At 40.8% G+C, this 115,343-nt stretch carries 105 protein-coding genes, 2 pseudogenes and 1 other annotated feature (2 of these 108 running past the window's edge); of the genes and pseudogenes, 91 read left to right on the top strand and 16 right to left on the bottom strand.

All coding sequences use genetic code 11. The features are described from left to right. Positions 1 to 796: the end of an ABC transporter ATP-binding protein gene (locus tag QM351_RS03210; RefSeq protein WP_414326516.1), read on the top strand. 932 nt of this gene lie to the left of the window's left edge; only the last 796 of its 1,728 coding nucleotides appear in the window; its start codon lies off the left edge, out of view; the stop codon is at positions 794 to 796. Continuing rightward, the gene (locus QM351_RS03205; RefSeq protein ID WP_414326514.1) at positions 793 to 2,535 is read left to right on the top strand and encodes an ABC transporter ATP-binding protein; all 1,743 of its coding nucleotides are present in this window, start codon (positions 793 to 795) and stop codon (positions 2,533 to 2,535) included. Before QM351_RS03210 ends, QM351_RS03205 begins: the two co-directional genes overlap by 4 nt. A 339-nt stretch (positions 2,536 to 2,874) precedes the next feature. Here the strand turns inward: QM351_RS03205 and QM351_RS03200 are convergent, their stop codons facing one another. Both QM351_RS03200 and QM351_RS03195 read right to left on the bottom strand, forming a co-directional pair. Beyond that, positions 2,875 to 3,615, bottom strand: a complete 741-nt coding sequence (locus tag QM351_RS03200; RefSeq protein WP_003007564.1) for an amino acid ABC transporter ATP-binding protein — start codon at positions 3,613 to 3,615, stop codon at positions 2,875 to 2,877. Continuing rightward, positions 3,615 to 5,798 (bottom strand): amino acid ABC transporter substrate-binding protein/permease, encoded by a 2,184-nt coding sequence (locus QM351_RS03195; protein WP_414326512.1) that lies wholly within the window; start codon positions 5,796 to 5,798, stop codon positions 3,615 to 3,617. The genes QM351_RS03200 and QM351_RS03195 overlap by 1 nt, the downstream gene beginning before the upstream one ends. A 262-nt stretch (positions 5,799 to 6,060) precedes the next feature. Between QM351_RS03195 and QM351_RS03190 the strand changes: the two genes are divergently transcribed. Further along, complete coding sequence (locus QM351_RS03190; protein ID WP_414326510.1) at positions 6,061 to 6,999, top strand: CPBP family intramembrane glutamic endopeptidase; 939 nt, start codon at positions 6,061 to 6,063, stop codon at positions 6,997 to 6,999. A gap of 102 nt (positions 7,000 to 7,101) precedes the next feature. On the opposite strand, the gene QM351_RS03185 is transcribed toward QM351_RS03190, so the two are convergent. Both QM351_RS03185 and QM351_RS03180 read right to left on the bottom strand, forming a co-directional pair. After that, a complete protein-coding gene (locus tag QM351_RS03185; RefSeq protein ID WP_070505484.1) occupies positions 7,102 to 8,178 on the bottom strand; it encodes a sensor histidine kinase in 1,077 nt (358 codons plus the stop codon). Then, entirely contained in the window at positions 8,163 to 8,834 is a 672-nt protein-coding gene (locus QM351_RS03180) for a response regulator transcription factor (RefSeq protein WP_031575109.1), read from the bottom strand. The genes QM351_RS03185 and QM351_RS03180 overlap by 16 nt, the downstream gene beginning before the upstream one ends. Positions 8,835 to 8,992: 158 nt before the next feature. Between QM351_RS03180 and QM351_RS03175 the strand changes: the two genes are divergently transcribed. The 19 genes from QM351_RS03175 (at position 8,993) to QM351_RS03085 (ending at position 25,447) form a co-directional block, all read left to right on the top strand. Next, the gene (locus QM351_RS03175; protein ID WP_070505486.1) at positions 8,993 to 9,703 is read left to right on the top strand and encodes an ABC transporter ATP-binding protein; all 711 of its coding nucleotides are present in this window, start codon (positions 8,993 to 8,995) and stop codon (positions 9,701 to 9,703) included. A gap of 1 nt (position 9,704) precedes the next feature. Beyond that, positions 9,705 to 10,517, top strand: a complete 813-nt coding sequence (locus QM351_RS03170; RefSeq protein WP_070505488.1) for a hypothetical protein — start codon at positions 9,705 to 9,707, stop codon at positions 10,515 to 10,517. After that, positions 10,498 to 11,187: a hypothetical protein gene (locus QM351_RS03165; protein ID WP_070505490.1), complete on the top strand. Its 690-nt coding sequence runs from the start codon at positions 10,498 to 10,500 to the stop codon at positions 11,185 to 11,187. The genes QM351_RS03170 and QM351_RS03165 overlap by 20 nt, the downstream gene beginning before the upstream one ends. 253 nt (positions 11,188 to 11,440) lie before the next feature. Next, positions 11,441 to 13,429, top strand: a complete 1,989-nt coding sequence (gene uvrB, locus QM351_RS03160) for an excinuclease ABC subunit UvrB (protein WP_414326506.1) — start codon at positions 11,441 to 11,443, stop codon at positions 13,427 to 13,429. 14 nt (positions 13,430 to 13,443) lie between these two features. Then, positions 13,444 to 13,941, top strand: a complete 498-nt coding sequence (locus QM351_RS03155) for an N-acetyltransferase family protein (protein ID WP_414326504.1) — start codon at positions 13,444 to 13,446, stop codon at positions 13,939 to 13,941. A gap of 93 nt (positions 13,942 to 14,034) precedes the next feature. Beyond that, positions 14,035 to 14,658 carry an NAD(P)H-dependent oxidoreductase gene (locus QM351_RS03150; protein WP_414326502.1) on the top strand — a complete coding sequence of 208 codons (624 nt, stop codon included), beginning with the start codon at positions 14,035 to 14,037 and terminating at the stop codon, positions 14,656 to 14,658. Between the two features lie 498 nt (positions 14,659 to 15,156). Then, positions 15,157 to 15,588 (top strand): hypothetical protein, encoded by a 432-nt coding sequence (locus QM351_RS03145; RefSeq protein ID WP_414326500.1) that lies wholly within the window; start codon positions 15,157 to 15,159, stop codon positions 15,586 to 15,588. Positions 15,589 to 15,614: 26 nt separating this feature from the next. Further along, positions 15,615 to 16,082, top strand: coding sequence for an 8-oxo-dGTP diphosphatase (locus QM351_RS03140; protein WP_414326498.1), 468 nt, complete (start codon positions 15,615 to 15,617; stop codon positions 16,080 to 16,082). A gap of 180 nt (positions 16,083 to 16,262) precedes the next feature. Then, complete coding sequence (locus tag QM351_RS03135; protein WP_414326497.1) at positions 16,263 to 16,403, top strand: hypothetical protein; 141 nt, start codon at positions 16,263 to 16,265, stop codon at positions 16,401 to 16,403. After that, complete coding sequence (locus QM351_RS03130; RefSeq protein ID WP_070449037.1) at positions 16,400 to 17,104, top strand: ABC transporter ATP-binding protein; 705 nt, start codon at positions 16,400 to 16,402, stop codon at positions 17,102 to 17,104. Before QM351_RS03135 ends, QM351_RS03130 begins: the two co-directional genes overlap by 4 nt. Positions 17,105 to 17,107: 3 nt before the next feature. Further along, positions 17,108 to 18,205, top strand: a complete 1,098-nt coding sequence (locus QM351_RS03125; RefSeq protein WP_414326494.1) for a hypothetical protein — start codon at positions 17,108 to 17,110, stop codon at positions 18,203 to 18,205. Positions 18,206 to 18,288: 83 nt separating this feature from the next. Further along, positions 18,289 to 18,693 (top strand): PaaI family thioesterase, encoded by a 405-nt coding sequence (locus tag QM351_RS03120; RefSeq protein ID WP_061590603.1) that lies wholly within the window; start codon positions 18,289 to 18,291, stop codon positions 18,691 to 18,693. After that, the gene (locus QM351_RS03115) at positions 18,668 to 19,420 is read left to right on the top strand and encodes an HAD family hydrolase (protein ID WP_414326492.1); all 753 of its coding nucleotides are present in this window, start codon (positions 18,668 to 18,670) and stop codon (positions 19,418 to 19,420) included. The genes QM351_RS03120 and QM351_RS03115 overlap by 26 nt, the downstream gene beginning before the upstream one ends. 128 nt (positions 19,421 to 19,548) lie before the next feature. Further along, positions 19,549 to 19,884 (top strand): zinc ribbon domain-containing protein YjdM, encoded by a 336-nt coding sequence (locus QM351_RS03110; protein ID WP_003016288.1) that lies wholly within the window; start codon positions 19,549 to 19,551, stop codon positions 19,882 to 19,884. A 224-nt stretch (positions 19,885 to 20,108) separates the two neighbouring features. Continuing rightward, entirely contained in the window at positions 20,109 to 20,747 is a 639-nt protein-coding gene (locus tag QM351_RS03105; protein WP_049471803.1) for a Pr6Pr family membrane protein, read from the top strand. 259 nt (positions 20,748 to 21,006) lie between these two features. Continuing rightward, positions 21,007 to 21,525, top strand: coding sequence for a bifunctional pyr operon transcriptional regulator/uracil phosphoribosyltransferase PyrR (pyrR, locus tag QM351_RS03100; RefSeq protein ID WP_003001719.1), 519 nt, complete (start codon positions 21,007 to 21,009; stop codon positions 21,523 to 21,525). Between the two features lie 46 nt (positions 21,526 to 21,571). After that, complete coding sequence (locus QM351_RS03095) at positions 21,572 to 22,495, top strand: aspartate carbamoyltransferase catalytic subunit (RefSeq protein WP_003001617.1); 924 nt, start codon at positions 21,572 to 21,574, stop codon at positions 22,493 to 22,495. 124 nt (positions 22,496 to 22,619) lie between these two features. After that, entirely contained in the window at positions 22,620 to 23,711 is a 1,092-nt protein-coding gene (locus QM351_RS03090) for a carbamoyl phosphate synthase small subunit (RefSeq protein WP_414326489.1), read from the top strand. Beyond that, positions 23,708 to 25,447, top strand: a complete 1,740-nt coding sequence (locus QM351_RS03085) for a carbamoyl-phosphate synthase large subunit (protein ID WP_414326487.1) — start codon at positions 23,708 to 23,710, stop codon at positions 25,445 to 25,447. Before QM351_RS03090 ends, QM351_RS03085 begins: the two co-directional genes overlap by 4 nt. A 35-nt stretch (positions 25,448 to 25,482) precedes the next feature. Here QM351_RS03085 and pepT read toward each other — a convergent pair whose 3' ends face one another. Genes pepT through QM351_RS03070 form a run of 3 tightly spaced genes read right to left on the bottom strand, consistent with a single transcriptional unit; the run spans position 25,483 to position 28,279 of the window. Then, positions 25,483 to 26,703, bottom strand: a complete 1,221-nt coding sequence (pepT, locus tag QM351_RS03080) for a peptidase T (protein WP_195423297.1) — start codon at positions 26,701 to 26,703, stop codon at positions 25,483 to 25,485. Positions 26,704 to 26,705: 2 nt separating this feature from the next. Beyond that, positions 26,706 to 27,527: a Cof-type HAD-IIB family hydrolase gene (locus QM351_RS03075; RefSeq protein WP_195423295.1), complete on the bottom strand. Its 822-nt coding sequence runs from the start codon at positions 27,525 to 27,527 to the stop codon at positions 26,706 to 26,708. Next, on the bottom strand, positions 27,524 to 28,279 hold the full coding sequence (locus QM351_RS03070) for a helix-turn-helix transcriptional regulator (protein WP_195423293.1): 756 nt from the start codon (positions 28,277 to 28,279) through the stop codon (positions 27,524 to 27,526). The genes QM351_RS03075 and QM351_RS03070 overlap by 4 nt, the downstream gene beginning before the upstream one ends. A gap of 195 nt (positions 28,280 to 28,474) precedes the next feature. Here QM351_RS03070 and QM351_RS03065 point away from each other — a divergent pair, with 195 nt between their 5' ends. The 46 genes and pseudogenes from QM351_RS03065 to dapA all read left to right on the top strand — a co-directional run bounded on the left by QM351_RS03065 (position 28,475) and on the right by dapA (position 81,595). Then, positions 28,475 to 28,912 carry a GNAT family N-acetyltransferase gene (locus QM351_RS03065; protein ID WP_195423291.1) on the top strand — a complete coding sequence of 146 codons (438 nt, stop codon included), beginning with the start codon at positions 28,475 to 28,477 and terminating at the stop codon, positions 28,910 to 28,912. Between the two features lie 66 nt (positions 28,913 to 28,978). After that, positions 28,979 to 30,805: a translation elongation factor 4 gene (gene lepA / locus QM351_RS03060; protein ID WP_009731117.1), complete on the top strand. Its 1,827-nt coding sequence runs from the start codon at positions 28,979 to 28,981 to the stop codon at positions 30,803 to 30,805. Between the two features lie 308 nt (positions 30,806 to 31,113). Next, a complete protein-coding gene (locus tag QM351_RS03055) occupies positions 31,114 to 31,758 on the top strand; it encodes a hypothetical protein (protein ID WP_414326484.1) in 645 nt (214 codons plus the stop codon). Positions 31,759 to 31,842: 84 nt separating this feature from the next. Continuing rightward, positions 31,843 to 32,337 (top strand): YkgJ family cysteine cluster protein, encoded by a 495-nt coding sequence (locus QM351_RS03050; RefSeq protein WP_003001664.1) that lies wholly within the window; start codon positions 31,843 to 31,845, stop codon positions 32,335 to 32,337. After that, positions 32,337 to 33,026: a YjjG family noncanonical pyrimidine nucleotidase gene (locus tag QM351_RS03045; protein ID WP_125826943.1), complete on the top strand. Its 690-nt coding sequence runs from the start codon at positions 32,337 to 32,339 to the stop codon at positions 33,024 to 33,026. The genes QM351_RS03050 and QM351_RS03045 overlap by 1 nt, the downstream gene beginning before the upstream one ends. Before the next feature lie 123 nt (positions 33,027 to 33,149). Further along, on the top strand, positions 33,150 to 33,422 hold the full coding sequence (rpsP, locus tag QM351_RS03040; protein ID WP_006596292.1) for a 30S ribosomal protein S16: 273 nt from the start codon (positions 33,150 to 33,152) through the stop codon (positions 33,420 to 33,422). A 19-nt stretch (positions 33,423 to 33,441) separates the two neighbouring features. Further along, positions 33,442 to 33,681, top strand: coding sequence for an RNA-binding protein KphA (gene kphA / locus QM351_RS03035; RefSeq protein WP_003001620.1), 240 nt, complete (start codon positions 33,442 to 33,444; stop codon positions 33,679 to 33,681). Between the two features lie 42 nt (positions 33,682 to 33,723). Next, positions 33,724 to 34,056 carry a MazG nucleotide pyrophosphohydrolase domain-containing protein gene (locus QM351_RS03030; RefSeq protein ID WP_013903651.1) on the top strand — a complete coding sequence of 111 codons (333 nt, stop codon included), beginning with the start codon at positions 33,724 to 33,726 and terminating at the stop codon, positions 34,054 to 34,056. A gap of 75 nt (positions 34,057 to 34,131) precedes the next feature. Then, a pseudogene (locus QM351_RS03025) lies at positions 34,132 to 34,915 on the top strand (alpha/beta fold hydrolase). A gap of 36 nt (positions 34,916 to 34,951) precedes the next feature. Beyond that, entirely contained in the window at positions 34,952 to 35,470 is a 519-nt protein-coding gene (gene rimM, locus QM351_RS03020; protein WP_195423283.1) for a ribosome maturation factor RimM, read from the top strand. Next, positions 35,460 to 36,176, top strand: a complete 717-nt coding sequence (trmD, locus tag QM351_RS03015; protein WP_049493041.1) for a tRNA (guanosine(37)-N1)-methyltransferase TrmD — start codon at positions 35,460 to 35,462, stop codon at positions 36,174 to 36,176. Before rimM ends, trmD begins: the two co-directional genes overlap by 11 nt. Positions 36,177 to 36,591: 415 nt before the next feature. Next, positions 36,592 to 38,913, top strand: coding sequence for a CAP domain-containing protein (locus QM351_RS03010; RefSeq protein WP_343093256.1), 2,322 nt, complete (start codon positions 36,592 to 36,594; stop codon positions 38,911 to 38,913). Between the two features lie 229 nt (positions 38,914 to 39,142). After that, positions 39,143 to 39,886 (top strand): DeoR/GlpR family DNA-binding transcription regulator, encoded by a 744-nt coding sequence (locus QM351_RS03005; protein ID WP_003001800.1) that lies wholly within the window; start codon positions 39,143 to 39,145, stop codon positions 39,884 to 39,886. Beyond that, positions 39,883 to 40,794, top strand: coding sequence for a 1-phosphofructokinase (pfkB, locus tag QM351_RS03000; protein WP_414326480.1), 912 nt, complete (start codon positions 39,883 to 39,885; stop codon positions 40,792 to 40,794). The genes QM351_RS03005 and pfkB overlap by 4 nt, the downstream gene beginning before the upstream one ends. Next, the gene (locus tag QM351_RS02995) at positions 40,791 to 42,767 is read left to right on the top strand and encodes a fructose-specific PTS transporter subunit EIIC (RefSeq protein WP_414326478.1); all 1,977 of its coding nucleotides are present in this window, start codon (positions 40,791 to 40,793) and stop codon (positions 42,765 to 42,767) included. The genes pfkB and QM351_RS02995 overlap by 4 nt, the downstream gene beginning before the upstream one ends. Positions 42,768 to 42,896: 129 nt before the next feature. Continuing rightward, positions 42,897 to 43,334 carry a hypothetical protein gene (locus QM351_RS02990; protein WP_049493031.1) on the top strand — a complete coding sequence of 146 codons (438 nt, stop codon included), beginning with the start codon at positions 42,897 to 42,899 and terminating at the stop codon, positions 43,332 to 43,334. Positions 43,335 to 43,558: 224 nt separating this feature from the next. Further along, the gene (locus QM351_RS02985) at positions 43,559 to 43,933 is read left to right on the top strand and encodes a DUF1149 family protein (protein WP_009731099.1); all 375 of its coding nucleotides are present in this window, start codon (positions 43,559 to 43,561) and stop codon (positions 43,931 to 43,933) included. A 3-nt stretch (positions 43,934 to 43,936) separates the two neighbouring features. Beyond that, positions 43,937 to 44,785: a DegV family protein gene (locus tag QM351_RS02980; RefSeq protein WP_009731098.1), complete on the top strand. Its 849-nt coding sequence runs from the start codon at positions 43,937 to 43,939 to the stop codon at positions 44,783 to 44,785. 10 nt (positions 44,786 to 44,795) lie between these two features. After that, a complete protein-coding gene (dapB, locus tag QM351_RS02975) occupies positions 44,796 to 45,563 on the top strand; it encodes a 4-hydroxy-tetrahydrodipicolinate reductase (RefSeq protein WP_272106743.1) in 768 nt (255 codons plus the stop codon). Next, positions 45,560 to 46,771: a CCA tRNA nucleotidyltransferase gene (locus tag QM351_RS02970; RefSeq protein ID WP_414326475.1), complete on the top strand. Its 1,212-nt coding sequence runs from the start codon at positions 45,560 to 45,562 to the stop codon at positions 46,769 to 46,771. The genes dapB and QM351_RS02970 overlap by 4 nt, the downstream gene beginning before the upstream one ends. After that, positions 46,768 to 48,636, top strand: coding sequence for an ABC-F family ATP-binding cassette domain-containing protein (locus QM351_RS02965; protein WP_371605185.1), 1,869 nt, complete (start codon positions 46,768 to 46,770; stop codon positions 48,634 to 48,636). Before QM351_RS02970 ends, QM351_RS02965 begins: the two co-directional genes overlap by 4 nt. A 9-nt stretch (positions 48,637 to 48,645) precedes the next feature. Next, entirely contained in the window at positions 48,646 to 49,164 is a 519-nt protein-coding gene (locus QM351_RS02960; RefSeq protein ID WP_024055631.1) for a hypothetical protein, read from the top strand. An 86-nt stretch (positions 49,165 to 49,250) separates the two neighbouring features. Continuing rightward, on the top strand, positions 49,251 to 50,210 hold the full coding sequence (locus QM351_RS02955) for an ROK family glucokinase (RefSeq protein ID WP_021153285.1): 960 nt from the start codon (positions 49,251 to 49,253) through the stop codon (positions 50,208 to 50,210). 90 nt (positions 50,211 to 50,300) lie between these two features. Further along, positions 50,301 to 51,140 carry a thymidylate synthase gene (locus QM351_RS02950; RefSeq protein ID WP_371585019.1) on the top strand — a complete coding sequence of 280 codons (840 nt, stop codon included), beginning with the start codon at positions 50,301 to 50,303 and terminating at the stop codon, positions 51,138 to 51,140. Positions 51,141 to 51,345: 205 nt separating this feature from the next. After that, a complete protein-coding gene (locus QM351_RS02945; protein WP_414326472.1) occupies positions 51,346 to 60,249 on the top strand; it encodes a CshA/CshB family fibrillar adhesin-related protein in 8,904 nt (2,967 codons plus the stop codon). Positions 60,250 to 60,395: 146 nt separating this feature from the next. Further along, the gene (locus QM351_RS02940) at positions 60,396 to 60,905 is read left to right on the top strand and encodes a dihydrofolate reductase (RefSeq protein ID WP_414326470.1); all 510 of its coding nucleotides are present in this window, start codon (positions 60,396 to 60,398) and stop codon (positions 60,903 to 60,905) included. A gap of 208 nt (positions 60,906 to 61,113) precedes the next feature. Continuing rightward, a complete protein-coding gene (gene clpX, locus QM351_RS02935) occupies positions 61,114 to 62,346 on the top strand; it encodes an ATP-dependent Clp protease ATP-binding subunit ClpX (protein WP_049493014.1) in 1,233 nt (410 codons plus the stop codon). An 11-nt stretch (positions 62,347 to 62,357) separates the two neighbouring features. Further along, positions 62,358 to 62,960: a ribosome biogenesis GTP-binding protein YihA/YsxC gene (gene yihA / locus QM351_RS02930; RefSeq protein WP_070662235.1), complete on the top strand. Its 603-nt coding sequence runs from the start codon at positions 62,358 to 62,360 to the stop codon at positions 62,958 to 62,960. A gap of 149 nt (positions 62,961 to 63,109) precedes the next feature. Beyond that, positions 63,110 to 63,814, top strand: coding sequence for a glucosaminidase domain-containing protein (locus tag QM351_RS02925; protein WP_021153281.1), 705 nt, complete (start codon positions 63,110 to 63,112; stop codon positions 63,812 to 63,814). Between the two features lie 168 nt (positions 63,815 to 63,982). Further along, a complete protein-coding gene (locus QM351_RS02920; protein ID WP_049472301.1) occupies positions 63,983 to 64,780 on the top strand; it encodes a formate/nitrite transporter family protein in 798 nt (265 codons plus the stop codon). Positions 64,781 to 64,841: 61 nt separating this feature from the next. Next, positions 64,842 to 64,976, top strand: a sequence feature (ribosomal protein L10 leader region). Between the two features lie 38 nt (positions 64,977 to 65,014). Continuing rightward, positions 65,015 to 65,515: a 50S ribosomal protein L10 gene (gene rplJ, locus QM351_RS02915; protein WP_003001722.1), complete on the top strand. Its 501-nt coding sequence runs from the start codon at positions 65,015 to 65,017 to the stop codon at positions 65,513 to 65,515. Positions 65,516 to 65,589: 74 nt separating this feature from the next. Further along, complete coding sequence (gene rplL / locus QM351_RS02910) at positions 65,590 to 65,958, top strand: 50S ribosomal protein L7/L12 (protein ID WP_070586784.1); 369 nt, start codon at positions 65,590 to 65,592, stop codon at positions 65,956 to 65,958. Positions 65,959 to 66,208: 250 nt separating this feature from the next. Beyond that, positions 66,209 to 66,652, top strand: coding sequence for a hypothetical protein (locus QM351_RS02905; RefSeq protein ID WP_298619550.1), 444 nt, complete (start codon positions 66,209 to 66,211; stop codon positions 66,650 to 66,652). Between the two features lie 147 nt (positions 66,653 to 66,799). Continuing rightward, complete coding sequence (locus tag QM351_RS02900; RefSeq protein ID WP_134974371.1) at positions 66,800 to 67,252, top strand: hypothetical protein; 453 nt, start codon at positions 66,800 to 66,802, stop codon at positions 67,250 to 67,252. Positions 67,253 to 67,360: 108 nt separating this feature from the next. Continuing rightward, on the top strand, positions 67,361 to 67,810 hold the full coding sequence (locus QM351_RS02895; protein WP_003007430.1) for a hypothetical protein: 450 nt from the start codon (positions 67,361 to 67,363) through the stop codon (positions 67,808 to 67,810). 107 nt (positions 67,811 to 67,917) lie between these two features. Then, entirely contained in the window at positions 67,918 to 68,340 is a 423-nt protein-coding gene (locus QM351_RS02890) for a hypothetical protein (protein WP_070588964.1), read from the top strand. A gap of 177 nt (positions 68,341 to 68,517) precedes the next feature. Further along, positions 68,518 to 70,254 carry an ABC transporter ATP-binding protein gene (locus QM351_RS02885; protein ID WP_023918197.1) on the top strand — a complete coding sequence of 579 codons (1,737 nt, stop codon included), beginning with the start codon at positions 68,518 to 68,520 and terminating at the stop codon, positions 70,252 to 70,254. Positions 70,255 to 70,267: 13 nt separating this feature from the next. After that, positions 70,268 to 72,046, top strand: a complete 1,779-nt coding sequence (locus QM351_RS02880) for an ABC transporter ATP-binding protein (protein WP_023918195.1) — start codon at positions 70,268 to 70,270, stop codon at positions 72,044 to 72,046. Between the two features lie 189 nt (positions 72,047 to 72,235). Beyond that, on the top strand, positions 72,236 to 74,263 hold the full coding sequence (locus QM351_RS02875; protein WP_414326466.1) for a glycosyl hydrolase family 28-related protein: 2,028 nt from the start codon (positions 72,236 to 72,238) through the stop codon (positions 74,261 to 74,263). 112 nt (positions 74,264 to 74,375) lie between these two features. After that, the gene (locus tag QM351_RS02870; RefSeq protein ID WP_414326465.1) at positions 74,376 to 74,885 is read left to right on the top strand and encodes an N-acetyltransferase family protein; all 510 of its coding nucleotides are present in this window, start codon (positions 74,376 to 74,378) and stop codon (positions 74,883 to 74,885) included. Between the two features lie 105 nt (positions 74,886 to 74,990). Then, positions 74,991 to 76,565, top strand: coding sequence for a cardiolipin synthase (gene cls, locus QM351_RS02865; protein ID WP_414326464.1), 1,575 nt, complete (start codon positions 74,991 to 74,993; stop codon positions 76,563 to 76,565). 15 nt (positions 76,566 to 76,580) lie between these two features. After that, on the top strand, positions 76,581 to 77,240 hold the full coding sequence (locus QM351_RS02860; protein ID WP_414326463.1) for a DNA alkylation repair protein: 660 nt from the start codon (positions 76,581 to 76,583) through the stop codon (positions 77,238 to 77,240). Between the two features lie 285 nt (positions 77,241 to 77,525). Then, positions 77,526 to 78,527, top strand: coding sequence for a DUF3137 domain-containing protein (locus tag QM351_RS02855; RefSeq protein WP_414326462.1), 1,002 nt, complete (start codon positions 77,526 to 77,528; stop codon positions 78,525 to 78,527). Continuing rightward, a complete protein-coding gene (locus tag QM351_RS02850; protein ID WP_150906131.1) occupies positions 78,524 to 79,078 on the top strand; it encodes a LemA family protein in 555 nt (184 codons plus the stop codon). Before QM351_RS02855 ends, QM351_RS02850 begins: the two co-directional genes overlap by 4 nt. Positions 79,079 to 79,223: 145 nt before the next feature. Next, positions 79,224 to 80,300 (top strand): aspartate-semialdehyde dehydrogenase, encoded by a 1,077-nt coding sequence (locus QM351_RS02845; RefSeq protein ID WP_036757608.1) that lies wholly within the window; start codon positions 79,224 to 79,226, stop codon positions 80,298 to 80,300. Positions 80,301 to 80,659: 359 nt separating this feature from the next. After that, positions 80,660 to 81,595 (top strand): 4-hydroxy-tetrahydrodipicolinate synthase, encoded by a 936-nt coding sequence (dapA, locus tag QM351_RS02840; RefSeq protein ID WP_414326461.1) that lies wholly within the window; start codon positions 80,660 to 80,662, stop codon positions 81,593 to 81,595. Between the two features lie 8 nt (positions 81,596 to 81,603). On the opposite strand, the pseudogene QM351_RS02835 reads toward dapA, so the two are convergent. After that, positions 81,604 to 81,651, bottom strand: a pseudogene (locus QM351_RS02835) (hypothetical protein); the annotation flags it as partial. A gap of 738 nt (positions 81,652 to 82,389) precedes the next feature. On the opposite strand from QM351_RS02835, the gene QM351_RS02830 reads away from it, so the two are divergent. The 19 genes from QM351_RS02830 (at position 82,390) to QM351_RS02740 (ending at position 102,505) form a co-directional block, all read left to right on the top strand. After that, positions 82,390 to 82,728, top strand: coding sequence for an ATP cone domain-containing protein (locus tag QM351_RS02830; protein ID WP_003001449.1), 339 nt, complete (start codon positions 82,390 to 82,392; stop codon positions 82,726 to 82,728). Between the two features lie 115 nt (positions 82,729 to 82,843). Further along, the gene (gene ylqF, locus QM351_RS02825) at positions 82,844 to 83,695 is read left to right on the top strand and encodes a ribosome biogenesis GTPase YlqF (protein WP_155199620.1); all 852 of its coding nucleotides are present in this window, start codon (positions 82,844 to 82,846) and stop codon (positions 83,693 to 83,695) included. Continuing rightward, on the top strand, positions 83,682 to 84,449 hold the full coding sequence (locus QM351_RS02820; RefSeq protein WP_414325425.1) for a ribonuclease HII: 768 nt from the start codon (positions 83,682 to 83,684) through the stop codon (positions 84,447 to 84,449). The genes ylqF and QM351_RS02820 overlap by 14 nt, the downstream gene beginning before the upstream one ends. A 3-nt stretch (positions 84,450 to 84,452) precedes the next feature. Next, a complete protein-coding gene (locus tag QM351_RS02815) occupies positions 84,453 to 85,382 on the top strand; it encodes an ROK family protein (RefSeq protein ID WP_070594824.1) in 930 nt (309 codons plus the stop codon). A 61-nt stretch (positions 85,383 to 85,443) separates the two neighbouring features. Continuing rightward, positions 85,444 to 86,292 carry a DNA-processing protein DprA gene (dprA, locus tag QM351_RS02810; RefSeq protein WP_070594823.1) on the top strand — a complete coding sequence of 283 codons (849 nt, stop codon included), beginning with the start codon at positions 85,444 to 85,446 and terminating at the stop codon, positions 86,290 to 86,292. Between the two features lie 86 nt (positions 86,293 to 86,378). After that, complete coding sequence (gene topA / locus QM351_RS02805; RefSeq protein ID WP_070594822.1) at positions 86,379 to 88,460, top strand: type I DNA topoisomerase; 2,082 nt, start codon at positions 86,379 to 86,381, stop codon at positions 88,458 to 88,460. Between the two features lie 106 nt (positions 88,461 to 88,566). Next, positions 88,567 to 89,244, top strand: coding sequence for a SatD family protein (locus QM351_RS02800; protein WP_070594821.1), 678 nt, complete (start codon positions 88,567 to 88,569; stop codon positions 89,242 to 89,244). After that, positions 89,228 to 89,932 carry a DUF3307 domain-containing protein gene (locus QM351_RS02795; protein ID WP_070594820.1) on the top strand — a complete coding sequence of 235 codons (705 nt, stop codon included), beginning with the start codon at positions 89,228 to 89,230 and terminating at the stop codon, positions 89,930 to 89,932. The genes QM351_RS02800 and QM351_RS02795 overlap by 17 nt, the downstream gene beginning before the upstream one ends. Before the next feature lie 154 nt (positions 89,933 to 90,086). Then, positions 90,087 to 91,421, top strand: a complete 1,335-nt coding sequence (gene trmFO / locus QM351_RS02790) for a methylenetetrahydrofolate--tRNA-(uracil(54)-C(5))-methyltransferase (FADH(2)-oxidizing) TrmFO (protein ID WP_070594819.1) — start codon at positions 90,087 to 90,089, stop codon at positions 91,419 to 91,421. A gap of 93 nt (positions 91,422 to 91,514) precedes the next feature. After that, positions 91,515 to 92,342 (top strand): alpha/beta hydrolase, encoded by an 828-nt coding sequence (locus QM351_RS02785; protein ID WP_070594818.1) that lies wholly within the window; start codon positions 91,515 to 91,517, stop codon positions 92,340 to 92,342. Positions 92,343 to 92,381: 39 nt separating this feature from the next. Further along, the gene (locus QM351_RS02780; protein WP_070594817.1) at positions 92,382 to 93,122 is read left to right on the top strand and encodes an esterase family protein; all 741 of its coding nucleotides are present in this window, start codon (positions 92,382 to 92,384) and stop codon (positions 93,120 to 93,122) included. Between the two features lie 21 nt (positions 93,123 to 93,143). Further along, complete coding sequence (locus QM351_RS02775) at positions 93,144 to 94,310, top strand: ATP-grasp domain-containing protein (RefSeq protein WP_070594816.1); 1,167 nt, start codon at positions 93,144 to 93,146, stop codon at positions 94,308 to 94,310. Positions 94,311 to 94,529: 219 nt separating this feature from the next. Next, positions 94,530 to 95,498 (top strand): thiamine pyrophosphate-dependent dehydrogenase E1 component subunit alpha, encoded by a 969-nt coding sequence (locus tag QM351_RS02770; RefSeq protein WP_070595079.1) that lies wholly within the window; start codon positions 94,530 to 94,532, stop codon positions 95,496 to 95,498. Between the two features lie 16 nt (positions 95,499 to 95,514). Next, entirely contained in the window at positions 95,515 to 96,507 is a 993-nt protein-coding gene (locus QM351_RS02765; RefSeq protein ID WP_003011072.1) for an alpha-ketoacid dehydrogenase subunit beta, read from the top strand. Between the two features lie 333 nt (positions 96,508 to 96,840). Further along, entirely contained in the window at positions 96,841 to 97,884 is a 1,044-nt protein-coding gene (locus QM351_RS02760; protein WP_414326459.1) for a dihydrolipoamide acetyltransferase, read from the top strand. A gap of 41 nt (positions 97,885 to 97,925) precedes the next feature. Further along, complete coding sequence (gene lpdA / locus QM351_RS02755) at positions 97,926 to 99,629, top strand: dihydrolipoyl dehydrogenase (protein WP_414326458.1); 1,704 nt, start codon at positions 97,926 to 97,928, stop codon at positions 99,627 to 99,629. Positions 99,630 to 99,697: 68 nt separating this feature from the next. Beyond that, a complete protein-coding gene (locus QM351_RS02750; protein WP_371585029.1) occupies positions 99,698 to 100,687 on the top strand; it encodes a lipoate--protein ligase in 990 nt (329 codons plus the stop codon). Between the two features lie 170 nt (positions 100,688 to 100,857). Further along, positions 100,858 to 101,748: a C39 family peptidase gene (locus QM351_RS02745; RefSeq protein ID WP_414326456.1), complete on the top strand. Its 891-nt coding sequence runs from the start codon at positions 100,858 to 100,860 to the stop codon at positions 101,746 to 101,748. Between the two features lie 115 nt (positions 101,749 to 101,863). Continuing rightward, positions 101,864 to 102,505, top strand: coding sequence for a hypothetical protein (locus QM351_RS02740; protein WP_414326454.1), 642 nt, complete (start codon positions 101,864 to 101,866; stop codon positions 102,503 to 102,505). Between the two features lie 83 nt (positions 102,506 to 102,588). Here QM351_RS02740 and xerS read toward each other — a convergent pair whose 3' ends face one another. The 6 genes from xerS to QM351_RS02710 all read right to left on the bottom strand — a co-directional run bounded on the left by xerS (position 102,589) and on the right by QM351_RS02710 (position 111,286). Continuing rightward, the gene (gene xerS / locus QM351_RS02735; RefSeq protein ID WP_049483475.1) at positions 102,589 to 103,659 is read right to left on the bottom strand and encodes a tyrosine recombinase XerS; all 1,071 of its coding nucleotides are present in this window, start codon (positions 103,657 to 103,659) and stop codon (positions 102,589 to 102,591) included. 275 nt (positions 103,660 to 103,934) lie between these two features. Next, entirely contained in the window at positions 103,935 to 105,782 is a 1,848-nt protein-coding gene (locus tag QM351_RS02730; protein WP_006152013.1) for a zinc-ribbon domain-containing protein, read from the bottom strand. 8 nt (positions 105,783 to 105,790) lie between these two features. Further along, positions 105,791 to 106,504 (bottom strand): hypothetical protein, encoded by a 714-nt coding sequence (locus QM351_RS02725; RefSeq protein ID WP_414326452.1) that lies wholly within the window; start codon positions 106,502 to 106,504, stop codon positions 105,791 to 105,793. Continuing rightward, positions 106,497 to 108,167, bottom strand: coding sequence for a hypothetical protein (locus QM351_RS02720; RefSeq protein WP_414326450.1), 1,671 nt, complete (start codon positions 108,165 to 108,167; stop codon positions 106,497 to 106,499). The genes QM351_RS02725 and QM351_RS02720 overlap by 8 nt, the downstream gene beginning before the upstream one ends. Next, positions 108,164 to 110,014 carry a hypothetical protein gene (locus QM351_RS02715; protein WP_414326448.1) on the bottom strand — a complete coding sequence of 617 codons (1,851 nt, stop codon included), beginning with the start codon at positions 110,012 to 110,014 and terminating at the stop codon, positions 108,164 to 108,166. The genes QM351_RS02720 and QM351_RS02715 overlap by 4 nt, the downstream gene beginning before the upstream one ends. 3 nt (positions 110,015 to 110,017) lie before the next feature. Then, complete coding sequence (locus QM351_RS02710; RefSeq protein ID WP_006151645.1) at positions 110,018 to 111,286, bottom strand: site-specific integrase; 1,269 nt, start codon at positions 111,284 to 111,286, stop codon at positions 110,018 to 110,020. Between the two features lie 900 nt (positions 111,287 to 112,186). Here QM351_RS02710 and QM351_RS02705 point away from each other — a divergent pair. Genes QM351_RS02705 through QM351_RS02690 form a run of 4 tightly spaced genes read left to right on the top strand, consistent with a single transcriptional unit; the run spans position 112,187 to position 113,431 of the window. Next, entirely contained in the window at positions 112,187 to 112,432 is a 246-nt protein-coding gene (locus tag QM351_RS02705) for a hypothetical protein (protein ID WP_001813542.1), read from the top strand. Beyond that, positions 112,429 to 112,764, top strand: coding sequence for a hypothetical protein (locus tag QM351_RS02700; protein ID WP_000806926.1), 336 nt, complete (start codon positions 112,429 to 112,431; stop codon positions 112,762 to 112,764). The genes QM351_RS02705 and QM351_RS02700 overlap by 4 nt, the downstream gene beginning before the upstream one ends. Positions 112,765 to 112,776: 12 nt before the next feature. Continuing rightward, complete coding sequence (locus QM351_RS02695; RefSeq protein WP_000567222.1) at positions 112,777 to 113,145, top strand: hypothetical protein; 369 nt, start codon at positions 112,777 to 112,779, stop codon at positions 113,143 to 113,145. Further along, positions 113,132 to 113,431 (top strand): DUF5960 family protein, encoded by a 300-nt coding sequence (locus QM351_RS02690; protein ID WP_001072467.1) that lies wholly within the window; start codon positions 113,132 to 113,134, stop codon positions 113,429 to 113,431. Before QM351_RS02695 ends, QM351_RS02690 begins: the two co-directional genes overlap by 14 nt. Positions 113,432 to 113,548: 117 nt before the next feature. Here the strand turns inward: QM351_RS02690 and msr(D) are convergent, their stop codons facing one another. Together msr(D) and mef(A) are read right to left on the bottom strand one after the other, a co-directional pair. Continuing rightward, the gene (gene msr(D) / locus QM351_RS02685; protein ID WP_000420313.1) at positions 113,549 to 115,012 is read right to left on the bottom strand and encodes an ABC-F type ribosomal protection protein Msr(D); all 1,464 of its coding nucleotides are present in this window, start codon (positions 115,010 to 115,012) and stop codon (positions 113,549 to 113,551) included. A 119-nt stretch (positions 115,013 to 115,131) separates the two neighbouring features. Next, on the bottom strand, positions 115,132 to 115,343 hold the final stretch of the coding sequence (gene mef(A), locus QM351_RS02680) for a macrolide efflux MFS transporter Mef(A) (protein ID WP_414326445.1). The gene runs 1,006 nt beyond the window's last position; only the last 212 of its 1,218 coding nucleotides appear in the window; its start codon lies beyond the right edge, outside the window; it ends in the stop codon at positions 115,132 to 115,134.

Genomic DNA, 115,343 nt, shown 5'->3' with positions numbered 1-115,343 from the left:
TTTGAAGGAAGAAGACCTCTTAGAAGCTTTGTCAGTAGAAACTGCAACAGAGCAAGAAGCAATCAGCGCAGAGAAAGTTTCTTTCACTTATCCAACGGCTTCAAGCCCAGCTCTAGAAAATATTTCCTTTGATCTGGATCATGGACAGATGTTGGGAATTATCGGTGGTACAGGATCTGGGAAGTCTACTCTGGTTCAGTTATTGAGTCATTTGTATGCCGTGAGTCAGGGAAAATTAGCCCTCTATCATCAAGGTCGCTCTCCTCAAACCCTCAAGGAGTGGCGGGAGTGGGTAGCTGTTGTCCCACAGAAGGCAGAGCTCTTTAGAGGGACTATCCGCTCGAATCTCTTACTAGGGATGGAAGAAAATCTATCGGATGAAGATTTGTGGTGGGCCCTAGAAACAGCTCAGGCGGCTGATTTTGTCCGTGAAAAAGAAGGACAACTCGATGAGCCAGTGGAAGCCTTTGGTCGAAATTTCTCAGGTGGCCAACGTCAGCGGTTGACCATTGCGCGTGCCCTTTTGAAGAAGGCTCCTTTCTTGATTCTGGATGATTCAACTTCTGCCTTGGATTATTTGACGGAAGCACGTCTCTTAAAATCGATAAAAGAAGAATTGAGTGATACGAGTTTGATCTTAGTATCACAACGAACCAATAGTCTCAAGTCTGCTGATCAGATTTTGGTCTTGAACAAGGGTCATCAAGTAGGACTGGGGAATCATGATTTCCTTTTGTCTACCAATGAGATTTATCAAGAAATTCATTATTCACAACACGGGAGGGAGGAAGCATGAGTCAAAAACGTTCTAGTTATTTAAAACGTCTGTTTAGAGATTTTGCTCACCATCCCGGGCTCCTGATCCTAGCTAGTCTTGGAACCATCGTTCAAGTGGCCTTAACGGTCTGGTTACCGATCCTGATCGGACATGCGGTTGATTTAGTCATCAATCCTCAAGGGATGACAGTCTTATGGCCTGTTTTGATCAAAATGGTTCTGGTCATTGTGGCCAATACCCTGATCCAATGGATCAATCCTCTTGTCTACAATCAATTGGTCTATCGGTATAGCCAAAGCCTGAGAGCAGAAGTGATGGAAAAAGTACACCGCTTGCCCTTGTCTTATCTAGATAAACAAGGGAGCGGAGACTTTGTCAGTCGTCTCACGACCGATGTAGAGCAACTCAATAGTGGTCTTCTGATGGTCTTTAACCAGTTTTTTGTTGGCCTCTTAACCATTCTTGTCACCATCGTGACCATGGCAGAATTGGATTTCTTTATGATGGTAGCAGTTCTGGTCTTGACTCCATTATCTCTCTTGATTGCTCGTTTTATTGCCAAACGTTCTTATACGCTTTTCCAAAAGCAGACCAAGGCGCGTGGTCTTCAAACCCAGTTGATCGAAGAGTCTTTGACCCAGGAAAGTTTGATCCAGTCTTTTAATGCTCAGGATCAATTCCGTACGGCTTTTAAAGGGACTAATGAAAGCTATGCCAATTATTCCCAATCTGCTGTCTTTTATTCCTCAACTGTCAACCCTGCCACTCGCTTTGTGAATGCCTTGATTTATGCAGTAGTGGCTGGATTTGGTGCTGTACGCATTATTTCGGGATCTCACTTTACTGTCGGTCAATTGGTGACCTTCCTCAATTATGTCAACCAATACACCAAGCCCTTTAATGATATCTCCTCTGTCTTGTCAGAACTCCAAAGTGCCCTTGCCTGCGCAGAGCGCTTGTACAGCGTCTTGGATCAAGATGAGATTGAGGAAACCGGTCATCAATTTTTGGAAACGCAGAATGTTAAAGGAGCGATTGACTTTGAGCACGTAGCATTTAGCTATGATTTAGGACGGACCTTGATCAAAGATTTAAACATTCAGGTTCCAGCCGCTAGTAAGGTAGCGATTGTAGGGCCTACAGGAGCAGGAAAGTCGACCTTGATCAATTTGCTCATGCGTTTCTACCCTGTGAACTCTGGGATGATTACGATTGATGGGGTGCCGATTACGGACTACACCCGTGCTTCCTACCGCCAACAGTTTGGCATGGTTCTACAAGAAACCTGGCTTAAGGTTGGGACCATCCATGAAAATATCGCCTTTTCTCGGCCAGATGCGACCAGAGAAGAAGTGATAGAAGCAGCCAAAGCAGCCAATGCGGATTTCTTTATCCGGCAGTTGCCACAAGGCTATGATACCTATCTTTCAGATGCTGGAGAGTCTTTGTCCCAAGGTCAACGCCAACTCTTAACGATTGCGCGTGTTTTTCTTTCGGTTCCTAAGATTTTGATCTTGGATGAGGCGACATCATCTATTGATACTCGGACTGAGGCTTTGATTCAAGATGCCTTTCATCAGCTCATGAAGGGACGGACCAGCTTTATCATTGCTCACCGCTTATCGACCATTCAAAATGCCGATATGATCCTTGTCATGGTGGATGGCGATATTGTTGAGCATGGCACTCATGAAGAGCTAATGGAAGCGCAAGGTGTTTACTACAAGATGCAGACAGCTCAGCAACAGATTAGTTAGAATGTAAACAAACCATTTTTAATGTAAAATAAGTATAGTGATTCTGCAAAGAAATAAATATCTACTCAATTTGTATAACGAATTAAGAGAACATTAAAACTTTCCGCTGTGAGAAAAGTGCTAGAAACAAATCAGTTTCTAGCACTCGGGAGTTTTGAAACTTTAGGTTCAAAACTAAGTCATGGAACTTCGTAGAAGTTCGCTGACGTCCGTACTCACCTAAGGAAAGTTTTTAATATGTCTTTATCTTCAATCTAAGCATTTTCAGATTTGAAAATGCTTTTTTGGGTCTAAAAAGCATCTAGCAAAATTGCTAGATGCTTCAAAAACCACTATTTTTTAAACGTTTAGAACCTTATCCAAGAATTCTTTCAAACGTGGGTGTTGTGGGTTGTCGAAGATTTGGTCTGGTTTGCCGTCTTCGAGGAATTCACCATCTGCGGTGAAGATGACGCGGTTGGCTACTTGGCGGGCGAATCCCATCTCGTGGGTAACGATGATCATGGTCATGCCTTGCTCTGCCAACTCTTTCATAACGTTCAATACATCTCCGACCATCTCAGGGTCAAGGGCAGAAGTCGGTTCGTCAAAGAGCATAATATCTGGATTCATGGCGAGTCCACGGGCAATGGCCACACGTTGTTTTTGACCACCGGAAAGACTATTTGGATTGGCATCGGCTTTATCTGCAAGTCCAACTTTTTCCAACAATTCCATCCCGACTTTTTGAGCTTCTTCACGGGTCATCAGTTTGTGCTCTACTGGCGCAAACATAATGTTTTCAAGGACGCTCATGTGAGGGAAAAGGTTGAAGTGTTGGAAAACCATCCCGATATTTTCACGGACCAAATCAACATTGGTTTTTGGATCGGTTAGATCATATCCATTTACGGTAATTTGACCTTTTGTCACTTCTTCGAGGAGATTAAGACTACGAAGGAAGGTCGATTTACCAGAACCGGACGGCCCGATAATACAGACCACATCCCCTTCGTAGAATTTTGTTGAGATTCCTTTTAAGACCTCATTTTCACCGTAGTATTTGTGGAGGTCATGGACATCAATTTTTAATTTAGCCATTAGTTAACCTTCTTTTCTAATTTTTTTGCAAATCGTGTTAGCAAGGTGATAATCACGAGGTAGAAGACGGCAAGGATAGCATACATCTTGAAACTTTGGTAGTTTCGAGCAATGATGATCTTACCAGTTTGGAAGAGTTCTACCAATCCGATTGCAGACACAATAGTCGTATCTTTCAGGGCAATGACGAATTGGTTCACAAAGTTTGGAAGCATGAGTTTGGTTGCTTGTGGCAAGATGATCTTGCGCATGGTCTTGCCATAAGAGATTCCAAGGCTTCGGCTGGCTTCCATCTGTCCAATCGGTACAGCTTGGATCCCCCCACGGACAATTTCTGCGATATAAGCAGCAGCATTGAGGGAGAGGGCGATGGTACCTGCGACAAAGTCGTTGATTGGGGATTGGTGACCTGTGACCGATTCAATCAAGTTTGGAATTCCCCAGAAGATGAAGGCGGCAAGGATCATGAGTGGGATCCCACGAATAACATCGACAAAGATTTCTGCTGTCCAGCGGAGCCACTTATAAGGACTAACACTAAACATCCCAAAGATAACACCGATCACCATAGCAATGGCGAAAGAGAGAAGTGCAAGGGCAAGAGTCACACCCAAACCACTTAACAATTGTTTGTAGTTGTTTTGAAGTAAGCCCCAGATCGTTGTTTCATCTGCCGTTGTACTTGAAGTACTTGATTTGCTATCTGCTTTAAGGTATTTATCGAGAATCTTTTGGTATTGACCGCTTTTCTTCAAGTTCGCAAGACCGTTATTGAACATTTCGATCAATTCAGGATTTTCACCCTTCTTAACGGCAAATGCTAGTTGACCACTTGGAGTCCCTTCGATAGGTATTTTGAATTTACGTCCTTGTTTAATAGCGTATTTGATAACAGGTTCGTCATCCATAATCGCTGCAACAGAACCAGAATTCAAACTATCATACATAGAAGCTCCATCAGAGAACGTTTTGATCTTGTAACCATATTTCTTTTGGTTTTTTTCAAGGAAGTTTTGTGAGGAAGTACCGTTTTTAACACCGACTGTCTTTCCTTTTAGGTCATCATATGAATCAATCTTGCTGCTTTCTTGAACGGCTAGAATAGAATTGGCCGTGTAGTATGGTTCAGAAAAATCAAATGTTTCTTTCCGAGCATCTGTTACGGTCATCCCTGCGATCATTCCTTGCGCATGTCCGGATTGGACATCACTTACCGCTGCGTCAAATCCAGGATTATTAATCTCGATGGTAAATCCTTGGTCTTTGGCAATAGCCTTGATCAAGTCCATATCGATCCCTGTGTATTTGTTTTTTCCATTTTGGAAGACAAATGGTGCAAAAGATGAGTCACTTGAAATTACATATTTTGATTTTTTAGGAGTTGCTTTTTGACCAGCAGGAGTAGTTGTTTCTGGAACGGTACTGTTACTTGATGATTGGCTTTCACCTGTCCATTTCTTGATGATCTCATCAAGTGTTCCATCAGCTTTCATTTGAGCGAGGGCCTTGTTAAATTCAGTGATCAACTTTTCATGCTTACCGCCTTTTTTTACACCAAAGGCAAAGCCACCGACTGCTTCCCCGTCCATATTGATAGCTAGGTCCTGCCCCTTTTGAATGGCGTATTGAATAACAGGTTGGTCATCCATCACCGCATCGACCGCACCAGCTGATAAACTGTTGTACATGAGATCACCAGTATCAAAAGTCTTGATCTTGTAGCCGTACTTGTCCTTGTTTTTATCGAGGAAGCGTTGGGCTGCAGTTCCGTTTTTGACACCGACTGTCTTCCCTTTTAATTGGCTGTACTTCGTGATTTTATCGGCTTTCGTAGTCGCGATGACAACTTTTGTATCGTAGTAAGTATCAGACATGGTGAAGACTTTTTCACGTTCTGTTGTTTTGGTCATCCCTGCCATGATGGCATCCGCTTGACCAGCTTGAACTGCATTGACCGCTGCATCAAATCCCGGGAAGGATTTGTCCAAATTCCAGCCATTGATTTCAGCGACCTTGTCCAAGATCTCTACGTCAATTCCTTTATAGGTTTGATCTGAATCCTTAAATTCAAACGGTGCATATGCTGTGTCGAAAACGACCTTGATCGTTTCAGCATGAGCATGACCAGCGAATGCAACGAATGGAAATAAGAACAGCAAACATGCTAGTAATTTTTTCTTCATTTCTGTCTCCTTTTAATTCTTTTCTCTTTGGGTATTTGACCCATGAGCACATTGACCAAAGGATGGCCTAAAAAAAACAAATCATTCATACCAAAACGAGTATGAATGGTCTTATGTTTTTCTACAAAAGCTATTATATCAGAAAAGACTTTGCTTTGCAAGAAAAATCGAGTTTTCATGTTAGGTTTTCTGACATGAAACAATATTGCAGCTCTGGATTTTCTTTGTTACAATGGACCTATTAGATAAATGGAGGTTGATCATGAAGAAAGGAAAGATCATTCAGGATATAAAAACAAACACATCTATGCCAGTTCTTATTTCTACACTATTCTATGTATTTTTAGCCTCCCTCTTTATAGAAGGGGGACTATGGCTTGGTAGTGAATTGGTGGGACCATTTTCCTTAGTGATAGGTTTTCTGGCGGAGTTCTTTTCACCAGGAAATGGGACAGCAAGTATTCAAGAATTTTTCTACCATTATCTTCTCTATTATGAGCTTTTCAGTTTTGTAATCATACTATTTCTCTTTATTTTTTGGGTGAAGGTCATAGAGAAGAATGCTTTATCAAGCTTAGGCTTTGTAAAAAGAAATTGGCTCAAGTATCTAGTCTGGGGGATCTTGCTTTCACTACTTCAAATGGGTGTCATTGCCCTTGTCTACCAGGTAGGGGGAATCGGGTCTTTTGAGCTTAATGAATTAAGTTTAGAACCCATCCTCTTTATTCTAGGTTTATTCCCATTTTGGCTCCTTCAAGGAGGGACTGAAGAAGTAGCGACGCGGGGGTGGCTCCTGACTCGGATTGCTGCCAGAACCAATCTTCCCTTAGCAATCGGGATTTCTAGTAGTCTCTTTGGCATTCTTCATCTGGGAAATGCAGGAGTGACCTTCTTATCCGTTCTGAATATCATCCTTGATGGGGTGCTAGCTGGTCTGCTTTTTATCTATACCGATAGTATCTGGCTAGTGGTCGCCCAACACGGGACTTGGAACTATGTACAAGGAAATCTCCTTGGTTTTCAAGTCAGTGGCACAGGCGCAGATGCGTCTATCTTTAGTTTTACTATGGGAGATGGACCTGACTGGTTGACCGGAGGGGCATTTGGAGCAGAAGGATCAATCATCACCACCCTAGTTCTTTTTGTATCCCTAGTGATTGTATATTGCTTAGGGGAGAGGAAAGAAAAGTTTGATGACTAACCTCTGTGTAATGTCTGAAAGTCATATATGAAAAAGACAAACACCAAAAATGACGTTTGTCTGCGTTTTGAGCCGAACACATAATGATGAGTTCGGCTTTTTCTATATAATAATGGGAATGATTAGTTTCACTTGTGCACCATTATGAATATTTTCTAAATGCATAGTTCCATTATGAAGTTTCATGACGCGTTTCACGAAAGATAAACCAAGTCCAAAGTGACTTTCTTGAGAGGGTGTTCTTGCTTGGTCCTCTTTATAGAAAAGATTTCCAGCATGTTGTAAAACATTTTTTGAAAAAGTAGATTGATTATTCCATATAGTTAGAACTAATCGATTATTTTCTTGTGACATTGTTAGTTGGATCTTTGCATCATTTTCTTTTTGATGTTGTATTGCATTATTAATAATATTTGTGATTGCTCGGAAAAATAGATTGGAATGAATGGCAATTTGTGTCGATGAAGTTACTGTGTTAGTAAAAACAAAATGTGTATTTCTAGGGAGTAAAGGAGTAATATGTTCCTTCAATTGATGAGTTACTTGTTGAATTGATATGTTCTCAAGTTGAATATCCTGGTCGTAAAAGGTTTTGGAGTATTGGATAAAGTGGTTAAAATAATCGTTTAACTGAATACTTGCTTGCTCAAGATCTTTTAGACATTCCATTACTTGAGGTGTTTGCTCGGTGGATTGTAAGAATTCGGCATTTCCTCTGATGACAGTTAGAGGGCTACGAAGATCATGTGCAGCGCTAGATACTTGAAACATGAGTTCTTTTTTTTGATCTTTTTCATTTTGAATTCTATTTTTTATTTCAGATTGCATTTTTTCGATCAGATCGTTTGTTTCAATGAATTCTTTAATCTGCAAATGGTGATGTTCATTTTTGGTGAAATATAGACCACTATGATAAACCATGTTCATTTCTGTTTGAATCTTGGTTAATAATTGTCTAATATTTATTACAATGATAAAAATTAAAATGATGCAAAGATAAATCCAAGAACTGACGCTAAAAAATAAAGCAAAGTGATTGGCATTTTTCTCATTAATTCCAGATACAGAAGATAGAAGAGCTGGAACTATGTAAAAAAGTATCAGACATAGAAGAAATTGCCAAATGATTTTAAGGTAGGTACGTTTAATGAGTTGTTTGATTGTCAATTCTTTTTCCATTTGTATCCTCCTCCCCATACTGTTTTGATGGGATCAATTTGATGAATCTTAAATTTTTGTCTGATTTGATAGATGTATTCAGTAATGGATCGTAGTTGTGCATCAGAGTCTACAGGATAAAGATAATTGTAAAGTTCTTCTATGCTAAATATTCGGTTTTCATTTTTTGCTAAAAGATAAAGTAAATCAAACTCTCTCTTGGTTAATGAAATTCTCTTTGATTGATAATAAACTTCTTGACTATCTCGATAAAAAGTTATATTTGAATCCATCTCTTCTTTAGAGGCGTTGTGAGATCTTTCTTCCCTCCGAAGATGCATTTGAATTCTTGCAATCAATTCCTTTATGCTGAATGGTTTTGTGATGTAATCATCGGCTCCGGCTTGTATTCCTTTTAGTAAATCTTCTTCAAAATCTTTAGCGGTTAGAAATAGAATTGGAGTAGTAATTTGTGAACGAATGGAACGACAGATTTCTAAACCAGAAATAGGCATCATGACGTCAAGTAAAATTAGATCGAATCCAGTAAAGTCACAGATATTAATCTCCTCTATATTTTTACGAGTTTCCACGTGAAAGTTGTTCGCTTTTAATGTATTCGCTATTAATCGTAAGATTTTTTCATCATCGTCAATGGCTAAAATTTTATACTTCATAGTTCCTCCAATTATATGAGCATATTATAGCAAATCTAGAATGCAATTTGTTGAAAATGAAAAAAATAATTATTCTGAGAATTTCCTGATTTTCTCCTGTTATACTTGCTCCAAGTGAAGGTGGAATTTCACTAAAAGTCAGAAAGGAAAAAGAATGAATGATAACAATTCAAAAGCTACATAAGGAATATAATAATAAAATTGTCCTTCAAAACGTGTCTTTCAAAGCCAAAAAAGGTGAGATTACCGGATTGATTGGACCGAATGGATCTGGAAAATCAACTTTAATTAGAATTTTACTTGGTTTAGAAAATAGTCAAATGGGAATGGCTTTGATCGATGGGAAAAAATACTATCAATTGGGAGATAATCCTTTTTGTATTGTTGGATCATTCCTAGATAGTTGTCAACCTTATCCAACTAGAACAGGATTTCAGCATCTTCGGTGGATTGGCTTGGCTTGTGGCGTTGACAAAAATAGGTGCAACGAATGTTTAGAGTTGGTGGGGTTAAGTGAAGCTAAAAATAAAAAAGTAAAAGACTATTCATTAGGAATGAAGCAACGTCTTGGTTTAGCAACAGCCTTATTAGCAAATCCTGACATCTTAATTTTAGATGAACCAATCAATGGACTAGATCCAGAAGGAATACGCTGGGTACGCAATTTTTTGCAGTCTTTTGTCAATGAAGGTAAAACTGTATTAATGACAAGTCATTATATGAGTGAGTTAGAATTAACTGTAGATCATCTGGTTGGTATTTCTAATGGGAAGATTGTTATTGATGCTCCTACCAAAGACATTTTGAAACAGTTTGGATCTTTTGAGGAAGCATATTTTAAGGCGCTCGAAGGGAAAGAAGGTGAATAATATGTTGAAGCGTTCCTTTTTTAGTGACCTCTATAAATATTGTAGTTTACCTACTTTTAAAATTACTTTTTTTCTTATTTTAGGAGTCAGCATATTTTTTTCAATTCAAAATATCCAGGTGATAAATGCTTTAGTAGAAGGAAATGGACAGGCTGTTAACCTTGATCCATCTATGCTATCATCGAATCCAGTCTATACAGTCAGGGATGCTCTCTTATCCTCACCCTACCAAGCAAGTGTTATTTTCTTACCAATCTTAGTTTCACTTGTTTATTCAACCCATTACCAATTTGGTGATGATAATTTTACTCAGTTATTGATTCCTAACTGGAAAGTTCGTCTTACTGGTTTTATTACAAGTTCAGTTGTCTTATCGATATTTTCTACTTTAGTATTTTCTATAGTAAATTTTGTTGTTTTACTCGTTTTTCTAGATTCAACTTTAAGGAATTATTTAGAATTTACTTTGTTTTTAGATGTTACGGTAAGAGTTATGATATTTGCGATCGTTCTTACTTTATTAGCTATACTTTTCGTAATAGTAACGAAAAAATCAGTGACTTCATTAATTGCAGTTGTTTTGTTATTGGTGATCACTTTATCAGGTATTCTAAGAGGAATTTCCTCTAAAATAGAAAATCTCTTGCCTTTGATTGGAGCAAAGTCATTTGCTTTTGGCCGAATTGAAGGGATTCAAACGAGCCAATTATATGGATTTACACTTTTAGTAGTAGAAGGAATCTTGTTCTTGGTATTCATAATGCTTGTAGAAATGATTCGAATGAGGAGGAAGAATGGCAAGAATATTTTTTAGTCTTATTGTCAAAAAATATAGTTTAAAACCCGTGAAGTACCAGATAGCTATACAGTCCCTTTTTATAGGTTTTGTGTGTCTCTTAGGTGTTTTACCAGTTGCAATCAATGATACTGTTGTACAATTATCTATAAAGCAAGCTCTTGTTTTTGCATCAATACTCTCAGTTAGTATTGGGTGTGTTAATGCATTTGTTGAGTTACAATCACACGAAACAAAACTAGTTTATTTGGTAAGTGGAAAAAGGATCTTAAGTTCAATTCGGATCCTGTTCGTAGAATTATGTGATGTAGTACTACAATCAACCTTGTATTTCATTGTACTGCTTGTATGGTTTCATTTTTTTAGTAGCGAAAATGGTGTCAGTTTAGAACTTTTCAGTTTCTATTTGATTGGCTCCATCCAATATTTTTTAATTTCTTACTTTTTAAGTTATTTTTTCAAAAGTCCAATGGGGAGTTTAGCTATTTTGCTGCTATTTCCTATTTTGGTACAACCATTCATAGAAAGAGTAGTGGAACCATTGACTAGTTATCTATTTTATAATATTGTTGCGGATACCATTTTAGGTAGTGCTTCCAATTTTCAACTCTGTATTTACGTTGTTGGATTTGTATGTTCACTTGGGGTAACTCTCTACCTCTTGGTAAGGAATCAAGAAGTTAAGTAGTAAATAAAAATGATACTGATGAGCAAACCTTGCTAATTTTGTATATCATGGACACTGATGTTTATTACGTATTGCATTGTTTTAGAATAAAAGACAAGACTTTCGAAGTAATTGCGAGAGTCTTGTTTAGTTTTCACTCTAATGCGTGTCCAATTAATTATTTTGTAATATGTTGTTTTCCCTTTCATTCCTCATCTCAGAGAATTCTAGTGATTTATGGTAAAATAAGGTCTATATATGTGAGGTCAAAGAGATGATTAATCGAGTAACAGATAACAAATTTAAACTAGTATCCAAATACCAACCGTCTGGGGATCAACCGCAGGCCATTGAACAGTTGGTGGATAACATCGAGGGTGGTGAGAAGGCGCAAATCTTGATGGGAGCAACTGGTACGGGGAAGACCTACACCATGAGCCAGGTTATTGCCCAGGTCAATAAGCCTACCTTGGTCATCGCCCACAATAAAACCCTAGCAGGCCAACTTTATGGAGAGTTCAAGGAATTTTTCCCTGAAAATGCGGTTGAGTACTTCGTATCTTACTATGATTACTACCAGCCAGAAGCCTATGTGCCATCGAGCGATACTTATATCGAAAAAGATAGCTCTGTCAATGATGAGATTGACAAGCTTCGTCACTCCGCAACATCAGCTTTGTTGGAGCGTAACGATGTGATTGTTGTGGCCTCTGTCTCTTGTATCTATGGTTTGGGTTCGCCTAAGGAATATGCCGATAGCGTGGTCAGCTTACGTCCAGGTCTCGAGATTTCTCGTGATCGTTTGCTCAATGACCTGGTGGACATTCAGTTTGAGCGCAATGACATCGACTTTCAACGGGGGAAATTCCGTGTCCGTGGAGATGTGGTCGAGATTTTCCCAGCTTCGCGTGATGAGCATGCCTTTCGAGTCGAGTTTTTCGGGGATGAGATTGAGCGGATTCGTGAGATTGAAGCTTTGACCGGCCAGGTTCTAGGAGATGTGGACCACTTAGCGATCTTCCCAGCCACTCACTTCGTGACCAATGACGACCATATGGAAGTGGCGATTTCCAAGATTCAGGCGGAACTAGAGGAGCAGTTGAAGGTCTTTGAAAAGGAAGGCAAGCTCATAGAAGCTCAACGCTTGAAGCAACGGACTGAGTATGATATTGAAATGTTGCGGGAAATGGGCTACACTAATGGGGTCGAAAACTACTCCCGTCATATGGACGGACGGAGTGAAGGAGAGCCACCTTACACCCTTCTTGACTTCTTCCCTGAAGATTTCCTCATCATGATCGATGAAAGTCACATGACCATGGGCCAAATCAAGGGCATGTACAATGGAGACCGCTCGCGCAAGGAGATGCTGGTCAACTATGGCTTCCGTTTGCCATCTGCCTTGGACAACCGGCCACTGCGTCGTGAAGAGTTTGAAAGCCATGTCCACCAGATTGTCTATGTGTCAGCGACACCAGGTGACTATGAGATGGAACAGACGGATACCGTGATCGAGCAGATTATTCGTCCAACTGGTCTTCTGGATCCAGAAGTGGAAGTACGCCCTACCATGGGACAAATGGACGATCTCTTGGGTGAGATCAATGCGCGTGTAGAACGTGGAGAGCGGACCTTTGTCACCACCTTGACCAAGAAGATGGCAGAAGACTTGACCGACTACTTTAAGGAAATGGGTGTTAAGGTCAAATACATGCACTCGGATATTAAGACCTTAGAGCGGACAGAAATCATCCGTGATTTGCGTCTGGGTGTTTTTGATGTCTTGGTCGGAATCAACCTGCTTCGCGAAGGGATTGACGTTCCTGAGGTAAGCTTGGTTGCCATTCTCGATGCGGACAAGGAAGGTTTCCTCCGTAATGAGCGAGGGCTCATTCAGACCATTGGCCGTGCAGCCCGTAATAGTGAGGGTCACGTGATCATGTATGCGGACACCGTGACCCAGTCTATGCAGAAAGCCATCGATGAAACGGCCCGCCGTCGTCAGATTCAGATGGCCTATAATGAAGAGCATGGCATTGTGCCACAAACCATTAAAAAGGAAATCCGTGATCTCATCTCTGTTACCAAGGCGGTGGCCAAAGAAGAGGACAAGGAAGTGGACATCACCAGTCTCAACCGCCAAGAGCGCAAAGAACTGGTCAAGAAACTGCAAGGCCAAATGCAAGAAGCCGTCGAAGTGCTTGATTTCGAGCTGGCAGCGCAAATCCGCGATATGATGTTGGAAGTGAAGGCCTTGGATTAGAAAGGATAAAGCGATTGAAGTTTATCATTAAAACAATGGAAACTCCTGAAGAGATAGAAGGAAAATCTCTCGTTCATTGGCAAACGTGGAGAGAGGCTTATGACGATCTTTTACCCGCGGATTTTCAGGAGACGATGACATTAGAAAAATGTCGATTCTTTAGTCAAAAATATCCAGAAAATACCTTGATTGCGATGGATGGAAAGAAGGTCGTTGGATTTATCAGCTATGGAAATTACCGTGATGAGACCATTCAAGCTGGTGAAATCATTGCCTTATATGTTTTAAAAGATTACTATGGAAAAGGTGTGAGTAAACAGTTAATGCATGCTGCATTTGCTGCTCTTGATCCATTCTCTGAAATTTATTTATGGGTATTGAAAGATAATAAGCGAGCCATTGCTTTCTATCAAAAAATGGGTTTTACTTTTGATGGCCAAGAACAAATACTTACACTTGGAAAACCTGTTAAGGAATTGCGGATGATGTGTTCTTCAAATAAAAATTCCTAAAGGACGTATCTATCAATCTTTGAAACATTATCAATTAATCAAGTAAAAATATAAAAGAGATAGAATGAACCAAAGAGATGAAGGAGAAGACGAATGAAGATTCTAGTCATCAATGGGCATCCGGATAAGGAAAGTTACTGTCAGGCTATTTTTCAAACCATTGTAGAAAATATTGACCCAGGTCGCCATGAACTTAAAGTGATCAGTCTCAATGATGAGGACTTTGATCCGGTTCTTCGCTATGGCTACCGAAAGCGGATGGAAGAAGATCCCTTTATCCTTCGTTCTCAAGAATGGATCCAGTGGGCGGATCACCTGATCTTTGTCTATCCCATCTGGTGGAGTAGTATGCCGAGCCTTATGAAGGGCTGGATCGACCGGGTCTTTACACCGGGGATTGCCTACTCGGCAAATGATCAGGGTAGCTTTATCTGGAATTACTTTAGAGGCAAACAATTTAAGAAGTTGCTCAAAGGGAAAACAGCCAGTATTTATGCGACCTCCATGGCGCCTACTTGGTGGTACAAGATTTTTTCAGGTTCTCTTAACATTCCTGATAGTTATGGCATCTCTGTTTTGAAGAATGCCGTCTTGAACCACTGTGGGATTAAAACCAAGCGCGTCTGCATCTTAGGAGAAGTCGGCCGGGATGTGAATACCGCTAGCATGCGGGAACAGCATCTCCAAAAGGTAGCAGCAGAAGTGAAGAAACTCTGATCCTGTCCTTGTCTTTGTTGGACATTTCTAGGCAAGCGGTTGTATTCTTAACGGATGTTGGATAAAATAGAATTAAAATCTATGGGAAATAGGGGAAATAAATATGTTGCTGTTTATGTATATGATCTATGTCATCTATTTCATTTCAAAACTGAAAAAAGAAGATAAAAGAGTCTCTCTATTTACGAAGATTGTTGTTTATGGTTTATTGGTTTTATCATTGATTAAGATCTATTTCGGCATAGTGGCATTTATATTTTCCCCTTTACCACTAATTGGTTCAATAGTTTCTTTAGCTCTTGGTGGTATGAGATTGGTTCTTAAAATAGTTATAGCACTTAGCTTACTTTTATTATCGCTAAGTCTATTCTTAGACAGCAAAAAAAATGATCCGGATACGCCCCTTATAGAACATTGGCTCCGGTTAGGTTATCATATTCTGTTGATGTTACTTTAGGAGATCCAGTTTAAACCAATTACTAAGAAAGGGAGATCAACATGAGAAAGTATCGGAACCTGTTTCGAATCTTGTATCTGATTTTGTTGCTTTTTGTTTTTGCTAACTTCCTTTTGGACTTCAATGGTTGTGCCTTTACGCCGCTCCTCTGGAATCCCTGGCTGTATCTTGGAGCTGTGACGGCTTTTAGTCACATCTGGTATCGCTTCTATCGAAAACATGCACCAAATTGGAAGAATCTTGTGAGTGTTCTCTTGAGTCTCTTTGCTAGCCTGATTCTAGCATTTTTCATTGAGTTGTTCTTTACCTTTGATGGCCATGGTCCGGTAACGATTCACTCGGAATATTATTTAAAAGAGAAGTCAATTGTCTTTCAGAGAGGCTCTCTTTTGGATGACTATGATGAATACCATGAGCTGGTAAATCCCTTTGTGATGAAAAAAGAGATAAAGAAAAAGGTTTATATTGATTAATTGTCAATATCATAGAAAGGAAATATATGTCACGCGAAACATCTACCATTTTAACAAATCTATGTCTGATTGAAGACACTTCAACGAATAAAGTTGTCCTCCAATACCGCTCACCTGAAAAGACTCACTGGGCTGGCCATGCTTTTCCAGGTGGCCATATCGAAGAAGGAGAAAGCCTTGTAGAATCCGTCATTCGTGAAGTCTACGAAGAGACAGGACTGACAATTGCAGATCCAAAACTGGTCGCAGTCAAAGACTGGGAGCCAGATGAGGGAGGCCGCTATATTGTCTTTTGCTACAAAGCAACAGAATTTACAGGCCAGCTCAGATCATCTGAAGAAGGAGAAGTTTCTTGGGTTGAGAAGGACCAATTAGAAAAGTTGGACTTGTCCTACGACATGCTTCCTCTGCTGGAAGTGATGGAAGACCCGGACTTGTCTGAGTTCTATTATCGCAAACGGACAGACGACGACTGGGAAAAATTAAGATTTTAAGTAAAGGGACTAGAGGTATCTAGTTCTTTTTTCTCTTCAAATTTCTCTTCAAAGATAAAATGTTGCTTAAAGCATTGAGAATGTTCCATTAGTGCTTGAATCTGCTTTAAAAAAGTACTATAGTATAAGCATAAAATACAATTGTAATCTTTCATACTGTGAATAGAAAGAAGGCAAGATATGAAATTACAATTTAGAATCCTGATAGGAATTTGCTTCTTGATCGGTGCCTTAGTCTTTGCCTTTCAAAAGGAATGGTTGTACGCTTTGCTGTTGCTTTTGGTTGGGGCTTATTACCTTTATAAAGGAGTGCGTCGATGAAGAGTGAGTGTTTAAACATCAAGGGGCTAAACGTTTGGTATAAAAAAGACAAGCCCATTATAAAAGATACGAATTTGTTTGTACCCAATCATTCTGTAGTCGGGTTGATTGGTCGAAATGGAGCAGGGAAGACAACCTTGCTAAAAGCTTTAAGTAGTGTCTTTGATCATCGGCAGTATGTAGTTGAGTCTATTACCATAGAAGACAAGGCGACCTCTTTTCATACGAATTTCTATAAGAGCTGTACCTATACAGTTTTTACTGAAAACAATAGTTTTTTAAACTGGGATTTTGTTCATTATTTTAATTTTGTCTGTCGTTTGTATCATCGAAAGAGAGATGAAACGTTATTGCAGGACCTGATTTCAAGCTTTCATTTTGAAGAGTTTCTCAACACCGATATCGGTAGTTTGTCAACGGGAAATAAGAAGAAAGTCTTCTTGATTACAGCTTTTTATCTCAAACCTCCCCTCCTTATTTTGGACGAACCATTTGATGGCCTAGATTTTGATGCGACAGAATTTCTATATGGTTTGCTATTGCAGTATAAGGAAGAAGGCTCTATTCTGATGAGTTCGCATATCGCAGAGAGTATCGTTCGGGTGTGTGACACAGCTTATTCTATTGAAGATGGTCACCTAGACGCGATCGAATCGAATCTAGAAGATTGGTTTCATGACGTCAATCGTCAGAGGGGGTAGAGCATGCTACTAGCTATTTTTAGAGATTTGGTATCCAAAAATCGGCTCTTCTTGTTCTTGACTTCCTTAGCTTTTGCTCTTTATTACCATGTTGTTGGGGGCAAATTTTCTACGAGCTTTCAAGTCTTATTGATCAGTACGGCTATTGTCACTGCTCTATCAACCTTTCAATTGTTGTATTCCTACTTTTCGATGGACAGGGTCCAGGCCTATTACCAGCTTCCTTTGTCTCTCAATCGTTTCAAAGGTTCTTTTCTGACGGTAACCTTTCTTCTCAATTTGTTAGAGCGCGTGCTGTTATTGATCCTCTTTTTGGGAGTCAAGTTAGACCTGCCACAATCCTTTAAGCTTGTCCTCCTATCTTTACTGGTGGTATTGAGTGTGTTTTATGTCTTTATCCAGTTCAATACAAGGCCCAGTTTTCTAGGTGAGGTGCTCATTTTTGTAACGACTGTTCTTACAGTCTCTTCTTTATGGCTCCAACAAGTGTCCTATATGATCTTACTGTCAGCCCTCCTTGCTGTCTTAATTTTTAAAAATGAGGACCTGGTCGCGATTTCAAAAAATGATCAGTTGCTCGTCGCAAAGAGAAGAAGTGGCAATTATTTTTGGCTTTCCTTGTTTCAAGAGCGCTATTTTTCCATCAATTTTGTCTTTACCCTCATCTTCCTCCTTCTCATTCTGATACAGGATTATGATGCTCCTTTAAAAATCATCATTCTTTTAACGATGGCTTCTGTCAATACGCCATTAACCACCCTCATTTCCGCGGATAAAGATTTGATTGATCATGTTAAGTCCCTTCCTAAGAGTTGGTTCTTTTACTTGATGTATTACCGTGTATTGCTGACTTATTTCTTAGCTGTGAATCTATTTGTTGCTCTATTATTAAAAATGGTGGTCATGCCTGACTTGGGGATTCTATTTTTACTAGGAGTCATGATTCTAGCAGTAGTGGAAGCTTTTTTGCACTTACTTATTGAAATCTATTTCCCTTTAAGAAAATGGAATTTAAAGAGGGAATGTTGGAAGCACCCACGAAAATACATTGTTCCTAGTATCGTCTTCTTACTTAGTTGGAGTCTCCTTTTCTGTTTCTAAGGAATTGCTCCTTCGCTTGTATCTATACCTTAATTGTAGTATGATAGAGGAGTTGAAAAGATGCTAGAAAAGGTGGCAAGTATATGAAAGATTTTCACTTTGATGCAATTGCTGCATTTGAAAATTACGAAATCGAAAAGATGAGAGATGGCCATGTAGTGGTGACAACCAAGGTCGTGGAATCATCGCTCAATTATTATGGAAATGCGCATGGAGGCTATCTCTTTACCCTGTGTGACCAAGTCAGTGGTTTGGTCGTGGTTTCTCAGGGGGTCGATGGTGTGACCTTGCAATCCTCCATCAATTACTTGAAAGCAGGGCGCCTAGGAGATGTCCTCACGATTCACGGGGAATGTGTCCACAGTGGACGGACGACTCGAGTTGTGGATGTTGATATTACCAATCAAGACGGTGTCAATGTCTGCAAGGCAACCTTTACCATGTTTGTTACGGGAGTGAGAGATGAATCCGCACAAGTACGCATTTAAAAATTATATTTTTGATTTTTATGGAACCTTGGTAGACATCGAAACCGATGAGTCAAGTCCAGTTTTATGGGATACCATGGCTCAGATTTACCAATCCTACGGGGCAAGCTACACAGGAGAAAGTCTGCGCCTGCGTTATAGAGAGTTGGTGCAACAAGCTGAAGAAGACTTGGCCAAGGAAAAACAAGTTGCCCATCCTGAGATTGATCTGACAGTCATTTTTGTGCAATTGTATTTAGAAGGCCATCCAAGCGGGAATAGTGTTGTCCACCTCAAAGAGTGGGGACGTTTGATTGCGCGGACTTTCCGTGTCCTTTCTCGCAAGCGGTTGGAGCTCTATCCTCACACGAAAGAAGTATTAGAGGATATGAAAGCTGCAGGTTGCCGGATCTTTCTCTTATCCAATGCCCAAGCGGATTTTACCAATCCGGAGATTGATTTGGTTGGTTTGAGAGAACTTTTCCATGCCATTTACTTGTCATCTGATGCAGGTATTCGCAAACCTCAGCCAGAGTTTCTCTTGGAAGTGATGAAAGAACACCAGTTGAACCCTGAGAAAACGGTCATGGTGGGGAATGACTTTACGACAGATGTCGCCGTGGCCCAAAGTATCGGGATGGAGAGTATCTTGATCAATACCTTCCCATATTCTGATGTTGAACTTCGCGAGAAGAATCAAGCAGGTGTGCGCGTGATTCAAGATATTCGAGAATTACAGGAAGATTGAAAAATATGATCTATGTAGGGAGGCCAAGTCGCCTCCATTTTTCTTGAAAATGCTACAGTCGAGCAGGATTTGTCAAATTTTCGCTTTCATGGTATACTATGAAAGTTAATTTGAATAAGGAGATAAACATGAATAACTTACCAAACTGTCCAAAATGTAACTCTGAATACGTCTATGAAGATGGAGCGCTCTTGGTGTGCCCAGAGTGTGCGTATGAATGGAACCCAGCTGAGGTCGAAGAAGAAGAGGGTGTCGTAGCGATTGATGCCAACGGAAACAAATTGGCTGATGGCGATACAGTGACCTTGATCAAAGATTTGAAAGTGAAGGGTGCACCGAAAGATTTGAAACAAGGTACGCGCGTGAAAAACATCCGTATCGTTGAAGGAGACCACAACATTGATTGTAAGATTGATGGCTTTGGTGCAATGAAGCTCAAATCAGAATTTGTGAAGAAGATCTAAAGAACAGTACACAAATTGATAGAGTTGTTTAAGTTTATAATGGAACTTTCCGCTGTGAGAAAAGTACTTGAAACAGTATTGATTCAAGTACTCGGGAGTTTTGAAACTTTAGGTTCAAAACTAAGTCATGGAACTTCGTAGAAGTTCGCTGACGTCCGTCCTCACTTAAGGAAAGTTCCTGATTAAACTGAAGGGGCTACCCCCTTTTCTTTCAGGAGAATACTATGAAATTCAAACTATTATTTAGCTATCGTTTTCTATTGTTTATTTTAAGTGTGCTCGGCGTTTATCTGCAACTGACCAAGCATGGTGGCTTTGGCATGATGCTCTATTACACCATTTTATCCAACATGTTGGTCATGTTCTTCATGGGAGATATGGTTTGGCGCATGGTTCGAGGTCGTTCGACCCAGACTCAGGGCTACCTTCGTATGAAAGGCGCAGTTACTATGTCCATTATGATTACCTGTGTCATCTACCACTTTATGTTGGCGCCTATTGCGACACCAGAGAAGTTTTATCGTTTGGAAAACTTCCTCTGTCATTACATCGTTCCTTTGATGTTCTTCTTTGATACCCTAGTGATTGATAAAGCCAAGCAATACCGTAAGCTCGATCCTTTCTTTTGGACCTTGATTCCACTGGCTTACATGCTCTTTGCTCTTCTCAATGGTTTGGTCTTGAAGTGGCCAATTCCAGGTGCAAAAGATAGTCCCTTTGCCTATTTCTTTATCAATGTTAATAAATACGGCTGGGCCTTTGTTGGCAAATGGGTGGTGATCATTTTTATCGCCTATCTCTTGGCTGGCTATGTGCTCTATGGGATCAAAAATATTAAGCGAAAATCGGCTGTTTCTGAGTAAAAGCCGAACGTTATTCAGACGAAAAGTCATATCTTTAAATTTTTTTGAAAAATGTTGAGTTTTTTCTTGCATGTCGTTTGAAACTGTGATATAGTTATCTCAATTAAATAAATCCTTTAATCCTGTCCCGTGAGGCAGGCAAGGAGACTGTGAAAAACAATGGCTAGGACCATAGGGCGAGACTCTATCCTCTTAGACCATTCATTTGCTGAACCTCCTTGAAAAAGGAGGTTTTTCTTTTACAACTAAGGAGGACTGAATGAAAACCAAAGAAGTCGTTGATGATTTGACGATGAAACGGGCCATTACCCGGATCACCTACGAAATCATTGAACGAAACAAAGATTTAAGCCAGATTGTGCTGGTGGGAATCAAGACGCGCGGTGTTTACATTGCTCGCCGGATCCAAGAACGCCTCTCTCAGCTGGAACAAATTGATGTCCCTGTTGCAGAACTCGATACCAAGCCTTTCCGAGATGACATGAAGGCGACAGAAGATACGACGGTGTTACCAGTTGATATCGCTCATAGAGAGGTCATCTTGATCGATGATGTCCTCTATACAGGTCGCACGATTCGCGCTGCCATTGACAATCTGGTCAGTCACGGTCGTCCTGCTCGAGTAAGTCTTGCGGTTCTAGTCGATCGTGGGCATCGGGAGTTGCCGATTCGTCCGGACTTTGTTGGGAAAAATATCCCAACCAGTAAGTCAGAGGAAATCATTGTCGAGATGGTGGAGCTAGACGGCCAAGACCGCGTCCTCATCAAAGAAGCTTAAACAAATTGTAAACTATTTGCATTCACATTTTAAAAGGAGAATCAACATGTCTGAAAATCAAATCGCTCTTAAAAACCTTGTCTCAATGGAAACTCTTACCAATGAAGAAGTAATGGCATTGATCAAACGTGGGATTGAGTTCAAAAACGGAGCTAAAGCATCCTACGAAGACCAACACATCATCTCAAACCTTTTCTTTGAACCTTCAACTCGTACCCACAAAGCCTTTGAAGTGGCAGAGTTGAAATTGGGATGTGATCTCCTTGACTTTGATGTGAAGACAAGTTCTGTGAACAAAGGGGAAACACTTTACGATACCATCTTGACCATGTCAGCTCTTGGAGTAGATGTCTGTGTCATCCGTCACCCTGAAGTGGACTACTACAAAGAATTGGTTGAAAGCCCAACGATCACAGCCTCTATCGTCAATGGTGGGGACGGTTCAGGTCAACACCCAAGTCAAAGCTTGCTTGATTTGATGACCATTTACCAAGAATTCGGTCACTTTGATGGCTTGAAAGTTTGTATCGCTGGGGACTTGGATCATTCACGTGTGGCAAAATCAAATATGCAAATCTTGAAACGTTTGGGAGCAACCCTTTACTTTGCAGGTCCAGACGAATGGAGAAGTGCGGAATTTGAAGACTATGGAAGTTTCGTCACTATCGATGAAGTCATTGAAGAAGTAGATGTGATGATGTTCTTGCGTGTGCAACACGAACGTCATGATTACGAATCACTCTTCTCTAAAGAAAACTACCACCGTCTTCATGGTTTGACTCAAGAACGTTATGACCGTATGAAAGATACAGCGATCTTGATGCACCCAGCACCAGTCAACCGTGACGTTGAAATTGCGGACCACTTGGTAGAAGCTCCTAAATCACGCATCGTAGAACAAATGACCAACGGTGTCTTTGTCCGTATGGCCATCATTGAAGCCGTCCTTAAAGGTCGCGGTGCAAAATAAGAAAACTGACAATTCATTGAAAGGAAAGAAAGAGGACAGAGTAGAGAGCTACATGGAATCTGACTTTCCTTTTTTTGAGGAACTATGATAAAATTGGATTAGTGTAAAAGAAGGGAGGGGTTCGATGAAACGATTATTGGTCCTAGAGGATGGGACTGTATTTGAAGGAGAAGCCTTTGGTGCAGACTTATATGTGACTGGTGAATTGGTCTTTACGACAGCCATGACAGGCTATCAAGAATTGATCACGGATCAGGCTTTTAGTGGCCAGATCCTCTCCTTTACCTTTCCAGTTATTGGCGCAACAGGGATCAATCGGGACGATTCTGAATCGATTACGCCCACTTGTTTAGCAGTAGTGGTTCAGCATCTGGTGGAGATGCCGAGCAATTGGCGGCAGCAGATGACCTTGGATGAATTCTTGAAGCGAAAAAAAATCCCTGGTATTGTAGGGATTGATACGAGACAGGTAGCAAAAATTGTCCGCAAGTATGGACGGATGAAGGCGACTGTCATTAACAAGGGGGATTCGATCGAGCATATCCTGGATCAGTTGCGAGCGACAGTGCTTCCCAAAAACCAAGTGCGTCAAGTCTCGACAAAAACAGCCTATGCTGTACCAGGTTTTGGAAAGAGTATTGCCTTGATTGATTTAGGTGTCAAACACTCTGTCTTACGCCAGCTGAGTCAAAGGGACTGTAATGTTACGGTCTATCCCTATGACAACTCTTATAATGAACTGATGGAACAGCAGCCCGATGGCGTTATTTTATCCAGTGGGCCTGGCGATCCCCATCAGGTGAAAAAACTCTGTCGCTTGATCCAAAAAATCAATGGTCAAATTCCGATCTGGGGCATGGGCTTGGGAGCACAGGTACTGGCTCAAGCTTACGGGGCTGAGCTAGCTCCCATGGAAGTCGGGCATTTCGGCTTAAATATTCCTGTGCGTGAAATTGCGACAGGAAAAATCGAGATAACGAGTCAAAATCATTTGTATAGTATTGCCAGAGATAGTCTGCCTCATGATTTATTGGTCACGCATGAAAACGTAAATGACCATAGTATTGAAGGTTTTCGTCATCGTTACCAACCGATTTTAGGGGTTCAATTCCAAGTGGATGCTAGTCCAGGGCCAAGGGACAATCTCTATTTTTACGATGAATTTTTAGAGTTGATTGATGCCAAAATTCACGAAAGTAGAAGGGAGAAGGAATGATGAAAGAAAACCAGAAATTGCTTCTCCTATGTGGAGATTCTTATCAGGATATTAGCCTCTTGGCTGCGGTAAATGAAGCACAAAAACTTAATGTCAAGGATGGGAATGCTCTTGTCCTTTATCTGGGTGAAGAAAATGCTATCACACAGGAAGCTGGAGAACAGGTTGTAGTCAGTAAGCTCAAGTTGGATGCTCTTAGGACGACTCTTCTTTCTTATACTGGATCTCGCTTGCTCTTAGCCTTTGCGGATAAACAGATTTTGAATCTCTTGTTTCGTTTGGAAGAAACTGGATTTTTCAAGGACGAATCGATCATGATTATCGGACCGAGCCTCCAACGCTACCGTAGTTTTTATCAGCAGGCGGATCAACGACGCCTCTTTCAAGAGTTGGGCTATCAGGTACCCGCTTCCGCACTGGTTGGTTCGGTTCGCGAAGCCATCGAGTTTTCTGAAGGCATTCAATTTCCTATTATGATCTGGCCGGTAGCGAGTAAGCAAGGGCAGGGGCGAAAGATTGCTCATAACCTGGATGACTTGTGCGAAGCAGTGGAAACGGGACTTTCGGTCTCTCCAAGTCAGCAGTGTTTGCTAGAATTTTCGACCTATGGCTTTAAGGAATTGGATTTTGTCGTCATGCGCGATCGCGAAGACAATCACTACCTGGCGGCCTCTATTGAAAGCATTGATCCTGTCGGGATCCACTCTAGTGACTCTTATCAATTTATGCCAGCTGTCACCCTGACTGACCGGGAGTTTCAAAATCTTCGAGAAGCAGCGATCCACATCAGTCGCTATTTGAAGCTTACAGGAGCCATTTCGATCAAGTTTGCTTTGGATCCGACGAGCTATGCTTTTTATATCCTAGAAGTTAATCCATTTGCTTCCGATAGTATCTCGATGGCCTCTATGGGCTTGGGCTATTCCTTATTTGAGCAAGGAATTCAGCTACAATTAGGGCGATCTCTCGAGCATTTGCCTCACCCCTTATTAAAGGATCTAAAGGCCGTTTACGAACCAAGTTTGGACTATATCTTCTTTAAGATTCCGATTTTTTCGGATGCTGCTAAAAATGCCCGTCTCAATACCCAAATTCACTCTTATGGGGCAGTTTATGGATTTGGGAAGAGAATCGATGAAGCTTATCAACAAGCCCTAGAAACCATTAAAGATAAGAACTTGCTGACCATCCTTCCTGAGGAAATGAGCGATGATGAGTTAATCCAAAAAATAGCTCGTCATATGCCCCATCGGCTCTTCTATATCTTAGAGGCTCTGAAACGTGGTTTTGAGTTTGAGGAACTCTTGGATTTGAGTAAATTAGCACCTGTCTATTTGCAGGTCCTAGCCAACCTTGTAGCAATGGAAAAAGCAGCAGAAGTTGCAACAAGTCCAGCCTTTCTTCCGGTTGAGCCATCAGCTGGCTTATATGAGGTCAAAGCAGGAGCAGCCTATTATCTGACCCAAAATGGGACCAATGAATCATTCGGTTTGGATGCTCCCTGTGTCTTAGTGGATGATCTAGAAATTCGGGACCCGAGTTTTTACCAAAAGGTACGAAAGAAGGAGCAAGAGTTAAAAGAAAAAGGACAACAGGTAATCTTACTCACCAATCGTCCTTTTACAGAATCTTTGGCAGATAAAGTCTATTATCTGCCTATCAATGAGACAAGTCTTAACCTAATTCAGACCATTGATCAGGTCAAAGATATTATCAAGCTTTCTAACCTACAATAAAGGATCCGGACAATCTATCCGAATCCTTTTTTTACTTATTTTTTGGTTACAATACCGATAATGGTATCAACAGCGCGTTCCATGGTTTGGAGGCTAACGTATTCAAAGCGACCGTGCATATTTTCGCCACCGGCAAAGATGTTTGGTGTAGGAATTCCCATAAAGGAAATTTTAGACCCATCTGTACCACCTCGGATCGGTTCAATGATTGGAGTGATGCCAAGATCTTCCATGACTTCCTTAGCAAGGGTAATCGGCGTCATATCTTTTTCAATCACTTGCTTCATGTTGTAGTACTGATCTTTGAGGGTGAGGAGAACGCGTTCGCTACCGAGCTCAGCATTCATCTGATCCACAATAGATGTCATGAGGTCTTTGCGTTTCTCAAAGCTTTCAGTTTCAAAGTCCCGAATGATGTAACTGGCACTTGCTTCCTCAACAGTTCCTTCAATGTTCATCAAGTGGTAGAAGCCTTCATAGCCTTCGGTTAATTCAGGACGTGCTCCTTCAGGTAGTTTGTTATGGAAATCAATGGCCAATTGAAGGGCATTGATCATTTGACCTTTGGCTGTACCTGGGTGGACATTGCGTCCTTTGAAGGTGATTTCAGCTCCAGCTGCTGAGAAGGTTTCGTATTGAAGCTCACCAAGAGGACCGCCATCAACCGTATAGGCGAAGTCTACATCAAAATCTTCTGCATCAAATTGATCGGCTCCGACGCCGATTTCTTCATCTGGACCAAAGCCGACACGGATCTCCCCATGTTTGATTTCAGGATGCGCTGTCAGATATTCGATAGCCGTCATAATTTCAGCTATACCAGATTTATCATCTGCTCCCAGAAGAGTAGTACCGTCCGTCGTGATCAAGGTTTGTCCCTTGTAGTTGTTCAAATGAGCAAAATCAGCTGGATCCAGTGTGAAACCAGAATCCCCTAGAGCAATGACACCCCCATCATAATTCTCAACAATTTGTGGATTGACATTTTCCGCATTGAAGTCAGCGGTGTCCATGTGAGAGATAAATCCAATCTTGCGTGTAAAGCTTGGATCATTAGCTGGTAGTGTCCCAATGGCATAGCCGTTTGGCAAATAGTAGACGTTTTGAAGACCCACGCGTTTCATCTCAGGGATCAAGACCTTGGTTGCAAAATCAACTTGTGATTGGGTACTTGGAGTGGTTGTAGAGTTTTCGTCTGAACGTGTGTTGACCTTTACATAGGTAATAAAACGGTCCAACAGATTTGCGTATTTCATAATCATTCTCCTTTTTCAGTTTCAATTAATTTGTGAATAGCATGGGCCACACCATCCTCATCATTAGTCAAGGTGATGAAGTCAGCTATTTCCTTGACAGCAGCATTGCCATTTCCCATAGCGACGCTATAGCCAGCAAAACGAAGCATTTCAAGGTCATTATTGGCATCTCCAAGAGCCATAACCTGGTCTCTGCTGTAGCCTAATGTTTGGCTTAATGCTTGAAGAGCAGATGCCTTGCTCGCACCTTTAGGAAGGATTTCAAATAGGATATTCTGTGAACGAACAGTGTTAAAATCGGCTTCCAACGCAGCCTCGTGCTGAGCTTGGAAGGCATAAATAGCAGAAGGCTCTCCTACATACATGGCTTGAAAAATAGGAACAAGGTTGGGCAGATCCTCTTCTGAGACAGGTGTCGGTTTACTATTAACAATGCCCGCATCCATCGTAACCAGTTCACTGGCTTCAGGTGCGACTACTAGGTAGTGATCTATGTCAAATAAGGTCAGCTGGACGTCTGAATCTTTCGTCAAAACATGCAACCGGTGCATGTCCTCAAGGCTTAATTCTTCCTTGCCAATGATTTCCCAATTCTTAGTAGACAAAGTTGTACAGCCGTTATTGATAATCATATAGTAGTTGCCATCCGGAAGACCAATCTCTTCAAAGATGGGACGGACACCCGCTAAGGGACGTCCCGTACAGATCACAATGTCATAGCCAGCTTCATGGGCCTTATGAAGAGCCTCAATATTGCCTTTAGACAGCGACTTATCTTCATGCAAGAGAGTTCCGTCCAAGTCAATCGCGATTAATTGAATCATTTAATCTCCTCCAGATCGAGAGGAACAAAGCCATCAATCACTTTTCCAATCACCCCAGGTTCCTCATCTAGTGGAATGATCTGATCACTATATTTCTTATTGAGGGAAACAAGTCGTACCCCGTTGGCCTCACGAAAGACACGTTTGATCAAAGTTTGCCCATCAAAATCAATGGCATAAATAGCCCCTGCCTGATCGTAGTAGGTTTGCTTGATTAACACAACGGCTCCCTTTTCATATTTGGGCTCTAGGGAATCCGTATGAATCCAAAAAGCCAAGTCGTAAGGGATCTTTTGATCAAACCAGACGATATCAGCCTGTTTCTGATTTTGATAAGATGCAAAAGAATCATAGACAAAATAAGAGTGGTATTGCTTTTCAATCTTCTGTTTTTCTTTCTGATGGGTCAAGAGACTTTTACCATAAGAAAGAAGATTTTCTTGATTTCCCTCATCGAGCTGTTTGTACAATCTCTCAATCTCTGAATCAATGACCACAAAATCATTTCGTAATCGAGGGTCAATTTCAGCAACTGCTACCTGAAAAAAGGCAGCAATCTTCTCCAAATTTTCAGGAACGGGAAGAGAAGTTCCTTTTACATAACCAGTTAAAGTGCTAGCAGGAATTCCAGTAATACGAGATAATTCGATCTGCTTTTTCCCTTGTTCTTTCAGTAATTCTCGGATCTTTTCCGATATAATCCGTAATGCCTCTTTGTCTTGAGGACTTGCTTTTCCACGACCTCTGGCCAACGTACTCACCTCCTTGTATTTACCTTTTCTATTATAATGAATTAAATCGAAAAAGTAAATAGAAATCCCTGATAAATGTGAAAAAAGATTGATTTGATATAAATCGGATTTTCCATTGAAATTTCATTTAATTTTCCTTTACTTTTTGAGGGAAAAGGTCTAAGATAAAATCAAAGAATTAATGGAGGTTGTGGTATGATTCGTAGCGTTCAAGTCAAAGATGCAGGTCAAATTCGAGATTTGTGTCACCAAGCATTGGGGTATGATTCGACCCTTGAGAAAGTGGCAGCTCAGATCGAAAAATTCAATCTGCCAGACTCGGGTCACTTTTGTTTTGTACACGAAGAGGACCAAACAGGCAAAATTCTTGGTTATGTCGAAGCAGAGGTTTATGAAAGTCTTTATAGTGATGCTGGTCTAAATATTTTAGGTCTAGCGGTTTTCCCTTCTGCGCAAGGACATGGGATCGGTCGCCAATTGATGGAGCGAGTTGAAGAACTTGCCAAAAGCAGACATTCTGCTTTTATCCGTTTAAATTCTGGATCTCATCGAAAAGAAGCCCATATCTTTTACGAACACATAGGCTATGAGGGAAATAAAACGCAGAAGCGATTTTTGAAAATAATGAATTAAGATAGGCAAAGGCCTATCTTTTTTGTTATAATGAAGAGTACGATTAAATTTACTAGGAAGATGATTATGCCAAATTTTGAAGAATTAAAAAAACGACAAGAGAAGATTCGGAACTTCTCGATCATCGCCCATATTGACCATGGAAAGTCAACCTTGGCCGATCGAATTTTAGAAAAAACCGAAACCGTGTCTAGTCGGGAGATGCAAGCCCAACTCCTAGATAGCATGGACCTGGAACGGGAACGTGGGATTACCATCAAGCTCAATGCCATCGAGTTGAACTACACGGCTAAAGACGGGGAGACCTATATCTTCCACTTGATTGACACACCGGGGCACGTGGACTTTACTTATGAGGTTTCGCGTTCACTTGCTGCCTGTGAGGGAGCCATTCTCGTAGTGGATGCCGCTCAAGGGATTGAAGCCCAGACACTAGCCAATGTTTACCTTGCTTTGGACAACGATTTGGAGATTCTGCCAGTTATTAACAAAATTGACCTACCAGCTGCAGATCCAGAACGTGTGCGCACAGAAGTAGAAGATGTGATTGGCTTGGATGCTAGCGAGGCAGTGCTAGCTTCTGCCAAGGCTGGTATTGGGATTGAAGAGATTTTGGAGCAGATCGTTGAGAAAGTTCCTGCTCCGACAGGTGATGTTGAAGCGCCACTTCAAGCCTTGATCTTTGATTCCGTCTATGACGCCTATCGTGGGGTGATCCTTCAGGTACGGGTTGTCAATGGAATGGTCAAACCAGGCGATAAGATCCAGCTCATGAGTAATGGAAAAACCTTTGATGTGACTGAGGTTGGGATCTTTACTCCTAAAGCAGTTGGACGTGATTTCCTTGCTACAGGAGATGTTGGTTATATTGCGGCCTCTATCAAGACCGTTGCAGATACCCGTGTCGGGGACACTGTGACCTTAGCGACCAATCCAGCAAGTGAGCCACTACATGGGTACAAGCAGATGAACCCAATGGTCTTTGCTGGTCTTTACCCAATCGAATCCAATAAATATAATGATCTTCGTGAAGCCTTGGAAAAATTGCAATTGAATGACGCTAGTCTTCAATTTGAACCGGAAACTTCTCAAGCCCTTGGTTTTGGTTTCCGTTGTGGTTTCTTGGGACTCCTTCATATGGACGTTATCCAAGAGCGCTTAGAGCGTGAGTTTAATATTGACTTGATCATGACAGCACCGTCTGTTATCTACAAGGTTAATTTGACAGATGGCGAAGCACTAGATGTGTCTAACCCATCTGAGTTCCCAGATCCAACCAAGATCGCTTCGATTGAAGAACCTTATGTAAAGGCGCAGATCATGGTGCCACAAGAGTTTGTCGGAGCTGTCATGGAATTGGCCCAACGCAAACGTGGGGATTTTGTGACCATGGACTACATCGACGAAAATCGGGTCAATGTCATCTATCAAATCCCACTGGCGGAAATTGTCTTTGATTTCTTTGATAAATTGAAATCCTCTACTCGTGGCTATGCAAGCTTTGACTATGAGTTGTCTGAATACCGTCCATCTAAATTGGTTAAAATGGATATCCTTCTTAATGGCGATACCGTCGATGCTCTCAGCTTTATCGTTCACAAGGACTTTGCCTATGAACGTGGTAAGTTGATCGTTGAGAAGCTTAAGAAGATTATCCCTCGTCAACAGTTTGAGGTGCCCATCCAAGCAGCCATCGGTCATAAGATCGTGGCCCGTACAGATATCAAGGCCCTTCGGAAGAACGTCTTGGCCAAGTGTTATGGTGGGGATGTCTCACGGAAACGAAAGCTTCTTGAAAAACAAAAAGCCGGTAAGAAACGGATGAAAGCCATCGGTTCGGTAGAAGTGCCACAGGAAGCCTTCTTATCCGTATTGTCAATGGATGAAGAATAACAATTAGAGAGTGGGACAGAAATAGGTAATTCGTTAGAATTCGATTTCGTCGTCCCACCTCCGCACAGTTGAGTAGGGCTGTAAAAGCTGATGAAATCAGCGTAGTAGAGCCCACTCAACCACTGCGTCTTGCTCGACAATCCAAAAACAATTAAAAGGCTAGGACTTTTGTCCCAGCCTTTTGTTTTAGGTTTAAAAGAAATGAACTGAATTTGAAAGGTTCGATCAGATGTGACACGTATCCTATTTTAAAATACCTGTATTTATGGTAGACTAGGGGAAGGAAAACGTTCTCAAGGAGGTTGAGCATGAAACACAAATTATTGACCGCATCACTGACGATTCTTTCTACCTGCACACTAATGGCTTGTAGTCACATCACTCAAAAGGACACAGCAACTTCTTCTACAAAAGAAAGTAGCAGCAAAGTCGAAAAGCAAACAAGCAGCTCTTCGTCAAAGGATACTGCTTCTACAAAGAAAACCACTTCCAGTCAAGAAACCAAGCGGATTGGAAATTCAGATTATGGATACATCGATATTCCAAGTAAATGGTTCAAGTTCACGGATATCGATGGGACAGAAGCTGTCCAGTATACGGATGGGAGCGGCTATAATATTGTCACCTTGAATAGCTTTACGCGGGAAAAGGCCAAAGTTCCTGCGGATATCGAGTTTAATGCAGAATTTTTAGCCAAGAAACTGGCCGTAATGTGGCAAGATAACCAGGATGTTGATAAGATGACGGGAGCGCGGACTAAAGTCGCAGGTCTGGACGCTTACCAGCTTCAAATTATCATGAAATCTGGTCAATACCTGATTACCTGGGTCTTCCAGAAGGGTGAAAAAGTTTATACCATTTCTTTTGAAGGGGATGCAGAAACCTTGAAAACCTTTATCCCATACATTGAAGACACATGGAGCCTAGATGGAACAGGCGCTGTAACGGATTAATCAAGTGAGATAGATCTCAGGATCTATCTTTTTTTAGAGTCTTTGTGGTATAATCTTTCTATTGTTTAGAAGAGGAAATAGAGGATGACACAGGAAATTGATATTGAAAAATACCATCAGTTAGCTCTCCAAAAGCAAAAGGAGCACCGCAAGGTATTGGCGAATCTCAAGAAGAAACCACCTAAGAATTTAGATAAAATAGCGCAAGAAATCCACGATGAAGTTTTCCAAGAAATCGACTGTACGGCTTGTGCCAATTGCTGCAAAACCTTAGGGCCCGATTTTAAGGAAGCCGATATCACACGGATCGCCAAATATTTCAAGATGAAGCTTCCTGCCTTTGAGGCAGAATTTCTTCAAGTTGACGAAGATGGGGACAAGGTTTTTAAATCCATGCCTTGCCCCTTTCTTGGTGGGGACAATCTCTGTTCCATTTATGATGTACGCCCAAAAGCTTGTCGGGAATTCCCTCACACAGATCGCAAGAAGATTTATCAGATCAACCATCTGACCATCAAGAATACCCTCACTTGCCCAGCGGCTTATTTATTTGTAGAAAAATTGAAGGATCGTTTGTAATGGCATATACATTTTTACTTTTTGATTTGGACCATACCTTGCTGGACTTTGAATCTGCTGAAGAAACAGCCTTGACGCAGATGTTAGAAGACATGAATTTTCCAGATGTACAGGCCTTTAAGGATTACTACAAACCCATGAACCAAGGTCTCTGGAAGGATTTGGAACAAAAGAAGTTGACCAAGCAAGAGCTCGTGGATAGTCGATTTGCGATTGGGTTTGCCCACTTTGGGATCACGGTTGATGGGGCTGAGATGGCTCTTCGCTACCAAGATTACATCAGTCTTCAAGGGCAGTCTTTCCCCGGTGCGGAGGACTTACTGGCCCGACTTGAAAAAGCGGGTTACCAGCTCTATGGTGCAACGAATGGAGTGACCGCCATTCAAGAAGGACGCTTGGCTCATTCTACAATCGCACCTTATTTCAAAGAGGTCTTTATCTCTGAGCAGCTTCATACTCAGAAACCAGAACCTGCATTTTTTGACAAAGTTGGCCAACTGATTCCAGGTTTTAGCAAGGAAGAGACACTCATGATCGGAGATTCCTTGACGGCGGATATCGCAGGAGGAAATGCTTCGGGGATTGATACCGTCTGGTATAATCCTGATCGTAAGGAAAATACCAGCCTGGTAGTACCGACTTATACCGTTAGCACCTATCAAGAAATCGCCGATTTCCTGCTTAAATAAAAAATTTTTAAGAGTGTCAAGTTTTTTTCTTGACAGGTTGATGAAATGTGTTATAATAGATCATGTGCTAAATAGCTTGTCTATTTCACCGAAAATTAAAATATAGAAAAGAGACATATAAAAATGGCAGTTAAAATTCGTTTGACTCGTATGGGTTCTAAGAAAAAACCTTACTACCGTATCAACGTTGCAGATTCACGTTCACCACGTGATGGACGTTTCATCGAAACAGTTGGAACATACAATCCACTTGTTGAAGAAAACCAAGTTACTTTGAAAGAAGACCGCGTTCTTGCATGGTTGGCTGATGGAGCTCAACCTTCAGATACAGTTCGCAACATCCTTTCAAAAGAAGGTGTCTTGAAGAAATTCCACGATTCTAAATTCTCAAAATAATCATAAAGTAGGTTGATGTATGGATACGATTGAAAATCTCATTATTGCAATTGTGAAACCCTTGATTTCACAACCGGATGCTTTAACCATCAAGATCGAAGATACTCCTGAATTTTTGGAGTACCATCTTGACCTTGATCCTAGCGATGTTGGTCGTGTAATCGGTCGAAAAGGTCGCACCATTTCTGCGATAAGAACGATTGTCTACTCTGTCCCAACTGAAGATAAAAAAGTAAGAATCGTTATTGACGAAAAATAAGAAAAGCGGGACAGGGTCTCGCTTTTTTTGCAAGGAGAAGGAATGAGAGATTTAACAGTTAGACAACTAGAGGAATACTTACTTGATCATTACCAACAATCTAGAACAGAAGAAGGACTTTTTATCAAACTAGTGGAAGAAGTTGGAGAAGTCGCTGAGGTTTTAAATGGACGTTCAGGTAGAAAAGAGGGTGTCCAAGATTCAAACGAGGAATTGGCAAAGGAGTTGGCAGATATCATTCACTACACAGTAGCAATTGCAGCTATTAACCACATCGACCTAACGAAGACCATTTTTGAAAAAGACAAGAAGGCAGCCATCAAGTATCAGCATGAACAAGATTTGGAAGGTTTTTTAGCAAAAAAGAGCATTTGAGAAAATCCCTTGAACGTGATAAAATAAAACCTAAGAATGTTAAGTGAATTGTTGTTTAGAAAGAGTTATTTTGATATGAACCGATTTGAAGTAACTACAAAGATTGGTTGTCTCTCTATTACTTATAAAAAGAGAAATAAAGTACTAGTTTGTTTAAATGGTACTGGTTTGATACCAAGTTATGAAAATTTCCTACCAATACTTGAGAAACTTCCTTCCTCAATAGGTTACTTAACGATTGATTTTCCGAATACAGGTAGGAGTCCGATTCATAGTCAAACAGGACTTAATTTGGATAATCTTGTTGAAGCGGTATTTGAAATCCTGAAGGGATTGGAAATTTCCAATTATATACTTTGTGTTCATAGTTTAAGTGGTGTTTTGGCTTTAAAGTTAATGAGTAAACCAATTAAGTGTCAAGCTTTGATAGCAATTGAACCAACAACAAAAAATATAATGTTTGCTGATTTTTCAAAAAATCCTTATCCAGAAATGGAAGAGCAAATGAGAATGATTGAAGAATGTGGTCCGGAAAAATTATTTTAAGGGACTAACTCAAGCAACATTTGAACCTGAAACTGATAGACTGATTTGGGAATTGATGGAAGAAAAGGGCTTAGAATTGGAAAAGCAAGTTCCTGGATTTCAGATATCTGTAACTATTACCGCTGAAGATTTTGATAGTTTGTCCTTAGCAGATAATATTCCTGTTTTCGTATTTTGTCAGGCGTACAGAGAAAAAGAGTACAGAGATTCAGAATATTGGAATTCTAATACAAAACTCATTCTAGGTGGAAACCACCACTATCTACAGTGGTCAGAATCGGAAAAAATTGCAGCTCTTATTAGAGAACTGTAGAGATAAATTAATTAAAAGAGGGATGTAAAGAATAAAATGAATTATTTTAACGTTGGGAAAATTGTCAATACCCAAGGCTTGCAAGGTGAGATGCGGGTCTTGTCCGTGACAGACTTTGCGGAAGAGCGTTTTAAAAAAGGAGCTGAGTTGGCTCTCTTTGATGAGAAGGATCGTTTTGTCCAAACGGTGACCATTGCTAGCCATCGCAAGCACAAGAATTTCGACATCATCAAGTTTAAGGATATGTACCATATCAATGCCATCGAGAAATTCAAAGGCTTTATCCTCAAGGTTGCGGAAGAAGACTTGACGGATTTGGAGGATGGCGAGTTTTATTACCATGAGATCATCGGCCTTGATGTTTACGAAAATGACCAACTGATCGGTCAGATCAAGGAGATTCTTCAACCAGGTGCCAATGATGTCTGGGTGGTGAAACGCAAAGGCAAACGAGACCTTCTCTTGCCTTATATCCCACCAGTGGTCCTCAATATTGATATCCCAGCGAACCGGGTGGATGTAGACATCTTAGAAGGGTTAGACGATGAAGATTGATATTTTAACCCTCTTTCCAGAGATGTTTTCGCCTTTGGAGCACTCGATTGTCGGAAAGGCGCGTGAAAAAGGACTTCTCGAGATCAACTACCATAATTTCCGTGAAAACGCGGAGAAGGCGCGGCATGTGGACGATGAACCCTATGGTGGGGGGCAAGGTATGCTCTTACGTGCTCAGCCGATTTTCGATGCCTTTGATGCCATTGAGAAAAAGAATCCGCGCGTGATCTTACTGGATCCTGCTGGTAGGACCTTTGATCAAAGTTATGCAGAAGAATTAGCTCAAGAAGATGAATTGATCTTTATCTGCGGTCACTATGAGGGCTACGATGAGCGGATCAAGACCCTGGTGACAGATGAGATTTCTCTTGGCGATTATGTCCTGACGGGTGGTGAACTAGCGGCTATGACCATGATTGATGCGACAGTTCGCTTGATTCCAGAAGTGATCGGAAAAGAGTCCAGTCACCAGGATGACAGTTTCTCTTCTGGCCTTCTAGAATACCCTCAATACACACGGCCTTATGAATACAGAGGAATGACAGTTCCTGATGTTCTCATGAGTGGTCATCATGAAAATATTCGTCAATGGCGCCTCTATCAGAGTTTGAAAAAGACCTTGGAGCGTCGTCCAGACCTGCTAGAAAACTATGAATTGACAGCAGAAGAAGTGAAGATGTTGGAACAAATTAAACAAGAAGACTAACAGCGTCAGCTGTTTCAGATTGAAGACAAAGTCATATTAAAAACTTTCCTTAGGTGAGTACGGACGTCAGCGAACTTCTACGAAGTTCCATGACTAATTATTGAGCCTAAGGTCTCAATAATTCCGAGTGCCTGAAACGTTATTGTTTCAGGCACTTTTCTCACAGCGGAAAGTTTCGGTATTCCTCTGAATCGATATTAAAATTGGAACTCATTTTAATTTTTTTACAGAATCATTTAACTTATTTTACTTTAAAATAGTTTGTCTACATTCTATAACAGCGTCAGCTGTTTTTCTTTTGCTCCAAAAATTTATGAAAAAAACTTTTTAAATCTACTAGTTATTGGTAACAAAATGTGGTATGCTAAGGGGTAGAGAAACTTCAAGAAATGATTCAGTTTTGGGGGTGAGTTTAATGGGGAAGAAATTAGGAAAATCGGTTTTCACGACGGGAGTTGCTGCGACAACGGTCCTATCTGGAATGTTTCATCATAAGGCAAATGCTGAAGAGGTCAAACAAAATGAAAATCCAGAAACCAATAGTACGGAAGTAGTCGAAAAACCAATTACAGTTGATGAGTTGAAGCAAATAACTGCTCAAAAAGGGCAAGTGGTGAAAGATGTCCACTACCAAGAGCAAAAAGTGATCGATGCTCAGACGGATGTCAGGGCGGCTGGTCAAGAGTTGGAAGAAAAGAAAGCTGAAGTGACGGAGGCAGAAAACCTCATCGCAACGACTTCAAATGCACAAGTTCAGAACGCAGAAAATGATGTCAAGGTGGCGCAAGCCTATGTGACCATCGAAGAAAATAAGGTTCGAGAAGCAGAAGCTGCACATGACCAAGTCGTAGAGGCTGTTCGTCAACAAGAAAACCAGGTCACAGCTCAAGAATCTTTGGTTGACGTAGCACAAAATGAATTAAATCAAGCCAAAGCACCGATTTCAAATGATGAGAATGTGCTAAACCAGGCCTTGTTGGAGCAAAGCCAAGTCGAGCAAAGTATTCGAGAATCTCAGAGTTATCTCGCGACCTTGCAAGCGAGTCAGCAGAATGGGGCTGACACAGTCGCTCAAATTGAGAGTGATATTCAACTCGCCCAAACGCGACTCACAGACTTAAAGGCGGTCATTGCGACAAAAGAAGCGGAGTTGGCAGCCTTGGAACAAGCAGCGGCTAATAGCCCAGTTCAACTGAGCCAAGCAACCTACGAAGGCTACTTGCAACACTTGGCTGACAATGGCAATGAAGCTGCAGCAAGCGCTTTAGCCCTCTACAAGCGTGGTCGTGAAGAAGACGGCTTAACAGTTGGAGAGTCTGGATCCTTGCAAGCCAACCTTCGGGCTCTTGAAATCGCAGATGCCATTAATAGCTATCGTCGCAATGCAGGTTTGCCTGAATTGGAGCTGGATCCTTATTCCCTTCCTGCCAGTCAAGTTCAGTTGGAATACTTCAAAAAAGCCAACTGGCATATGTTTAAGTATTTGCCAAACGAAAACATCGCCTATGGCTTCTCGCCTGCTGGTGCAGTAGACTTTTGGTACAATGAAAAAGCGGCTTACCAAGAAGTGGCGGGTCAATATGGTTTACCAACAGACGAAACACAAATCGATGCCAACGACATCTATATGAAGATTGGGGCTGAGGCCTTTGCTAAGGTTGGTCATTACCTCCAAATGGTGGACAACAAAGCAACGGCTTTATCAGTGGCTTATGACCCAAGTAATGCCATGTCAGAAGCAGCTTTCTTACATAACCCGGTCAATTCAGCAGTGTCAACCAATGCGCTTGCTTACCAATTGCGTCAGGGAGCTGGTGCTACAACGACAAGATCAGATGTCAAAGCAAAATCTGATGAAGTCGCTAACCTCAAGCTGGACAAGGCCAATCAAGAGTCCCAAATCATTATCTTGCAAGGCAAATTAGAAGATGCCCGCCATACTAATTCAAATGTGGAAGTAGAGATGGCCAATGTGCAAAAAACCATCCAAAACTACAAAATTCTTCTTGTCAGCAAGGATCATGCAGTTGAAAAAGCAAAAGCGACTCTTGATGTATCTCGAGGTCGGATTGAAGCAGCTATTCAACCAAAAGAAGCAGCGCTTCAAAAAGCGAAAGATTTGTTAGCAGCTGCGCGTGAGAAATTAGATCTTTTAAAAGCAGAAGAAGCAGAAAAAGCCCAAGTCGTTCAAGAAGCGCATGAGGGCTTGAAGGCGGCGCAAGAACGCTTGGTTGCTGCTGAAAAACGTCTTTCTGACTTTAAAAATGCTCCAGAATTATTGGTCAAAGCCCAATCCGTTTTATCAGCTGCGGTGGCTAATTTAGAAAATAAAAAAGAAAAATTAGAAGCCGAATTCACTACTCTTCAATCTTATCACAGTGTCGTGGAACTATTGAATTCTCAATATGAAGATCTTGCGTCACGAATGGATCCAGCTATTTTAGAAGCAGCAGATATGCCAATGGATATCCGCTCAAGCAATCCAACCACTTTTTCGGATAGACCAACAGTTCTTCCAACAAGTACCAATAGTCCGCAAGTGCAAGCACCAAAAGCTACTCCAGCTCCAAAACAAGAAGCCAAAGTAGAAGAAATCAAACCCAAAAAAGAAAACAGCCAAGCTGTGGCAAGTGCAGATTCTTCCAAATATGCAGTAGCAACAACAGGTGTAGTCGTTGGGCTACTTGCCGGATTGTTTGGTTTCAAGAAAAAGAAACAATCTTCAAATAATGATTAAGACATACTGAGAATAGAGTGGATGCATATACACTTTATTGCTTAAAATCTTTAGAGAAAATTTATGAGGGTGGGACAAGAACTCTTTTAACAAAATGAGTTCTTTCCGGCTCTTTTTTTGTACTTTTTTTGAATTTTTGAAAGAAAGTGATAGAAAATGATAAAAATTGTTGACATTTTTTAAAGAAAGAGTATAATGGTTTTTGTAATCGATTGCAAAAGGAGGAGAAATGCTCAAGTCTGAACGAAAACAATTTATCCTCGAAAAGGTATTAAAGGAAAAGTTTGTTTCCTTAGAAACTCTTGTGCAAGAGCTGGGAACGTCTGAATCAACCGTTCGACGTGACTTGGATGAGCTAGAAGCTGAAAGCAAACTTCGTCGGGTTCACGGCGGTGCGGAAAGCCTGCATTTTCTTCAAGAGGAAGAAAGCAATAAAGAAAAATCTATCAAAAACATTCAAGTTAAATCAAAAATTGCGGTAAAAGCGGCGGAGTTGATCAAAGATCATGATGTCATCTTTATCGATGCTGGGACGACCAATGAACTCTTGGTACAAGAAATTGTCAATCCAACGGTAACTGTGGTGACCAATTCGATTCACCATGCGACCAAGTTGGTCGAGCGAAATGTTCCGACGGTCATCATCGGTGGGAAGGTAAAATCTTCTACAGATGCTAGTATCGGAGGGATCGCGCTCAATCAAATCGGTCAGTTGAATTTTGACAAGGCCTTTCTTGGAATGAATGGAATCGATGATGAATTTTACAGCACTCCAGACCTGGAAGAAGGATCTGTCAAGCGTGCGATTATCGAAAATGCAAAAAAAACTTATATCCTAGCGGATGATTCGAAAATTGGGGTGACGTCTTTTGTCAAAGTGGCTCCGATCAAGCGAGCCATGATTATCACCAATCAATGTGAACCGCAACGATTAAAGGTTTTAAAAGAAAAAACGGAGGTTATAGAGGTTTGATTTATACAGTAACACTGAATCCAGCGATTGACTATATTGTTCGTCTCGATCATGTAGAGACCGGGGCGGTCAACCGGATGGCTTCGGAAGATAAATTTGCCGGTGGTAAGGGAATCAATGTCAGTCGTGTCTTGAAGCGTCTCGATATCGAAAACACAGCGACTGGATTTATCGGTGGTTTCACAGGACGCTTCATTGAAAACGTACTGACTAGCGAAGCCATTTCCACCAACTTTGTGACAGTGGACCAAGATACCCGGATCAATGTCAAGATCAAAGCCGATGAGGAAACGGAGATCAATGGGAACGGCCCAGAAGTAACGGAAGCGCAGTTGCAAGAATTGCTTAGCATCCTATCAAGCTTAACAGCAGATGATGTGGTAGTCTTTGCAGGGTCTGCCCCATCTTCACTTGGAAATGCTGTTTACAAAGAATTGATCGCAGCAACTCGTGCGACAGGTGCACAAGTCGTTTGCGACTTTGAAGGGCAAACCTTGATTGATTCCTTGGAGTTTAATCCGCAATTGGTTAAACCAAACAACCATGAGTTGGGAGCTATTTTTGGCGTGACCTTGACGGAATTGCCAGAAATCGAACGCTATGCCAAAGAAATCTTGGCCAAAGGAGCTCAAAACGTCATTATTTCCATGGCGGGTGATGGTGCTCTCCTTGTCAGTCCAAGTGGCACTTACTTCGCAAAACCAATCAAAGGGCAAGTGAAGAATTCAGTCGGAGCTGGCGACTCAATGGTAGCAGGCTTCACTGGGAAGCTCGCAACGACAGGAGATGTCATCGAAGCCTTCAAATGGGGCGTGGCTTGTGGAACAGCGACCACCTTCTCAGATGATTTGGCGACAGCGGACTATATTAAAGAAACTTATGAAAAAGTAGAGGTAGAAAAACTATGAAAATTCAAGACGTTTTAAATAAAAACGTGATGTTGTTTGATCTTCAAGCAACAGATAAAGAGGGCGTGATCAATGAAATGGTCCAATCGCTCGTTGACAATGGTGTGGTGACAGATTTTGAAACTTTTAAAACTGGTATCATGAACCGTGAAGCACAAACTTCAACTGGTTTGGGTGATGGGATTGCTATGCCTCACAGCAAAAATGAAGCTGTCAAAGAAGCAACGGTCTTGTTTGCAAAATCAAACAAAGGTGTTGATTACGCATCACTTGATGGGCAACCGACTGATTTGTTCTTCATGATCGCAGCTCCAGAAGGAGCAAACGACACTCACTTGGCAGCCCTTGCTGAATTGTCTAAGTACTTGATGAAACCAGGATTTGCGGACAAACTTCGCCAAGCAAGCACTCCTGATCAAGTGATCGCAGCCTTTGATGCAGAAGAGCAAGAAGCTGCCGCTGAAGAAGCGAAAAAAGCAGAAGCGGTCAAAGAAGCAGCTTCATCTGACAAACCGTTGATCGTTGCTGTTACAGCATGTACAACTGGTATCGCTCACACTTACATGGCAGAAGAAGCCCTCATCAAAAAAGGTGAAGAAATGGGTGTTACGGTCCGGGTTGAAACCAACGGGGCATCTGGTGTCGGTAACCGCTTGACAGCTGAAGAAATCGCCAAAGCTGAAGGGGTTATCATTGCGGCAGATAAGGCAGTTGAAACAGCTCGTTTCGATGGCAAAAAATTGATCTCTAAACCAGTTGCAGCCGGTATCCGTCAAACAGAAGAATTGATCCAAACCATCTTGGATGGCAAAGCAGATGTCTTCCACGCAGAAAATGCGGCAGAAGCTAGCGCTAGCCAAGAAAAATTGAGCTTGGGTGGAGCCTTCTACAAACACTTGATGAGTGGGGTTTCTCAAATGCTTCCATTCGTTATCGGTGGTGGGATCTTGATCGCCCTTGCCTTCTTGATCGACCAAATCATGGGTGTGCCAACTGACCTTGAGTCTTTGAAACAACTTGGTTCTTATAACCAGCCTGCTGCTTACTTCATGACTGCCGGTAAAGCTGCCTTTGGTTTCATGTTGCCAATTCTAGCTGGATTTATTGGATTCTCTATTGCAGAAAAACCAGGTTTGGTTGCTGGTTTTGTAGCTGGTGCTATTGCTGATAGTGGTGCAGCCCTTGGAAATGTTGCATACGGAGTTACTAAAGCAACTATTCCTGCCGCGCAAAGTTCCGGTTTCCTTGGAGCCTTGGTTGGTGGTTTCCTTGCAGGTGGAGTGATTCTTGTTCTTCGTAAGGTTCTTGCAGGCCTTCCACGTTCACTAGACGGTATCCGTTCAATTCTTCTCTTGCCATTGCTTGGTATTGGACTTACCGCAGCAATTATGTTTGTATTGAACATTCCAGTGTCAGCAATTAATACTGGAATGAATACTTTCCTTACAAATCTTGGAGGAAGTTCAGCAGTTCTTCTTGGTCTTCTTGTCGGTGGTATGATGGCTGTCGATATGGGTGGACCAGTTAACAAAGCAGCTTATGTATTTGGTACAGGTACGTTGACAGCTTCAGCTCTTTCTGGCGGTGGTTCAACCGTTATGGCAGCCGTTATGGCAGCTGGTATGGTTCCTCCATTGGCAGTATTCGTAGCTACAGTCTTGTTCAAAGATAAATTTACTAAAGAAGAACGCGATTCTGGTTTGACTAACATTGTTATGGGTCTTTCCTTCATCACAGAAGGTGCCATTCCATTTGGTGCAGCTGACCCAGCGCGTGCGATTCCAAGCTTCATCGTAGGTTCATCTTTGACAGGTGCCCTTGTTGGTCTTGCAGGCTTGAAATTGATGGCTCCTCACGGAGGAATCTTCGTAATCGCCCTTACATCAAATCCACTTCTTTACATCTTGTTCGTATTGATCGGTGCAGTCGTAAGTGGTATCTTGTTCGGATTGCTTCGCAAACCTAAAAATTAAACATAACTAAAAGGTTGGGCATTCCCAACCTTTTTTGTTGCGTAAAAACACCAACTAGTGATGAAGTTGCTTATCTCTATAGATTTCGATACAATTATTATAACTTTTCCTTTTCAAGGAGGACGGATCATGAAAAAAGGGAAATTGGTCATTCTTTTAGCAATCACTTCTGTATTAGCAGGAGGTGTGATTATCGCTAGTCAAAAACAAAATATCTTTTCAAATGACACGCACCCAAGTAAGCAACTTAGCGCTAGAAAGAAGCAACTAGCTTATTTAAAGGAACACGAAAAAGATATGGCCGATTTTGTAAAATCGATGAGCCCGAAAGTTGATAGTGTCCAGTTTGATTGGGATAGTATGGAAGTTGGTCAGGTAGGCAATGGGACACCTCATGGTGGTGGCTATATGTTAACACTGAGAGGAAAGGTGAATCAGAATAAACAAACGAAATTCATGGTTGGTTTTTCTTTAGATAATGCTAACAGCACACCAAAGGAATTTGGAATTTATGAGATGCAACCGGTAAGAATTTATAGGGATGGCGGTTGGTATTATTATGACTAATCGTCATTCAAAAGCCTTTATCTTGTTTTTTCGAGCATGACAAAAGGATCATAAGCCAAAAAAGTTAATAATTGATCAGAAATAGTTATCCTCTATCTAAAAAATGGCCAGACTTCCCCGGACTTTTCTTCTTGTACTAGCGAAAAATTCACCTCATTCTACATTGGTATCTTGAGCCGAATTATGGTATAATAAGCATAACGCATATTTTTAGGAGAATAAAAATGGATATTCAACGTGAAAAAGAATTTGTCAGCCAATACCACTATGACGCTCGTAATTTTGAGTGGGAAAAAGAAAATGGCATTCCCGAAACAAAAGTAGATGTAAACTTTCAATTAATCAATCGTGATCAACAACAAAACACAACGTCTTTGATTGTGATTTTGAGCTACATGATTGTATTTGACGGTTTTGTGATCAGTGGAACTATCACTCAAATTAACCACTTGTTTGGTCGTTATGTCAATGAACCAAGCGAATTCAGCAAAGATGAAGTGGAAGAATTGGCTCGTCCTTGCTTGGATATGCTCAACCGTTTGACTTATGAAGTTACAGAAATTGCCCTTGATTTACCGGGTATTAATTTGGAGTTTTAATCAATGAAATTAGCAGTGATTACAGATTCGTCTGCCTATTTACCGCAGCACCTTCTCCATCACGACGACTTATTTATTTTAGACATTCCGATCTATATCGATGGAGAATCCTATGTGGAAGGGAAGAATCTGACACACGACGAGTTCTATCAAAAGATGGCTGCGTCTAAGGAATTACCAAAGACTAGCCAACCGAGTGTGGCAGCGTTAGAAGAACTCTTATCTGGTTTGACAGCTAAAGGTTATACGCATGCTCTTGGTCTCTTCTTGTCATCAGGCATCTCTGGATTCTACCAAAATATCCAATATTTGAAGGATGAATTTGAAGGCTTGACCGTCGAATTTCCTGACTCAAAAATCACTAGCGCTCCATTAGGAATGATGGTAGAAGATTGCTTGAAATGGGCTGGTGAAGGTCGTTTGTTTGATGAGATTGTGGCCAATGTCCAACACCAGATTGATGGGACCACTGCCTATATTATGGTCGATGATTTGAATCACTTGGTCAAGGGGGGACGCCTGTCAAATGGCGCTGCCATCATTGGCAATCTCTTGAGTATCAAGCCGATCCTTCACTTTAATGACCAAGGTGTCATCGAAGTTTTTGAAAAAGTCCGTACGGAAAAGAAAGCCATGAAACGCTTGGTGGAAATCGTTGATGAAGGACTCACCGGAGGTCATTACCAAGTCTTTATCATCCATGCTAATGTACCTGAAAAAGCCGAAGCGCTTCGTCAGATGTTGGTGGCTGAAGGGGTAGAGGGAGAAATTCCTTTTGCTACCTTTGGAGGCGTGATTGGGACGCACTTAGGTGACCATAGCTTAGCAGTTGGGTATATCCCTATCGTTTAAGGAGAATTCTATGTCAATTAAAGTCATTATTGCAGGTTTCAAGGGAAGAATGGGACAAGCAGCCTACAAGATGGTTTCTGAAGACCCTGAGCTAGAATTAGCCGGCTTGATCGATCCATTTACTGATGAGACAGAGGTTGCAGGAGTCCCTGTCTTTAACCGCAAAGAAGATGTCGTAGGTCTAAAGGCAGATGTTTGGGTGGACTTTACCATGCCAAAGGTTGCTTACGAGAATACTCACTTTGCAATTGAAAATGGCTTTGCTCCTGTTGTGGGGACAACTGGCTTTACGCCTGAGCAGATTCAGGAATTGACAGAGCTTTCTCGCGAAAAGGATTTGGGTGGCTTGATTGCTCCGAACTTTGCTATTGGAGCTGTGCTCTTGATGCAATTTGCAGCGCAAGCAGCCAAGTATTTCCCAAATGTGGAAATCATCGAATTGCACCACGATAAGAAAAAAGATGCACCGAGTGGAACAGCGATTAAGACCGCTGAGCTGATCTCTGAGAAGCGCGAGAAAATCCAGCAAGGTGCAGCAGATGAAGAAGAGTTGATGCCTGGAGCAAGAGGGGCAGATTTTGAAGGGATGCGCATCCATTCGGTTCGATTGCCTGGCCTAGTCGCTCACCAAGAGGTGATTTTTGGTAGCCAAGGCGAAGGCTTGACTCTCCGTCATGATTCCTATGATCGTGTTTCCTTCATGACAGGAGTAAATCTAGGGATTAAAGAAGTTGTCAAGCGTCATGAGCTTGTCTATGGTTTGGAACATTTACTATGAGATTAAAAAAGATGCCTTCTGAGTTTCAGGAGGCTTTACCAATATTAGAGAAGATTAAAGCAGCTGGTTTTGAGGCCTATTTTGTGGGAGGATCTGTCCGAGATGCTCTCTTAGATCGTCCGATTCACGATGTCGATATCGCTTCCTCCTCTTATCCAGAGGAAACCAAGGCGATTTTTGATCGAACAGTAGATATCGGTATCGAACACGGGACCGTCTTGGTCCTTGAAAATGGTCAAGAATATGAAATTACGACCTTCCGGACAGAGGATGTCTATGTCGATTATCGCCGTCCAAGCTCCGTGTCTTTTGTCCGCTCACTAGAAGAAGACCTGAAGCGCCGTGATTTCACCGTCAATGCCTTTGCCTTAAATGAAAAGGGAGAGATTGTTGACCTTTTTCAGGGGTTAGAAGACTTGGAAAACAAAGTTCTTCGGGCCGTCGGGCTTCCTCGTGAGCGCTTTCATGAGGATGCGCTCCGCATCATGCGAGGCTTTCGTTTTCAAGCCAGTCTCGGCTTTGAATTAGAACCAGCAACCTTTGACGCCATGAAGGAGTGTGCTCCATTACTTGAGAAGATTTCAGTAGAGCGTACCTTCATCGAGTTTGATAAACTCTTGCTTTCTCCATACTGGAGACAGGGCTTGGAGGCTATGCTGGCAAGTGGAGCCTATCACTATCTGCCAGAGATGAAGGATCGCAAAGAAGCGATCGAGCGTTTGTTTGACATAGAGTTGGAATATACCTTTTCAACTTCTGAGCAAGCCTGGGCTGCTTTAGTCTTAGCACTAGAGATTCAAGATATTCCAAGATTCTTTAAGAAATGGAAGACCTCTAGAGACTTTGCCAAGACGGTGGAGCAGATCGTGGAGATTCTTAAGCTCCGAGAAAATGGAAGTCTAGACAAGCGTGCCTGCTACAAGTATGAGAAGCATTTGTTGCTAGTGGCAGAAGAGCTCCGGGAAGCCTATGCCTTGAGTGTGGATTATTTGGCCATCGAGCGTGTTTATGATAGCTTGACCATTCATGATAAGCATGAAGTGGTGGTCAATGGCGGTATGTTGATCAAAGACTATGGTTTTCAACCAGGTCCAGCCTTGGGAGAGATTTTGACAAAGATCGAATATGCCATTGTCGATGGGGAATTGGCTAATGAAAAAGAGGCCATCATCGCCTATATCCAGCAAGTAAAAGAGGAGGAAAAATGAGCGATTTTATTGTCGAGAAATTAACCAAATCTGTCGGAGATAAGACCGTCTTTCGTGAGATTTCCTTTATTATTCACGACTTGGATCGGATCGGATTGATCGGGGTCAATGGGACTGGAAAAACCACTCTGTTAGATGTGTTGTCTGGTCGCTCTGGATTTGATGGAGATGTGAGTCCTTTTTCTGCCAAGAGTGATTATACGATTGGTTACTTGACGCAAGAGCCAGACTTTGATGATCAAAAAACTGTTTTGGATACGGTGTTATCTAGTGATTTGCGTGAAATGCAGCTGATTCGTGATTATGAATTCTTGATGGCGGATTACCGAGAAGAGAACCAAGCACGTCTGGAAAAGGTGATGGCGGAGATGGATTCACTTAATGCTTGGGAAATCGAAAGTCAGGTCAAGACAGTCCTTTCAAAACTTGGGATTGAAGACTTAAATGCAAAAGTTGGAGATCTATCTGGAGGCTTGCGTCGCCGGGTTCAACTGGCCCAGGTTTTGCTGTCTCACCACGACCTTCTCTTACTAGATGAGCCGACCAACCACCTAGATATTGATACTATTGAATGGTTGACCAATTTCTTGAAGAACTCTAAGAAAACCGTGCTCTTCATTACCCACGATCGTTATTTCTTGGATAATATTTCAACACGGATCTTTGAGTTGGATCGAGCTAGTTTGATTGAGTATCAAGGCAATTACCAGGATTATGTCCGCTTAAAGGCCGAGCAAGATGAGCGTGATGCAGCCCTTCTTCATAAGAAGCAGCAACTCTATAAGCAGGAGTTGACCTGGATGCGGCGACAACCCCAGGCGCGTGCGACCAAGCAACAGGCTCGAATCAATCGTTTCCATGATCTTAAGCAAGACTTGTCTGGCCAAAGCAACCAGACGGATCTAGAGATGAACTTTGAGACCAGCCGGATTGGAAAGAAAGTCATCGAGTTTAAAGAGGTGAGTTTTGCTTTTGAAAACAAGCCGATTTTACAGGACTTTAACCTCTTGGTGCAAAACAAGGACCGCATCGGGATCGTCGGGGACAATGGTGTCGGTAAATCGACCCTACTCAATCTGATCGCTGAGCGACTCCAGCCTCAGTCAGGGCAAGTGATTATTGGGGAAACTGTGCGGGTGGCTTATTTCTCTCAACAGATCGATGGCTTGGATGAGAGTAAGCGCGTGATTAATTTCTTACAAGAGGTTGCGGAGGAAGTCAAGACGACTGTTGGAACAACTTCGATCGCAGATCTCTTGGAGCAATTTCTCTTCCCACGCTCTATGCATGGAACCTTGATCGAGAAACTCTCCGGCGGTGAAAAGAAGCGTCTCTTTCTCTTGAAACTCTTGATTGAAAAACCCAATGTGCTTCTCCTCGATGAGCCGACCAATGACTTGGATATCGCAACCTTGACGGTTTTGGAAAACTTCCTTCAAAACTTTGGTGGGCCAGTTATTACCGTTAGTCACGACCGTTATTTCCTAGATAAGGTCGCAAGCAAGATCCTGGCTTTTGAAAATGGGGGCATTCGTGAGTTCTTTGGCAATTATACGGATTACCTAGATGAAAAAGCCTTTGAAGCTGCTCAAGTAACGGCCAGTCACAAGGTTGAAAAAGAGAAACCAGTTAAGCCAAAAGAAGAGAAGAAGCGCATGAGCTACATGGAGAAGCAGGAGTGGGCGAGCATTGAAGCAGATATCGAAGCCATTGAAAATCGGATCGCAGAGATTGAAGTGGAGATGAATGAAAACGGCTCTGACTTTGGCAAATTGTCAGCCCTTCAAAAGGAATTGGATCAGGAAAATGAGCGATTGCTTGAAAAGTACGATCGCTATGAATACTTGAGCGAATTAGATGAATAAGGAGGCCCTATGAATCAATTGAACCGGATATCCCTTGGGATTTCAGCCACTATTTTTACCATTATCGGTATCGTCTTGTTTATCAATCCGATTGAGCACATCGGCTCTTTTAGCTGGTTGATTTCCTGTGGTTTCTTTTTAATCTCCCTTTCGCGTTTTTCACGCTATTACCGATTGCGTCAGGCTGGTATCATTCAGCAGCAACAGCTCTTTCATAGTATGGTCGCCTTGGTTTTTGCGGTCTACTTACTGCTCTATGGCTACAAGACCTTGCCGATTGTCTTTCCAGTCACTTTAGGAATTTGGCTCATCTACCGTTCGATTCTAAACTTCCGAAAAGCCAATTTCTACTCGAGGAAGGTTGAGGAACTGTCCAAGCGTTATATTTTCTTTGCCTTGCTACAGCTCTTCATCGGTTTATTCTTAATTGTTAGTCCGCTTTCGATTAGCGTCTTTCTATTAAATATTATTGGCTTGATTTTCCTCATTTTAGGATTTCAATCCTTTAGTCTCTTGTTAAAAAGTTAAGAAAAGTTACGTGCAAACCTTTGCGTTTGATAAAAAGTCTGATATAATAGATCTGTAAGTGTTTACAAGTTTGAAAGGAGTTACAGATGTCTAAAAAAATTATTGGGATTGACCTTGGAGGAACTTCAATTAAGTTTGCCATCCTTACTTTGGATGGGGAAGTTCAAGAAAAATGGTCTATTAAAACAAATATCTTGGATGAAGGTAGCCATATCGTAGATGATATGATCGAATCCATCGCGCATCGTTTGAAGATGCTTGAGCTTGATGCTTCTGAGTTCCAAGGAATTGGAATGGGTTCACCTGGTGTTGTTGACCGTGAAAAAGGTACCGTTATCGGTGCCTACAACTTGAACTGGAAGACCCTTCAACCAGTCAAAGAAAAGATCGAAAGTGCCCTCCATATTCCATTCTTTATCGATAATGATGCCAACGTTGCTGCTTTGGGTGAACGTTGGAAAGGGGCTGGTGAAAACCAACCAGATGTCGTATTCATGACACTTGGTACAGGTGTCGGCGGTGGGATCGTCGCTGAAGGTCGTCTCTTGCACGGTGTACGTGGAGCTGCTGGAGAACTTGGTCACATCACGGTTGACTTTGATGATCCAATCCAATGTACCTGTGGTAAAAAAGGCTGTCTTGAAACGGTTGCGTCAGCAACAGGGATCGTCAACTTGACTCGTCGTTACGCCGATGAGTACGAAGGGGACTCTCAATTGAAAGTCTTGATCGACAACGGAGAAGAAGTAACGGCTAAAACGGTCTTTGACCTGGCAAAAGAAGGCGATGCTCTTGCTTTGATCGTCTACAAGAACTTCTCACGTTACCTTGGACTTGCTGCTGCTAACATTGGTTCAACCTTGAACCCATCTAAGATCGTTATCGGTGGTGGGGTTTCTGCTGCTGGAGACTTCCTCTTGGATGGTGTGCGCAAGGTCTTTGAAGAAAACTCATTCCCACAAGTGCGTGAATCTACTCAATTGGCACTTGCTACTTTGGGAAATGACGCCGGTGTTATCGGTGCTGCATCCCTTGTATTACAATAAGATGAAATGGAGATCTGGCTCGTGCTGGGATCTCCTTTTTTTCTGTCTCCTGTGATATAATGAAGACAAAACTGGATTCAAGGAGAGTATATGACAAAAGCAGATACAATTTTTAAAGAAAGCATTCGAAAGATCATGGAAGAAGGGGTCTGGTCAGAGCAGGCGCGCCCTAAGTACAAGGATGGTAGAACGGCCAATTCCAAGTACATCACGGGAGCCTTTATGGAATTCGACCTCGCAAAAGGCGAGTTTCCTATCACCACCCTTCGTCCCATCGCGATTAAATCAGCTATCAAAGAAATGCTCTGGATCTACCAGGATCAATCGAATAGCTTAGACCTTTTAGAAGACAAGTACAATGTCCACTACTGGAATGACTGGGAAGTGGGAGATAGCCGGACAATCGGTCAGCGCTATGGAGCTGTCGTCAAAAAGCATGACATTACGAATAAAATCCTCAACCAATTAGAAGCCAATCCTTGGAATCGCCGCAATATCATCTCGCTCTGGGATTATGATGCTTTTGAGGAGACCGACGGACTCTTGCCATGTGCTTTTCAGACCATGTTTGACGTGCGTCGCGTAGAAGGAGAGATCTATCTAGATGCAACTCTGACCCAGCGTTCTAATGATATGTTGGTAGCCCACCATATTAATGCCATGCAATATGTAGCCCTTCAGATGATGATTGCCAAACACTTTGGTTGGAAGGTAGGGAAGTTCTTTTATTTCATTAACAACCTTCATATCTATGACAACCAATTTGAACAAGCAGAAGAATTACTCCGTCGCGAGCCCTCTGATTGCCAACCGCACTTGGTCTTGAACGTGCCAGACGGAACCAATTTCTTTGATATCAAACCAGAAGATTTTGAACTGGTCGATTATGATCCAGTGAAGCCACAATTGAAGTTCGATCTTGCGATTTAGTGATAAAATCAAGGTTTTTCAATCCTTTTATTTAATAGGAAAATGGTTTTAAATTTAAAACGAACAAAGCTAAAAATTTATACTCATTTTTGAGTCAAAATGTTTTGAAAATCGTTCGGGTTTTGTTAAAATAGATAAGGTTTGGAAAAAACTAAACAATTTTAAAAAGAATGTTAATTTATAGATAAAAATGGAGGTCCATTAGATGGGGAAAGACTTATTTAATGATCGTATTAGCAGATTCTCAATTCGTAAACTGAATGTGGGTGTTTGCTCAGTACTTTTGGGAACACTTGTCATGGTTGGTACAGCAGCAAGTGCAGCTGCAGAAGAAAATACAGATACAACAAGTGAAAGTGTAGCAGCAGTTGCAACAGCGTCAGAAGAGCCAGCTACATCAACGGCTACAGCAACTTCAGCAACATCAACAGCTGCAACGACATCTACTTATGATGCAAACGCAGCAATCACTGCACCAGAGACTTCAACTGCTGCAGCAACATCAACAGCACCTGCTTCAACTAGTGAAGCAAGTAGCACAAGCACAGCAGCGTCTGTAGCCTCGACTGCAGCAGCAACATCAACTGCACCAAGCCTAGAAGTAACTACGCCAGAAAACAAGGCAACAGAAGCAGCTGCAACAGATAAGAAAGAAGAAGTGGCTGCAGGTGCCGAAGCACCAGCTACTGAAACTCCTGCTGTGACAGCAGAAACTTCTGGTCCTAAACGCCGTAATCGTCGTGCATTGGGTGATGCCAATGATCCAAGCTTGATTGGGGACGATGTAGAAGATGCAACTTCAACTCCAAAAGTTGAAAAACCTGGCTTTACAACAGATCTTGATGCCAAATCTATGACTAGCCAAATCTCTTGGTTGGACTTTGGAGATTTAGCTAACTGGACAGGAGCAAAAACAATCCAGGTCGCTAAAAATGAATTGAAGCCAAATGAGCTAGAAGAGGCCTTAGCACTTCAAGTTGGGGCTACTTATACCAAGGAAATCATGCCTGGTTATGTAGTCACTGTAAAAGTTAAGTCTTTGAAACCATTCCAAGCGACTGAAATCTATAAAAAACGGCTGGAAGAACAAGGGGCTACAGAAGCTGAAAAAGCGACCTATGATCCAAATGCAAAAAATGGATATGTAAAGGGTGTTACTTCACCAATTGCTAAGCAATATTTTACTGATGGTAAAGAAGCCGACGTTATCGCTGATGCCCAAAACCGTTGGACTGAAGTTAAACATGAAAACGTTGATACGAAAGCCAAAAAGACTACCATGGGTTCTGCATATAATGGTGGGAATATTGGAGTTCAGTTCGAAATCTCTGCAACCTTCCGTGGCAAGAAAGTTAAGCCAGCTATTGTTATGGCTGATGGTGAGTCTGCTAACCCTGGTGAATTTGTTATGTTCACTACCAACGGACAAGGTTGGCAGCACCTTGGAGAATGGAAGAAAACTACTAGACCAGCCACCTCTGTTCCTTATGAACCACAAGATACTGATAACCTTTTTGGTTCTAAACCTAAATATAATAACATTAACCTAAGACAACTCCGTGATAATTCTACTCAAGCTGGACCAGATAAGAAACCAGTAGCTTGGAAATATTTCGGAAATCCTGACAAAGTTACGGGTGGTCTAGGAACCGGTATCTTTGGACCAAACATTTCTGAAGGAAATAGAGCAGTTCCACTCGTAATGACGCGTGGAGCATCTGAAGTGGGACTTTATATCGCTTCAGCTGGTAAACAGTCTGCTATGCTAGGATTCTTCCCACTTGATGAAGGGGATGCTCCTGAGTCATATGGTAAGGCAGTTCATACCATTGCAACTGTAGACGGTGTAACTGGAGCTAAAGTAAATCAACCGTATCTTGGTAACGTGAGTCCAGATATGGATGAGAACACAACTCTGGACTGGTTCGGTGATGATAAGGCAACTACGGCCGATGAAGGAATTAACCAATTGCTTCCGGATGAACTCAAAGGGACAACCAATGAGATGATCAAGATGGATCGTACACGCCCAGGAAACTACAAGATGTCAGTTCAAGCCCATTTGGATGGAGCTTCAGAAGCACATATCTATGGTTGGGTAGACTTTAACCAAAATGGTAAATTCGATGAGGATGAACGCTCAAATCTCGCTACAATCACACAAGATGGCACTGTTGAGTTGACCTTTGCAAACAGCAAGACTTACATCGATCCTAGCGTCAACGAGCTTGGTGCTCGTGTCCGTATTGCTAAGAAAGCTACTGAGATTGAAAGCCCAACTGGTATGGCCTTCTCAGGGGAAGTAGAAGACTTCAAGACTCAAATCACCCACCCACCAAAAGGGGAATTCAAGGAAACTTCTGGTCCTCAAGCTACTAAACAAACAGCAACTGTAACCTTTACAGCACGTGGAGAGCACAAGTATGAACCTAACTCTCATGCAGTCATCGACGAGACAGTAGAACCATACATCGTTGATAAAGATGGCAACCGCGCAACTCTTGATGCAGATGGTTACTATGTCGTACCAGGTCAAGGGAAATACAAGATTACTGCCAACGGTAAAGATGTAGACGTTGAATTTATCCCTGAAGATAACTTCCTTGGAACAGCTGATGGTATTTCTATCCGTCGTTCAGATAACAACGGTTACGATACTGGTTGGTCAACCAAATTCCCAGACCAAGAACCAAACATTAATGGTCAGTTGAATACTATGGATGGTCAATACGTTCCAACAGTCACTCCAATTGAAATTGAAGGGGTTGACAAAACTTCGACTGATGTTCAAGGGGCAACTCAAAAAGAAACACCTACCTTTAATACAACTGCTACTAACTTAAATGGTGATAAGATTTCGATCACTCCAAGTGCAGAATACCCAGCTAAGTTGGTAGACCCAGCTACAGGTCGCACGACTGATGAGCCATCTGTAACAGTTGAAGGGGAAGGAACATACACAATTAATCCTACAACAGGTGAAGTAACCTTCACTCCAGAACCAAGCTTTACTGGTACAGCCAAAGGTGTGGATGTTACATTGTCAGCGCCAGTTGGACGCAATAAAAATGGTAAGGTTCAAGAGGAGTACGTTAAGACAGCTACAGCTAAGTACACTCCAACTGTCACACCAATCACAGTGACTCCTACAGACAAGGTTTCTGAGGATGTTCAAAATGTTCCTCAAACACAAACACCAACCTTTGATTTGAGTAATGATAAGACTGCTGAAATCACTAGTAAGAAATTGGTGGATCCCGCAACTGGTCAACCGACTGATGAAACAACTGTAACAGTAGCAGGAGAAGGTAGCTATACAATCGATCCTACTACAGGAGCGGTGACCTTCACACCTGAAAAAGACTTTGTTGGTACTGCAAAAGGAGTAACTGTTCAGGCAACTGCTACCATTACAAATGCCAATGGTAAGACTGCAACCATTACTTCAGATGCGACCTACACACCAACTGTTGTGCCAGCAGTTCCAACTGCAAACCCAGCAACTTCTAAAGATATCCAAGGTGCAACACAAACAGGGACACCAACCTTTGCAGGAACGACTGTTCAAGTAAATGGTGAAGATAAAGCTATTACCATTAAAGACAATAGTTACACATTGCTAGATAAAGATGGTAACGAAGTTTTAAGCACACCAGCCTTTGCTGAAGATGGTTCAACTGAAATTGGTACTTTCTCTATTGATCCAGCAAATGGTCAAGTAACTTTCACACCGACTGATAAATCATACACTGGTGCAGTCACACCAGCCAAGGTTCAAGCTGAAAGCTCAAACGGTATCAAGGTGGACACAACTTACACGCCTGAAATCGTTCCAGTAACCCCAACAGCAACACCAGCTGAAACAGAAGATATCCAAGGTGCCACTCAAACAGGTAAACCTGAATTCAAAGGTGGAACTGTAACGGTTGATGGCGTTGAAAAGACTGTTGAAATCAATGAAGACGTTCCAGCAAAATTCGACGACGGCTCAACAACTAAGACCGTTGAAGGTGTTGGTACTTACACAGTAGCAGCAGACGGTACTGTTACATTTGTACCAGAAAAATCATTTGTCGGAACTGCACCAGCCGTGACCGTTGTCCGCGAAGATAAGAACGGAACCAAAGCATCTGCGACTTACACACCAACAGTATTACCAGTAACCCCAACAGCTACACCAGCAGAAACAACTGATATTCAAGGTGCGACACAAACAGGTAAACCTGAATTCAAGGGTGGAACTGTAACGGTTGATGGCGTTGAGAAGACTGTTGAAATCAATGAAGATGTTCCAGCAACATTTGACGATGGTTCAACGACTAAGACTGTAGACGGTGTTGGTACTTACACAGTAGCAGCAGACGGAACTGTAACCTTTGTCCCTGAAAAATCATTCACAGGTAAAGCACCAGCCGTAACGGTTGTTCGTGAAGATAAGAACGGAACCAAAGCTTCTGCAACTTATACACCAACTGTGACACCAGTAACTCCAACTGCAACACCAGTTGAAACTACAGATATTCAAGGTGCTACACAAACTGGAAAACCTGTATTTACTGAAGGCGATAGCCGTGTGCCAATGAACGATGATGTTCCAGCAACATTTGACGATGGCTCAACGACTAAGACTGTAGACGGTGTTGGTACTTACACAGTAGCAGCAGACGGAACTGTTACCTTTGTCCCTGAAAAATCATTCACAGGTAAAGCACCAGCCGTAACGGTTGTTCGTGAAGATAAGAACGGAACCAAAGCTTCTGCAACTTATACACCAACTGTGACACCAGTAACTCCAACTGCAACACCAGTTGAAACTACAGATATTCAAGGTGCTACACAAACTGGAAAACCTGTATTTACTGAAGGCGATAGCCGTGTGCCAATGAACGATGATGTTCCAGCAACATTTGACGATGGCTCAACGACTAAGACTGTAGACGGTGTTGGTACTTACACAGTAGCAGCAGACGGAACTGTTACCTTTGTCCCTGAAAAATCATTCACAGGTAAAGCACCAGCCGTAACGGTTGTTCGTGAAGATAAGAACGGAACCAAAGCTTCTGCTACTTACACACCAACTGTGACTCCAGTCACACCGACAGCTACACCAGTTGAAACAACAGGTAAACAAGGTCAAACCCAAACAGGTAAGCCTGAATTTACTGAAGGCAACAGCCGTGTGCCAATGAACGATGATGTTCCAGCAACCTTCGATGATGGTTCAACAACTAAGACAGTTGATGGCGTTGGTACTTACACAGTAGCAGCAGACGGAACTGTAACCTTTGTTCCTGAAAAATCATTCACAGGTAAAGCACCAGCCGTAACAGTTGTTCGTGAAGATAAGAACGGAACTAAAGCTTCTGCAACTTACACACCAACTGTAACTCCAGTAACTCCAACTGCAACACCAGCTGAATCTACTGGACCTCAAGGTCTTGTTCAAACTGGCACTGTAACCTTCACTGAAGGTGATGAAGTAGCTCCAATTAACAAGGATTCGATTACTCTTCTTGATGAAAATGGTCAACCAGCAGCATCAGTAGAAGCGAAATCACCAGCAGGTAATGTGATCGGTACATACACAGTTGATAAAGATACAGGTGTAGTTACTTTCACACCAACAGATAAATCTTATTCAGGGGATGTTGTCCCAGTTAAGGTTCAAGCAGCTGATGCAAATGGAACTACAGTTGAAACAACTTATACACCGAAGATTACTCCGGTTGTTCCAACTTCTGAAGATGCTACATCGACAGATATTCAAGGTCAAACACAAACAGGTAAACCAACCTTCACCGAAGGAAATCCAAATGTTCCAATCGATGAAGATACTCCAGCCACCTTCGAAGATGGCTCAACTACGAAGACTGTCGATGGTGAAGGAACTTACACTGTTGCTCCAGACGGAACCGTAACCTTTGTTCCAGAAAAATCATTCACAGGAGAAGGTACAGGCGTAACAGTTAAACGTGTCGATAAGAACGGTACTCCAGTTACTGCTAAGTACACACCAACTGTGACACCGGTAACACCAACAGCAACTCCAGCTACATCAGAAGCACCTCAAGGTGTGGTTCAAACTGGAACAGTAACCTTCACTGAAGGTGACCCAGTTGCACCAATTGACAAAGATACCATTACTCTTCTTGATGAAAATGGTCAGCCAGCAGAATCTGTAGTTGCTAAATCACCAGAAGGTAAAGAAATTGGTACTTTCACAGTTGATAAAGAAACAGGCCTTGTAACCTTCACACCAACGGATAAATCTTACTCAGGTGATGTGGTTCCAGTTAAGGTTCAAGGTAAAGATACAAACGGAACAGTTGCTGAAACAACTTACACACCGAAGATCACTCCAGTTGTCCCAACTGCTGAACCTGCAACATCTACAGATATCCAAGGTAAAACACAAACAGGTACACCAAGCTTCACACCTGGTAACCCTGCAATCCCAATGGATGATGATGTGCCAGCAACCTTTGAAGATGGTTCAACTACGAAGACCATTCCAGGAGAAGGAACTTACACAGTTGCTCCAGATGGAACTGTAACCTTCGTACCAGAAAAAACATTCACAGGAACAGGTACAGGCGTAACAGTGAAACGTGTTGATAAGAACGGTACTCCAGTTACTGCAACTTACACACCAACTGTAACACCTGTTACACCAACTGCAACTTCAGCAGTATCTACTGATGTGCAAGGTGCAACTCAAACAGGTAAACCTGTATTTACTGAAGGCGACAGCCGTGTACCAATGAACGACGATGTTCCAGCAACATTTGACGATGGTTCAACTACGAAGACAGTAGATGGCGTTGGTACTTATACTGTAGCCCCAGACGGAACAGTGACATTTGTACCAGAGAAATCATTTGTTGGAACTGCACCAGCAGTGACAGTGGTTCGTGAAGATAAGAACGGAACCAAAGCTTCCGCAACTTACACACCAACTGTAACTCCAATTACTCCAACAGCAAAACCAGCTACATCAGAAGCTCCTCAAGGAATTGTTCAAACAGGCAAACCAACCTTCACTGAAGGGGATCCAATTGCTCCAATGAACCCTTCAACCTTGAAACTTTACGATGATTCTGGTAACCCTACTGATCAATTGAATGCCTTCTCACCTGCAGGAGATATCATCGGTATCTTCACAGTAGATAAAGAGAAAGGTGAAGTTATCTTCACTCCAACTAACAAAGCTTACTCAGGCGAAGTTCTTCCTGTAGGCGTTTCAATGGACGATGCAAATGGTACCACTGCACGTACAACTTACACACCTAAGATTACTCCAGTCGTACCAACAACAGAACCAGCTACATCAACTGATATTCAAGGTGCTACTCAAACAGGTAAACCAAGCTTCACAGAAGGAAATCCTGCAGTACCAATGGACAATGATGTACCTGCAACATTTGTTGATGGTTCAACTACTAAGGTTGTTCCAGGTGAAGGTACTTACACAGTTGCTCCAGATGGAACAGTAACCTTCGTACCAGAGAAATCATTTGTAGGAACTGCAACAGGTATCGTGGTGCAACGCCAAGATAAGAATGGTACAGTTGTGAAAGCTATGTACACACCAACAGTTACACCAGTAACACCAACCGCTACTCCAGCAGTATCTACTGATGTACAAGGTGCAACTCAAACAGGTAAACCAAGCTTCACAGAAGGTGACAGCCGTGTGCCAATGAATGATGAAGTTCCAGCAACATTTGATGATGGATCAACTACGAAGACAGTTGAAGGAGTTGGTACTTACACAGTGGCACCAGATGGAACAGTAACTTTCGTACCAGAGAAATCATTCGTAGGAACTGCACCAGCAGTGACAGTTGTCCGCGAAGATAAGAACGGAACAAAAGCATCTGCTACATACACACCAACTGTAACTCCTGTGACTCCAACAGCTGAACCTGCAACATCTACAGACATCCAAGGTCAAACCCAAACAGGTAAGCCAACCTTCACACCTGGTAACCCAAGTGTGCCAATGGATGATGATGTACCAGCAACCTTTGAAGATGGATCAACAACTAAAGTTATTCCAGGAGAAGGAACTTACACTGTTTCTCCAGATGGTACAGTAACCTTTGTTCCAGAAAAATCATTTACAGGAACTGGTACAGGCGTAACCGTGAAACGTGTTGATAAGAACGGTACACCAATTACCACTACTTACACACCAACTGTAACACCAGTTACACCAACTGCAGAACCAGCTACTTCAATTGGTAAGAAGGGTGCCACTCAAACAGGCAAACCAACCTTCACAGAAGGCGATAACCGTGTACCAATGAATGACGGAGTTCCAGCAACCTTTGAAGATGGTTCAACAACTAAGACTATTCCAGGAGTTGGTACTTACACAGTAGCACCAGACGGAACAGTAACCTTCAAACCAGAACCTGAATTTACAGGAACTGCACTAGCAGTGACAGTGGTTCGTGAAGATGTGAATGGAACAAAAGCTTCTGCAACTTACACACCAACTGTCCTTCCAATCACTAAATTTGTTGATAAAGAAGGTAAGGAAATCCCAGGATATCCTACAGTTGATGGAGAAGAACCAAAAGCTGAAATTCCAGGTTACCGCTTTGTGGAAACGAAGAAATTGCCTAATGGTGATACGGAACACGTCTATGAAAAAGTTACAACTTCATACGTAGACGAAAATGGTAATCCTATCCCTGGCAACCCTACAGAAGATGGGGAACAACCGAAGAAAGAAATCCCAGGTTATGACTTCGTGAAGACTGTTGTAGATAAAGATGGAAACATTCAACATATCTACAAGAAGACTGTGACTCCAACTCCAACGCCGGATCCAACTCCGACACCAGAGCCACAGCCTCAACCACAGCCTCAACCACAGCCTCAACCACAACCACAGCCTACACCAGAACCAAAATCAGAAGAGCCAACTATTCCTGTCATTCCAGAAACGAAAGAAGAAGTGAAGTATATCGATCCACAAAATCCTACTGCACAACTTCCAAATACAGGAACAAAAGAATCTTCTACTGCTGGTCTTGCAATCTTTAGTGCTTTAGCAGGTCTCTCATTATTCGGATTTGCAAAACGCAAAAAAGAAGACTAAGCTAACTTGTGGCTAAGAAAAACCGCGAAAATCTCGCGGTTTTTTCTGTTTGTATTTGAAAAAATATCCTCCAAACTAGATAGTTGAAATCAGTCTTTTATAAGAAAATTTGATAAAATAGAAGTATCAGTGTAAAGGATGAGAGAATGAAAAAGATTATTGGTATCTGGGCTCAAACTGAAAATGGCATTATTGGAAAGGACCAAGTCATGCCTTGGCATCTGCCAGCTGAGCTACAGCATTTCAAGGAAACGACCATGGGACAAGCAATTCTTATGGGAAGAGTGACCTTTGAGGGTATGAAAAAACGGGTTCTACCAGGTCGGACTAGCATTATCTTAACGCAAGATCAGGCTTATGATTCTGAAAATGATGCTGTACTCGTCATGCATAGCACAGAAGAAGTCTTAGAGTGGTATCAGAAACAAGAGAAGAATCTTTACATTATTGGGGGGAGTCAGATTTTAAGGCTTTTCTCTGATCAGTTAGAAGAGTTGATCCAGACCATGATTCATACAACAATTGATGGCGATACATTGGCACCAAAATTTGAAGAGAGCCACTATGAAAAAGTCCGTCAAGTCCATCATCCGAAAGATGAGAAGAACCCATATGATTTTACGGTCAACTATTATAAGAGAAAGGATTTAGACTAATGGAGCGAAGTGTCTTTGGTTTTTTTACAGCTGTCCTATGTGTCATCTGTTTGATTTGCGCCTTACAAACCTTTCGTAAAAAACGTTTTGGCCTCGCTATTTTATTCTTACTAAATGCTTTTACCAATCTTGTAAATTCTATTCACGCCTTTTACATGACCTTATTTTAAACTAAATAGAAACAGAAAATGACAGAAAGAGGAAATACATGCCAACGAATCAAAATAATGATATGATGGTTTATTGCTCATTTTGCGGAAAGAGCCAAGATGAAGTCCAAAAAATCATTGCAGGAAACAATGCGTTTATCTGTAATGAATGTGTAGAGTTAGCTCAAGAAATCATCCGGGAGGAGCTTGCTGAAGAAGTCCTAGCTGACCTTAGTGAAGTTCCAAAACCAATCGAATTGCTCAATATCTTGAACCACTATGTCATCGGTCAAGATCGGGCTAAACGTGCCCTTGCAGTAGCGGTATACAACCACTACAAACGCATCAACTTCCACGATACACGCGAAGATGAGACGGATGTTGAATTGCAAAAATCAAACATCCTCATGATTGGACCTACTGGTTCAGGAAAGACTTTCTTGGCCCAAACCTTGGCTCGTAGCCTGAATGTTCCATTTGCTATTGCAGATGCAACAGCTTTAACTGAAGCCGGTTATGTGGGTGAAGACGTTGAAAATATTCTCTTAAAACTTCTTCAGGCAGCGGATTTCAATATTGAGCGTGCAGAACGTGGCATCATCTATGTCGATGAAATTGATAAGATCGCTAAGAAAAGTGAAAACGTCTCGATCACACGTGACGTTTCTGGTGAAGGGGTGCAACAAGCTCTCTTGAAGATCATCGAAGGAACTGTCGCTAGTGTACCACCTCAAGGGGGACGTAAACACCCTCAACAAGAGATGATCCAAGTGGACACCAAGAACATCCTCTTTATCGTAGGTGGGGCTTTTGATGGGATCGAAGAAATTGTTAAGCAACGTCTTGGTGAAAAAATCATCGGTTTCGGTAAGAACAATAAAGCTATTGATGAATCAAGCTCTTACATGCAAGAAATCGTGGCAGAAGATATTCAAAAATTCGGGATTATCCCAGAATTGATCGGACGTCTTCCAGTCTTTGCTGCTCTTGAGCAATTGACAGTTGACGATCTTGTCCGTATTCTAAAAGAGCCACGCAATGCCTTGGTAAAACAATACCAAACCTTGCTTTCTTATGATAATGTTGAATTGGAATTCGATGATGAAGCCCTTCAAGAGATTGCTAATAAAGCCATCGAAAGAAAAACAGGAGCTCGTGGACTTCGTTCAATTATCGAAGAAACCATGATGGATGTCATGTTTGAAATTCCAAGTCAAGAAGATGTCAAACTTGTTCGAATTACAAAAGAAGCTGTAGACGGAACTGAAAAACCAATTCTCGAAACAGCCTAGAAAGATAAAATATGGAAATTAACACACATAATGCGGATATCCTCTTAAGCGCTGCAAATAAGAGCCATTATCCTCAAGATGAGATTCCAGAAGTTGCACTTGCCGGTCGATCCAATGTCGGCAAGTCTTCTTTTATTAATACTCTCTTAAATCGAAAAAACCTGGCCAGAACATCTGGGAAACCAGGAAAAACCCAATTGCTCAATTTCTTCAATATCGATGATAAACTCCGTTTGGTAGACGTACCTGGTTATGGCTATGCACGAGTCTCGAAAAAAGAGCGCGAGAAGTGGGGGCGGATGATCGAAGAATACCTTACTAGTCGTGAGAACTTAAAAGCAGTCGTTAGCCTAGTCGATTTTCGTCATGAACCTTCTGCAGATGATGTTCAGATGTATGAGTTCTTAAAATATTATGAGATTCCTGTGATCTTAGTTGCTACCAAGGCAGATAAGATTCCGCGTGGAAAATGGAATAAACATGAATCGATTATCAAGAAAAAACTAGATTTTGATCCAGCTGACACCTTTATTGTCTTTTCTTCGGTCACCAAAGAAGGACTAGAGAAGTCATGGGATGCTATTTTAGAAAATGCGTTTTACGAAATAAATTGAAATGACATGAAAATGTCATTTTTGTTTTGGATTTATCTCGCAATTGTAATACAAGTGTAATATAAGTGCCTTTGTTTTCTTCTATTTATATGGTATAATCTCTATAAAGATAAAAGATGATAAAAAATTAATTGGAGATAAATTGTATTATGAAAAAGAAAATACGGAATAAAACGAAATTATTTGGTTTGTTCGTTTCTGTATTAGCAGTGGGGACATTTGCTGCTGCTATGAGCGAGCACGTCACATCAGTTGGTGCTAATGATGGAACTTACCAAGCTTATTCAGACCCTACTGAAGCTTTCATCTCACAAATTGGTGAGTCAGCTCGTCAGCTCGGTCAAGAGAATGACCTTTATGCTTCCGTTATGATCGCACAAGCCATTCTTGAAAGTGGATCAGGTCAGTCTGGCTTGTCTTCTTATCCGCATTACAACCTTTTCGGGATAAAAGGAAGTTATGCTGGTCAATCTGCAGTAATGCAAACTTGGGAAGATGATGGTGCTGGAAATGCCTATACGATTAATGACGCATTTCGTTCTTACCCATCTTACTATGAATCATTGCAAGACTATGTAGCTGTTTTGAAACAAGGACATTTTGCAGGTGCATGGAAGAGCAACACCTCTAGTTACCAAGATGCAACAGCAGCTTTGACAGGTGTTTATGCGACAGACACAAGCTACTATGCAAAACTTAATAACATCATTGAAACTTATAATTTGACTCAATACGATTCACCAAATGTTCAAGGTGGTATTACAGGTTCCGTATACAATCCATATCGCCAACAGTTCACTTCACAAGAAATCTTGAATTTGGATATCGCTTGGGCGAACCGTTTAAATTATTAAAACTAAAGCAGGCAGATGCCTGTTTTTTTGTTGTTTTTTTAGCAAATAGTGTTGTTCGATATAAAACGTATATGGTGAAAGTTTAAGATTTCTTCCTGAAAACCTTTTCAAACTTTTCTCTCTATGATATAATGATTTTGTTCACAAACATTATATAAGGAGAATAGTATGTCTGAATCTAATTTTATTCAAAAGGTTGGAGCGGCGTGTAATAAGAAGGAAGATCTCTATCAGAAATCTAAAACGCGCTATGCAGTCCGTTCTATTTTTGCTGGAGGATTTCTTACTTTAAGTACGGCGGTCGGAGCAGTTGCAGCTGACTTATTAAATACCTTTGTACCTGGATCTGGTCGTTTTCTATTTCCATTCATCTTTGCCTGGGGTTTGGTATACCTCTTATTCTTAAATGCGGAATTAACCACCTCAAATATGATGTATTTGACGGCGGGGACCTATCTAAAGAAAATTAATTGGAAGAAAGCGCTGGAAATTCTTCTTTATTGTACCTTCTTTAATTTAATTGGTGCTTTAATCGTCGCTTTTCTTTTCAATCAAACCACAGCCTTTGCTCATATCGATCCAAAAGGATTCCTAGCTACGGTGGCAGAAAATAAACTCCAACGAAGCAATCAAGTGGTTTTCTTTGAAGGGGTTATTGCCAATATCTTTGTAAATATTGCTATTCTTTCTTATTTATATTTCAAAGATGAAACAGCCAAGGTGCTCTTAGCCCTCTCTGCTATTTATATGTTTGTCTTTATGACCAATGAACACTTGGCTGCAAACTTTGCTTCCTTCTCATTATTGAGCTTTAATTCAGTTTCTAGCCAATTGCCACATTTTGAGTTTTTAAATATTTTACGTCACTATAGCGTAACCTTCTTTGCCAACTGGGTAGGAGGAGGAGTCCTAATGGGACTAGCCTATGCTTGGTTGAATAATATCAAGAGTCTTTATAACGATTAAAAAATATAAAAAAAGTTTGCAAAAGTACTTGCATTCTTTTTTTATATATGATAAACTAATCTACGGTTTGAAAAAACTGCCTAAGACAGTAGGGGAGCTCGACTCATAAAGATCCTACCGAGGACAAAACGTATCAATTAAAAGAAGCGTATTGTACTTTCGTGTCTAGGTTTGGGCGCGTTTTTCTTTTGGAAAAATTCCCCAAGCAAAATAATTACGGAGGTGAACACACTAATGAGTGAAGCAATTATTGCTAAAAAAGCGGAACTTGTTGACGTAGTAGCTGAGAAAATGAAAGCTGCTGCATCAATCGTCGTTGTAGATTCTCGCGGTTTGACAGTTGAGCAAGATACAGTTCTCCGTCGCAACCTTCGCGGAAGCGAAGTTGAGTTTAAAGTTATCAAAAACTCAATCTTGCGTCGTGCAGCTGAAAAAGCTGGTCTTGAAGATCTTGCATCTGTATTCGTTGGACCTTCTGCAGTAGCATTTTCTAACGAAGATGTTATCGCACCTGCGAAAATCTTGAACGATTTTGCAAAAGACGCTGAAGCACTTGAAATTAAAGGTGGTGCAATCGAAGGCGCTGTCGCATCTAAAGAAGAGATTCTTGCACTTGCAACTCTTCCAAACCGCGAAGGACTTCTTTCTATGCTCCTTTCTGTACTTCAAGCGCCAGTGCGCAACGTTGCTCTTGCAGTCAAAGCGGTTGCAGACAACAAAGAAGACGCAGCTTAATCTTAAGCTACGCAGTGTAGCCTAGCTACAAAAAATAAAAATATAAAATTAAAACTTATTTGGAGGAAATAACAATGGCATTGAACATTGAAAACATTATTGCTGAAATTAAAGAAGCTTCAATCCTTGAATTGAACGACCTTGTAAAAGCTATCGAAGAAGAATTTGGTGTAACTGCAGCTGCTCCTGTAGCTGTTGCTGTAGCTGGTGCTGCTGACGCAGGTGCTGCTAAAGATTCATTCGATATCGAATTGACATCTGCAGGCGACAAGAAAGTCGGCGTTATCAAAGTTGTACGTGAAATCACTGGTCTTGGTCTTAAAGAAGCTAAAGAACTTGTTGATGGTGCACCTGGTGTCATCAAAGAAGGTGTTGCTGCAGCTGAAGCTGAAGAAATCAAAGGTAAATTGGAAGAAGCTGGAGCTTCAGTTACTCTTAAATAATAGAGTTTCCAATCAAAATGAAAACCGAGGTTTAGGCCTCGGTTTTTTTGTCGTTGAAAAAAATGATGATAGAATGTGAATAGAGGACTTTTATAAAGCTAACATGTGTAGCTCTCTTTATTTTCTCTAAACCTACTAAATAGTGCAGTTTTAATGATGTTACAATCATTTTACAATTACTTTATGCCCTTGAGATGTTTCTGATTTGTTGCTATAATGGCTTTAAATTATATCATAAAAGGAGAAGATGATGAAAAATTTTAAACGTCTTTTATTAGCTGTTGTGGCTGTCTTTGCAGCAATCTTTTTGGTAGCCTGTGGCGCTAAAAGCGATAATGGGACTTACGTGTTTGAGCCTACTAAAGATGAAATCAAAGAAATTATGCCAAGTGAATTTCAATCTTTGATAGGTGATAATTACTCATTTACTATTTCCATTACAATTAAGGATAAGAAAGGTGAGATGAAAGTAGACACGAATGCAGGTGGTCAAAATGTTAATCAAGTGATTGAGTTGGAAGTAGACCAAAAAGCTAAAACTCTTGTCTCAGAAAATGAGTATGGGAAAGCGGAAATTACTTATCAAGTTTCAGGAAATGTGTTAACGATTAAGGATGTGAAGAATTCTTTGATGGGTGACACAGACATGTTTAATAACTACATGAAAATTGCTAAGTTCAAAAAAGTTAAATAAGCAATCATGGCGGGATTTAAATTCCGCCTTATTCTATTTCTTTGTTGATACAAGAAATATTACAAGAATATGACATTTATAAACTTTCATTGCCGTGTACCTAAATTGTTGATATAATAGTGTTAATCTAACTAAAAAGGAGAAGTTATGAAAAACTTTAAACGTATTCTTTTGGCTGTAGTAGCTGTTTTTGCAGCAGTCCTCTTGGTGGCATGTGGTGCCAAAAGTGATAACGGGACTTATGTCTACAAACCATCAAAAACTGAAGTGAAGGAGATCCTTGAAGAACAAGGTGCTCCAAGTTCAAGTGTAGATGCATTGATCGACAATGTTAAATTGGAAGTTTCAGTGACCATTAAAGATAAAACAGGTAGCCTTAAAATTAAAGGTGAAATGATGGGACAAAAAACAGACCAATCATTTGATATGAAAGTTGACCAACAAAAGAAAACTCTTCAATCTAAAACAGGTGAAGGTGAGAAGGTTAAATACAAAGTATCTGGAGATGTGTTCACTTTTGATTTATCTGGTCAGAAGAGTTCAGGTCATGAAGCCGCTCTGGAAATGTTCAAAAACGCTAAATTCAAACGTACAAAATAATACAAGAGAAGGGCAGAGAGTATCTGCTCTTTTTCTTCTTTAAAACATCTTGAATCGGTATTAAAATAATGGTAAAATCTGATTATAAAATACATTAGGAGATTGATTATGAAAAATATTAAACGTATTCTCTTAGCTTTCGTTGCTGTTTTTGCAGCAGTCCTCTTGGTGGCATGTGGTGCCAAAAGTGATAACGGGACTTATGTCTACAAACCAACAAAAACAGAACTCAAGAAGATTCTTGAAGAGCAGGGCTTATCAGGTAGTCAATTAGAGTCTATTGGAGACGTTATTAATTTTGAAGTTTCTATTAAGATCAAAGATTCTAAAGGAACCCTCAGCATCGCGGGTGAAGTCGCTGGTCAAAAGAATGAGCGATCTTATGATGTCAAAATCAATCAAAAAGAGAAAACAATCTCGTCAAATGATGGTAGTGGAGAAAAGATTACATATAAGGTCGATGGTGACTATTTGACATTTGATCTTTCTAAGTTAAGTAATAGCAACCAAGGGGATCTTATGATTCTTAAAAACGCTAAACTCAAACGCACGAAATAATGCAAGTGAAGAGCGGGGAAACCTGCTTTTTTCTTTATTTAAAATATCTTGAATTAGTATTAAAATAATGGTAAAATCTGATTATAAAATACATTAGGAGATTGATTATGAAAAATGTTAAACGAATTATGTTAGGTATTGTTGCTATTTTTGCAGTTGTTCTGTTAGTAGCTTGTGGTGCTAAAAGTGATAATGGGACCTACAAAATGGAGACGAATATTAATCAGTTAATGGGGCAAGATTCAGAATCTGAAGTGTCGAAAGATGCGAAAGTTACCATTGAATTGACGATTAAAGATTCAAAAGGGGAATTAAATATTATTCAGAAGATAGCTGGTAAAGAAGTGCCCATAAAATTGGATTTAAAAGTTGATCAAAAGAAAAAATCATTAAAACGTTCTTATGGTGATATGGAGTTGAAATACAACATCAAAGGTGATGAATTGACATTTGATTTATCTAAGTTAAGTTCTAGTGACCAAGCGAATCTTCTTTTTCTTAAAAATGCTAAACTCAAACGCACGAAATAAAGCGACTGAAGAGCGGGGAAACCTGCTCTTTCGCTTTACTTTTATGACTGGTTTGATATAATAAATGAGACTACAGATGGGACTGAGGCAGGAATGATTTTCTTTGAAAATGATTTCGTCTCGCTCCCTCTTTTCTGTGTGATCAAGGTTATTATTAATGGAAAAGGAGAAACATCTATGCTATATATTTGGTCTTACTTGAAAAAGTATCCCAAGTGGCTAGCTCTGAATCTATTTTCGGCGGTCCTGTTTGTTATTGTCAATTTGGGCTTGCCAACGATTCTAGCTCGCATGATTGATGAGGGGATTAACCCGCGTGATGTGGATCGGCTTTATTTCTGGGGCTGGGTCATGTTTGCGATTATTTTGCTTGGGATTGTGGGACGGATTATCTTGTCTTACGCGGTTGGTCAACTAACGACCACCATGGTCCGCGATATGCGCAATGACCTCTATGCTAAGTTACAGGAGTACTCGCATCGCGAGTATGAGCAAATTGGGGTATCGTCATTGGTCACTCGCTTGACTTCGGATGCCTTTGTTTTGATGCAGTTTGCGGATTCTATGTTGAAGATGGGGGTCATTACACCCTTGATGATGGTTTCCAGTGTTCTCTTGATTCTCACGACCAGTCCTTCTTTAGCGTGGATTGTAGCGGTTTCTGTACCATTTCTTGCTGTCGTCGTCTGGTATGTAGCAGTTAAGACACGTCCACTTTCCGAGAAGCAACAAAAGACCCTGGACCATCTTAATCAATTTGCACGTGAAAATTTGACTGGACTTCGTGTGATTCGTGCCTTTGCCCGTGAAGAATTCCAGGAAGAGAAATTTGCGGCTGAAAATGCAGTCTACGCAGAAAACTCGAATAAATTGTTCAAACTAACTGGTTTGACAGAGCCCTTATTTGTGCAGATCATCATTGCTATGATTGTGGCGATTGTCTGGTTTGCTTTGGATCCTCTTCATGACGGTAGTTTGAAAATTGGGGATCTGGTTGCTTTTATTGAGTATAGCTTCCACGCGCTCTTATCTTTCCTCTTTTTAGCCAATCTCTTTACCATGTATCCTCGGACTGCGGTTTCTAGCCGTCGTCTCAAGGAAATCATGGATATGCCCATTTCGATCGATCCAAATGAGAATGGTGTAACAGAAACAGCATCTCGTGGCTATTTGGAATTTGACAATGTCACCTTTGCTTATCCAGGTGAGACGGAGAGTCCAGTTCTTCACAACATTTCCTTTCAGGCCAAACCCGGCGAAACGATCGCCTTTATCGGCTCGACCGGTTCTGGGAAATCATCGCTTGTGCAGCTGATTCCTCGATTCTATGATGTCACCCTAGGGAAGATTTTGGTGGATGGTGTGGATGTCCGTGACTACAATCTGAAAGCCCTTCGCCAAAAGATTGGTTTTATTCCACAAAAGGCCTTGCTCTTTACAGGAACCATTGCTGAAAACCTTCGTTATGGGAAAGAAGATGCATCTGTCGAAGAATTAGAACAAGCGGCTGATATTTCCCAAGCCAAGGAATTTATCGACAGCCGTGAGGAACGCTTCGACACGCATTTAGCAGAAGGTGGTAGCAACCTTTCGGGTGGTCAAAAACAACGCTTATCCATCGCTCGTGCTGTTGTCAAAGATCCAGATGTCTTTATTTTTGATGATTCCTTCTCTGCCCTAGACTACAAGACGGATGCCACTTTGCGGAAGCGTCTCAAAGAAGTTACAGGAGATGCGACCGTCTTGATCGTAGCGCAACGTGTGGGAACCATTATGGATGCGGATCAAATTATTGTCTTGGACCAAGGGGAAATCGTTGGTCGAGGAACCCACGATGAATTGATGGAAAGCAATGAGATCTATCGCGAAATTGCCAATTCGCAGCTCGATAGTCCATCATTAACAGAGGAATAGAAAGGAGAAGCAGATGAAACAAGAACAAAACAGTTTTAGTAGACTATGGACTTATTTGAGAGCCTATCGCTTGGAAGTTTGCTTGTCCATTTTCTTAAAAATCCTGAGTGTCGTCATGAGTGTTGTCGAACCCTTTGTTTTGGGGCTTGCCATTACTGAGTTGACAAAAAATCTCATGGATATAGCAAAAGGCCTTGCGGGAGCTGGTCTTAACACCTCCTATATCGCGATCATTATGACGCTCTATCTATTCCGTGGGGTCCTCTATGAGTTGGGATCTTATTATTCCAACTATTTCATGACTAATGCTGTTCAAAAGACCGTTCAGGACATGCGAAATGATTTGTCCCATAAAATCAATCACATTCCCGTTTCTTATTTTGACCGGCATCAGTTCGGAGATTTGCTGGGACGTTTTACTAGTGATGTCGAAACCGTCTCGAATGCCTTGCAACAGTCCTTCTTACAAATCGTCAACGCTATCTTTACCTTGCTCTTTGTCATCAGCATGGTTTTATACTTAAACATCCAGCTGGGGCTAGTGGTCATCTTGTCCATTCCGATCACTTATTTCAGTGCTCGATTTATCATGAAAAAATCGCAGCCTTACTTTAAAGAGCAGGCAGATGTTTTGGGGGCAATGAACGGATTTGTACAAGAAAATTTAACAGGCTTTAATGTCCTTAAGCTCTACGTCCGGGAAAAATCTTCCCAGGAAGAGTTTCATGATATTACCCATCACCTTCAAAAGGTAGGATTCAAGGCTAATTTCATTTCCGGCTTAATGATGCCGATTTTAAATGGGATTTCAGATTTGACTTATCTCATTATCGCTTTGTTTGGTGGCTTGCAAGTGATAGCAGGCCGTTTGACTGTCGGGAATATGCAGGCTTTCGTTCAATATGTTTGGCAGATCAACCAACCAATTCAAAACTTGACCCAATTGGCAGGTCAGCTACAAAGTGCTAAGTCGTCTCTAGATCGGATTTTCCAAGTCATGGATGAACCAGATGAAGTAGCAGATGTGACAGAAACCCTCTCTGGAGATTTGACAGGGCAAGTCAGCTTTAAAAACGTTGATTTCCAATATGTAGCGGACAAACCCTTGATTCGTGATTTCAACCTAGAAGTCAAACCAGGTGAAATGGTGGCCATTGTCGGACCAACCGGAGCAGGGAAAACAACTCTGATTAATCTGCTCATGCGCTTTTACGATGTGACTGCGGGATCGATTACAGTGGATGGTCATGATATTCGCCATCTGTCACGCCAAGATTACCGCAAACAATTCGGAATGGTGCTTCAGGATGCTTGGTTATATGAAGGAACCATCAAAGAAAACCTTCGCTTTGGTAATCTTGAGGCAACGGATGAAGAAATTGTGGAAGCTGCAAAGGCAGCCAATGTCGATCACTTTATCCGGACGCTTCCTGGTGGTTACAATATGGAAATGAACCAGGAGTCTAGCAATATTTCTCTAGGGCAAAAGCAACTTCTAACTATTGCGCGTGCGCTCCTTGCTGATCCCAAGATTTTGATTTTGGATGAAGCGACGTCTTCTGTCGATACGCGTTTAGAGCTCTTGATTCAAAAAGCGATGAAGAATTTGATGAAAGGGCGGACTAGCTTTGTTATTGCTCACCGCTTGTCTACCATTCAAGAAGCAGATAAAATCCTTGTCCTCAAAGATGGTCAAATCATCGAGCAAGGAAATCACCAATCCTTGTTAGCAGACAAAGGGTTCTACTATGAGCTCTACAATAGCCAATTTTCAAATAAAAAAGCGGAATAAGCGCGTGTCATCAAAAGAGGTTTGAGATAGAATTCTCAGCCTCTTTTTCTTGCTCACTTTTATTACTACATAAAAAGGTTAACATATCTGCAACAAATTGATACAGAATATTCACACAATTCACCTTGTTTGTCATGATATTTTTTATTAGGATAGAATCGTTGTAAAAAATAAAAGGAGAAATGTGTGATGAATCATTTAAACAAAGATATCGTTTTTGGCATTCGCAAGTCTAAGCTTGGAGTCTTTTCTGTCGTGATTGCGATCATGGGGGCTTGTTTTTTGACTGGACAATCTGTGGCAGCTGATCAAGCTGGAGAGCAGACACAAATCCAAACACAAGGGCAAGAAGCGACAACCTCTGATCCCGCTAGCTCTCAAGTAGATACCAGCCAATATGGCGCATCTATGCCTTACACCCGTTATGAAGCAGACAAAGGGAACCTCCTTGGAAAGGCAGAGGTAGAGCAGTCTCAAGACAGTCACTCAACAGCTATTGAAGCTTCTGATCAGACTTATGTCGCTTTAAAAGAAAAAGGAGATGGTGTCTCCTTTAAGGTAAATGAACCAGCCAATGCCTTAACTGTACGCTATACAGTGCCAGATGGAGCCAGTGGACAACTCGATGTACAGGTGAATGGTCATAGTGTTCAACAATTGGATCTTTCATCCACGTCTAACTGGCAGTACTTGAATGACAAAGGTGTTCATGATAGTGCCCAGGCTGATACACGCGCTCGGTTCCAATTTGATGAAGTACACAGCCTCCTTCCAGGCCTTCAGCTTCAAAAAGGAGATGTGGTTTCACTGGTGAAAAACAGGTCAGACGACGTCCATTACGGCCTTGACTTTGTGGAATTCGAGCAAGCTCCAGACCCGATTGCTCAAGGGGACAATGCTATCAATATCGTTTCTAAAGGAGCTACGCCAAACGATGATACCGATGATAGCCAAGCGCTCTATGATGCGATTTATGAGGCTAAACAAACCGGAAAGAATGTCTATATCCCAGCTGGGCGATTTAATCTCAATCGAAAAGTCGGTATCGATGCTTCTGATATGAAGATTTCAGGGGCTGGTATCTGGCATACCCAACTGCATTTCACTAGCGACCAAGCTGGTGGCGGTGGTTTTGACTTCCTTCACCAAGACAACCATGTTGAATTTAGCGATGTCTATCTGTCCTCCAACCTTCGTTCACGCTATGGTGAAAACGCTCAGTACAAGGCCATTTCTGGAACACCAGGGAAGAACTCTCATATTCACGATATTTGGGCCGAACACTTTGAAGTTGGCATGTGGATTGGCGATTATGCTGGAAAAAATGATATGAAGTACACAGATGGTCTAGTAGTAGAAAATGTCCGTTTGCGAAACAACCTGGCTGACGGAGTCAACTTTGCCCAAGGGACTAAGAATTCTATTGTCCGCAATTCTAGTATTCGTGGAAATGGAGATGACGGACTAGCCAGCTGGTCAAGTATTGCAGATGGAACAGAATCAGCAGTAGCAGAAAATAATAAATTCTTGCACAATACGATTGAACTTGGTTGGCGTGCTGGTGGTGTTGGGATCTTTGGTGGAAAAGGCCATGAGATTGCCTACAATCGGATTAAAGACAATATCGGTGATGCCGGAATTCGCTTGACGACTGTCTTTAAGGGCCATAACTTTGATCTGAATGAAGAAGGAATTCGGGTTCACCACAATCTCTTGGTGCGTACAGGAACGAAGAGCGATATCTACAACAAGCATCGTGGATCGATTGATGTTGAAACGCGTTATGGAGATATTAAAAATGTCACCATTGAAGACAATGTATTTGTAGCGCCATTTGATACAGGTGTGACCGATCACCTCAATCCAAATGGAGGTATCCTAAACCATGTAGAAATTAGAAACAATCAAACCATGGGTCAACTCTCTCATTCAGCTCAATCAGGACTATCTGCACCTTTTTCAAAGTCAGCTGGACAAGCCTTGAGAGTGAAAGAAAACCCCCTTCAAGTAAGCGCAGTGAAGGCTTCCCTTCAACCATCGAAAGTTCAACCGTCTAAAAAACAAACTAGTCTGAATCTTAAACAAGCAAAGACAGTGACCAAAACAGTCAAACCTAACTATGTGCTAAAAGCAACAAATTCCAAGCAAAAGAGCTTTTTGAAAGCTCCGAGTGCTTTATTCCTTTATCGGATGATGGGGTTACGTCAAACGGTTTAAGAAGGATGGAAATCCTGGATACATTTCCAGGATTTTTTGCTTGCTGCTAGTCCTTCATTGACAGTGAGAAGGCATATCGGTATACTAGGTATAATCTAATGAGGAGGCCACCATGATGATTCGACCCGTTCAGCTCAGCGATGCAGCAGCTATCCGAGCGATTTACCAACCTTATGTGACAGGGACAGCCATTACCTTTGAGGTTGATGTGCCGACTGTCCAGGAATTTGAAAACCGCATCACAAAAACGCTGACCCAATTTCCTTATTTGGTCGCAGAAGTGGATGGTAAAGTTGTGGGGTATGCCTATGCCTCGACCTATTATGCACGCGCCGCCTATGATTGGACCACTGAATTGTCTATTTATGTAGCAAAAGAAGCGCGTGGACAAGGGATTGGATCGGCCCTTTATACGGCCTTAGAAGAGGAGTTGCAAGCACGAGGCTACTTACGCTTTCTGGCTTGTATCGCAGTTCCGAACGAAGCGAGCATTTCCATGCATGAAAAGCGGGGCTATGTCCAAGTGGCTCATTTCCCAAAGATTGGCTATAAGTTTAACAAATGGCATGATATCGTCTGGATGCAAAAGACCATAGACGGTCCTGTTAGGAAAATCAAGTAAGAGCTGTTAAGGATCAGTAGCTAAATGAAGTGAAAGCTCCATTTCACTTGAAACAATCCATAAATTATTCAGCATAGAAGATGTTTTTATACGAAAGAGGTTTTTATGACGCAAGAACAAAGTGCTAGACTGTTACCCCAAAAGCCCTCCAGATGGGCTAAAATTCTACTTAACCGAAAGGTTCCTATTCTCCTGTTCTTCTTACTGGAATTGGCCTTTCTTTTCTTTTCATATCTCAGCTTACAAGAGCATTTCCCATCCATTATATTATGGGAACACTTGTTGAGTGTCTTTACCTTCTTTTACTTGCTCAATCGTTCCATGGATTCTCGTTCCAAACTGTCCTGGATAATTATCATTGCCCTCTTTCCAATTTTTGGGACGGCTCTGCTTTACTTTTCGTTAGCTGATTTGGGTGTGAGACGCTTGAAGAAGCGGCTTGAGGATGCTACAGTGCAGGCATCCGACTATCTAAGCACCGATCCAGAAGTTGCTGATTATTTATCCCAAAGTGATCGCCAATTACAGAGATTAGCTTATTTTTTGGAGCATAGTCCAGCACAGTTTCCTATCTACAGAGACACAGAGGTTACCTATTTTCCACTTGGAGATGACATGCTTCCAGCCTTGTTGGAGGATTTGAAAAAGGCGGAGCGTTATATCTTCATGGAATATTTCATCATTGACGAAGGTATCATGTGGGGTGAGATTTTAGCCATTTTGGAGGAGAAGGCCAAGGCAGGTCTAGACGTTCGTGTCATGTTTGATGGGATGAATGAGATGACTACCTTGTCCTACGATTATATCGAGCGATTGCACAAGGTTGGGATTAAAGCCCAGGCCTTCTCACCAGTCAAGCCTATTCTATCAACCTATTACAATTACCGAGACCATCGAAAGATTACAGTGATTGATGGTCAAGTTGCTTATACTGGTGGCGTTAATATCGCTGATGAGTATGTCAATAAACGAGAACGCTTTGGTCATTGGAAGGACACGGCCCTTCGATTAGATGGTTCAGCAGTTCAAACGCTAAAAGCTCTCTTTTTGACCATGTGGACAGTGACTGGAATAGAAGATAAAAGGGATATGGAGCACTATCTACAAGAAAAACCTCAACAAAGAAAGAGTCAGGACTTTGTACTCCCTTATGGCAATTCACCGTCGACCTACCACAAGGTTGCAGAAAATGTTTATTTACATCTTCTGAATACATCAACTAATTATGTCTATATCATGACGCCTTATTTGATTTTGGATGATGAATTGGTTCGAGCCATGACCTTTGCAGCCAGACGAGGTGTGGATGTTCGTATCATTATGCCAGGTATTCCAGATAAACAGTATGCCTTTGATATTGCGACGAACTATTTTAAAGCCCTCTTGGATGCTGGCGTCCGTATTTTCCGTTATACCCCAGGCTTTGTCCATGCTAAGGTTTATGTTTCTGATAGCCAACAAGCTGTGGTAGGAACCATTAATACAGACTACCGAAGCCTCTATCAAAATTTTGAAGATGGGGTTTATCTCTACAAAAATCTGGAAGTGCTTAAGATTGAAGAAGATTTTGAGAAAACCCAGGCTCTCTCAGAGGAAGTCACTTTAGAAAGTTTATCAAAAATACCTATGGTTCATCGTCTGGGTGGCTATCTTTTTTCTTTGATTGGACCTTTGATGTAAAAAAGGAGGAATCATATGGATACAAAAATTCTTTTGAAATTGTTAGAAAACCAAGCTGATCCAGCGAAAGTCTCAGCAATGGAAGCTTATATGAAAAATAAATTCAGCTTTCTTGGCGTTCAAAAACCAATTCTCAAAAAGATTGAAAGAGAGTTTTTTAAACCCTTCATAAAGGATCCAATTGATTGGACTTTTGTGGAAGAGTGTTGGCAGCAACCTTACCGTGAGTTTCAATATATTGCTATGGATTATCTGGATAAAAAGAAGAAGGAGCTTAGACCTGAAGATTTTCCAAAGCTAAAGGAATTGGCTCAAACCAAGTCCTGGTGGGATAGTATTGATCAGTTGGACCGCATCATCGGAGAGATTACTTTCACATATCCAGAAACCAAACAGGTTATGCTGGATTGGAGTAGGGATCAGGACTTTTGGTTGAGGCGGATTGCCATTGATCACCAGCTTATGAGGAAAGAAAAAACAGATACGGATTTGTTAGAAAAAGTGATCCTCAATAATCTAGGTCAAAGCGAGTTCTTTATAAATAAGGCAATTGGCTGGAGCTTACGCAACTATTCCAAGGTCAATCCGGATTGGGTAGGGGTCTTTATCGACCGCTATCGAGATCAGTTGTCACCATTAAGCATTCGGGAAGGAAGCAAGTACTTACCTTCTTGACAGTTTGTGGATGTTCATGGTAAACTAGATTCATGCGATGAGTCGATTGGCTCCTTTGGAGCCTTTTGCGCTGAGGAGGTCTACATTCAATTGTAACGCAGGAGCGGACCTTGAACAGTTGTGTGAACCTGCTGTTCTCACCGAAAGGTGCCTCGAATCCTGGTCTTCGGATCAGGATTTTTTTGTTTCCTCAAAGAACCGAAAACTATTATAATACAGTTGCTACAAAGTTATGTTGGTGTTATAATATAGTAAAGTGCCTAGGTCAGAAAGGAGTGGAGTTGATTGGGAGATTTCTATCATTCTAATGATTCAGCATCTACAGACTATTCGCATAAAATTGAGGAGCTTGAAAACTCTAAACAATTTCAGGATGCCATCGGATTGATCCGAGAACAGATGAAGAACAATCTTCAGTGGAATGTTTTGCGATCCTTTGGTATTATTTGCGCCATACTGTCTCTCATTTTATTGCGTTTTGCAGCTATTCCTTTGATCCTTTTAGTTGTTGGTTTGTATTATTGGCCACAATATAAAAAACGAAAAGCCTTGTTTGGGGATCGAATTCGTTCGAACGATGAGATCTATCTTGATGATATCCTTTCGCCTGTATTAAAGGAAGTTTTTCCTCGAGCTTCGATCAAAGAGGACGGTTCCATCCCTTCTGAAGCTCTCTCGCATTTATGTCCTCGGTCGACTGATTTTCTATGTTTCAAAGAGCTATCATTTCATGATGACAAAGAGCTGACAGTGTCAAATCTCTATGCCCATCATACGGAGACTCGTTACCGGACATCTAATGGTCATACGAGGACGGAACATGTGGAAGTTACAGATTTCCTTGGACAAGTGTTCTCTTTACATCTACCGATCAATTTCTCAGGTCATCTTCGAGTTGTGCCAACCAAGAAATCCTTTCTTTTTAAGAGGGAGGTGAATGGGGTTTATCCTGGAGCCAGAGGAGATGAAGTTCAGATTGAAACCGAGGATATTCGCAATAACGAGAATTACAATATTTACTGCACGGATGAACTGTCTGCCCGTAAATTTCTCACCCCTAAGATGTTGGAATGGTTTGATCGACAAATTTCTCAAAATGCCATGTGTGTATTTTTGAAAGACAAGAAACTATTTATTTCTTTGTATACCGATCGCTATATCTTTCCGACGCCCCAAAAACCGGAAGATATTGATCAACTATCTTTGGTATCTGAATATCATAAATTATGCAAAGAACTAGCTTTAATTAAGGAAATAACAGCAATTTTTGAAGGAGAAGCATCATGAATCTCATTATTGGAATCATCCTATTATTTCTTGCCCTATTGGCCATTTGGTTTATTAGTGTAGGAAATCGCCTCAATCGTTATCTAGTAACCATCGAAGAATCAAAGAGAACGGTTGATATCGTTCTCGTAAAACGCTATGATACCATTTCGGAAATGCTAAAAGTAGCCAAAGCCTATGCCAAACACGAGCAAGAGATTTTTACTGATTTAGTTGCTTTACGCCAAGGAGCGACTATTCAAGAATCCAACCAAGTCATTACCAATCAAAATGATGTCTTGGCACAAATTCGTGCAGTCGGTGAAAACTATCCAGAGCTCTTGTCTTCTAACCAATTCTTGGCCTTGCAAAAGGAAATTGCTGACGAAAATGAAGATCTTGCTGCAGCGAAGCGAATTGTCAACAGTAATGTCAGCCATATCAATCAAGAAATTGTTTCATTTCCGGCGTCTATCGTAGCAGGTGTAAAGGGAATCCATCAAGTTCCATTTCTTGCTGAAGAAACACAAGGTAAGAAAGATTTAAGTGACTTGAACTATGACCTGAACTAACGAGCTATTTATGATAAATAACCATCAACAATCCTGGTCTTAGAATCGGGATTTTTTCCTACTGTTGGTACTTTTCATTTATGCCAAAAAATTGTATAATGGTACAAATACTCAATTTTTAGAAAATTTTGAAAGAGGATTTACTATGGGATACACAGTTGCTGTTGTCGGTGCTACAGGTGCCGTTGGTGCTCAAATGATCAAAATGTTGGAAGAATCTACTCTTCCAATCGATAAAATTCGCTACCTTGCGTCAGCACGTTCTGCAGGAAAAGTCTTGCAATTTAAAGGGCAAGACGTGACCATCGAGGAAACGACTGAAGATGCTTTTGAAGGGGTTGATATTGCTCTCTTCTCAGCTGGTGGTTCAACATCTGCCAAATATGCACCTTATGCGGTAAAAGCAGGCGCAGTAGTGGTTGATAACACTTCTTATTTCCGTCAAAATCCGGATGTCCCATTGGTTGTTCCTGAAGTGAATGCCCATGCTCTTGATGCTCACAACGGAATCATCTCTTGTCCAAACTGTTCAACCATTCAAATGATGGTAGCTCTTGAGCCAGTTCGTCAAAAATGGGGCTTGGACCGTATCATCGTGTCTACTTACCAAGCTGTTTCAGGTGCTGGTATGGGAGCTATTCTTGAAACCCAACGTGAGTTGAAAGAAGTCTTAAATGATGGAGTTAATCCACGTGATGTTAAAGCAGAAATCTTACCTTCAGGTGGAGATAAGAAACACTATCCAATCGCCTTCAACGCTCTTCCACAAATTGATGTCTTCACAGATAATGACTACACATACGAAGAAATGAAGATGACAAACGAGACTAAGAAAATTATGGAAGACGATAGCATTGCTGTTTCAGCAACTTGTGTGCGGATTCCAGTCTTGTCAGCTCACTCAGAGTCAGTCTACATTGAAACAAAAGAAGTGGCACCAATTGACGAAGTGAAAGCTGCTATTGCAGAATTTCCAGGTGCAGTCCTTGAAGATGATGTTGCTCACCAAATCTATCCTCAAGCAGTCAATGCTGTAGGTTCACGTGATACCTTCGTTGGACGGATTCGTAGAGACTTGGATGCTGAAAAAGGAATCCACATGTGGGTTGTTTCAGATAACCTCCTTAAAGGAGCTGCTTGGAACTCAGTCCAAATCGCAGAAACCCTTCACGAACGTGGACTCGTACGTCCAACAGCTGAATTGAAGTTTGAATTGAAATAGGGAGAAAAACAGAAATCAGTAACTCGAAGAGTTTGATTTCTTCCTCGCTATTTGGATTTAAGGCTCGGGCAAAAAAGGTCCGCAGGACCTTTTTAGTTCCCCCTCACAGTTTATTAGGTTATCTTTAGGTATTTGATAGCATGTTAAAACTTAAGGAAGAACTTATTTCGTAAGTCTTATCTGCCACCTCAAAGCATTGCTTTGAGCAATCAAACACTGCGTCACGATTCAGAAATCAGTAACTCGAAGAGTTTGATTTCTTCCTCAGCTTTCTAACGAATCAACTTGTTTTATGAACAGATCATGAGGCAAAGGCAAGCAAGCCCCAGCCTCTTTCTTATATAGAGAAAGGTTTTTCTATGTCTTATAATGATTTAAAAGATTGTAAAATCATCACTGCATTTATCACCCCCTTCCATGAAGATGGAACCATTAATTTTGACGCTCTTCCTGACTTGATCGAGCACCTCTTGGCTCATCATACAGACGGGATTCTCTTAGCTGGAACGACTGCGGAAAGTCCAACTCTGACCCACGATGAGGAATTGCAACTCTTTGCGGCTGTTCAAAAGATTGTCAATGGTCGAGTTCCTTTGATCGCTGGTGTCGGAACCAATGAAACCCGCGACTCGATTGAGTTCGTTAAAGAAGTGGATGCTTTTGATGGCTTTGCAGCAGGATTGGCTATCGTCCCTTACTACAACAAACCATCCCAAGAAGGAATGTATCAACACTTTAAAGCGATTGCGGATGCATCTAATCTTCCGATTATTATCTACAATATTCCAGGGCGAGTGGTTGTCGAAATGACACCAGAAACCATGCTTCGTTTGGCAGAACACCCAAATATCATTGGGGTAAAAGAGTGTACAACCCTGGCTAATATGGCCTACTTGATTGAACACAAGCCAGAAGAATTTCTCGTCTATACAGGGGAAGATGGAGATGCTTTCCATGCGATGAACCTTGGGGCTGATGGAGTGATCTCAGTGGCTTCTCATACAAATGGAGATGAAATGCATGAGATGTTCCAAGCCATTGAACACAACGATATTAAAAAGGCTGCAGCTATCCAACGTCAATTTATCCCTAAAGTCAATGCTCTCTTCTCATATCCGAGTCCAGCTCCTGTCAAAGCTGTCTTAAACTATATGGGCTTTGAAGCAGGGCCAACTCGTTTGCCATTGGTGCCAGCACCGGCAGAAGAAGCGAAACGTATCATCAAGGTTGTAGTAGATGGGGATTACCATGCTACTAAAGAGATCATTACGGGAGTCCTTCGTCCGGATTATTAATAAAATTGTCATGAGGAATGTATGTCAGAGTTAGAAAAAACAGAGTTAGAAAAAACGGATTCAGAAAAATCAGAACTAGAAAAATTTAAAGAACGTCATGGTCTTGAAAAGTTAGATGGTGTGATGATCCATGATAAACCGACCATTAAAACAGGCGAAAAAGCTGGATGCATCGGCGCTCTCTTACTTTTAATTGGATTTGGTACAGGAATTATTTTATTGCTAGTTCATTTCATATTTGATTTCGATTCCAAGCTCCTCAACCTTCTTTGGGAAACGGTAGCAGCTTTAGGATTTATTTTTAGTTTAGCAGGAGCTTTTCAAATTGGTCCCCTTACGATTCACCGCTACTCAAGAGAAGCCGACAAGGATAAACATTTTGAAATTGATAGAGCCTACAATCTCTATAATGTTCTCTATAAACCGACTAAAACAGTCCTTCTCCAATATGATAGTGACGAAGATCAGCTCATTGCTGTCAATGCTGGTGGTGAACTATTAGTGGAACTCCTTAGAAAAGTAGAGATGGAGAAGTTACCTCTGAAGAAGATTTTGAAGACCTTCCGTTTGGATCATGTCTCTGACCATCTTTGGAGATTGACCTACAGCTATAAAAAAGAAGATGTGGTCATGGAAAAAAGTGATCGTTAGATTTTTTCATCCAATCAAGCACAGTAAGTCCTGAAAAGAGCTTTGATTCTTGGCAAAAAAATTATATAATAAAGTAGTAGGTCTTCATTTCTTTCTAAGGGAAATGAAGTATTCATGAAAATTTAAACAAAAAGGAGACTCCGATGGAAGTCATTAAACGTAGTGGAGAAGTGGTTGAATTCAACCCAGATAAAATTTACCAAGCTATTTTGAAAGCTGCGCAAGTTGTCTATGTTTTGACAGATGATTTGCGACAAAACCTAGCTCAAGTGACCAAGAAAGTTGCTATGGATTTGGATGAAGCCCAAGTAGAACGCGCAACCATCAGTATGATCCAATCATTAGTGGAACAACGCTTGTTGGGAGCAGGTTATATTACCATTGCAGAACACTACATTTCTTATCGCTTGCAACGTGATTTGGAACGGAGCGGCTATGGTGATCATATCGCCGTGCATTTGCATTTTGAGCAAATTCGCTAGAATATGAAATAGAAGTTACTTCGGTAGCTTCATTTTTTTGTATTCTCGTTTAAGGCTGAGAATTCAAGAAAACATGGTATAATAGAAGAGATTGAACTGGAAAGGAATGGAGAACATGGCAACTATACAATGGTTTCCTGGACACATGTCCAAAGCTAGAAGACAAGTACAAGAAAATTTAAAATTTGTGGATTTTGTGACGGTTCTGGTAGATGCTCGTTTACCCCTATCAAGCCAAAATCCTATGTTAACGAAAATTGTTGGTGATAAGCCTAAATTAATGATTTTGAACAAGGTAGACTTGGCAGATCCTGTGGCAACAAAAGAATGGCAGGACTATTTTGAGTCTCAAGGCATTAAAACCTTGGCTATCAACTCCAAAGAGCAATCTACGGTTAAGAAGGTCACAGATGCTGCTAAGTCTTTGATGGCCGATAAAATTGCTCGTCAGAAGGAACGAGGGATTCAGATTGAAACCCTTCGGACCATGATCATCGGGATTCCTAATGCTGGGAAATCAACTTTGATGAACCGCTTAGCAGGGAAAAAGATTGCTGTTGTCGGAAATAAACCGGGGGTAACCAAGGGGCAACAATGGTTGAAAACCAATAAGGATCTCGAAATTTTGGATACCCCAGGGATTCTCTGGCCCAAGTTTGAAGATGAAGAAGTGGCCTTAAAGCTTGCTTTAACTGGCGCCATCAAGGACCAGTTGCTTCCAATGGATGAAGTGACCATCTTTGGCCTCAACTATTTTAAAGAGCATTATCCAGCTGTTTTGCAGGAACGTTTTAAACAAATGGATCTAGAACAAGAAGCTCCTGAAATCATTATGGAAATGACCCAGAAATTAGGATTTCGTGAGGATTACGACCGTTTTTACCAACTCTTTGTTAAAGATGTTCGCGATGGAAAATTGGGACGGTATACGCTGGATCGTGTAGGTGAAATAGATGCCAACAATTAAAGAAGTTAAAGAGCGTTTGGCAATGATTGACGAGCTAGATCATCCCTTCTTTGAAGAGTTGATCCTTGATGGTCGAGCAAGCGTTCAAGCGGCTATCAGCAAACGAAAACGCGAACTCCAAAAACAAGTGGACGAAGATTTGCGTTTGGAAAAAATGCTAGCCTATGAAAAAGAACTTTATACTCAAGGGATTCAGCTCATTGCAGGAGTGGATGAAGTGGGACGTGGTCCATTAGCGGGACCAGTTGTTGCAGCTGCCGTGATCTTGCCGAAAGCTTGTAAAATTCCAGGACTCAACGATAGTAAAAAGATTCCAAAATCAAAACACAAGGAAATCTATGAGGCTGTGCTCCAAAACGCCATTGCGATCGGAATCGGCATCAAGGATAATCAAGTGATTGACCAGGTTAATATCTATGAAGCTACGAAGCTAGCCATGAGGGAAGCCATTGGTCAGCTAGAGCCTCAACCCCAGCATCTTTTGATTGATGCCATGAGGTTAGATCTTCCTATTTCCCAAACTAGTATCATCAAAGGGGATGCCAACTCCTTATCCATTGCTGCAGCATCCATCGTAGCCAAGGTGACTCGGGATCAGATGATGGAAGAGTTTGATCGAAAATATCCGGGTTATGATTTTGCACAGAACGCTGGCTATGGGACAGCTAAGCATCTGGCTGGCCTCGACCAGCTGGGAGTGACCCCTATCCATCGGCGTTCGTTTGAACCCGTCAAATCAATGTGTGAGGATTAGGTTATGCTATTCACTATCGACATCGGTGGTACCTTTATAAAGTACGGTCTGATGGACGCAGACTATCAATTGGTTCATACAGACAAGATCCCAACACCACCTACGATTGAGGAGTTTTGGCAAGGATTAGAAGAAATCGTTACACCCGTAAGGGAAGAAATCGAGGGAATCGCCATTTCATGCCCCGGTGAGATCCAAAAGAGCCTTGGCTTTGTCTTTCGAGGTGGTCTCATTCCATATTTGCGCGGCATTCCTCTAGCAAGTAGACTCGAACAAACATTTCAAGTACCCGTCACTGTTCTCAATGATGGAGAAGCCGCTGGTCTAGCAGAAGCAAGGCTTGGTAATCTAAAAGATTGTTCTTGCGGTGCGACCTTGGTCTTAGGGACAGGAGTCGGCCTTGCTCTTCTTTCTAACGGTGATCTATTGAGAGGATGGCAACTGACAGAATACATTCGGTCTATTGATAAGGCAGAAAGAACACCAGAAAATCGCCGCTTTCATCGTGAACTCTTTTTGCAAGGTATTTCCAATCTTTTGGAAAACACCGGTTCAGCTGTTCAATTTGTTGAGAAGGCTAGTCACATCTTAAACCTAGAAAAGGCAGATGGTATAGCCGTTTTCAAGGCTCTTGATCAAGGAGGCCATGAGGAGCTGAAATCCTTGTTTCGGGAGTATTGTCATGATATTGCTATTCTGATTTTTAATCTTCAATCATTGCTCCTGCTTGAGAAGGTGACAATTGGAGGGGGCATTAGTAGCCAACCGCTACTGATCGATGAGATCAGTCGACAATACCATAACCTACTCTCTCAAAAAGGGCATAAACAATTTGAGGCCTTGCCGATCCAAGCGGCTCGCTTCCATAATGAAAGCAACTTGATTGGTGCCGCATCTTACTTTTATTCTTCTACATATCAAAAAAAGTTCTAGAAATAGAGCTTTTTTTCCATTCTTTTTCGAATAAATAAGTGAGAGGAAGTAGAAGGTGACCATGGAGAAATTTGAAATCTTTAAATTAAAAGAAGCTGGTTTATCAAATGAGCAAGTCTTGAGAGTTTTGGACTACTGTAGGAAAGACCAAGCCTTACCAAGCTTAGAAGAGATAGCAAGGATCGCTCGCTGTCGCAGTATTATTCATTTTGTAGACAAATACCGGCAGCTGGATGAAGAGCATTTACACAAGGAGTTTGAACGGTTCCCATCTCTATCCATTTTTGATCCTGAATACCCTGAGGAATTGCTACAGATCTTCAATCCTCCTGTACTCCTTTTTTACCAAGGGGATTTGCAACTGTTAAGCAAACCGAAGATTGCAGTTGTTGGAGCTCGCGAGACCACGCGAGAAGGGGTTCGTTCTGTAGAGAAGATAATTAAGGAACTTGGAAATGAACTGGTCATTGTTAGTGGACTTGCTAAGGGGATTGATGCGACAGCTCATTATGCCAGTATCCGCAATGGTGGCAAGACCATCGGAGTGATTGGAACAGGACTGGATGTCTCTTATCCTAAGAGCAATCAAAGACTGCAGGCACATATGGGGGAACACCATCTGATCTTGAGTGAGTATGGACCAGGGCAGGCCCCTCTTAAGTTTCATTTTCCTGAGAGAAATCGCATCATTGCAGGTCTCTGTCAGGCAGTGATTGTAGCAGAGGCTCGACTCCGTTCAGGGAGTTTGATTACTTGTGAGCGTGCTATGGAAGAAGGCCGAGACGTTTTTGCTATTCCAGGAAATATTTTAGATGGTAAATCTGCAGGCTGCCATCACCTGATTCAAGAAGGCGCAAAACTTGTCACCTCAGGCCAGGACATTCTTGATGAATTGAAATACAAATTGTGATTTTCCTATAGGAGAAGTTCCTAGTTGACATCTTTCTTAAAATGTATTAAACTCAATGAGATTTATACAATACAGAGGGATAAAACGTGGTAACAAAAAAGAAAAGCAGTACAACCAAGAAAAATTTGGTGATTGTGGAGTCTCCTGCGAAGGCCAAAACAATCGAGAAATACCTTGGTCGTAACTACAAAGTCATGGCCAGTGTTGGCCACATTCGGGACCTGAAAAAATCTACGATGTCGATCGACTTCGACAATAACTATGAACCGGAGTATATCAATATTCGCGGAAAAGGTCCCTTGATCAATGATTTGAAAAAAGAAGCTAAAAAAGCCAAACAAGTCTTTCTCGCAAGTGACCCGGACCGCGAGGGAGAAGCTATTTCTTGGCATTTAGCGCATATTTTGAACTTGGATGCCAAAGAAAAAAACCGTGTGGTCTTTAACGAAATCACCAAGGATGCTGTTAAAAATGCCTTTAAAGAACCGCGCCAAATCGATATGGACTTGGTCGATGCCCAACAAGCACGTCGGGTCTTGGACCGGATTGTAGGGTATTCCATTTCGCCTATTCTTTGGAAAAAGGTTAAAAAAGGACTTTCTGCAGGGCGCGTGCAATCAGTTGCCCTCAAGTTAATCATTGATCGTGAAAATGAGATTAATGATTTCAAGCCGGAAGAATACTGGACCATTGATGGTGTCTTTAAAAAAGGGACTAAGCAATTCCAAGCTAGCTTCTATGGGATTGATGGCAAGAAGATGAAGCTCAACACCAATGAAGAGGTGAAAGCTGTTCTTGAACACTTAGATGGCAAAGATTTTACCGTTGAAAAAGTTGAAAAGAAAGAACGTCGTCGGAATGCGCCACTTCCATACACCACCTCTTCCATGCAGATGGATGCTGCCAATAAGATCAACTTCCGTACACGTAAGACCATGATGGTCGCCCAGCAGTTGTATGAAGGAATCAATATTGGTTCTGGTGTTCAAGGTTTGATTACCTATATGCGTACTGATTCTACACGGATCAGTCCAGTTGCGCAAAATGAGGCGGCTAACTTTATCGTGGATCGCTTTGGTGAGAAATATTCCAAGCATGGAAGCCGTGTGAAGAATGCTTCTGGTGCCCAAGATGCCCACGAGGCGATCCGTCCATCCAGCGTCTTCAATACACCTGAAAGCATTGCTAAATACTTGGACAAAGATCAATTAAAACTCTACACATTGATTTGGAACCGCTTTGTAGCTAGTCAAATGACAGCAGCTGTCTTTGATACCATGAATGTCCGTTTAGGTCAAAATGGGGTTCAGTATACGGCAAATGGGAGCCAGGTGAAGTTTGATGGTTATTTGGCTATTTATAACGACTCAGATAAGAACAAGATGTTGCCGGATATGGTAGAAGGCGATATTGTTAAGCAAGTCAATAGCAAGCCTGAGCAACACTTTACCCAACCACCTGCTCGATATTCTGAAGCGACTTTGATTAAGACCTTGGAAGAGAACGGTGTTGGCCGTCCTTCAACCTATGCACCGACGATTGAGACCATTCAAAAACGTTATTATGTGAAGCTGGTAGCCAAACGCTTTGAACCAACAGAATTAGGGGAGATCGTCAATAAACTGATCGTTGAATTCTTCCCAGATATTGTCAACGTGACCTTCACAGCGGAGATGGAAGGGAAACTCGATGATGTCGAACTTGGAAAGGAAGAGTGGCAAAAGGTCATCGATGCTTTCTACAAACCATTTTCTAAAGAGGTCGCAAAGGCTGAAGAAGAGATGGAAAAAATCCAAATTAAAGACGAACCAGCTGGTTTTGATTGTGAAGTTTGTGGAAGCCCGATGGTGATTAAATTAGGACGTTTTGGAAAGTTCTATGCTTGTAGCAATTTCCCAGATTGTCGTCATACCCAGGCCATTGTCAAAGAAATCGGCGTGGAGTGTCCTGAGTGTCATCAGGGACAAATCATCGAACGCAAAACCAAGCGCAACCGTATCTTCTATGGATGCAATCGCTACCCAGAGTGTGAATTTACCTCTTGGGATAAGCCGATCGGTCGGGATTGTCCAAAATGTGGCCACTACTTAGTTGAGAAAAAAGTTCGTGGTGGCGGCAAACAAGTCGTATGTAGCAATGGCGACTACGAAGAAGAAAAAGTGAAATAAGCTTTCAAACGATTCAATGTCTATTATAACGGCAATTTTTATAAATGTCTGTTATAATAGACATTTTTTGTTTTTTTCGTTATAATAGACACAAGGAGGTGGGCTTATGTATCTTGCTTTGATTGCAGATGTGATTGATTCCAAAATCGTACAAGAACGTTTTGACCTGCAAAAACAGTTAGAAAAAACGCTTCAAAAGATCAATGAGCTTTTTAAAGACTGCCTAGCATCGGCTTTTACCTTAACTTTGGGCGATGAGTTTCAGGCCCTTTTGAAAGTAGAGGCTCCCGTTTTTCAAATTATCGATACCTTGCGTTCAGAACTAAAACCGACTCAACTTCGTTTCGGCATTGGCCTCGGGGAGATTGTAACGGATATTGATCCTCTGCAAAGTATCGGTGCAGATGGACCAGCCTATTGGAATGCACGCGCAGCCATTAATCTGGTCCATCAGAAAAATGATTATGGCAATACCCAGATCTATTTTTTGAGCGGTAATGACAGCCAGGATTTAGTGGTGAATGCGCTCATCGCTTCTGGAGAGGCCATACGTTCGGGCTGGAGAGAGAGTCAGGAAGAGATCCTGCTCAATCTGCTAAAGAGATCTGTCTATAGTGAAAACTTTAGTCAGCAAGATTTGGCCCAATCGCTGGGGCTTAACCCAAGTGCCCTGTCCAAGCGCTTAAAGAGTAGTAGTATTCGTGTTTATTTACGGGGACGAGCAGCAGCACTAGCTTGTATTCAAAGATTAGAGAAAGGAGAGGCCCATGAGCGGATTGTCTAGTATCGTAACGAATCCATACTTGATTCTTTTGTTGATTTGTCATTTGTTATCGGATTATTATTTTCAAAGTCAGAAGATGGCGGATCGCAAGGATCAGGATAAGAAGGTGCTCGGGCTTCACATTCTGTATGTGGCTTTGCCTTTGTTCATTGTTTCGCTCTTTCATCTAGACTTGTGGTGGATTTGCTTAGTCGTTTTAATAAGCCATGCCGCAATAGATTTCTTGAAACCTATCGTGCAGAAGCAATTGAAATTACCAACCGCCTGGATTTTTGCATTGGATCAAGTCTTGCATATCAGCATCATTAGCTGTCTAGTCCTTTTAGGAGCGAAGAATGGTTCGACCTATCTGCCTTTGGACATTTTAAATCTAATCTTTTATGTCCTCCTAGTTGGGAAACCAAGCAATATTGCCTTTAAAATTCTGTTTGCCAAGTATCAACCAACCAGCAAGAAGAAAATGGATACGATCACTGGGGCTGGTTCTATGATTGGTTTTTTAGAGCGTTTGGTGATTGGCGCCTGTCTCGTCTATGGGCAATTTGCTTCGATCGGTCTAGTCTTTACAGCCAAGTCCATCGCTCGCTACAATAAAATTTCGGAAAATCCAGCCTTTGCGGAGTATTACTTGATCGGGTCCTTATTCAGTATCCTCTCTGCCCTCTTAGCAGCTTGGTTGTGTTTATAAGAAAATAATTAGTTAAAGTCTAGACAGGAAGGAAAAGCCTCCCTGTCTTTTTACTTGGCTTTTTGGTATAATGGACCAAGTAGAAAATTAGAAAGATTTGTGGGTGTCAAACAGTCCAGAAGGGTGTTTTGATACCCAAAGAGGTATTAGTGTCGTGTCTCAATCTTATATCAATGTTATCGGTGCTGGATTGGCGGGTTCGGAAGCAGCCTACCAAATCGCAGAACGTGGTATTCCGGTCAAGCTTTACGAAATGCGGGGGGTCAAATCAACTCCGCAACACAAAACAGATAACTTTGCTGAGTTAGTGTGTTCCAACTCTCTTCGTGGGGATTCTCTCACCAATGCTGTCGGTCTCCTCAAAGAAGAAATGCGCCGTCTGGGTTCTGTCATCCTTGAAGCAGCTGAAGCGACTCGTGTACCAGCCGGTGGAGCACTGGCAGTGGACCGGGAAGGGTTTGCTAGCCGGGTGACGGAGAAGGTGTCCCAACACCCTCTCATTGAAGTCATTCGTGATGAAATTACGGAATTGCCGACAGATGCTATTACAGTGGTCGCAACGGGTCCCCTAACCAGTGATGCCTTGGCAGAGAAGATCCATGCCCTTAATGGTGGAGATGGCTTCTATTTCTATGATGCAGCAGCTCCTATTATCGATGTCAATACTGTCGATATGAACAAGGTCTATCTCAAGTCACGCTATGACAAGGGAGAAGCGGCTTATCTCAACTGTCCCATGACCAAACAAGAGTTTATGGATTTCCATGAGGCTTTGGTCAATGCGGAAGAAGCCCCGCTCAACTCTTTTGAAAAAGAAAAGTATTTCGAAGGCTGCATGCCCATTGAAGTCATGGCCAAACGTGGTATCAAAACCATGCTCTATGGTCCTATGAAGCCAGTTGGACTCGAGTATCCAGATGATTACAAAGGTCCACGTGATGGAGAGTTTAAGACACCTTACGCAGTCGTTCAGTTGCGCCAAGACAATGCGGCTGCTAGCCTCTACAATATCGTTGGCTTCCAAACTCACCTTAAATGGGGTGAGCAAAAACGGGTTTTCCAAATGATTCCAGGTTTGGAAAATGCGGAGTTTGTCAGATACGGAGTCATGCACCGCAATTCTTACATGGACTCTCCAAATTTGCTTGAACAAACCTACCGTTCGAAGAAACAACCAAACCTCTTCTTTGCGGGTCAAATGACAGGGGTAGAAGGCTATGTTGAGTCAGCTGCCTCAGGTTTGGTTGCTGGGATTAATGCAGCTCGCCTTTTCAAAGGAGAAGAAGCGGCCATTTTCCCAGAAACAACAGCTATCGGAAGTTTGGCTCACTATATCACCCATGCTGACAGCAAACATTTCCAACCCATGAATGTCAACTTCGGGATTATCAAGGAGCTAGAAGGCCCACGCATTCGGGATAAAAAGGAACGGTATGAGAAAATTGCCGAACGTTCTTTACAAGATTTGGCTCAGTTTATGGAAAAATAACCCAAGAAAGGAAAAAGTTTGGAGAAAATCCAGACTTTTTCTTCTAAAAATGGTATAATGAATAAAATTTAGAATATAGAGAGTTTTCTGACAATGAACAAATCCTATTTTTATTTAGATATGAAGACACACGAGTTGAAAGTGCCTTATACCGGAAAACTCCGTCGTGTGCGAGTCTTATTACCTAAGAATTATGAAACGGATACAGACAGACGTTACCCTGTTGTTTATTTCCACGATGGACAAAACGTTTTGTATAGCAAGGAGGCCTATGCGGGTCATTCCTGGAAGGTGATTCCAGCCATTAAGCGGAATCCCGATATTAGTCGCATGATTGTCGTTGCGATTGATAACGATGGTTTGCAACGGATGAATGAATACTCTGCCTGGAAGTACAAGGAATCTAATATTCCTGGCATGCAATTTGGTGGCAAGGGCGTTGAGTACGGCGAATTTGTCATGGAGGTGGTGAAACCTTTTATCGACCAAGAATACCGAACTCTTGCTGATCGAGAACATACGGCCATGATTGGATCTTCCTTGGGTGGAAATATTACCCAATTCTTGGGATTAGAATACCAAGATCAAATCGGTTGTCTGGGAGTCTTCTCCTCTGCTAACTGGCTGCATCAAGATGCCTTCAATCATTATATCGAACGCAAAAAATTATATGCAGACCAACGGATCTACATTTATGTTGGGACTGAAGAGGCGGATGATACGGATAAAACGCTGATGGCAGGAAACATCAAGCAAGCCTACATCGACTCATCCCTTCGTTACTATCACGATGTCATTCAACAAGGGGTGGCTTTGGAAAATATTGCCATTCGGATTCAATCTGGGGCTATTCACCACGAAGAAGCATGGGCCGAACATTTACCAGAATGCCTTCGCTTTTTGGCAGAAAAATGGGATTAATAGACTGTAAATTAAAGAAATAAAGGAAAGAGGGAACTTATGAATATTGAACATTTAAGCCACTGGAGTGGCCAACTCAACCGTGAAATGTATTTGAACCGCTATGGGCACGCAGGGATTCCTGTTGTGGTCTTTGCCTCCTCAGGTGGAAGCCATAACGAATACTATGACTTTGGTATGATTGATGCTTGTGCTCAGTTTATCGAAGAAGGACGGGTTCAATTCTTCACCCTTTCGAGTGTCGATAGTGAAAGCTGGCTTTGTAATTGGAAGAATCCTCACGATCGAGCAGAAATGCACCGAGCTTATGAACGCTATGTGATTGAAGAAGCCATTCCTTTTATCAAACACAAAACAGGCTGGTTTGATCCGATGATGACAACTGGTTGCTCTATGGGGGCCTACCACGCACTTAATTTCTTCTTGCAACATCCAGATGTCTTTAACAAAGTGATTGCCTTGAGTGGTGTCTATGACGCTCGTTTCTTTGTTGGTGACTTTGGAGGCGATGAAGCCATTTACCAAAACTCGCCATCTGATTATATTTGGAACCAAAACGATGGCTGGTTTATCGATCGTTACCGTCAGGCTGAAATCGTTGTTTGTACTGGTTTAGGGGCTTGGGAACAAGACGGGCTTCCCTCTTTCTACAAACTGAAAGAAGCCTTTGATCACAAAAATATTCCTGCATGGTTCGCTGAATGGGGACATGATGTAGCCCACGATTGGGAATGGTGGCGCAAACAAATGCCTTATTTCCTAGGCCAAATGCATCTATAAGTAAAAAGGGAGGAGACCTCAATGAATTATATCGTTATTTCACCATATTACCCACAAAACTTCCAACAATTTACAATCGAACTGGCTAATAAAGGGATCACTGTCTTGGGAATTGGTCAAGAGCCATATGAACAGTTAGATGAGCCATTGCGCAACAGCTTAACAGAATATTTCCGTGTTGAAAATTTAGAAAATCTGGACGAAGTGAAGCGTGCAGTAGCCTTTCTTTTCTACAAACACGGTCCAATCGATCGTATCGAATCCCACAATGAATACTGGTTGGAATTGGATGCGGCGCTTCGGGAGCAATTCAATGTCTTTGGTGCCAAGCCAAAAGATTTGAAGAAAACCAAGTTCAAATCCGAAATGAAGAAACTCTTCAAGAAGGCTGGAGTCCCAGTCGTTCCGGGTGCTGTGGTTAAAACAGAAAAAGACATTGATAAGGCCGTGAAGAAGATTGGGTTGCCATTGATTGCTAAGCCTGACAATGGGGTAGGAGCAGCAGCGACCTTCAAGATCGAAACAGCAGAAGATGTGGACCATTTCAAGGCAGAATGGGATGGCCATACCGAGTACTTCTTTGAGAAATTCGTCACTTCTAGCGAGATTTGTACCTTTGATGGTCTGGTCGATCGCGATGGTAATATTGTCTTCTCGACTACTTTTGACTATGCCTATACGCCACTCGATTTGATGCTCTACAAGATGGACAATTCTTATTATGTCCTCAAAGAGATGGATTCAAAATTGCGTCAATACGGGGAAGCCATTGTCAAAGCTTTTGGCATGAAGGAACGTTTCTTCCACATTGAGTTCTTCCGCGATGGGGATGACTATATTGCGATCGAGTACAATAATCGCCCTGCAGGTGGCTTTACTATCGATGTCTACAACTACGCTCACTCGATTGATTTGTACCGTGGCTATGCTGCCATCGTAGCAGGAGAAACTTTCCCAGCTTCTGAGTTTGAGCCCCTTTATTGCTTGGCAACTTCTCGTCGTGCAAATGCAGCTTATGCTCTGTCAGAGGAAGAAGTTTTGGCTAAATACCATGATCAATTCCGCGTCAAGAAAGACATGCCAGCGGCCTTTGCGGAACTTCAGGGAGATTACCTCTATATGCTTACAACACCTAGTCGTGAAGAATTGGAACAAATGATTCATGACTTTGGTCAACGCCAATCATAAGATAACGACCGGTAGGATAGGATCTTATCGGTTTTTTTATATGTATAGCAAAGGAAGAAGAGAAAAGATTGTGAAAAATTGTATTTGGATTTTAAAAAGCTTATAAAACCTTCTTCCAAGGAATAAAGTTTGTGAAATTATATGAGCATTATTTTTGACAGTGCTTTCATTTTTGGCTAGAATGAAAGAGAATGAATAAATGCTAAGAAAGGCGAAATGATGGCAACATTAGATAAAAGTCTCTTATTGAAAATGTTCCGTAAAATGGAAGAAATCCGTCGTATGGACTTAAAAATTGCACAGTTAGTAAAAAAAGGGAAAGTGCCAGGAATGACGCACTTTTCTGTTGGGGAAGAAGCAGCCAATGTTGGAGCTATGTTGGCTTTAAACGACGATGATTTGCTGACATCTAACCACCGTGGTCACGGACAAGCCATTGCTAAAGGAATCGATTTAAATGGCATGATGGCTGAGATCCTTGGTAAGTATACCGGTACTTGTAAGGGGAAAGGCGGCTCCATGCATATCGCTGACCTTGATGCAGGTAACCTTGGTGCCAACGGAATTGTTGGTGGTGGTATGGGGATTGCCGTAGGTGCAGCCCTTACTCAACAAATGCATAAGACTGGCAAGATTGTTGTCTGCTTCTTTGGGGACGGCGCAACCAACGAAGGTGTCTTCCACGAAGCGGTCAATATGGCTTCAATCTGGAATCTGCCAGTTATTTTCTACTGTATCAATAATGGTTACGGAATCTCTGCTGACATCAAGAAAATGACTAATGTGGAGCATATCCACGAACGTAGTGCTGCTTACGGCATTCCTGGAATGTTTATTCCTGATGGAAACAACGTTATCGATGTCTATGAAGGATTTAAAAAGGCTGTTGAACACGTCCGCTCTGGTAAAGGCCCTGTCTTGATTGAAAGTGTCACCTATCGTTGGCTTGGTCACTCTTCATCTGATCCTGGTAAATACCGGACCCGTGAAGAAGTAGAAGAGTGGAAGAAGAAAGATCCAATCGAAAACCTTCGCAAGTATCTCCTTGAAAATGAGATTGCGAGCGCAGAAGAATTGGATCAGATCCAAGAAGAAGTAAAAGAAGCAGTGGAAGCTTCAGTGAAATTTGCGGAAGAAAGCCCATTCCCTCCACTCGAATCAGCTTTCGAAGATATTTACGCAGACTAAGGGGGAGTAGAGAATTATGGAAACTAAATTAATGTCTTTCCGCGATACCATTATCCTTGCTATGTCTGAGGAAATGCGTCGCGATGAAAATGTATTGTTGATGGGAGAAGATGTCGGAGTTTTCGGTGGAGACTTCGGTACTTCTGTAGGGATGCTGGAAGAATTTGGACCAGAACGAGTTCGTGACTGTCCGATTTCTGAGGCTGCGATTTCAGGGGCGGCAGCTGGTGCAGCCATGACTGGCCTTCGTCCAATCGTTGATATGACCTTCATGGATTTCTCAGTAATTGCCATGGATGCTATCGTTAACCAAGCTGCTAAGACTCGCTACATGTTTGGTGGTAAAGGTCAAGTGCCGATGACCATTCGCTGTGCTGCTGGTAACGGAGTTGGATCTGCAGCTCAACACTCCCAATCTTTGGAATCTTGGTTTACTCATATTCCTGGTTTGAAAGTTGTTGCTCCTGGTACGCCAGCGGATATGAAGGGACTTCTCAAGTCATCGATCCGTGATAACAACCCCGTTATTATTCTTGAGTACAAATCAGAATTCAACCAAAAAGGGGAAGTGCCAGTTGATCCAGACTACACGATTCCACTTGGTGTCGGAGAAATCAAACGTGAAGGAACTGACGTCACTGTCGTAACCTACGGGAAAATGCTTCGTCGCGTGATGCAAGCTGCTGAAGAATTGGCAGAAGAAGGCATCTCAGTTGAAGTAGTAGACCCACGGACCTTGGTTCCTCTTGATAAAGAGATCATCATTAACTCTGTCAAGAAAACAGGAAAAGTAGTCCTTGTCAATGATGCCCATAAAACAAGTGGCTATATCGGAGAAATTTCAGCTATTATCTCTGAATCAGAAGCATTTGATTACTTGGATGCACCAATCCGCCGTTGTGCAGGGGAAGATGTGCCAATGCCTTACGCACAAAATCTAGAGAATGCAATGATACCAACAGTTGAAAGCATCAAAGATGCTATTCGTAAAACATATAACAAAGAATAATACATAACATAAATTATGTAATATCTTTTGAATTAGACGAGGAAACTTTGTATCTTTTTAGGTACAAAGTTCTCTGCGTCCTTAATATCTTAGATTAGAGCACGGGCTAAAGTCTGTGTGAAAAAGATAAACTTTCCTAGAAACTAAAGTTTCTTCGTCAAGTTTCCTATTTTCACTGTGACTTTTGACGCCCTTAGTATCTTGTAACTGAATCCGGACGGAGGACTGTGAAAAAAAGATAGATTTCCTCGTGTTCATGGAACACAGCGTCAATCTTCTATTTTTTCTTTGTCCTCTACGTCCTTAATATCTTGTAATAGAATAGGAGAGGTCATGGCTGATGATAAGCTAAGAGCGACTCCTGCGGCTAGAAAATTAGCGGATGATCTTGGGATCAACCTCTATGATGTTTCTGGTTCAGGCGCAAACGGTCGTGTCCACAAAGAAGACGTGGAAACCTATAAAGACACAAATGTGGTTCGCATTTCACCACTTGCAAAACGAATTGCTTTAGAACACAATATTGCTTGGCAAGAGATTCAAGGAACTGGTCATCGTGGTAAGATCATGAAGAAGGACGTCCTTGCTTTCCTTCCTGAAAATATCGAGAACGAGACCATTAAGTCACCTGCTGAAATCGAGAAGGTGGAGGAAGCTCCAGATAATGTGACACCTTATGGTGAGATCGAGCGGATTCCGATGACACCAATGCGGAAGGTGATCGCTCAACGGATGGTGGAATCTTACTTGACAGCACCAACCTTTACTTTGAACTATGACGTTGATATGTCTCAAATGTTGGCCCTTCGTAAGAAGGTATTGGATCCAATCATGGAAGCCACTGGCAAGAAAGTGACTGTAACAGATTTGCTTTCCCTAGCAGTGGTTAAGACCTTGATGAAACACCCATACATCAATGCGTCATTGACAGAAGATGGCAAAACCATCATTAATCATAACTATGTCAACTTAGCGATGGCGGTTGGGATGGACAATGGACTGATGACACCGGTTGTCTACAATGCTGAAAAAATGACCTTATCAGAGTTGGTCGTAGCCTTCAAGGATGTTATCGGACGTACCTTGGATGGTAAGCTTGCTCCAAGTGAATTGCAAAACTCAACCTTTACCATCAGTAACTTGGGAATGTTTGGCGTTCAATCATTTGGACCAATCATCAACCAACCAAACTCTGCCATCCTTGGCGTTAGTGCAACGGTTGAAAAACCAGTGGTTGTGAATGGTGAAATCGTTATTCGTCCAATCATGAGCTTGGGCTTGACCATTGACCACCGCGTCGTCGATGGAATGGCCGGTGCCAAATTCATGAAAGACTTGAAAGCCTTGATTGAAGACCCGATTTCAATGTTGGTCTAATCAACGAGAGAGAATAGAAACAAGAAAAAGAGGGAAATAAAATGGCCTTAGAAGTAATTATGCCAAAAGCCGGCGTAGATATGACCGAAGGACAAATCGTTCAGTGGAATAAAAAAGTCGGCGAATTTGTAAAAGAAGGAGAAGTGCTCCTTGAAATCATGACAGACAAAGTCAGCATGGAGTTGGAAGCGGAAGAAGACGGCTACTTGATCGCTATCTTGAAAGGGGACGGAGAAACGGTTCCTGTAACAGAAGTAATCGGTTATCTTGGTGAAGAAGGGGAAAACATCCCAACCGCTGGAGCAGCACCAGAAGCGAGTCCAGCACCAGCTGCAGCAAGTGCTTCAAACGATGACAATAAGAGCGATGATGCTTATGATATCGTAGTGATCGGTGGGGGTCCTGCTGGTTACGTATCTGCTATTAAGGCAGCTCAACTAGGTGGTAAGGTTGCTCTCGTTGAGAAATCTGAACTTGGTGGAACGTGCTTGAACCGCGGATGTATCCCAACCAAGACTTATCTCCACAACGCTGAAATTATTGAAAATATTGGTCATGCAGCAAACCGTGGTATTATCATTGAAAATCCAAGTTTCTCAGTAGATATGGATAAAGTTTTAGAAACTAAATCTAAAGTTGTTAATACCCTTGTTGGTGGTGTTGCGGGACTTCTTCGCAGCTACGGAGTGGATGTTCACAAGGGTATCGGTACCATTACGAAAGATAAGAATGTCTTGGTTAATGGTTCTGAATTGCTTGAAACCAAGAAAATCATCCTTGCTGGTGGTTCCAAAGTCAGCAAGATTAACGTTCCAGGAATGGAATCATCCCTTGTCATGACAAGTGACGACATCCTTGAAATGAATGAAGTTCCAGAAAGCCTTGTCATCATCGGTGGTGGGGTTGTCGGTATCGAACTTGGCCAAGCCTTCATGACCTTTGGTTCAAAAGTTACGGTTATTGAAATGATGGACCGTATCGTTCCAGCTATGGATGCGGAAGTATCTAAGAACCTTCGTTTGATCCTTGAACGCAAGGGAATGACCATCTTGACCGATACAAAACTGCAAGAAATCATTGAAGAAGATGGAAAACTCCGTATCAAGGTTGAAGGCAAAGATGATATCATTGCCAACAAAGCCCTTCTTTCAATCGGTCGTGTTCCAGACCTTGAAGGTATCGGAGATGTTGAATTTGAATTGGATCGTGGACGGATCAAGGTCAATGAATACATGGAAACATCTGTTCCAGGTATCTATGCGCCAGGTGACATCAACGGTACTAAGATGTTGGCCCACGCTGCCTTCCGTATGGGTGAAGTTGCCGCTGAAAATGCCCTTAAGGGAAATCATGCTGTTGCCAAATTGAATTTGACTCCTGCAGCCATCTACACCCTTCCTGAAGTTGCGGCTGTTGGTTTGACAGAAGAACAAGCTCGTGAGAAATATGATGTCCAAATCGGTAAATTCAACTTTGCGGCGAACGGTCGTGCCATTGCATCAGATGCGGCTCAAGGATTTGTAAAAGTCATTGCAGACAAGAAATATGGTGAAGTTCTTGGGGTTCACATCATTGGTCCAGCAGCAGCTGAATTGATCAACGAAGCTTCTACCATCATTGAGATGGAAATCACTGTAGAAGAAATGCTTAAGACCATCCACGGACACCCTACTTTCTCAGAAGTGATGTACGAAGCTTTTGCGGATGTACTTGGCTTGGCTGTTCATTCACCTAAGAAGAAATAGTATTTGAAATGATAGAATGGCTGGACAGCAAATGCTGGACCAGTCTCTATCATATATAAAGGAATCTTATGAAATACATTATTAATTATTCAAATGATACTGCTTTTAATATTGCTTTGGAAGAATATGCTTTTAAGCATCTGTTAGATGAGGATCAAATCTTCCTTCTCTGGATTAACAAACCATCCATTATCGTCGGTCGCCACCAAAATACCATCGAAGAAATCAACCGCGACTACGTTCGGGAGCATGGTATTGAAGTAGTTCGTCGGATCAGTGGTGGTGGGGCTGTTTACCACGATTTGAACAACCTCAACTACACCATCATTTCAAAAGAAGATGAAAACAAAGCCTTTGACTTCAAAAGTTTTTCTACTCCTGTGATCAACACCTTGGCTCAACTTGGGGTTAAGGCTGAATTCACGGGTCGTAATGACTTAGAGATTGATGGTAAGAAATTCTGTGGAAATGCCCAAGCTTACATCAATGGTCGGATTATGCACCATGGTTGCCTTCTCTTTGATGTGGATTTGTCAGTCCTTGCTAATGCTCTCAAGGTGTCTAAAGACAAGTTTGAGTCTAAAGGGGTTAAATCCGTTCGCGCTCGTGTGACCAATATCATCGATGAGTTGCCAGAAAAAATCACGGTTGAAGAGTTCCGTGACCTACTTTTGGACTACATGAAGAAAGAATACCCTGAGATGACAGAATATGTCTTCTCGGATGAAGAATTGGCTGAAATCAATCGTATCAAGGAAACCAAGTTCGGTACCTGGGATTGGAACTATGGGAAGTCTCCTGAATTCAATGTCCGTCGTGGCACAAAATTCACAAGCGGTAAGGTGGAAATCTTCGCTAATGTCATTGAATCAAAAATTCAAGATATCAAGATTTACGGTGACTTCTTTGGTATCGAAGATGTTGCAGCAGTAGAAGATGTTCTTCGTGGCGTTAAATACGAACGTGAAGACGTCCTCAAAGCCCTTCAAACCATTAATCTAGGTCGTTACTTTGCAGGTATCACTGCAGAAGAAATTGCTGAGGCAGTGGTGGAATAAAGTCAAAAGAGATTCGCAGTAGCGAATCTCTTTTTTGAAACTAGTTTCACATAGAAATTATTGTTTTACGAAGGATTTTGTAGTATAGTAAAGGTGGAAAAGTGTATTTGCTAATCCCTGTATCCTAATTTTATTTAGTCTCGTGATCGTTTTCTTAAAGGAGAAAAATCATGAAAAAAGTTCATTTATTCCTTGTACTTCTGACTTTGCTTGGTTTATCTGGCTGCACAGAGACACCAAAAGAAAGTAAAACAAGTCCTTCCAGCTCTCGTAAGGTCACATCTGCTTCATCAACAAGAGTCAGTGTAGAAACAAAGGAGCGTACGGAACCCAATCCACCAATGCCAGCAGAGGTAGCAGAGCGATTAAAAAATAAGGAAGGCAATACGGAAGCCGGTGGTCAGGAAACATTGCCATCTTCAAGCGAGGAACAAGCTTCATTGAAAGAGAATACGAAACCTTCTCAATCGGTCACACAAGAAACATCGTCCAAAGAGAATCAAGGAATCCGAAAACTATTGCCTATTTCTTTAAAACTTCAAGAAGAATGGTATTTCTGTGCTCCTGCGACAGTCCAAATGATCCTGGCTAGTCGAGGGGTTAGCGTCTCTCAACATCAATTGGCTAAGGAAATGGGGACTTTTGAACCCTATGGGACTCATAATCGAGATGCCATTCGCGTCTTGAATCAGAATCTATTTGGCTATCCAGAACCAAGTGGAAATCAGGCTGGTTATCGACTAGCTACTGTCACAGATGGTAGTCCTGATTCGGAAGATATCCGCTTCTTTAAAGAACGCGTTCGCAAAGATATTGATGATGGGTACCCTCTCTATTACACCTTTAATGTTGCTCAAATCTATCCTGGAAAAAGTGGGGAACATAATGTGATTGGAGTTGGCTATGAATTGACAGTAGATGGCAAGGACATCGCAGCAATCTATTATTTAGACCCCGATACACATGTACAGGATCCTAGCTATGGAGGTTTGAAGAAGCTGACACCAGAGGAGTTGTTAGCAGCAATGGCTACGTGTGGTGAGAAAAATTATGCCTGGTGAGAAAATATAGTCGTAAAACGTAAGTTAGTTCATGACACGGTCTCTTTTCTTGATATTCGAAAACTATGAGTGTACAATATAGAGGAAATCTGAACAAAAAAGGGGATTGAATTCGATGATGAAAATTCCAGTGGAAAATCTTGGTCTATTTGAACAGTTAGATCGTATAGTAGTGGCTTTTTTTAGCAAACAACAACCTTCCAGTCCTTACGATTTAAATGTCAGTATTACACAAGAACACCTTGACCAGAAAAAGCAGGAGCTAGAACCATTAGGTTATCAAGCTGTCCAACTACCATTAGGAATGGCTTTAGATAACGTCATCCAGCAACCACATTATGAAAACCTAATCATTGGTGGTCTTGCTCCTGAGGAAATAATCGTTAGCAAAGAAGAATTAATGCCTTTGAAAGATATCGTGGATAGCTTTTGTATTATGTACGCTGCAGCGAATAACAGATTGGAAAATAGTAAAGCTTATGAATTAATGAAAGATAAGACGGTTTATTTTATTGGTAAACTATTTACAGATTTTCCGAAGGCCGGTGATGAAATTGCTTATTTAGGAATTGATCGAATAGCGAGTGACGGAACACAATATGAAGCAGTTAAATGCTTTCTAACGAAAGAGAGTGCTGAGAAGTACAATGGTGAAAAAAGACCGGTCACCCCTGCAAACTTGGCTTATCTAAAATCATTCTGGGGAAAACCAGTCATTATTGAGCCACACCGTAATTATTGGATCGAATTTTTATAGAAAGAATAAAAGAGCGGTAGACATTCAAAAAATCTATCGCTCTTTTTAAAACTAATATATTACATAATTTACGTTATGTAATTTTATAAACTATCCAAGGCGTTTTTCTGTTCGTCATTAACGATATGCGTATACAAGTCCGTTACCTGGGTGCTAGCATGTCCCAGCTGGTGGCTGACCAAAACCTGTGATTTGGTAGCATCATAGAGACGCGTTGCTAATGTATGGCGAAGCTTGTGGGGTGTCACGCGGACTTTGAAGTCTTCTGAATACTTGGCGACCATCTTTTCCACGCTAGAAGCATCGATCCGGTTTGGAACACCTCGATACAAGGTCAGAAAGAGGGCTGTATCAGTCTTTTCTGTCTTGTAACGTTTGTCTCGGATAGCAAGATATTGCTCCAGATAAGGCTTAGCAAAGGCAGCAACATTGACTGAGTCTCGTTTTCCACCTTTTCGAGTGACGTCAATCACCATCATCTTAAGATTGAGGTCACGAAGGTCTAGGTTAACGGCTTCAGAGAGACGGACGCCAGAGGCAAGAAGGAGTGCGATAATGGCTAAATCTCGCTCTTTATTCTTATTAAAGGAGGATAAGGCGCGATTTGAGAGTGTTTGAGGGTATTCCTGGTCGATATAGTTAAGAAAACCTTCTGTTTCATCGCCTAAAAAGAGCTTTTGTTTGATATTCTCAGCTCGAGCAGCCAAGGTTTCTTTCTTTTTCTTGGTAGCAACCTTCTTCATGACATTACGGTAGAAATAAGGTTCCCCTTGCTCATTTTCAACCTCCTCAGTCAAATACTTATAAAGACTAGACAGTGCAGAAAGGGTACGGTTAATCGTTGTTTGGGAAACCCCGTTTTTCGTTGTATTGGCATTGAGCAGAGGACGTTCACGTAAGTAAAGAATAAAGGATTCCATATCTTTCTTGGTCATATGCTCCAGAACGTCTAAAGGGATCTCGGCTATGGTGTCAGCATCCGATATCCCAGATTCCAAAACCCAGGTGAAAAATCGATCGTATTCCTTTAAGTATTCGTACAAGGTCGTAAAACTGTAGGGAACGGCCAGTTTCGATTGATAATATTCCAATACATACCAGGGCATGACTTGTTTGAGTTTATCAATCCGTTCTAATAAGATCTCGCGTTTCATCTTTTTCTCCAAATCTTTCTATACTAGTAGTATAACATAGCCAGATGTATTTTTCAAGAAAATTATAGTTTTTCGGAAAGATGTTATGGGGGTTATTTCAGTTAACTGGAAAAAATTTTTCTCGAAATAATGTACTTTATTCCCGTGAAAACTAAATCTTTCGCATACTAAAATTCTGTACACTATCTACTTGAAAACTAAAAATACAATCTTTTAAAATAATGTACTTTATAAAAATCTATGATAAAAAACAAGTTCAAATTTGAACCTGTTTTTTAAATTTTCCTATAAGGAACAAAATGTTCTCTTTTTCGTCTACGCCCTTTACAAAATATGCATGGCTCGATAGATCGTTTTACATTTGCAATCTTATCTACAATAGCCATTCTATAACGATGCTCTGGATTATTCTTACAAATCCACCAAAATCTTAATTGCGTATTATTTGGGATTCTTTCTGGATCCCCTAGAATAAGATTGTTAAGATAGTCCCACTCGTTCATCAAATCTTCAAATGAGATATTATCTTGTCTTTCTTTTAATTCTGCACAAAATGGACACATTTCTTTAAGATCTTTTGTCTCGGAATTTAAATACTTATTTAATATAATGCTGAAGCGCTCATGAAATTCGAAGTTACATTCTTTGCAGCGCCATAAATAAAACCTTTTTTCAGTTAATAATGGAACAAAACTATCTATTGAGACTTTATTATTTGGTGCCCACAATTTTGCTAGTTCAGGGTACAAATAATCAAATGTATTATACCCATTCAGAGGCTTATCGTTGTTACAGAAAGGACAACACTGAGAAACTTCTCTTCGAATTGGGATAGAACATAAATATGTCCCATGACACTTTGAACAATCCCACCAATATTTTTTCGTTTCTATTGTTGTCTGAGATAAATGAATAGGAATTTTATTTTTATCGCTCCATTCTTTGATGAGTTTTGGTTCTTTAAGGAAAATATTATTTTTAAATACCTCAGTCCTCCAGTCACATTGATTGGGACATGTTTGAAAGTTTTGATTTTCTAAATCGGTTCGACTGATCATTTCGGCTGGGCTACATTGAAAGTTGATTTTACAACAAGGACAAACCCAACTAACTACATTATTTGACTTAAACCAATATTCGGAAAAATCCCTTTCATTACTGAGGTCCCAAAATTCCCTCAAATAGGGATGTGTTTCATTTAGTGTATTAAAATCCTGAAGTTTTTCTCTATTTGAACAAAATGGACAAGACCTATCTGTTTTTTCAAATAGTGAGCATGAATACTCTCCGTGACAATTCGTACATTCCCATAACACATGAACATTAGATAATACATCAACTTGATTAGGTGTATTATTGTTCCTTTTAGACCACTCCTTGAGCATGGAAGAATTTAAAAAAGATAGAGGAGAAACATCAAAATCTTTATCCAATAACTCTTCAAATGAAGAATGACACTCCAAACAGTAATGACCACTTCTTTTAATTCGGTTCAATAATCTATCAATAGATAATTCAAATTTGCAATGACACTTATCACATTCCCAATGGATAGGTACTGTTATATTGTAACTCAGCTTCAGTTCGTTAAATTTAAATTTGTTTAAATGTTCGCTATAGATTTTAGCTAAATTTGGATAAATTGATTTGTAATCGCAATGATAGGAAGTTTCATTGCAGCCAAAATGAAATAAATCCCCACTTGTTAGTTGAAATAACCTCTTATTTGTCGCAGAATCTTTCCAACTTAATTGACACGTCGGACATTTAAAATTGAATTTTCTTTTACTATTGAACGGCAAGGTAAGAAGTTTCTCATCTAATTCTTCATCTCGCTCAATGCTGTAGTTTATATAATTTCTGAAATCGGGATAAACCTGAAGGACGCTCTCATTTTCATCAATGGAACGTTCACCTAATCCACAATGGGGGCAACACCTAAGATATTCATAACTGTCAAGCTGCACATCAATGATTTTCGCTTCCCAATGGTGTTGACAATAAGGGCAAGACCAATAGGCATATTTTAAACTATTTGACGATAATTTTTTGGGGTCAAGAACATTTCGTTTTTGATCCCAGTACATGTAAATAGCTGGATTATCTTTAACTTTCTTGTTCATTTCTTTCCTCATTTATAATTAGTTTTGCTGTCTAGTAAGTTTTTAATAGAAACCACTTTAGTTGATTTTTGAGGATTTTCTTGTTCAATAAGACCACCAGAATGAAAATCTATTTCTGAATCAGCGGTGATGATATTGTCTGCTAGGAAATCCTCACTGATAACCTTTTGAGAATATTTTAACAATCCTTCTTCTTTTAAAAGCTCATTCGCAATTTCTGGATAGACACTTGTTTTGATTATTTGTAATAGTTTTTGATTCTCATCACTTAACTCATTTTCTCTTTGTAGCTTCTGTTTTAAATCTTCATTAGTTGACTGTAGTTCAGAATTTAAACTACGTAACTTATCTGCTTCTTGTTTATAGCTGGCCGCAATGTTTGCTATCTTCTTATAGTATTGGCTAATTTCCACCAATGCTCTTTTCATAGCACCTGGAGCACGATTTTTTGCCATAAAATTGTCAGGATCTATGGTCTTGTAAGTAATCACAGCCTCATAATTTTCATCTTGGTATTTAATTTCACTTTCTTTTAAAAAATCCCTGAATCTTTTGTTACGCCTAATGGTTGTATCCGCAACATTTTGATAGCCATGATTCCTCACATAGTCACCGAACCGAGGAATTTTTACCAAGCTTAAATCACAGGAACACTGGGAAATTAAATACTGTTCAAACAAATGAATCAATTCATCATCAGTAATTGATTTCTTTCTAGCCATTAGACTTCTTCTCCTCTAAAGATAGTTGTTTAGCATTTAAGTAATCCTGATAGGTATTGCTAACTGTTTTTAATTTCAACAAAGCTTCTCCAATATCTTCAATATGACCTTTCCCTTGTCTAACTTTTCTAATCGCTTCATTTACAACCATAGCTTTTTCATCAACTGACTTTTTAAATGTTTTATCCATTGAAAAATAATCTTTACCTGCTTTACGGTAAAAAGGGCAGCTCGTACAAGCACCTAGTTCTGCATGCTCACTAATGACTTTCAGACAATCTGAATAATCACCTTTCGCAAAGCGGGGCGAGTAACATCGTCCTTTATTTTCTAAAGTGATGTATTGTCCTTGTGCTGTGTAAAATGGCTGCCTCTTACTTATAGCGTAATTCGTATTTTTACTCGTTAGTTTACGATACATTTGATAACTACGACATTCAATAAATTGGCTTAAATTTGAAAAATAATGAGATGAAGTTGTCACATCTTCATGACCAGCTAAAAGCATAGCTGTAACAGGACTAGCCCCTTCTGCAATTAAATTGATCATTGCAATATGTCTCGTATCCCCAATATGAATCAAATTAATCTCGTTTTCATCTAATCTAGCTGGAAAACTAAAATAATTAACTTGATAACCGTATTTTTGAGAAATGATCTCATTAAAAAAATACCTCAAAATAGTATTGAGATTAGTGTAAGTTAAAAATCGGTTATTAACACCTGTTCGACGACCCCAACGGTTATAATGAGGATCAGTCACAAATAATGTCTCTAATTTAGTAGAACGATCATTTTCAGTAAGTTTGAGGTAAGTCTTTATTTCAGAAGCTAATGAATTAGTAATTTCATAAGTATTCAACGTATAATCTTCAGAAATTTTATGTGCAACAAGTCGATCCCTTCCTTTGATTATATTTCTCCTTAATGTAAGAAAATATTTCCCATCTTTCTCGGTCAAACAGTTTCTTTGTATTAAAAGAAATTCTCTTGGCCTTAAAGGTAAAATCGCTGTAATCTGCCACCAGAGATACAATGGATAATAAAATAGACGTTCTTTTTTAGATAATGTTTGAGACCAATAATCATTTAAAATGTCATTAAAAGTAAAATAGGATTGAAATTGCGCTAATTGTCTTTGCTGTTTTGACCTCTGCCTTTTTTGAAGGTTGATAGTTAATTTATTATCTAATTGCTCCAATAGTTGATTTAGTTGACTATCATCTGAACAGGGAAGATTTGAGAAAAAGTCAATACATAAACCAGGAAATATTACAGAGATATTTTCTAAATCTAAAAACGCATCTTTGGTTGTATTTTTAATAATACGTTTAATATCCATTAGAAATCGCTGTAAAGTTCTTAAAATATGTTGTTTCATTGAGAAAACAATAAAACTTTTTAAGTAATCAATAAATTCCTTATAAGATAACTGAAAAATTGATTGATAAAATCTCCTATATTGGAATTCAGAAATGTTAAAAAACAGGCTAATATTGGCATATTCATTTGTAGTTTCCCATTTCTTATGATCAAAATCGTAACTTAGAATAATTCCTTTATCAAAATAGTCATCGAAAACTTCTTTTGCTCGCAGAACACAATCACGGTCAAAAGGTTCAAAATAATTTTCAATTTTAAAAAGTTTAGCTTGATTGTTCAATTTATTAACTCCTTTATTATTTCTTCGTAATCATGTAACACGTCATCTCCATATTGCTCGCATAAAGCTTGCAACATTTCAGTTAAACAAGGTTTTATTTGTTCTTCCAAAATACTCCGAATTTTACCTTTTTCTAAATCAGAACGAACTCTAGAGTATTGTTTGTTCAAACGATTGAATTCTCCTACTAATAACAATAAAGTAGATTTCGTTTGTAGTTCATAATGACAACCGATGCAATGTTGCCTATCGTCATATGGACAAATTTTTCCAAGCGCAGACAAAAGACACATGCTTTCACCTTGTTTTGAGAAGGCTTCACCGTTTCCTATACGATGACAAATAGTAAGAAGTTGATTAGGCTCTGCTTCTTCTTCTACCAAAAGCTTTAATGCCTTTTGAGATTTTACTTCTGCCTGAATGCTTAAAGCCAATGTTTTTTCAATCTCATTTGGTGTCAAATCTAACTGTTTAATCATCTGAGTCTGTTGACTAGGGCTTAATTCTTTATACTTTCCTCTAGTAACAATCGTCAGGAGCATTGATGGAATCATAGATAAAACACCTCGTTCAAATAGTTCTCTCGCAACCATTTCTGGTTTAAGCTGGCTTAGTTGGGCATCTTTTAGGTACGTTGTTGTGGTTTGAGCAAATTCATCGAATGAACCTTTATGGCTACGGGCTAATGCAGCTAAAAAATACCCTTTAATATTTAACTCAGATTTTTCTTGTAAAACATCATCTGCCAACATGGCAACAGTTTGAAGATAGGATTTATTTGCAGATCTAGAACTAAAATTCCTTTCAAGAAATAAGTCTCCAATTTCTTTCCCCATATATCGATTAATTCGTTTATATTCTTTTATTTGTCGAATTAAAGGTTCATCATTATTATCTTTATTCAACTGATAATGAGCTTCACAGATAGCCAACAACGTTCCAATCAATACCTGACAACTCTCAGGGACCTGAAATTTAATCTGACTAATATTTTTAGTTCGCTTTGTTTTGTTTGGAGTAATATTTAAATAAGTTAAACGAGTTGTAATACTTAAAAGAGTTCTTCTTGCCTCACTGCTACTCCAATTACCACTTCTAACTGATTTTAGAACTTCTTTCGGTGTTCTAGGAAGTTGTGGATGTCCAAGTTGTTCTAAATCTGTTCCACGTAGCGCACATATAAAATGAAGTGCTAGAAATAGCCAGGTATCTGCGTAGTCTTTTGAGATTGCTGCTTTATAAAGCATATCTTCTTTTCTAATGTAATTGTCATTAAAAAGAAAATACAGTAATTCTAAATATTCGTCTAACTCATAAGCGTTAGTCTCCTGTTCTAATGTGTATCGAGGTGTAAATTCATATCTTTTGTGATAGTTACATCTCATTTTATTCATTAACCACTTTAAAAAATCAATAAAAACTTCGCCTTTTTGCTTTTCAAGTGCATATACTGCTTCTTCAACCAACAATTCAATCTCATTATCATTACAGAGAAATAAATCTCTTTTAAGATAAAAAGCAAGAAAATCTTGAACATAAAACATGTTTTCCTTAGATAAGTTGCTATCTTCTGAGTATTGCTGAAAATATTTGTAAGTTAATGGGAATTTTTGTTTAAATATAGGCTGAATTCCTGCTAAACCAGTTGGTCCAAGAAGATAATTGGTTATTTTTTCTATTAATAATTGAGCATCTTTATCTGAGATAGAATAGTTATCCAAATCAATCTCAATATTAAACCAATTGTTATCAACTAAAAACTTACTAATTTTGCCTTTATACTGTATATCGTTTTTTCCGAGTTCACTTAACAGATTTTCGATCAAAGATTTAATTGAATAAGTCATACATTACCTTTCTAACTTATCACCAAAAAGTTCATTTGCTCGCCAATTCATATAGTCAAAAACACCATTATTAACTTGACCATATTGTTTTGCGATTTCTCCTTTGTTTTGTAGATAAACCCAAGCACTCTCAGGCGATTTATCACCTCTTGCTGACATAAGCTCACTTATTTCAGAAACCCCAGATAATACTAACTGTGTCGTGTACCAGTGTCTGAAAATATGTGGGGAAATATTATGCTCCTGCAAAAGCTGCCCAAAAAAGACAACCTCTGCATCATCAGATTTTAAGAAGATTGGGATCATTTCGTCGCGAATAATCTTACGAAATCGTTGATAGTATACATCGTATGATAATGCTTTTCCTCGTCTGTTAAGATTTAAAGGTCCATAATCCTTCTCATACTTCTTACCTTCCAGATAAGTCATATAGTCATTATAAGTGTCTAAAAAGACCTCCAGAAAGATATAAGGTACTGCTTGAAGTCTTTCCTTTTTAATCCGTCCAGTTGGCTTTAAATCGCTTCGGAGAGGTATTTCTTTTCGTAGATCGATCTCAATCTTAAATACTTGCCCATCACTTTGGTGAAACAAAATACCTGGCCCTAGAGGACTATCTTCACGTCTTACATTGCATGCTTCTGATGGTCTTAAGCCAACAAAGGCTCCCAAGGCCACAACCATGAGTAGATCTTTATGATAGTGTGCTATGTGAGAAAATAACATCTCAAAAGCACTATTTGGCATATCACGAAAAATAGCTTTCTCAGTGTTGCTATCATTTACGTATATTTCAAAATTTGGTTCTTTACGCTTTATAACCCGTCCTCTACTATTCGTAAAAGTTGTCGTAGAATACAATTCTTCTGCTTTTAACTTAGCCTTTCCCTCTCGCTCACTTAAATAAAGAGTTAAGAAGTCAAGAACTGCATTTACGCATTTTTCAACGGTGCTTTTCTTTCTTTTTTCTCTATCTCCTGGTAACTGAGATAATCCATAAAGCGTAAAAAATTCTCTAACCATTTCAAGTGTAAGTTGATCTATACTTTTAAGTCCAGAAGTACCAAATATAAAATTTAGAAACTTAACAACGTAAGAAAAGCGTTTATTCCCATCATCTGAAATAGACTTGATTCTTGAAGTAGATTTAACATAACGATGAAAATCAGTAAATTGTAAGTTGCCGTCATCGTGCTTCAGAACGATAAATTGCTTTGTCACGATGTTGTTATCACCTAAAACTAGTGAATGTTTATATACAACAAATCTCATGTTATCTCCTTGTTTAATATGACTGAAGGTTCTGACTGGGTTTTAGGATGTCAATACACAAAAAAACGATCAAATCAGTACCATTTTCCTTTGTGCTCTAAACTGCATAAAGGGAATATCGATGAGTACTTTCATTGATCGTTATTATTATTTGAATTAATTCAATAACAAAAGTAACTTCATCTAAGTAATAAGAGCAATTAATTAGCTCAGCAACAACGATAACCACAGCAACTCCTTCTAAACAATGAAAGGAATATCCGCCGTGGCTATCTATTTACTTTTTTTCTTTTACTTTTGTAAGTTACTTTTGTTATTTTTACTTTTTCTGTATTATATCATATTTTGATTAAATTGTCATCTGAGATAGTGATTTTAAAAAAACTGGAAATTTTTTTAATTGTATATTTTGACAATAAAAAACATTTTTATATCAATTTAATGATTTTAGAGCGTTTTTAGCTTATTTGATTTTAAAGTTGTCGTCTATTCCTCAGGATTACTTGAAGAACAGGAAAAATTCGACAACAAAGTAGTCGATCTATTCAGTTATAAAACCTATGAAGGTCTTTCTGCTGGAACTGGCCACTCCTACTTTGGAGATGTAGATTATACTCTTACTTATTCAACTGAGAATATCCCTCATGATTTCTCCTCATGTGCTGAGAGCTTTCTTCTATACTAATAGACGAAAGGGTGTGAAAATGATTTTTAAATGATACTGTGGAACGGAACAGTAGCCCTAGTATTGACTACTGTCGTTTCTATTCATATTGGCTATTCTAGGACTGAGATGAAAAAATCTATAAATGCTCAGAATAAAATTGAACCCGCAAATCTCCCCAAAACAATGGTGAGTCATGTACTTGTATTATTCCGAAAAAATACACCTCTGGTGCAGTGAGACAAATTGGTGTATCTTATAGTGGCTTCGTAGATGAAAGCTATACTCTACTATCACTCTTTGATGATGTAGAACAAATTGAAAAAGATAATAGACTTCAGACAGCTATTGATGTTGTCAGAGAACAGTTTGGTTTTTTAGCCATACAAAAAGGAACCGTCCTAACTGAAGGTTCCAGAAATATTGAACGCAGTAAACTTATCGGTGGTCATTCCGCGGGTGGATTGGAGGGATTAAAATGAAACAAGAAAAAAATACAGTACAATTTTCAGAAATCCGTAGCAAAGGATGTAATGATATTGAAATGCTTGAAAGATTTTTACATGGAATCGTTGAAACAGCAACTTCAAAACTTCGTCAGAGAAAACTCAAAACAACTGAAATATCGATACGACTAGTACATGCTAAATCTGAAAACCGATTACCATTGGAATTTACATTTAGCATTAAGCCAACAAGCTCATCTGTGATAATCTATACTGAGGTAATCAATCGCTTTAAAGAATGTTACACAGGTGGGGGAATTCAAGGTTTTACGATTCAATTTGATAAAAATACCCTTGCCTCTGCATAGAAAGGATTTGATATGATTGACCGTTCATATTTACCATTTCAATCAGCAAGAGAGTACCAGGATACAAAGATGCAAAAATGGATGGGCTTTTTCCTATCTGAACATGCATCAGCACTCTCTGATGATACAAACAAAGTAACGTACATGTCTGACTTATCACTAGAGAAGAAATTATTACTCCTCAGTCAAGTATACGCCGGGCAGCTACGCACACGCATTCAAGTGATTGAAAAAAACAAGCGTGTTTCCTACACTGGAACAATACCAAGTCTGACCAAAGATTTCATTTTGATAAAAACTACAACAGGTCACATCAATTTGAAATTAAAAGACATTATTAGTATTGAACTTGTCGAGGAGGTGCTCTATGAATCAGCTTGAGTTTCAGCGTAATCACCTACAAATGGACTATTATAGCGAGAGCTACCAAGATTTTGAACGTGACTTCTACCGCTACTCTAACATGAATATTCCATTGACCTTCCTAACTGATGATATCCTAAAAACAATGGCGACTTCACGTAAGAATTACTTTGTCCTCAATAAGGAAAAGTCCAGAGATAACCGCGATCACTTCTTCATATTTGAAGTAAGTACCGTAGATGAGAATCCGCTAATCTATCATTATACATATAAGAAAACTACAATATATTTAGCAGAAAAATAGGAGCAGTTCAATTGACTGTTCCTATTTTTAATATTCATAAAATCTAAAGTCTTTATACTCTTTAACAATGGAGTCGCCAACCAGAACAGACTATACTGACCAGCGACTACCTTAAATTTAATGTTTCAGATTTATTTTCTTATCTCTAATTTCATAAACTACATCTGCTACATTTTCGAGTAATCGTTTATCGTGGGTGATAAACACGATAGTTCCGGTGTACTCCTTCATTAGTATTTCCAAAGCCTCTAAACTTGGTATGTCAAGGAAGTTACTGGGTTCATCCATTATTAGGATGTTATATCTACCCATGAGCATTTTAGCAAGCAACAATTTTATAATTTCTCCACCGCTTAAAACAGATAAACTTTTTCCAATATCGTTCTGTTTGAACCCCATAGATGCTAGCACTGAACGAATTTCTGATATATTGTAGTCACAATCCTTCTGCATAAACTCCATAACATTCTGATTACTGTTGTACTTGTAACCATTCTGTGCAAAGTAACCTATTTTTGCCTTAGGCGAAATAGAAATTCCTTCTTCATGGTTTAAGATCATTTGGATTAAAGTTGTTTTTCCGATTCCATTACCACCAGTTAACGCCACTTTTGCTCCTAACGGAATTTGAAAAGATGCATTTTCAAACAGAGCCTTATCCCCAAATACTTTATTAATTTCTGCACCGACTATAGGGTATGGATTATGGAGCTCCAATGCTTTACTTTGCCTGAAACGAATTCTGCGAATGCCTTCCGGAGCTTCTACTTTTCCTAAGGCCGCAATCCTGTGCTCTAGGGTTTTAGCAGCATTATACATCTTTTTTTCCTTACTTCCTATTGATTTTTGATGAGCTAAACGCCCTCCGTCTTCAGTACTTTTTTTCTTTGAAGAACCTTTTGCCTTCTGTTCTATTTTACGAGCCTGTTTTCGCTTTTCCTCCGCAGCCCTTTCCAATCGGGCACGTTCCGCAATAAATTGTTCGTATTCTGCAGCTTGGCTCTTACGTTCTTCCTCTTTCTGACGAAGATAATCAGAATAGTTTCCCCAATACTCAGTGATTTTGCCATCTTTCAGTTCCCATATTTTATCTACTATTTCATCAAGAAAATAGCGGTCATGGCTAATAACTAACAGTGCACCTGTAAAATATTTTAGCTGTCCTATTAGAAAATCAATTCCTTCACGGTCTAAATGGCTCGTAGGTTCATCCGCTAAAATACCATGAACCTGTGCCGATAAGGCCTGTGCTATTTTAAGCCTTGTTTCTTCACCACCGCTCATAGTCTGTATATTTAATTGCTCAACACCTAGCTTGCCTACAAGTGCAAAATCTTTTTCCTCCTGCAGAGTTACTTCGTCCAACTGGGGAATATAGGCAAGTTCACCCAGACGATTCATTTTACATCCTGGGGGAGTTAATTCTCCTAAAAGTACCCTGAGTAAAGTGCTTTTTCCAGCACCATTTGCTCCTACTAAACCAATACGGTCATAATCATATACTTCTAATTCATTTATATCTAAAACATCGCGTCCTTTGAATTCCACACGAATGTCTTTTGCTTTTAATATTAATTCCATAACATTTCCTCCTGTCTATAATCGCATGCTTTCATTTGCTTGTATGCAGGGAAAACCCTGCGATTTTAGCAGGAAGAGTTACATGAAAATAAGATACATAAATATTCCTCCAATATTGTTTATTTTAAATCTAATTTTCTAACCTCAGTTATCATTTGGCAAACTATAGCAATGCCAATAATTAAAATACCTGATAGTAAAAACCAATGATTTACACCGATTTTATCAGCAAAGAATCCAGAAAGAATTAACCCAATTGGCATAGCAAGTGACATGATACTTCCGATCAAAGAAAATACACGTCCTAAATATTCAGGCTTAATTTTCTCCT

Origin of the sequence: Streptococcus parasanguinis, from assembly GCF_047465465.1 — a bacterium.
GTDB classification, from domain to species: Bacteria; Bacillota; Bacilli; order Lactobacillales; family Streptococcaceae; genus Streptococcus; species Streptococcus parasanguinis_AI.
This window is presented reverse-complemented; position numbering and strand designations above follow the sequence as displayed.

Coding starts and splice junctions, on each gene's coding strand:
- QM351_RS02760 (WP_414326459.1), top strand. CDS start 96,841: ATGGCTGATGATAAGCTAAGAGCGACTCCTGCGGCTAGAAAATTAGCG.
- QM351_RS03195 (WP_414326512.1), bottom strand. CDS start 5,798: ATGAAGAAAAAATTACTAGCATGTTTGCTGTTCTTATTTCCATTCGTT.
- trmD (WP_049493041.1), top strand. CDS start 35,460: ATGAAGATTGATATTTTAACCCTCTTTCCAGAGATGTTTTCGCCTTTG.
- QM351_RS03065 (WP_195423291.1), top strand. CDS start 28,475: ATGATTCGTAGCGTTCAAGTCAAAGATGCAGGTCAAATTCGAGATTTG.
- kphA (WP_003001620.1), top strand. CDS start 33,442: ATGGATACGATTGAAAATCTCATTATTGCAATTGTGAAACCCTTGATT.
- QM351_RS03125 (WP_414326494.1), top strand. CDS start 17,108: ATGCTACTAGCTATTTTTAGAGATTTGGTATCCAAAAATCGGCTCTTC.
- QM351_RS02985 (WP_009731099.1), top strand. CDS start 43,559: ATGGATATTCAACGTGAAAAAGAATTTGTCAGCCAATACCACTATGAC.
- QM351_RS02800 (WP_070594821.1), top strand. CDS start 88,567: ATGTATCTTGCTTTGATTGCAGATGTGATTGATTCCAAAATCGTACAA.
- uvrB (WP_414326506.1), top strand. CDS start 11,441: ATGATTAATCGAGTAACAGATAACAAATTTAAACTAGTATCCAAATAC.
- QM351_RS03175 (WP_070505486.1), top strand. CDS start 8,993: ATGATAACAATTCAAAAGCTACATAAGGAATATAATAATAAAATTGTC.
- QM351_RS03030 (WP_013903651.1), top strand. CDS start 33,724: ATGAGAGATTTAACAGTTAGACAACTAGAGGAATACTTACTTGATCAT.
- dapA (WP_414326461.1), top strand. CDS start 80,660: ATGTCTTATAATGATTTAAAAGATTGTAAAATCATCACTGCATTTATC.
- rplL (WP_070586784.1), top strand. CDS start 65,590: ATGGCATTGAACATTGAAAACATTATTGCTGAAATTAAAGAAGCTTCA.
- QM351_RS03190 (WP_414326510.1), top strand. CDS start 6,061: ATGAAGAAAGGAAAGATCATTCAGGATATAAAAACAAACACATCTATG.
- dapB (WP_272106743.1), top strand. CDS start 44,796: ATGTCAATTAAAGTCATTATTGCAGGTTTCAAGGGAAGAATGGGACAA.
- QM351_RS03145 (WP_414326500.1), top strand. CDS start 15,157: ATGAGAAAGTATCGGAACCTGTTTCGAATCTTGTATCTGATTTTGTTG.
- QM351_RS02815 (WP_070594824.1), top strand. CDS start 84,453: ATGCTATTCACTATCGACATCGGTGGTACCTTTATAAAGTACGGTCTG.
- QM351_RS02895 (WP_003007430.1), top strand. CDS start 67,361: ATGAAAAATATTAAACGTATTCTCTTAGCTTTCGTTGCTGTTTTTGCA.
- QM351_RS03045 (WP_125826943.1), top strand. CDS start 32,337: ATGGCATATACATTTTTACTTTTTGATTTGGACCATACCTTGCTGGAC.
- QM351_RS02875 (WP_414326466.1), top strand. CDS start 72,236: ATGAATCATTTAAACAAAGATATCGTTTTTGGCATTCGCAAGTCTAAG.
- QM351_RS03075 (WP_195423295.1), bottom strand. CDS start 27,527: ATGATTCAATTAATCGCGATTGACTTGGACGGAACTCTCTTGCATGAA.
- pepT (WP_195423297.1), bottom strand. CDS start 26,703: ATGAAATACGCAAATCTGTTGGACCGTTTTATTACCTATGTAAAGGTC.
- QM351_RS02950 (WP_371585019.1), top strand. CDS start 50,301: ATGACAAAAGCAGATACAATTTTTAAAGAAAGCATTCGAAAGATCATG.
- QM351_RS03170 (WP_070505488.1), top strand. CDS start 9,705: ATGTTGAAGCGTTCCTTTTTTAGTGACCTCTATAAATATTGTAGTTTA.
- QM351_RS02770 (WP_070595079.1), top strand. CDS start 94,530: ATGGCAACATTAGATAAAAGTCTCTTATTGAAAATGTTCCGTAAAATG.
- QM351_RS02830 (WP_003001449.1), top strand. CDS start 82,390: ATGGAAGTCATTAAACGTAGTGGAGAAGTGGTTGAATTCAACCCAGAT.
- QM351_RS03180 (WP_031575109.1), bottom strand. CDS start 8,834: ATGAAGTATAAAATTTTAGCCATTGACGATGATGAAAAAATCTTACGA.
- QM351_RS02730 (WP_006152013.1), bottom strand. CDS start 105,782: ATGAACAAGAAAGTTAAAGATAATCCAGCTATTTACATGTACTGGGAT.
- rpsP (WP_006596292.1), top strand. CDS start 33,150: ATGGCAGTTAAAATTCGTTTGACTCGTATGGGTTCTAAGAAAAAACCT.
- QM351_RS02890 (WP_070588964.1), top strand. CDS start 67,918: ATGAAAAATGTTAAACGAATTATGTTAGGTATTGTTGCTATTTTTGCA.
- QM351_RS03095 (WP_003001617.1), top strand. CDS start 21,572: ATGTCTGAAAATCAAATCGCTCTTAAAAACCTTGTCTCAATGGAAACT.
- QM351_RS03090 (WP_414326489.1), top strand. CDS start 22,620: ATGAAACGATTATTGGTCCTAGAGGATGGGACTGTATTTGAAGGAGAA.
- QM351_RS02980 (WP_009731098.1), top strand. CDS start 43,937: ATGAAATTAGCAGTGATTACAGATTCGTCTGCCTATTTACCGCAGCAC.
- QM351_RS02845 (WP_036757608.1), top strand. CDS start 79,224: ATGGGATACACAGTTGCTGTTGTCGGTGCTACAGGTGCCGTTGGTGCT.
- QM351_RS02965 (WP_371605185.1), top strand. CDS start 46,768: ATGAGCGATTTTATTGTCGAGAAATTAACCAAATCTGTCGGAGATAAG.
- QM351_RS03120 (WP_061590603.1), top strand. CDS start 18,289: ATGAAAGATTTTCACTTTGATGCAATTGCTGCATTTGAAAATTACGAA.
- QM351_RS02695 (WP_000567222.1), top strand. CDS start 112,777: ATGATTGACCGTTCATATTTACCATTTCAATCAGCAAGAGAGTACCAG.
- QM351_RS03140 (WP_414326498.1), top strand. CDS start 15,615: ATGTCACGCGAAACATCTACCATTTTAACAAATCTATGTCTGATTGAA.
- QM351_RS02750 (WP_371585029.1), top strand. CDS start 99,698: ATGAAATACATTATTAATTATTCAAATGATACTGCTTTTAATATTGCT.
- dprA (WP_070594823.1), top strand. CDS start 85,444: ATGGAGAAATTTGAAATCTTTAAATTAAAAGAAGCTGGTTTATCAAAT.
- yihA (WP_070662235.1), top strand. CDS start 62,358: ATGGAAATTAACACACATAATGCGGATATCCTCTTAAGCGCTGCAAAT.
- QM351_RS02920 (WP_049472301.1), top strand. CDS start 63,983: ATGTCTGAATCTAATTTTATTCAAAAGGTTGGAGCGGCGTGTAATAAG.
- QM351_RS03150 (WP_414326502.1), top strand. CDS start 14,035: ATGAAGATTCTAGTCATCAATGGGCATCCGGATAAGGAAAGTTACTGT.
- QM351_RS02955 (WP_021153285.1), top strand. CDS start 49,251: ATGTCTAAAAAAATTATTGGGATTGACCTTGGAGGAACTTCAATTAAG.
- QM351_RS02795 (WP_070594820.1), top strand. CDS start 89,228: ATGAGCGGATTGTCTAGTATCGTAACGAATCCATACTTGATTCTTTTG.
- QM351_RS02990 (WP_049493031.1), top strand. CDS start 42,897: ATGAAAAAAGGGAAATTGGTCATTCTTTTAGCAATCACTTCTGTATTA.
- QM351_RS03005 (WP_003001800.1), top strand. CDS start 39,143: ATGCTCAAGTCTGAACGAAAACAATTTATCCTCGAAAAGGTATTAAAG.
- QM351_RS02715 (WP_414326448.1), bottom strand. CDS start 110,014: ATGACTTATTCAATTAAATCTTTGATCGAAAATCTGTTAAGTGAACTC.
- rplJ (WP_003001722.1), top strand. CDS start 65,015: ATGAGTGAAGCAATTATTGCTAAAAAAGCGGAACTTGTTGACGTAGTA.
- QM351_RS02940 (WP_414326470.1), top strand. CDS start 60,396: ATGAAAAAGATTATTGGTATCTGGGCTCAAACTGAAAATGGCATTATT.
- QM351_RS03110 (WP_003016288.1), top strand. CDS start 19,549: ATGAATAACTTACCAAACTGTCCAAAATGTAACTCTGAATACGTCTAT.
- QM351_RS03205 (WP_414326514.1), top strand. CDS start 793: ATGAGTCAAAAACGTTCTAGTTATTTAAAACGTCTGTTTAGAGATTTT.
- QM351_RS02995 (WP_414326478.1), top strand. CDS start 40,791: ATGAAAATTCAAGACGTTTTAAATAAAAACGTGATGTTGTTTGATCTT.
- QM351_RS02785 (WP_070594818.1), top strand. CDS start 91,515: ATGAACAAATCCTATTTTTATTTAGATATGAAGACACACGAGTTGAAA.
- QM351_RS02925 (WP_021153281.1), top strand. CDS start 63,110: ATGAAAAAGAAAATACGGAATAAAACGAAATTATTTGGTTTGTTCGTT.
- pyrR (WP_003001719.1), top strand. CDS start 21,007: ATGAAAACCAAAGAAGTCGTTGATGATTTGACGATGAAACGGGCCATT.
- QM351_RS02745 (WP_414326456.1), top strand. CDS start 100,858: ATGAAAAAAGTTCATTTATTCCTTGTACTTCTGACTTTGCTTGGTTTA.
- QM351_RS03130 (WP_070449037.1), top strand. CDS start 16,400: ATGAAGAGTGAGTGTTTAAACATCAAGGGGCTAAACGTTTGGTATAAA.
- lpdA (WP_414326458.1), top strand. CDS start 97,926: ATGGCCTTAGAAGTAATTATGCCAAAAGCCGGCGTAGATATGACCGAA.
- QM351_RS02860 (WP_414326463.1), top strand. CDS start 76,581: ATGGATACAAAAATTCTTTTGAAATTGTTAGAAAACCAAGCTGATCCA.
- cls (WP_414326464.1), top strand. CDS start 74,991: ATGACGCAAGAACAAAGTGCTAGACTGTTACCCCAAAAGCCCTCCAGA.
- QM351_RS03055 (WP_414326484.1), top strand. CDS start 31,114: ATGAAACACAAATTATTGACCGCATCACTGACGATTCTTTCTACCTGC.
- clpX (WP_049493014.1), top strand. CDS start 61,114: ATGCCAACGAATCAAAATAATGATATGATGGTTTATTGCTCATTTTGC.
- QM351_RS02870 (WP_414326465.1), top strand. CDS start 74,376: ATGATGATTCGACCCGTTCAGCTCAGCGATGCAGCAGCTATCCGAGCG.
- xerS (WP_049483475.1), bottom strand. CDS start 103,659: ATGAAACGCGAGATCTTATTAGAACGGATTGATAAACTCAAACAAGTC.
- QM351_RS02740 (WP_414326454.1), top strand. CDS start 101,864: ATGATGAAAATTCCAGTGGAAAATCTTGGTCTATTTGAACAGTTAGAT.
- QM351_RS02960 (WP_024055631.1), top strand. CDS start 48,646: ATGAATCAATTGAACCGGATATCCCTTGGGATTTCAGCCACTATTTTT.
- QM351_RS03105 (WP_049471803.1), top strand. CDS start 20,109: ATGAAATTCAAACTATTATTTAGCTATCGTTTTCTATTGTTTATTTTA.
- QM351_RS02775 (WP_070594816.1), top strand. CDS start 93,144: ATGAATTATATCGTTATTTCACCATATTACCCACAAAACTTCCAACAA.
- QM351_RS02780 (WP_070594817.1), top strand. CDS start 92,382: ATGAATATTGAACATTTAAGCCACTGGAGTGGCCAACTCAACCGTGAA.
- QM351_RS03085 (WP_414326487.1), top strand. CDS start 23,708: ATGATGAAAGAAAACCAGAAATTGCTTCTCCTATGTGGAGATTCTTAT.
- QM351_RS02850 (WP_150906131.1), top strand. CDS start 78,524: ATGAATCTCATTATTGGAATCATCCTATTATTTCTTGCCCTATTGGCC.
- QM351_RS02880 (WP_023918195.1), top strand. CDS start 70,268: ATGAAACAAGAACAAAACAGTTTTAGTAGACTATGGACTTATTTGAGA.
- QM351_RS03010 (WP_343093256.1), top strand. CDS start 36,592: ATGGGGAAGAAATTAGGAAAATCGGTTTTCACGACGGGAGTTGCTGCG.
- QM351_RS03135 (WP_414326497.1), top strand. CDS start 16,263: ATGAAATTACAATTTAGAATCCTGATAGGAATTTGCTTCTTGATCGGT.
- QM351_RS02765 (WP_003011072.1), top strand. CDS start 95,515: ATGGAAACTAAATTAATGTCTTTCCGCGATACCATTATCCTTGCTATG.
- QM351_RS02710 (WP_006151645.1), bottom strand. CDS start 111,286: ATGAGATTTGTTGTATATAAACATTCACTAGTTTTAGGTGATAACAAC.
- QM351_RS03165 (WP_070505490.1), top strand. CDS start 10,498: ATGGCAAGAATATTTTTTAGTCTTATTGTCAAAAAATATAGTTTAAAA.
- QM351_RS02885 (WP_023918197.1), top strand. CDS start 68,518: ATGCTATATATTTGGTCTTACTTGAAAAAGTATCCCAAGTGGCTAGCT.
- QM351_RS02900 (WP_134974371.1), top strand. CDS start 66,800: ATGAAAAACTTTAAACGTATTCTTTTGGCTGTAGTAGCTGTTTTTGCA.
- QM351_RS03200 (WP_003007564.1), bottom strand. CDS start 3,615: ATGGCTAAATTAAAAATTGATGTCCATGACCTCCACAAATACTACGGT.
- QM351_RS02970 (WP_414326475.1), top strand. CDS start 45,560: ATGAGATTAAAAAAGATGCCTTCTGAGTTTCAGGAGGCTTTACCAATA.
- QM351_RS02725 (WP_414326452.1), bottom strand. CDS start 106,504: ATGGCTAGAAAGAAATCAATTACTGATGATGAATTGATTCATTTGTTT.
- ylqF (WP_155199620.1), top strand. CDS start 82,844: ATGGCAACTATACAATGGTTTCCTGGACACATGTCCAAAGCTAGAAGA.
- QM351_RS02945 (WP_414326472.1), top strand. CDS start 51,346: ATGGGGAAAGACTTATTTAATGATCGTATTAGCAGATTCTCAATTCGT.
- lepA (WP_009731117.1), top strand. CDS start 28,979: ATGCCAAATTTTGAAGAATTAAAAAAACGACAAGAGAAGATTCGGAAC.
- QM351_RS02690 (WP_001072467.1), top strand. CDS start 113,132: ATGAATCAGCTTGAGTTTCAGCGTAATCACCTACAAATGGACTATTAT.
- QM351_RS02820 (WP_414325425.1), top strand. CDS start 83,682: ATGCCAACAATTAAAGAAGTTAAAGAGCGTTTGGCAATGATTGACGAG.
- rimM (WP_195423283.1), top strand. CDS start 34,952: ATGAATTATTTTAACGTTGGGAAAATTGTCAATACCCAAGGCTTGCAA.
- QM351_RS02700 (WP_000806926.1), top strand. CDS start 112,429: ATGAAACAAGAAAAAAATACAGTACAATTTTCAGAAATCCGTAGCAAA.
- QM351_RS03050 (WP_003001664.1), top strand. CDS start 31,843: ATGACACAGGAAATTGATATTGAAAAATACCATCAGTTAGCTCTCCAA.
- QM351_RS03185 (WP_070505484.1), bottom strand. CDS start 8,178: ATGGAAAAAGAATTGACAATCAAACAACTCATTAAACGTACCTACCTT.
- QM351_RS02905 (WP_298619550.1), top strand. CDS start 66,209: ATGAAAAATTTTAAACGTCTTTTATTAGCTGTTGTGGCTGTCTTTGCA.
- QM351_RS03115 (WP_414326492.1), top strand. CDS start 18,668: ATGAATCCGCACAAGTACGCATTTAAAAATTATATTTTTGATTTTTAT.